This window comes from Corynebacterium occultum, from assembly GCF_009734425.1.
Classification (GTDB): domain Bacteria; phylum Actinomycetota; class Actinomycetes; order Mycobacteriales; family Mycobacteriaceae; genus Corynebacterium; species Corynebacterium occultum.
Genome location: NZ_CP046455.1, coordinates 1,140,370 through 1,255,712, shown reverse-complemented (window position 1 = coordinate 1,255,712; position 115,343 = coordinate 1,140,370). Strand labels below are relative to the sequence as shown.

The 115,343-nt window shown below is 62.6% G+C and carries 95 protein-coding genes, 1 tRNA gene and 4 pseudogenes (2 of these 100 only partly in view); 43 read left to right on the top strand and 57 right to left on the bottom strand.

The window, feature by feature from the left end:
* From COCCU_RS05890 to COCCU_RS05865, 6 genes are all read left to right on the top strand, one after another.
* A protein-coding gene (locus tag COCCU_RS05890) for a 3'-5' exonuclease (RefSeq protein ID WP_156230657.1) crosses the window boundary here: on the top strand, positions 1–517 show its 3' portion. The gene continues 155 nt to the left of window position 1, outside the view; 517 of the gene's 672 nt are visible here — the last part of the coding sequence; its start codon lies beyond the left edge, outside the window; the stop codon is at positions 515–517.
* A 211-nt stretch (positions 518–728) separates the two neighbouring features.
* A complete protein-coding gene (locus COCCU_RS05885; RefSeq protein ID WP_231598885.1) occupies positions 729–938 on the top strand; it encodes a heavy-metal-associated domain-containing protein in 210 nt (69 codons plus the stop codon).
* A 163-nt stretch (positions 939–1,101) separates the two neighbouring features.
* Positions 1,102–2,172, top strand: a complete 1,071-nt coding sequence (locus COCCU_RS05880; RefSeq protein ID WP_156230656.1) for a TIGR04222 domain-containing membrane protein — start codon at positions 1,102–1,104, stop codon at positions 2,170–2,172.
* Positions 2,173–2,278: 106 nt separating this feature from the next.
* Positions 2,279–2,776 carry a winged helix-turn-helix domain-containing protein gene (locus COCCU_RS05875; protein ID WP_156230655.1) on the top strand — a complete coding sequence of 166 codons (498 nt, stop codon included), beginning with the start codon at positions 2,279–2,281 and terminating at the stop codon, positions 2,774–2,776.
* Between the two features lie 22 nt (positions 2,777–2,798).
* Positions 2,799–3,782, top strand: a complete 984-nt coding sequence (locus COCCU_RS05870) for a serine hydrolase domain-containing protein (protein WP_231598884.1) — start codon at positions 2,799–2,801, stop codon at positions 3,780–3,782.
* A complete protein-coding gene (locus COCCU_RS05865; RefSeq protein WP_156230654.1) occupies positions 3,779–4,045 on the top strand; it encodes a hypothetical protein in 267 nt (88 codons plus the stop codon). Before COCCU_RS05870 ends, COCCU_RS05865 begins: the two co-directional genes overlap by 4 nt.
* Here COCCU_RS05865 and COCCU_RS05860 read toward each other — a convergent pair.
* Both COCCU_RS05860 and mnmA read right to left on the bottom strand, forming a co-directional pair.
* On the bottom strand, positions 4,042–5,088 hold the full coding sequence (locus COCCU_RS05860; RefSeq protein ID WP_156230653.1) for a uroporphyrinogen decarboxylase/cobalamine-independent methonine synthase family protein: 1,047 nt from the start codon (positions 5,086–5,088) through the stop codon (positions 4,042–4,044). The two genes, COCCU_RS05865 and COCCU_RS05860, sit on opposite strands and share 4 nt — an antisense overlap.
* On the bottom strand, positions 5,088–6,185 hold the full coding sequence (gene mnmA / locus COCCU_RS05855; protein WP_156230652.1) for a tRNA 2-thiouridine(34) synthase MnmA: 1,098 nt from the start codon (positions 6,183–6,185) through the stop codon (positions 5,088–5,090). Before mnmA ends, COCCU_RS05860 begins: the two co-directional genes overlap by 1 nt.
* 324 nt (positions 6,186–6,509) lie before the next feature.
* On the opposite strand from mnmA, the gene COCCU_RS05850 reads away from it, so the two are divergent.
* Together COCCU_RS05850 and COCCU_RS05845 are read left to right on the top strand one after the other, a co-directional pair.
* Positions 6,510–7,676 carry an ATP-binding protein gene (locus tag COCCU_RS05850; protein WP_156230651.1) on the top strand — a complete coding sequence of 389 codons (1,167 nt, stop codon included), beginning with the start codon at positions 6,510–6,512 and terminating at the stop codon, positions 7,674–7,676.
* Positions 7,677–7,704: 28 nt separating this feature from the next.
* Positions 7,705–8,595: a spermidine synthase gene (locus tag COCCU_RS05845; RefSeq protein ID WP_156230650.1), complete on the top strand. Its 891-nt coding sequence runs from the start codon at positions 7,705–7,707 to the stop codon at positions 8,593–8,595.
* A gap of 992 nt (positions 8,596–9,587) precedes the next feature.
* On the opposite strand, the gene COCCU_RS05840 is transcribed toward COCCU_RS05845, so the two are convergent.
* Both COCCU_RS05840 and COCCU_RS05835 read right to left on the bottom strand, forming a co-directional pair.
* Positions 9,588–10,826, bottom strand: a complete 1,239-nt coding sequence (locus COCCU_RS05840; RefSeq protein WP_156230649.1) for an IS256 family transposase — start codon at positions 10,824–10,826, stop codon at positions 9,588–9,590.
* A 129-nt stretch (positions 10,827–10,955) separates the two neighbouring features.
* A pseudogene (locus tag COCCU_RS05835) lies at positions 10,956–11,624 on the bottom strand (IS701 family transposase); the annotation flags it as partial.
* A 966-nt stretch (positions 11,625–12,590) separates the two neighbouring features.
* Here COCCU_RS05835 and COCCU_RS14825 point away from each other — a divergent pair.
* The 6 genes and pseudogenes from COCCU_RS14825 to COCCU_RS05810 all read left to right on the top strand — a co-directional run bounded on the left by COCCU_RS14825 (position 12,591) and on the right by COCCU_RS05810 (position 15,997).
* Positions 12,591–12,725: a recombinase family protein gene (locus tag COCCU_RS14825; RefSeq protein ID WP_269434470.1), complete on the top strand. Its 135-nt coding sequence runs from the start codon at positions 12,591–12,593 to the stop codon at positions 12,723–12,725.
* Positions 12,726–12,847: 122 nt separating this feature from the next.
* Positions 12,848–12,892 (top strand): annotated as a pseudogene (locus COCCU_RS14880) (hypothetical protein); the annotation flags it as partial.
* Between the two features lie 18 nt (positions 12,893–12,910).
* The gene (locus COCCU_RS14640; protein ID WP_231598883.1) at positions 12,911–13,078 is read left to right on the top strand and encodes a helix-turn-helix domain-containing protein; all 168 of its coding nucleotides are present in this window, start codon (positions 12,911–12,913) and stop codon (positions 13,076–13,078) included.
* A gap of 375 nt (positions 13,079–13,453) precedes the next feature.
* Positions 13,454–14,377: a restriction endonuclease gene (locus COCCU_RS05825; protein WP_156230647.1), complete on the top strand. Its 924-nt coding sequence runs from the start codon at positions 13,454–13,456 to the stop codon at positions 14,375–14,377.
* A 389-nt stretch (positions 14,378–14,766) separates the two neighbouring features.
* A complete protein-coding gene (locus tag COCCU_RS05820) occupies positions 14,767–15,120 on the top strand; it encodes a hypothetical protein (RefSeq protein WP_156230646.1) in 354 nt (117 codons plus the stop codon).
* 580 nt (positions 15,121–15,700) lie between these two features.
* On the top strand, positions 15,701–15,997 hold the full coding sequence (locus tag COCCU_RS05810) for a hypothetical protein (protein WP_156230644.1): 297 nt from the start codon (positions 15,701–15,703) through the stop codon (positions 15,995–15,997).
* Positions 15,998–16,175: 178 nt separating this feature from the next.
* On the opposite strand, the pseudogene COCCU_RS05805 reads toward COCCU_RS05810, so the two are convergent.
* The 7 genes and pseudogenes from COCCU_RS05805 to COCCU_RS05775 form a co-directional block, all read right to left on the bottom strand.
* A pseudogene (locus tag COCCU_RS05805) lies at positions 16,176–17,017 on the bottom strand (IS982 family transposase).
* Between the two features lie 207 nt (positions 17,018–17,224).
* Complete coding sequence (locus COCCU_RS05800; RefSeq protein WP_156230643.1) at positions 17,225–18,349, bottom strand: cysteine desulfurase family protein; 1,125 nt, start codon at positions 18,347–18,349, stop codon at positions 17,225–17,227.
* Between the two features lie 5 nt (positions 18,350–18,354).
* A complete protein-coding gene (locus COCCU_RS05795; protein ID WP_156230642.1) occupies positions 18,355–19,311 on the bottom strand; it encodes an electron transfer flavoprotein subunit alpha/FixB family protein in 957 nt (318 codons plus the stop codon).
* Between the two features lie 34 nt (positions 19,312–19,345).
* A complete protein-coding gene (locus tag COCCU_RS05790; RefSeq protein WP_156232632.1) occupies positions 19,346–20,143 on the bottom strand; it encodes an electron transfer flavoprotein subunit beta/FixA family protein in 798 nt (265 codons plus the stop codon).
* Between the two features lie 120 nt (positions 20,144–20,263).
* A complete protein-coding gene (locus tag COCCU_RS05785) occupies positions 20,264–21,457 on the bottom strand; it encodes a THUMP-like domain-containing protein (protein WP_156230641.1) in 1,194 nt (397 codons plus the stop codon).
* A complete protein-coding gene (locus COCCU_RS05780) occupies positions 21,454–22,266 on the bottom strand; it encodes an NUDIX hydrolase (protein WP_231598881.1) in 813 nt (270 codons plus the stop codon). The genes COCCU_RS05785 and COCCU_RS05780 overlap by 4 nt, the downstream gene beginning before the upstream one ends.
* Before the next feature lie 132 nt (positions 22,267–22,398).
* Positions 22,399–23,229: an ABC transporter ATP-binding protein gene (locus COCCU_RS05775; protein WP_407924166.1), complete on the bottom strand. Its 831-nt coding sequence runs from the start codon at positions 23,227–23,229 to the stop codon at positions 22,399–22,401.
* A gap of 86 nt (positions 23,230–23,315) precedes the next feature.
* Here COCCU_RS05775 and COCCU_RS05770 point away from each other — a divergent pair, with 86 nt between their 5' ends.
* Both COCCU_RS05770 and glgB read left to right on the top strand, forming a co-directional pair.
* Positions 23,316–25,328, top strand: a complete 2,013-nt coding sequence (locus COCCU_RS05770; protein ID WP_156230638.1) for an alpha-1,4-glucan--maltose-1-phosphate maltosyltransferase — start codon at positions 23,316–23,318, stop codon at positions 25,326–25,328.
* A gap of 159 nt (positions 25,329–25,487) precedes the next feature.
* Complete coding sequence (gene glgB, locus COCCU_RS05765; protein ID WP_156230637.1) at positions 25,488–27,695, top strand: 1,4-alpha-glucan branching protein GlgB; 2,208 nt, start codon at positions 25,488–25,490, stop codon at positions 27,693–27,695.
* A 107-nt stretch (positions 27,696–27,802) separates the two neighbouring features.
* Here glgB and COCCU_RS05760 read toward each other — a convergent pair whose 3' ends face one another.
* The 20 genes from COCCU_RS05760 to rho all read right to left on the bottom strand — a co-directional run bounded on the left by COCCU_RS05760 (position 27,803) and on the right by rho (position 46,339).
* A complete protein-coding gene (locus COCCU_RS05760; RefSeq protein ID WP_156230636.1) occupies positions 27,803–28,612 on the bottom strand; it encodes a DUF1684 domain-containing protein in 810 nt (269 codons plus the stop codon).
* Positions 28,613–28,668: 56 nt separating this feature from the next.
* Entirely contained in the window at positions 28,669–29,646 is a 978-nt protein-coding gene (locus tag COCCU_RS05755) for a tetratricopeptide repeat protein (protein ID WP_156230635.1), read from the bottom strand.
* A complete protein-coding gene (locus COCCU_RS05750) occupies positions 29,647–29,961 on the bottom strand; it encodes a thiamine-binding protein (RefSeq protein WP_156230634.1) in 315 nt (104 codons plus the stop codon).
* A 103-nt stretch (positions 29,962–30,064) separates the two neighbouring features.
* Positions 30,065–30,352 (bottom strand): hypothetical protein, encoded by a 288-nt coding sequence (locus COCCU_RS05745; RefSeq protein ID WP_156230633.1) that lies wholly within the window; start codon positions 30,350–30,352, stop codon positions 30,065–30,067.
* Positions 30,353–30,354: 2 nt separating this feature from the next.
* On the bottom strand, positions 30,355–31,047 hold the full coding sequence (nucS, locus tag COCCU_RS05740; protein WP_156230632.1) for an endonuclease NucS: 693 nt from the start codon (positions 31,045–31,047) through the stop codon (positions 30,355–30,357).
* Positions 31,048–31,064: 17 nt separating this feature from the next.
* Positions 31,065–31,532 (bottom strand): DUF2550 domain-containing protein, encoded by a 468-nt coding sequence (locus COCCU_RS05735; RefSeq protein ID WP_156230631.1) that lies wholly within the window; start codon positions 31,530–31,532, stop codon positions 31,065–31,067.
* Positions 31,533–31,895: 363 nt separating this feature from the next.
* On the bottom strand, positions 31,896–32,267 hold the full coding sequence (locus COCCU_RS05730; RefSeq protein ID WP_156230630.1) for a F0F1 ATP synthase subunit epsilon: 372 nt from the start codon (positions 32,265–32,267) through the stop codon (positions 31,896–31,898).
* A 13-nt stretch (positions 32,268–32,280) separates the two neighbouring features.
* Positions 32,281–33,726, bottom strand: coding sequence for a F0F1 ATP synthase subunit beta (atpD, locus tag COCCU_RS05725; protein ID WP_156230629.1), 1,446 nt, complete (start codon positions 33,724–33,726; stop codon positions 32,281–32,283).
* A gap of 3 nt (positions 33,727–33,729) precedes the next feature.
* Entirely contained in the window at positions 33,730–34,707 is a 978-nt protein-coding gene (locus tag COCCU_RS05720) for a F0F1 ATP synthase subunit gamma (RefSeq protein WP_156230628.1), read from the bottom strand.
* Between the two features lie 56 nt (positions 34,708–34,763).
* Positions 34,764–36,407 carry a F0F1 ATP synthase subunit alpha gene (gene atpA / locus COCCU_RS05715; protein ID WP_156232630.1) on the bottom strand — a complete coding sequence of 548 codons (1,644 nt, stop codon included), beginning with the start codon at positions 36,405–36,407 and terminating at the stop codon, positions 34,764–34,766.
* A gap of 56 nt (positions 36,408–36,463) precedes the next feature.
* A complete protein-coding gene (locus COCCU_RS05710) occupies positions 36,464–37,282 on the bottom strand; it encodes a F0F1 ATP synthase subunit delta (protein WP_156230627.1) in 819 nt (272 codons plus the stop codon).
* Positions 37,283–37,287: 5 nt separating this feature from the next.
* The gene (locus COCCU_RS05705; RefSeq protein ID WP_156230626.1) at positions 37,288–37,857 is read right to left on the bottom strand and encodes a F0F1 ATP synthase subunit B; all 570 of its coding nucleotides are present in this window, start codon (positions 37,855–37,857) and stop codon (positions 37,288–37,290) included.
* Positions 37,858–37,888: 31 nt separating this feature from the next.
* Positions 37,889–38,140 (bottom strand): ATP synthase F0 subunit C, encoded by a 252-nt coding sequence (locus COCCU_RS05700; RefSeq protein WP_156230625.1) that lies wholly within the window; start codon positions 38,138–38,140, stop codon positions 37,889–37,891.
* Between the two features lie 92 nt (positions 38,141–38,232).
* A complete protein-coding gene (atpB, locus tag COCCU_RS05695) occupies positions 38,233–39,030 on the bottom strand; it encodes a F0F1 ATP synthase subunit A (protein WP_156230624.1) in 798 nt (265 codons plus the stop codon).
* A 687-nt stretch (positions 39,031–39,717) separates the two neighbouring features.
* Positions 39,718–40,152: a hypothetical protein gene (locus tag COCCU_RS05690; RefSeq protein ID WP_407924165.1), complete on the bottom strand. Its 435-nt coding sequence runs from the start codon at positions 40,150–40,152 to the stop codon at positions 39,718–39,720.
* An 83-nt stretch (positions 40,153–40,235) separates the two neighbouring features.
* On the bottom strand, positions 40,236–41,480 hold the full coding sequence (locus COCCU_RS05685; protein WP_156230623.1) for a glycosyltransferase family 4 protein: 1,245 nt from the start codon (positions 41,478–41,480) through the stop codon (positions 40,236–40,238).
* Positions 41,481–42,140, bottom strand: coding sequence for an L-threonylcarbamoyladenylate synthase (locus tag COCCU_RS05680; RefSeq protein WP_156230622.1), 660 nt, complete (start codon positions 42,138–42,140; stop codon positions 41,481–41,483).
* A 37-nt stretch (positions 42,141–42,177) separates the two neighbouring features.
* Positions 42,178–42,999, bottom strand: coding sequence for a peptide chain release factor N(5)-glutamine methyltransferase (gene prmC / locus COCCU_RS05675; protein ID WP_197088487.1), 822 nt, complete (start codon positions 42,997–42,999; stop codon positions 42,178–42,180).
* 14 nt (positions 43,000–43,013) lie between these two features.
* Positions 43,014–44,087, bottom strand: a complete 1,074-nt coding sequence (gene prfA, locus COCCU_RS05670; RefSeq protein WP_156230620.1) for a peptide chain release factor 1 — start codon at positions 44,085–44,087, stop codon at positions 43,014–43,016.
* A gap of 2 nt (positions 44,088–44,089) precedes the next feature.
* Positions 44,090–46,339, bottom strand: a complete 2,250-nt coding sequence (gene rho / locus COCCU_RS05665; RefSeq protein ID WP_156230619.1) for a transcription termination factor Rho — start codon at positions 46,337–46,339, stop codon at positions 44,090–44,092.
* A 501-nt stretch (positions 46,340–46,840) separates the two neighbouring features.
* Here rho and COCCU_RS05660 point away from each other — a divergent pair.
* The 5 genes from COCCU_RS05660 (at position 46,841) to mobA (ending at position 52,124) form a co-directional block, all read left to right on the top strand.
* Positions 46,841–48,556, top strand: a complete 1,716-nt coding sequence (locus COCCU_RS05660) for a long-chain fatty-acid--CoA ligase (RefSeq protein ID WP_156230618.1) — start codon at positions 46,841–46,843, stop codon at positions 48,554–48,556.
* A gap of 70 nt (positions 48,557–48,626) precedes the next feature.
* Positions 48,627–49,721: a GTP 3',8-cyclase MoaA gene (gene moaA / locus COCCU_RS05655; protein ID WP_156230617.1), complete on the top strand. Its 1,095-nt coding sequence runs from the start codon at positions 48,627–48,629 to the stop codon at positions 49,719–49,721.
* Positions 49,722–49,729: 8 nt separating this feature from the next.
* Positions 49,730–51,019: a molybdopterin molybdotransferase MoeA gene (locus COCCU_RS05650; RefSeq protein ID WP_156230616.1), complete on the top strand. Its 1,290-nt coding sequence runs from the start codon at positions 49,730–49,732 to the stop codon at positions 51,017–51,019.
* Positions 51,020–51,030: 11 nt separating this feature from the next.
* Positions 51,031–51,519, top strand: coding sequence for a cyclic pyranopterin monophosphate synthase MoaC (gene moaC / locus COCCU_RS05645; RefSeq protein WP_156230615.1), 489 nt, complete (start codon positions 51,031–51,033; stop codon positions 51,517–51,519).
* The gene (gene mobA / locus COCCU_RS05640) at positions 51,516–52,124 is read left to right on the top strand and encodes a molybdenum cofactor guanylyltransferase (RefSeq protein WP_156230614.1); all 609 of its coding nucleotides are present in this window, start codon (positions 51,516–51,518) and stop codon (positions 52,122–52,124) included. Before moaC ends, mobA begins: the two co-directional genes overlap by 4 nt.
* Positions 52,125–52,135: 11 nt before the next feature.
* Here the strand turns inward: mobA and COCCU_RS05635 are convergent, their stop codons facing one another.
* Positions 52,136–52,621 carry a MogA/MoaB family molybdenum cofactor biosynthesis protein gene (locus tag COCCU_RS05635; protein ID WP_156230613.1) on the bottom strand — a complete coding sequence of 162 codons (486 nt, stop codon included), beginning with the start codon at positions 52,619–52,621 and terminating at the stop codon, positions 52,136–52,138.
* A gap of 284 nt (positions 52,622–52,905) precedes the next feature.
* On the opposite strand from COCCU_RS05635, the gene COCCU_RS05630 reads away from it, so the two are divergent.
* The 8 genes from COCCU_RS05630 to COCCU_RS05595 all read left to right on the top strand — a co-directional run bounded on the left by COCCU_RS05630 (position 52,906) and on the right by COCCU_RS05595 (position 64,780).
* Positions 52,906–54,240 carry a nitrate/nitrite transporter gene (locus COCCU_RS05630; protein WP_156230612.1) on the top strand — a complete coding sequence of 445 codons (1,335 nt, stop codon included), beginning with the start codon at positions 52,906–52,908 and terminating at the stop codon, positions 54,238–54,240.
* 102 nt (positions 54,241–54,342) lie between these two features.
* Entirely contained in the window at positions 54,343–58,083 is a 3,741-nt protein-coding gene (locus COCCU_RS05625; RefSeq protein ID WP_156230611.1) for a nitrate reductase subunit alpha, read from the top strand.
* Positions 58,083–59,699 (top strand): nitrate reductase subunit beta, encoded by a 1,617-nt coding sequence (gene narH / locus COCCU_RS05620; RefSeq protein ID WP_156230610.1) that lies wholly within the window; start codon positions 58,083–58,085, stop codon positions 59,697–59,699. The genes COCCU_RS05625 and narH overlap by 1 nt, the downstream gene beginning before the upstream one ends.
* A complete protein-coding gene (gene narJ / locus COCCU_RS05615) occupies positions 59,699–60,388 on the top strand; it encodes a nitrate reductase molybdenum cofactor assembly chaperone (protein ID WP_156230609.1) in 690 nt (229 codons plus the stop codon). The genes narH and narJ overlap by 1 nt, the downstream gene beginning before the upstream one ends.
* A 15-nt stretch (positions 60,389–60,403) precedes the next feature.
* Complete coding sequence (narI, locus tag COCCU_RS05610; RefSeq protein WP_156230608.1) at positions 60,404–61,183, top strand: respiratory nitrate reductase subunit gamma; 780 nt, start codon at positions 60,404–60,406, stop codon at positions 61,181–61,183.
* A 183-nt stretch (positions 61,184–61,366) separates the two neighbouring features.
* Positions 61,367–62,122: a molybdate ABC transporter substrate-binding protein gene (gene modA, locus COCCU_RS05605; protein ID WP_156230607.1), complete on the top strand. Its 756-nt coding sequence runs from the start codon at positions 61,367–61,369 to the stop codon at positions 62,120–62,122.
* Between the two features lies 1 nt (position 62,123).
* A complete protein-coding gene (locus COCCU_RS05600; RefSeq protein WP_156230606.1) occupies positions 62,124–64,064 on the top strand; it encodes an ATP-binding cassette domain-containing protein in 1,941 nt (646 codons plus the stop codon).
* Positions 64,061–64,780 (top strand): helix-turn-helix transcriptional regulator, encoded by a 720-nt coding sequence (locus tag COCCU_RS05595; RefSeq protein WP_156230605.1) that lies wholly within the window; start codon positions 64,061–64,063, stop codon positions 64,778–64,780. The genes COCCU_RS05600 and COCCU_RS05595 overlap by 4 nt, the downstream gene beginning before the upstream one ends.
* Positions 64,781–64,891: 111 nt before the next feature.
* Here the strand turns inward: COCCU_RS05595 and thrB are convergent, their stop codons facing one another.
* The 6 genes from thrB to COCCU_RS05565 all read right to left on the bottom strand — a co-directional run bounded on the left by thrB (position 64,892) and on the right by COCCU_RS05565 (position 73,674).
* Positions 64,892–65,821: a homoserine kinase gene (thrB, locus tag COCCU_RS05590; RefSeq protein ID WP_156230604.1), complete on the bottom strand. Its 930-nt coding sequence runs from the start codon at positions 65,819–65,821 to the stop codon at positions 64,892–64,894.
* Position 65,822: 1 nt separating this feature from the next.
* On the bottom strand, positions 65,823–67,160 hold the full coding sequence (locus COCCU_RS05585; protein WP_156230603.1) for a homoserine dehydrogenase: 1,338 nt from the start codon (positions 67,158–67,160) through the stop codon (positions 65,823–65,825).
* 211 nt (positions 67,161–67,371) lie between these two features.
* Positions 67,372–69,702: a hypothetical protein gene (locus COCCU_RS05580; protein WP_156230602.1), complete on the bottom strand. Its 2,331-nt coding sequence runs from the start codon at positions 69,700–69,702 to the stop codon at positions 67,372–67,374.
* Complete coding sequence (locus COCCU_RS05575) at positions 69,702–70,358, bottom strand: response regulator transcription factor (protein ID WP_156230601.1); 657 nt, start codon at positions 70,356–70,358, stop codon at positions 69,702–69,704. The genes COCCU_RS05580 and COCCU_RS05575 overlap by 1 nt, the downstream gene beginning before the upstream one ends.
* A gap of 290 nt (positions 70,359–70,648) precedes the next feature.
* On the bottom strand, positions 70,649–73,021 hold the full coding sequence (locus COCCU_RS05570; protein ID WP_156230600.1) for a sensor histidine kinase: 2,373 nt from the start codon (positions 73,019–73,021) through the stop codon (positions 70,649–70,651).
* On the bottom strand, positions 73,018–73,674 hold the full coding sequence (locus COCCU_RS05565; RefSeq protein WP_156230599.1) for a response regulator transcription factor: 657 nt from the start codon (positions 73,672–73,674) through the stop codon (positions 73,018–73,020). Before COCCU_RS05565 ends, COCCU_RS05570 begins: the two co-directional genes overlap by 4 nt.
* A 238-nt stretch (positions 73,675–73,912) precedes the next feature.
* Here COCCU_RS05565 and COCCU_RS05560 point away from each other — a divergent pair, with 238 nt between their 5' ends.
* Positions 73,913–74,848, top strand: coding sequence for a hypothetical protein (locus COCCU_RS05560; protein ID WP_156230598.1), 936 nt, complete (start codon positions 73,913–73,915; stop codon positions 74,846–74,848).
* 190 nt (positions 74,849–75,038) lie between these two features.
* On the opposite strand, the gene lysA is transcribed toward COCCU_RS05560, so the two are convergent.
* Together lysA and argS are read right to left on the bottom strand one after the other, a co-directional pair.
* Positions 75,039–76,379 (bottom strand): diaminopimelate decarboxylase, encoded by a 1,341-nt coding sequence (gene lysA, locus COCCU_RS05555; RefSeq protein WP_156230597.1) that lies wholly within the window; start codon positions 76,377–76,379, stop codon positions 75,039–75,041.
* Positions 76,380–78,032 (bottom strand): arginine--tRNA ligase, encoded by a 1,653-nt coding sequence (argS, locus tag COCCU_RS05550; RefSeq protein WP_156230596.1) that lies wholly within the window; start codon positions 78,030–78,032, stop codon positions 76,380–76,382.
* A 192-nt stretch (positions 78,033–78,224) separates the two neighbouring features.
* On the opposite strand from argS, the gene COCCU_RS05545 reads away from it, so the two are divergent.
* A complete protein-coding gene (locus COCCU_RS05545; RefSeq protein ID WP_156230595.1) occupies positions 78,225–79,781 on the top strand; it encodes an alpha/beta fold hydrolase in 1,557 nt (518 codons plus the stop codon).
* A gap of 83 nt (positions 79,782–79,864) precedes the next feature.
* Positions 79,865–79,940 (top strand) — tRNA-Arg (locus COCCU_RS05540).
* Between the two features lie 86 nt (positions 79,941–80,026).
* Here COCCU_RS05540 and COCCU_RS05535 read toward each other — a convergent pair.
* Positions 80,027–80,239 (bottom strand): PspC domain-containing protein, encoded by a 213-nt coding sequence (locus tag COCCU_RS05535; protein WP_156230594.1) that lies wholly within the window; start codon positions 80,237–80,239, stop codon positions 80,027–80,029.
* A gap of 158 nt (positions 80,240–80,397) precedes the next feature.
* Positions 80,398–80,889, bottom strand: coding sequence for a MarR family winged helix-turn-helix transcriptional regulator (locus COCCU_RS05530; RefSeq protein ID WP_156230593.1), 492 nt, complete (start codon positions 80,887–80,889; stop codon positions 80,398–80,400).
* Positions 80,890–81,145: 256 nt separating this feature from the next.
* Between COCCU_RS05530 and COCCU_RS05525 the strand changes: the two genes are divergently transcribed.
* Positions 81,146–81,685 (top strand): YceI family protein, encoded by a 540-nt coding sequence (locus COCCU_RS05525; RefSeq protein ID WP_156230592.1) that lies wholly within the window; start codon positions 81,146–81,148, stop codon positions 81,683–81,685.
* A 98-nt stretch (positions 81,686–81,783) separates the two neighbouring features.
* Here COCCU_RS05525 and COCCU_RS05520 read toward each other — a convergent pair whose 3' ends face one another.
* The 4 genes from COCCU_RS05520 to COCCU_RS05505 are packed head-to-tail and all read right to left on the bottom strand — an operon-like array spanning position 81,784 to position 89,485.
* Positions 81,784–84,393, bottom strand: coding sequence for an AAA family ATPase (locus tag COCCU_RS05520; RefSeq protein WP_156230591.1), 2,610 nt, complete (start codon positions 84,391–84,393; stop codon positions 81,784–81,786).
* Positions 84,394–84,400: 7 nt separating this feature from the next.
* Positions 84,401–85,576: a metallophosphoesterase family protein gene (locus COCCU_RS05515; protein ID WP_156230590.1), complete on the bottom strand. Its 1,176-nt coding sequence runs from the start codon at positions 85,574–85,576 to the stop codon at positions 84,401–84,403.
* A 31-nt stretch (positions 85,577–85,607) separates the two neighbouring features.
* Positions 85,608–86,420 (bottom strand): hypothetical protein, encoded by an 813-nt coding sequence (locus COCCU_RS05510; protein WP_407924156.1) that lies wholly within the window; start codon positions 86,418–86,420, stop codon positions 85,608–85,610.
* Positions 86,417–89,485, bottom strand: coding sequence for a DEAD/DEAH box helicase (locus COCCU_RS05505; protein WP_156230589.1), 3,069 nt, complete (start codon positions 89,483–89,485; stop codon positions 86,417–86,419). Before COCCU_RS05505 ends, COCCU_RS05510 begins: the two co-directional genes overlap by 4 nt.
* Positions 89,486–89,902: 417 nt before the next feature.
* On the opposite strand from COCCU_RS05505, the gene putP reads away from it, so the two are divergent.
* The 3 genes from putP to COCCU_RS05490 all read left to right on the top strand — a co-directional run bounded on the left by putP (position 89,903) and on the right by COCCU_RS05490 (position 92,812).
* Entirely contained in the window at positions 89,903–91,459 is a 1,557-nt protein-coding gene (gene putP, locus COCCU_RS05500; RefSeq protein WP_156230588.1) for a sodium/proline symporter PutP, read from the top strand.
* A gap of 512 nt (positions 91,460–91,971) precedes the next feature.
* Positions 91,972–92,274, top strand: a complete 303-nt coding sequence (locus COCCU_RS05495; protein WP_156230587.1) for an HNH endonuclease family protein — start codon at positions 91,972–91,974, stop codon at positions 92,272–92,274.
* Between the two features lie 67 nt (positions 92,275–92,341).
* On the top strand, positions 92,342–92,812 hold the full coding sequence (locus COCCU_RS05490) for a DUF2269 domain-containing protein (RefSeq protein ID WP_156232624.1): 471 nt from the start codon (positions 92,342–92,344) through the stop codon (positions 92,810–92,812).
* A 161-nt stretch (positions 92,813–92,973) separates the two neighbouring features.
* Here the strand turns inward: COCCU_RS05490 and COCCU_RS05485 are convergent, their stop codons facing one another.
* On the bottom strand, positions 92,974–95,073 hold the full coding sequence (locus COCCU_RS05485; protein WP_156230586.1) for a DEAD/DEAH box helicase: 2,100 nt from the start codon (positions 95,071–95,073) through the stop codon (positions 92,974–92,976).
* 311 nt (positions 95,074–95,384) lie between these two features.
* On the opposite strand from COCCU_RS05485, the gene COCCU_RS05480 reads away from it, so the two are divergent.
* Positions 95,385–96,788, top strand: a complete 1,404-nt coding sequence (locus tag COCCU_RS05480) for an amino acid permease (RefSeq protein ID WP_407924164.1) — start codon at positions 95,385–95,387, stop codon at positions 96,786–96,788.
* A gap of 164 nt (positions 96,789–96,952) precedes the next feature.
* A complete protein-coding gene (locus COCCU_RS05475) occupies positions 96,953–97,963 on the top strand; it encodes a right-handed parallel beta-helix repeat-containing protein (RefSeq protein WP_156230584.1) in 1,011 nt (336 codons plus the stop codon).
* Here COCCU_RS05475 and COCCU_RS05470 read toward each other — a convergent pair.
* Positions 97,940–98,755, bottom strand: coding sequence for an IclR family transcriptional regulator (locus COCCU_RS05470; RefSeq protein ID WP_156230583.1), 816 nt, complete (start codon positions 98,753–98,755; stop codon positions 97,940–97,942). The two genes, COCCU_RS05475 and COCCU_RS05470, sit on opposite strands and share 24 nt — an antisense overlap.
* A gap of 111 nt (positions 98,756–98,866) precedes the next feature.
* Between COCCU_RS05470 and COCCU_RS05465 the strand changes: the two genes are divergently transcribed.
* Positions 98,867–99,682 carry an arginase family protein gene (locus COCCU_RS05465; RefSeq protein WP_156230582.1) on the top strand — a complete coding sequence of 272 codons (816 nt, stop codon included), beginning with the start codon at positions 98,867–98,869 and terminating at the stop codon, positions 99,680–99,682.
* 350 nt (positions 99,683–100,032) lie between these two features.
* On the opposite strand, the gene COCCU_RS05460 is transcribed toward COCCU_RS05465, so the two are convergent.
* On the bottom strand, positions 100,033–101,556 hold the full coding sequence (locus COCCU_RS05460; RefSeq protein ID WP_269434469.1) for an IS1380 family transposase: 1,524 nt from the start codon (positions 101,554–101,556) through the stop codon (positions 100,033–100,035).
* 133 nt (positions 101,557–101,689) lie between these two features.
* Here COCCU_RS05460 and COCCU_RS05455 point away from each other — a divergent pair, with 133 nt between their 5' ends.
* The 3 genes from COCCU_RS05455 (at position 101,690) to COCCU_RS05445 (ending at position 105,274) form a co-directional block, all read left to right on the top strand.
* Positions 101,690–102,751, top strand: coding sequence for an IS630 family transposase (locus COCCU_RS05455; protein WP_156230581.1), 1,062 nt, complete (start codon positions 101,690–101,692; stop codon positions 102,749–102,751).
* Between the two features lie 230 nt (positions 102,752–102,981).
* On the top strand, positions 102,982–105,081 hold the full coding sequence (locus tag COCCU_RS05450; protein WP_156230580.1) for a GmrSD restriction endonuclease domain-containing protein: 2,100 nt from the start codon (positions 102,982–102,984) through the stop codon (positions 105,079–105,081).
* Positions 105,074–105,274, top strand: coding sequence for a hypothetical protein (locus COCCU_RS05445; protein WP_156230579.1), 201 nt, complete (start codon positions 105,074–105,076; stop codon positions 105,272–105,274). Before COCCU_RS05450 ends, COCCU_RS05445 begins: the two co-directional genes overlap by 8 nt.
* Before the next feature lie 506 nt (positions 105,275–105,780).
* Here COCCU_RS05445 and COCCU_RS05435 read toward each other — a convergent pair.
* Positions 105,781–105,981, bottom strand: a pseudogene (locus tag COCCU_RS05435) (ATP-binding cassette domain-containing protein); the annotation flags it as partial.
* Positions 105,982–106,092: 111 nt separating this feature from the next.
* Between COCCU_RS05435 and COCCU_RS05430 the strand changes: the two are divergent.
* The gene (locus COCCU_RS05430; RefSeq protein ID WP_156230578.1) at positions 106,093–107,583 is read left to right on the top strand and encodes an MDR family MFS transporter; all 1,491 of its coding nucleotides are present in this window, start codon (positions 106,093–106,095) and stop codon (positions 107,581–107,583) included.
* Between the two features lie 51 nt (positions 107,584–107,634).
* On the opposite strand, the gene COCCU_RS05425 is transcribed toward COCCU_RS05430, so the two are convergent.
* From COCCU_RS05425 to COCCU_RS05395, 7 genes are all read right to left on the bottom strand, one after another.
* Positions 107,635–109,020 (bottom strand): MFS transporter, encoded by a 1,386-nt coding sequence (locus COCCU_RS05425; RefSeq protein WP_156230577.1) that lies wholly within the window; start codon positions 109,018–109,020, stop codon positions 107,635–107,637.
* Between the two features lie 250 nt (positions 109,021–109,270).
* A complete protein-coding gene (locus COCCU_RS05420; RefSeq protein WP_156230576.1) occupies positions 109,271–110,032 on the bottom strand; it encodes an ATP-binding cassette domain-containing protein in 762 nt (253 codons plus the stop codon).
* Positions 110,029–110,946 (bottom strand): ABC transporter permease, encoded by a 918-nt coding sequence (locus tag COCCU_RS05415; RefSeq protein WP_231598922.1) that lies wholly within the window; start codon positions 110,944–110,946, stop codon positions 110,029–110,031. The genes COCCU_RS05420 and COCCU_RS05415 overlap by 4 nt, the downstream gene beginning before the upstream one ends.
* A 74-nt stretch (positions 110,947–111,020) precedes the next feature.
* Entirely contained in the window at positions 111,021–112,031 is a 1,011-nt protein-coding gene (locus tag COCCU_RS05410; RefSeq protein WP_197088446.1) for a substrate-binding domain-containing protein, read from the bottom strand.
* Positions 112,032–112,135: 104 nt separating this feature from the next.
* Positions 112,136–113,674, bottom strand: a complete 1,539-nt coding sequence (locus COCCU_RS05405; protein WP_156230574.1) for a hypothetical protein — start codon at positions 113,672–113,674, stop codon at positions 112,136–112,138.
* A 52-nt stretch (positions 113,675–113,726) separates the two neighbouring features.
* Entirely contained in the window at positions 113,727–114,404 is a 678-nt protein-coding gene (locus COCCU_RS05400) for a YczE/YyaS/YitT family protein (protein WP_156230573.1), read from the bottom strand.
* A 141-nt stretch (positions 114,405–114,545) separates the two neighbouring features.
* A protein-coding gene (locus COCCU_RS05395; RefSeq protein WP_156230572.1) for a hypothetical protein crosses the window boundary here: on the bottom strand, positions 114,546–115,343 show its 3' portion. The gene runs 9 nt beyond the window's last position; the window shows 798 of its 807 coding nt (coding positions 10–807); its start codon lies beyond the right edge, outside the window; the stop codon is at positions 114,546–114,548.

Below are 115,343 nucleotides of genomic sequence, written 5' to 3'. Positions count from 1 at the left end.
TCCCCCGGAGACCACCGCCATCCACGGGATCAGCACCGAATACGCCCGGGAGCACGGTCGCCCCCATGATGAGGTGCTCGCCGAATCAATTCAGCGGATCCGTGCCGGTTGGCGGGATGGGCTCACCCTGATCGTGTTCAACGCCTCCTATGATCTGACGATCCTGCGCTCCCAGAGCCCGGAGTTCACCGTCGACGGCCTGGTCTACGATCCTTTCGTCATCGACAAACTCAAGGACAAATACCGCAAGGGAAAGCGCACCCTGACGGATCTGTGCGCGCACTACAGTGTCCGCCTGGACACCGCCCATGAGGCCACCTCCGATGCCTTGGCCGCCGCCCGGATCGCCTGGAAGCAGATCAAGATGTGGCCGGAGCTGGCGGCGATGTCCGCGGAGGAGTTGATGGAGTTTCAGGCGGTGGGTTATTACGAAATGCAGACCGACTTCAAGAAATACCTCGAGGGCCGGGGCCGCGACACGACCACGGTAAACACCTCCTGGCCGATGCAGGGTTAAACCCTCTCCCCCAGCGCCCCAACAAGGGCACTGACCAGCAGGTTAACACTTCTGGGAAATAATGCAGGGTTAGAAAAGGCACGAATAAGGCGCGGTAGGAATCCATGGGAGCTGGGCGGGCTGCTTCAGGCAAAAACCCACCTACCTTCCCCCACCCCACCTTGATACCCTATAGGGGTAACCGGTATAGAACTTACGCAAGGAGCATGCTGTGAACACCCTCGAATTCACCGTCATCGGAATGACCTGCGGACACTGCGAAGCATCGGTCACTGAAGAGGTCTCTGAGATACCAGGTGTCACCGCCGCCACAGCCGACCGAAGCACCAACCTCCTCACGATCACGGCGAACGGGGACATCGACGACGCTGCCGTGATCGCCGCGGTCAAGGAGGCGGGATACCAGGCCATGCGGAAATAGCACCCACCGAGCCGAGCCACCCAGCGCGTCAGCCGAAGGAGAGGCTGCACCTACGGCACAATGGTCCCGCAATCTCCACCACAGCTAAGGACCACAGTGTGACTTCTCCGACGGCCCCTCCCCTGGCAATAATCATGGGAAGACTCCAGGGAAGGCCTCAGGCATGAGCAATCAGGTTCTCGGACTGTTCTTTTTCCTGATGCTCCTGGCGGCTTTCCTATACCTGCTCATCCTTCTCCTTCGCTCGAGTCGGCGCCGGGCACTGGACATCGCACGCCGGGAGGTCACGGAGACCGCCCGGACCGCACTTTCCCGACACTGGGTGACTGAGCCCGTCGCTCTGGTCGCCATGCTCTGCGGGGGTGCGGAACGGGTCCTCATGGTTCAGCTCCTGCACCTCTACCGCAACGGTCAGATCGAATTGGACCCCTCAGGCAGGGTGAGGATGACCCATCTCCGTCCGGCGGACACCCCCACCACGCGCGCCCTTCTGCACGCGCTCCAGTCACCGCAGTTCAAAGCCCTGGAGGAGCTTCTCGGCAGTGGCAATCTTCTCCGGGATCACTTCCGGCAGATCACCGATCGCTTGAGGGAGCGTGGTTGGGCCAATGCCCGCCCCAAACCCCTCAGCGCCCACCTCGCCATGCTGGGCTGGCTCCGTCGCCTGCTGTTCCTGCTGTATTACCTCACCGTAGCCGCCCTCGGATTCATGCTTGCCGGGATGGTGTCCGAGTTGCTCGGGCTCGGGGACACCCCACTGACGATCCTGATGTTCATTCTCATTTGCGTCGGACTGATTATGGCCTGGATACGATCCCCCCGCCAGATCCGGGGACTGACCCGCAGTCGCTCCACCCTCGCCGGACGCGCAGCCCGCCTGCAGTTCCACGAGATCGTCAACACCAGCTCCCCTGCGCTTCGTCACCTCCAGGCAGATGAGCGGCTGCTCTTCCTCTTCGCGGTCAAGGGCTCGGCTGCCCCGGGAATGCTGGACCAGGCCTTCATCTCCTTCATCAACCAGACGGCGCCCTGGCTGTTCCCCAAGCGGAAAAACACCAACACCTCGGGCGACACTGGCACGTTAAGCACCCACCATGACATCGGGCACAAAGACGAAGATCTGGATACCGCCCACGGTTCCGACAGTCCCTGGAGCGATGGCGTCGACCCCGATGGTGGCGGCGGTGATGGCGGTTCCTTCGATGGGGGCGATGGCGGCAGCGGAGGCGACTAAAGAGCTCGAACCTGCCCGCCCCAGTTAAAGCACTGCCCTCCCCCCCTGGTCCGGAACATGACCCAGGGGGGTTGCTACTTCTCTAAAATTCTGTATTTTTAGAATCATGGAAAAGGATGGTATCTCAGCGGCCCATGAACGTATCGACGCCCTGGAAAAGCGCATCGCCGCCCTCGAGGCTGCCGAAACCACGTCCGTGCCGCAGCTCCCCGCCACCGCCCTGAACGAGGAAGGTTCCCCCGTCCCGGGTGGTTCCGTTCTCTTTAGCGGTGAGGTGGAGATCGACGGCCGGGTTTTTTCCTACCAGTGGGAACGCCCCACGGATTTTCTCCTCGACCAGTCCTGGGAGGAGGCAATAACGAGACTGAGCGCCATCGCCCATCCTGTCCGGGGTGCCATCCTGCGCCGATTACTCCCCTCACCGGCCACCATCGCAGAGTTGGTGGCCGAGGGGGTCATCTCCTCCACCGGTACGGGTTACCACCATCTGGGAGCCCTGCACAGCGCCGGCTGGACCGGCAAATCCCCCGATGGCACCTACAGCATTCGACCTGCCCGGGTCATCCCCCTGCTCAGCATCATCGCCGCTGCCGAAAACCACTAGTGCGATCACAGGAGCACCTCCCATGAAAACTTCCCATCTCATCACCTCCGGCGCGGTCGGGGTGGCGGTCCTCATCGCCGCATTGATACTGGGGCCACGCCCCGTCTCGGTTTCCGACGAGCACATCGGAGATCCCGAACTTGCAGCACTGCTGGCTGAAAATGCCCCTGCCGGCAGCCAGAACCTCTCCGCCTTTCAGATCAGGGACGGAGATGCCACCTTTGCCGGCCTCGGCGCCGGGGCCGGCACAGAATTCGAGATCGGTTCCGTCACCAAGATTTTCACCGCCCAGCTCCTCCATCAGGCCATCGAGGCGGGTGAACTGACCCCGGACACCACGGTCAGCGAGATCATCGATACCGGCGCCTCCCCGATCAGCGAGGTCACATTATTGGAGCTGGCCGAACACACCTCCGGGCTTCCCCGCCTGGCAGGGGTGAATCTCTGGGATAACGCGAAGTACCTGGCCTTCGGCACCTCACCCTATGAGGGCATCACGGCTGAAGACATCCTCAACCTAGCCCGGGATGCGAGCCTGGCTAGCCGTGGCAAGTATGAATACTCCAATTTCGGCGTCTCACTATTGGGCCATCTGCTGGCCCAGAATGCCGGCACCACCTACGAGGAACTGCTCCGGAGCACTCTGCTGGAACCGCTGGGGATGGGCGACACCACCCTGCACGCGGGTGAAGAGTCCCCGCTTGGTTTCAACAGTCGCGGCCGAACCATGGCCGCCTGGGATGATGAGGGTTATGCCCCCGCCGGCGGCCTCCGGAGCACCGCTGCGGACATGGAGATCTTCGCCCAGTATCTGCTGGATCAGGGCATCCCGGAATTCACCTGGGTTCATGATGATCCGAATACCATATGGCACAACGGTGGCACCGGCGGTTTCTCATCCATGTTGCTCCTGGACCCGGAAAACAACTCAGCCGCCTACGTGGTTACCAGCACCACCGCGCGTGTCGACGACCTCGGCCGTGCACTCCTGGAGGAGTTGCGATGATTTTCATCATCAACTGGTTTCTCGCGCTGCTGGCCCTGGCCACCGCCGGTCATGCCGCCTGGAAACTCTGGCGAAAACCCGATAAGCCCTTGACAAGTGCCATCTCCGCGATCCTCACCTGCTTCTTCTTCATGATGGTGATCACGATGTGGAACACCAACATTCCGGTGTGGCTGTGGTGGATCACCGCCGCACTCCTGGGACTTGTGGGTGGGCTGGCGACATTCCGGGTCCTGGGTGATGGCCCAGCCCGATCCGTTTAGAGATCCCCGGCATCGCTCTCGAGCATTCCGGCGACGACCCGAGCCATCCGATAGGCTGCCGCGGCGTCGTTAAGCGTGCCAGTGGTGATGCCACCGCGTGGGTGAATGTCCACCGCCGAGCCGAGCAGGGCTCGATCCAGGCCGATCTCATCGAAGAAGCGCGCCACCCGGACCGCCAGTGCGCGGGGTTTCTCCCCCAGCTCATCGACCTGGTCACCAGGGTTGGTGATGCCCAACCCCAGGCGCACGCCCTCGCTGATGGCACGGCCGAAGCCGTCGAGGTGTTCATTGCCGCGGACGAGGTCCAGGCTCAGCTGCACGGTGTCGGCACCAGATTCCCGTGCCACTTCCCACAGCGGGGAATAACCAGTCTGGTTCAACAGCACCGAGGACACCCCGCCACCACGAACCGACTCGATGACCTGATTCAACCTTTCAGCGATATCGTTTTCAGCCACCGCCGGAATATTCTCGAATTCGGTGGTGCCGAGGATCTTTCCGGCGTTGATCTTGGGCAGCAGCGGCTCATCAATCTGGAGCACCACCACCGGATCCACCAGTTCCGAGTAGAGCGCCTGCGGACTGGCCAGCACATCCAGGCTGTGGGCGACATGGGCGAGGTGGGCGCGGATGCCGGCGATCAGGGAGTCGGTGAGATCACGCATGGCACCCCGGTCGGTGATCACCTTATGACCATTGGACATCTCGATCTGCGCGGCGAGCATCCAGGGACCAGCCACCTGCACCTTGATGGTGTTGGCTTTCATGTTCCACACCTCGGCGCAGACCTCGAGGTCACGCTCGACCAGGTCACGGCTGCGGCGGGTCTCGATCTGGGGGCGGGCGCTCATGATCCAGGACCGTGGGCCCCGGTCGACATGGATGCCCTCCAGGAGGGTGGCGGTCCGACCCACCGCATCAGAGCCGAGCCCCCGGCCGGGAAGCTGCGGCAGGTGAACCAGGTCACCGGTCTCACCGAGGATCATGTCCGCGGCTTCTGCCACCGAAGTGCCGGGGAGTTCCCCGAGTCCATAGGCGCTCATCAGTTCACCGTGCCGCAGATAGTGCCGGAACCGAGGACGATATCTCCCTCCGCATCCGGAAGATAAAGCACGGCAGCCTGCCCGCGGGCCACACCAGACAGCGGTTCCACCAACTTGAGCACCATGAGGTCGGTGTCCCGGTCAATGCTGGCGTGACACTTGACGATGCCGCCGTGGGCCCGGACCTGGACCTCGCAGTCCAGCTCCCCGGACATGGCGGGGTGCAGGAACTTCAGGCGGTCAGCGTGGATCTCCATGACGGCGAGCTTCTCGCGCGGGCCGACGGTGACGGTGCCGGTGGCGGCGTCGATATCGGTGACGTATCGGGGGCGGCCATCAACGGCCGGGGTCTTGATGTCCAGCCCCTTACGCTGGCCGATGGTGAATTCGTGGATTCCGGCATGATCACGCAACTCAGTACCGTCCTGGTCCCGGATCATGCCGGGGCGCAGCCCGATGTGCCTGCCCAGGAAGGCCTGGGTGTCGCCGTCAGGGATGAAGCAGATGTCATAGGAGTCCGGCTTCTTGGCCACCGAGAAACCATGCCCGGCGGCTTCCTCCCGAATCTGCGGCTTGAGGGTGTCACCGACCGGGAACATGCAGTGCGCGATCTCATGGGCACCGAGCACCCCAAGAACATAGGACTGATCCTTGTCCGGATCGACGGAGCGGCGCAGGTACCCGTCCCCGCCATCCACCGGCTGGGTGAGACGTGCGTAATGGCCGGTGACCACAGCATCGAATCCCAGTGCAATACCGCGTTCGAGCAGGGCCGCGAACTTGATCTTCTCATTGCAGCGCAGGCAGGGGTTGGGGGTTTCGCCGGCCGCGTAAGAGTCGATGAAGTCATCGATGACATCCTCCTTGAAACGGTCGGAGAAGTCCCAGACGTAGAAGGGGATGCCGAGCCTGTCGCAGACCCGGCGCGCATCGGCGGAGTCCTCCAGGGAGCAGCAACCCCGGGAGGATTCGCGGGTTTGCTGGGCGTCCTGTGAAAGTGCCAGGTGCACGCCGATGACCTCGTGACCGGCCTCCACCGCCCGGGATGCGGCCACCGCCGAATCAACACCGCCGCTCATTGCCGCCAGAACCCGCATGGTCTCCCTCGTTTGTGCTGCTATATGTCTCGCTGAGTTTCAACACCGTAGCGTAACCCGCTGTTCCCGAAATCTGCGAATTTCTTCCGCTGCGATCTGGGCGGGTCACGGGTGAGCGGATAGCGGCCCGGGATGTCAGGGCTGAACTGCGAGGCTGATCACTGTTAGATCTACCGGATCTACCTGCCATGAAAAGATCTATCAGATCTAAAGACTCCCGAAAGTTCTACAAGATCTAAATCAGTACAATGGGGCTTTCGGGAGAAGTTCTCCGGGCCGCCGGATGAAAATTCATCACCTTCCCCCACATTCTGGGAGTCCCACATGGTTGATAACACTGCGCTCGCCCCGCCCCTGCGCAATCCTTTTCGCCCCACCTTCGGAGTCTCACCCACCATTCTGGCGGGGCGGGACTCCCTCCTGGACGCATTTCGGCTGGGACTGGCGGAAGGGCCGGGAAGCCCGTTCCGTGCCCTGCTCATCGCCGGGGCAAGAGGCATGGGTAAAACCGTTCTCCTCAATGAGTTCGAGGAGGCCGCCGCGGCCCAGGGATGGATCTCGCTGCGCGCCTATCCGGATGAACATCTGGTCACCACCCTGGCTGAGACGACGATCCCCCAGGCCATGAGGCACGTCAAGGGTGATCCACCCAAGCGCATGTTCACCGGTGGCGGCATCGCCGGGGTTGGGTCAATCAACTCGGTTCCTCATCCAGATACCTCCAGCCCCTCCCCGACGTTGATCACCCGGCTCCGCGCCCTGGCCAAGCAACTTCGACCCCATGGCACCGGTGTGCTGATCACCCTCGATGAACTCCAGGCAGCGCACGCGGACCAACTCCATCAACTGGCTACTGCGGTTCAGGATCTGCTCCGCGATGATTTTGATATCGCCCTAGTGGCCGCCGGCCTGCCCGAGGGAATTGAACGCCTGCTTCAGCAACGGGGCACCACCTTCATCAGGCGGGCGGAGCGGATCCACCTCCGGCCGGTTTCTGATCCTGAGGCCAGCGAGATGTTTCTGGCGACCGCCCATGCCGGCGGACGGGAAATGAGCACCGGGGCAGCTGCGGCCGCCACCGCCCTCAGTGTTGGATATCCCTATCTCATGCAGTTGACAGGCTCACTGGCTTGGGCCCACACCTCGCTCTCCGGGGAATCCCGGATCACCACCGCCCAGATCGAAGCCATCAGGACTGATGTGATCAGGCGGATGGGCAGTCAGGTTCATGGGCCTTCCCTGCACCAGGTCCCAGATCGCGAACTGGGCCTGCTCTACACCCTGGCCGAGTTATCTTCGGCAGCTGGGATGGTGGCCACCGGTGATATCGCCGCGCATCTCGGGGTAAAACCCAATGCACTGTCCATGGCGCGCAAGTCCCTCCTCGACCGGGGTCTCGTGGAAGTACCCAAGTACGGTTATCTCAGCTTCTCGCTTCCTTACCTGAGGGAGTATCTCCTGGATTCCCCGCATCACCGCCCCATTGCTTAAGTGCTTAACTGAAAGGATCTCCCCCACCGTGGCCCGCAAACGTTCCAACGCCAAGAAGGACATCTCCGCTGCCGTCGAGTCCGGCCCGCAGGCAGGTGTCTATCAGGGCGACTCCGGCCCGCTGGAATTGGAATCAGATCCCTATACCCCCAACGGTTGGCTGATCAATGTCAATGGGGCACCCAGTTCCCATATTGTGTTCGGTGAGCCCCGGAAGCTGATTTTCGAGTACATGCGCTGGATCGCCACGGGGGTCGAGGCCCATGTCCGTGAAAATCTGGATCCCGAAAAGTTGCGCATCACTCACCTGGGCGGCGGTGCCTGCACCATGGCTCGCTACTTCGCTGATGTCTACCCCACCTCCCGCAACACGGTGGTCGAGATCGACGGTGAACTGGCCCGACTGGCCCGTCAGTGGTTCGACATTCCCCGGGCTCCGAGGGTGAAGATCCGGGTTGATGATGCCCACGCGGTAGCCGAGGCTTTCACACCGGACAGCCGTGACATCATCATCCGCGATGTCTTCGCCGGCGCAGTGACCCCACTCAATCTCACCACGGTGGAGTTCTTCCGGCACTGCCAACGTGGTCTTGCAACCAGGGGGCTCTACGTAGCCAATTGCGGTGACCATTCCGACCTCAACGGAGCCAAAACCGAGATCGCCGGCATGCTCGAGGTCTTCGCCCATGTGGTGGTGATCGCCGATCCCCCGATGCTCAAGGGACGTCGCTACGGCAATATCATCCTGCTTGGCTCGGATGTCCCGCTTATCGACGCCGCCTCCCCCGCCGCTGCGGCCATGGCCCGCGAGCTGCTGGGCGGTGGGGTTCCCGCCCAGTACCAGGATGAGAAATGGACCCGGCGCTTCGCTTCCGGCGGAAAGCCCCGGCATGATCAGTCCGGCCCGGAAACTGCCTGAGCGACGGAATCCTGCCGGATTCTTCGCACACTGGGGCTCCCCCCTGATCAGCGAGATGAACCGTTTCTCACGCAGGCACGCTAGACCGCTGACCCACCCGGCGGGTCTGCCCCCTCCCTGGGTGCGGTTGCAGCACATTTGTTTATCACCCAGCAACGGTTAGCGGTTACTGACCCAAAAGCCGAGCTGGCGGGGTGAGCTTTTATGCCACACTCGCCGAACTCCAACCGATGGTCATCGAGTTATTGAGGTGTTGCCCGTATTGCGGGCGCGCACCCACCTAAGGAAGGTACTGGGATGAGGTCACGGATCTTCCTGGGCGGCGACTTTTCTCGATCTGCAAATGGAACACCCCCAGCCCCGAAGGGCTCCTCGTCATCGACGGGGAATTTATGGTTCTGTCAGGAGATATCGCAGTAGTCGGGAAGATTGCGGTATTGTCCATTCTCCTACGCGTGCTCTAAATCGACTTTCCCTACCTCGTGACCGGGTTCACGGTCATCATTAATAAAGGTAGCTTGCGTCCGTCGTACCTTAATAACCCCACCAAACCTTGAGCCAAGAATCGCGGTGAGTCCGGGAAGTAAGAAAAGCGCCAAGATGACAAGCCCAAACGGTGGCGCAAGGAACATCCCCAGGACCGCAGGCACAATCAACCACCACCAACTAACCCGAATTTTTCACGTGAATTCGTTTCGTGACGAGTACGTGGGGGTGGCAGCAGCAAAGATCGACGAGATCCCGGCGGGTGCTGGTGCCGGGGAAACCAGGTTCCAAGTCCTGTGAGTGGTAGTGATTGCGGGCGGCGCGTTGATAAAAAAGGCGGGGCAGCACGTGCCGGGGTCAGGCCGTGGATCTCAGCCGGGACAAGCCGTGTTCCAGCAGCTCACGGTGGGTAGGTCACGTCCTCCGGAGTGGTGTATCTGCCCTTTCGATAAAATAGGCAGTCTGACGATCTCAGGGACCGGCACGAGCCCGATACTGGTGCCGGCTCATGCGACCTCCTGAGCAGCGTCGCTGGCGTCGATGACGTTGCTGACCATTATCGCCCGGGTCTGCTCCAGACTCGTCAGCGACATATAGCGCTTCTGCTGGATCCAATCGTCGTGCTGCTCCGCCAGAACCGCTCCGACCAGACGGACGACGGCATCCCGGTTGGGAAAGATGCCCACGACGTCGGTGCGCCGGCGGATCTCCCGGTTGAGTCGCTCGGTAGGGTTGTTCGACCAGATCTTCGTCCACACACTCTTGGGCGCATGAGTGAACGCCAACAGCTCGTCCAAGGCTTCTTCCAGGTAGTCGGCTACGTGCGGGAATTTTTGCTCACAGAAAGTCACGACCTCCCGGGCCTGGTTCCACACCGATGCGGCGTCGGGTTGCTGGAAGATGGTGTGGAACATCGCCGACAACGTCGGCCACTGACTCTTGGGTACCAGGCCGGAAAGGTTCTTCGCAAAGTGCGTCCGGCACCGCTGCCAGGAGGCGTTCGGCAATACCTCGCCGATGGCGTGCTGGATGCCTAAATGCGCGTCGCTGGTGACCAGGTAGACCTGATCCAGACCCCGGGCCTTGAGATCCCTAAAGAACCCGGTCCAGGAGGCCACCGACTCGGCGGTGGCGACCTGCATGCCCAACAACTCCCGATACCCTTCGGCGTTGACGCCGGTGGCCAGCAGGACTGAGGTTTTCACCACGCGTCCGCCTTCGCGGACCTTCATCGTCAGCGCGTCACACGAGACATACAGGTAGGGCCCGGTATCCAACGGGCGGGTGCGGAAATCCTCCACCATCTGATCGAGATCTTTGGCCATCTCCGATACCTGCGACTTCGACAGGTTGGTGATCCCCAAGGAGGCGACCAGGTCGTTCATCCTGCGAGTAGACACACCTTTCAGGTAACAGGTGGCGATCACGGTGGTCAGGGCGCGTTCGGCACGTGTACGCCGTTCCAACAGCCAGTCGGGAAAGAAGGAGCCTGTCCGGAGCTTGGGGACGGCGACGTCGATGGTGCCGACGCGGGGGTCGAGGTCGCGGTGGCGGTAGCCGTTACGGACGTTGGTACGCGACTCGGAGGTGGTGGCGTAATCAGCGCCGCAGATCTGGTCGGCCTGGGTCGAGAGGATCTGGTTGATGAACTTCTGCAGCATCTCGCGCATCAGATCCGGGGAGGCTTGGGAGAGTAGCTCGTCGAGGTAGGTGGTCGGGTCGATAGAATGGGGGCCAGCGGCCATCGTGGGTTTCCCTTTCGAGGAAGTGTGGATACGGATTCGAAAGGTACTGCGGTGGTCGCCTCATGCATTCATGAGGGTTGTCACCGGCAGTTACAGATACACCACACTAATGGACGTAACCAATTTCGGTCGTGTGCTCAGCGCGGTGCGAAACAACCCGTTGTCGCCGTAACCGGCGTCAGCGACGATCACTGGCGGCGCCAACCCCCAGTCAGTGAGTTCATCGATCATCTCCAGGGCCAACTCGGCCTTCGGTTGATGCCTGATCGTATCGGGGATCTTTGCCCGGGCACGGCGCAGTCGGGCCTGGGCGCGATCATCCGGCGTGTCAGCGTAGGCCTCATCCCAGCTGCGGGGCAGGAATAATCGCCAGTTCAGCGGGCAGGAGGCCACGTCGGTCACGGCGTGCACGCTGACGCCGATTTGGACGTTGCCGACTTTTCCCAGGGTGCCGGAGTACTGCCTAGCTACTCCGGGGGAAGCGTGGCCGTCTTTGATGAAGCCGGTGTCGTCGACGACCCAGGCATCGGGGTGGATCAGGTTGATGGCTTTGGTGGCCAGGGCCTGGCGGACGGGTTCGACTTTCCAGGGCGAGGTTGAGACGAATTGTTGGAGGCGTTGGTGGTCGATCCCGAGCCTGTCGGCCATGGGTTGCATGGATTTTCGTCGGCCTTCCAGCATCAAGCCTTGGAGGTAGTAGCTGCTGGTGGTGCGTTGGTCTGTGCGGGGCAGGGAGGCGAAGACGTCCGCGATGAACTCTGCGAGGTCACCGGGGTCGTGGGTGGTTTTCGTGTCCATAATCTGACGTTACGACCACACGCCCCGCACCACAAGAGCTAACAAAGCACTACTAGATGTTGAGACTCAACGACCCCATATCTTCACGTATTAAGTCCTACCTCTAGAACGCCCCCGGTCAAGAGCGGAGGGTGGAAAAGCCTCCTCTTACTCAACCGGTGGTTTATAAATAGTGCAACCCACTTTTTCTTTCCCTGCCCATTTTTGAAATAGCTGATTACCTAACTCCCCCCTGCTTCTCGTTCAGGGCCCGACTGAAAAGAGCTCCTCTTCATGAACACCCGCCGTCTTGTCCTGGCGCTTTTCGCAACAGTGTCGCTGGCACTCTCTGGCTGCGCAGGAGACACCAGCAACGACAACCCCACCCCTTCCTCCAGCACTACCGAGACCCCAGATAGCAGTACCTCTGCAACCAGCAGCGTCTCGGCAACAACCACCAGCTCAGAAACAACCCCTGAGGCAACAACTATCCCGGAGGCAGGGACGATAGCCACGTCAGAACCAGTACCTCCTCCGGCACCTTCGGCAACGTCGCAGCAGGTCACAGCCCCGACCTTCGTGGAATGTATCTACGGTGGCGGCTCCTGGACCAGCCAAGCCCTGATGAGCGACGGGTCCTACCAGTGGTCGGCTGAATGTCAGCAGAAACTGGACGAGCAGAGAGCCGAAGCACCCTATCAATGCCCGCAGACCGACTACTTCGTTCCTGACCCCTGGTACTGCGACAACCAACAGGTCCCGTGGTCTGTCCCCCCACCCTCCCAGATGGAGACCCCGGCCTATCTCCTCCCCGATTCCCCGGAGGAGATAGCTGGGAAGCAATGGTGGGGTGACTGTATGGCCCAGAACACCGCCGAGTATTGCCGCTCCGTGGATCCGTACGTCAACGGATAGCGAAACGTGGCGAGCGAAGTGCCAACGAGGCCGGTATCGATTGGGGCCCGTCAACGCAAGATGATCGGCGGCGTGAACAAAGAGTTTCTCGACGAGATCTCTACCCGCTCCCGGGACAACCGCCCCGGACCCAATGGCCGAATCGCCTACCTGCGCCACGGTGACACCCTCCACGTAGTCTCCATCGACCGCCTGGCCGTTCCCTAGTGGATCTGCGCGGGATCGTCGACCAGATCACTGCCAAAGGGGCCTCCGTGCATTTCGTCAAAGAACACTTGACCTTCTCAGCCAAGTCCACCGACCCGCGGGCCACCCTCATGCTCTGAGTCCTGGGCTCGTTTGCGGAGTTCGAGCGCTCCATCATCCGCGAACGCCGGGCCGAGGGCATCGCCTTGGCGAAGAAGGCCGGCAAGTACAAGGGCCGCAAACGCTCCTTGACCCCAGAGGGAGTGGAGGAGGCCCGTCGGCGGGCCGAAGCCGGTGAATCCAGGATCGCCATCGCCAAGGACCTGGACATCAGCCGCGCCACCCTCTACAGAGCCCTATCCGAGCGGAACTAAGTAGAGGTTCTGGGAGCTGAATTCCTATACGCTAAATCGACATGACACTACAACGTTAAAACATACGTATGTTTAGGCTCGCCATTGCCCCCTAGGACACGTATAGGTAATGGTCAGAGCACTTTGACCTTGATCACTCCAGGGCCCTTCCAGATTTTATAACACCACCGCCCTTCGTCTTCCCGACGCACTGTGGACCGCCCACCAGGGATAAATATTCGAGAGAGAGCTCTACAGAGGAAGCGGTGATCAGGAATAAAGCTAGAAGAAGGCAGACGGGTGGGAAACGCAGCCTTATCGACAGATCGACCCCTTCTCCGGACGTGCCCTAGGGCTTCTGGAAGGATGGGGATACTTGCTGGAGGAAGGAATAGGATGTCGCTTACTGACCAGGGCATGCCCACTCATCAGCACTTGGTGCTGCCGGCTATTCGCGCTGTTGCAGAGCTGGGCGGGTCAGCGAAGGCGAAGGAGATTATTGACCATATCGTCGAGAACTATCCCAATGCGGACAATCTCCTCCAGGTGACCTACCCCAATCGCCCAGACGTGGCTGTCTTTCCCGAACGCGCCTCCTGGGGACGGTCCACCGCCAAACTCATCGGTGCTCTCGAGCAACCTTCCCGGGGAATGTATCTGACCACGGACCTGGGAGAAGAACTGCTATCCCTGCCGGAGGTGGAAGCCTTCGAGAAGATCCGCGAGCTGGACCGCGAGTACTACCGGGAGCAGCGCAGAAAGAAACTGGAAGACCCCTTCACTGCGGGTATCGAGGACCGGGACGAGCCTTCCGCAGAGGTATTGGCCGTCTCGGAAGCCGACGACGATAGTTCTGCCTCGGGGTGGAAGATCCAGCTGCTGGAGCGCCTGCACCGGCTTTCCCCGGAGGGGTTTGAGAAGTTCGTGCTCTACCTACTGCGTCGCTACGGCCTCCAACTAACCCATATCGGCGGAAGTAGAGACGAGGGCATTGACGGGATCGGCACCGCGCCTTTGAGTCCGGTGCTCTCCTCGCGGGTAGCGGTCCAGGTCAAACGCTACGATCCGAACGGAAAACCCATTGGGAGGGACACCGTAGCCTTGTTCCAGCGCGATGCCCAGACCAAGGGGGCAGAACGGGCGATTCTGGTGACACTTAGCCGGTTCACCGAGCCTGCCCGCAAAGCCGCCACGACCACCATCCCGACTGTTGATCTCATCGACGGGGACCGCCTGGCGGATTTGATCCGTGAAGACGGGGAATCCGGAGTCAGTCTCCAGCCGACCGTCAATGAGGGCTGGTTCGACAAGTTTGACTAAACGCCAGGTCCACTTTCCTGTAGAGAGAACGGCAAAAGAGCCCGTCTGGGGGAACTAAGTAGAGGTCTGGGAACCGAACTTTTATACGCTAAATCGACATGACACTACAACGTTAAAACATACGTATGTTTAGATTCGCCAGTGCCTGTTACCTTGAAAGCATGCCCATCACGGGGATAATCGCTGGGCCCGGCATGGCTTAATCGCCCTGTAGTTCATATGATCCGGAAGTGGAGCCGACCTTGGGAATTTTGCATCACCTTTAGCCTCCCAAGAATCTGGTCGCGCTGCCTGGGGGCCTTCCTTTGTGCGCTGGCATGAGCCAAACTGTTGATTCTTAGGGCACCCCGAGAGCTCCCAGGGATGCGCAAGTGGTTACCGTGACGGGTGTGAACGAAACGCAACGGCTTAACAGCCTCTTGAGAACCTACTTCAGCCCCTCAATCATCGATGACCATAGCTCCCCGGAGGGGGTGGAAGAGGTATCGAAGAAGGCCTACAGCAAGCTGAGCAGTGCAATGAAGGGCATCAAGAAGCATCCGGCCAAGGATACCCTTAAGGAGGAAACCCACGCCTCCTTGTACGGGTTCATCACCAATCTCAAGAACGACCCCCTGCCCGTCCAGTACTCGAAGGCCGCTCAAGAGAACTTCGATGCCCGCCATCACGCGTGGTGCAAAAACAGGATGACGGCGTTCAATGGGGTCTTCCTACTCCCCCAACTTTGCAACAGCACCCTTTGAACGAGCCAGAAGGGGAGCTTTGGGGCGGAGCCAGCACTCCAGGCGGCTAAAGAGCTGCAACAAAAAGTTCTCGTTGTCATGCGACAGCCTCTGCAGCATGATAGATCTGGCATTCAGGGATTTATTTCCTGAGGCTTAGTATTTTTCTCGCTTCCAGAAATGATCACGAGAGGATCGCTATGAGAAACCGATTCGCCACCCGTCTTGCAGCCGTATCATTGACAATCACACTCCCCCTCACCGCATTACCCGCCGTACAAGCTGAGGAAATCTCCACTCCTGCAGCAGTCGTATCGACTGGCGCAGAGTTCACCCAGCCCACCGCGGACAAACCTGCCGTTGACTCAGTCGGGGAACCAGTCACCCTGGACGCAGAGGATGCTGACGGAGAACTCGTTCAGCCCACAGCGCTGCCCTTCGTTGTCATTCGTTGTTTGGCCGGGCTGAGCATCCGTGGACAGCAACTACTTCAGATCGCAGAACTAGCTACGACTGGAAATTGGGCAGCAATCGGCACCCTCTTCGGCACTGCTGCACTGGCTTGTGCACGTGGCCGTTAGTGGAGGCGTATCAGCAAAACATGGACATTTTGAAAATGATCGATTCGCTAGATGAAAAAGCAGAGCAGCGTTGGCGTCGAGCCCCGGCCTATCGCAAAGAATTCGTGGCTAGCAGAGAAGTGATCGACGAGCACTCTGACCTTTCTCGAGAAGAAATCGACAAAGTGCTAGCAGATCAAGGGCTTCCATCCCTGACAAAGGGGGGAAAAGCGATGGTCAAAACTCTCGTGGTCTTTACCCCCCTCATACTCGCTCGAGCAGCCCTGGCTAACGTCAGGAAATTAATTGTGCGTCTCCAAGGGCGGAAGCAGCGCTAGAAGGCAAGCAGAAAGTCATTTGACCTGCTGCGATCACGTTCCCTCGGTTTATTAACCGAGAGAACGTGTTTTTGCTTGAAGATTCTTTTTCTGGGTACAGGAAGTGACGATGTGCCGAAGGCCAGGATGGCTCAGTGGTGAAACAGTCACTCAGCGCTAGATGATTGATTCCTGGGGTTTAGTGGTCATGCGCGATCAGTGACCGCAGCGCCGGCTGGCCGGTGGTGTGGCTATGCCAGATCACCGCTGTCAACGCCAACAACCGCCGCACCATCCGGCTGGCCACCCCGGCCACGGTGCGACCACCATGCTGCTCCAGGACCAGCTGGCCTTTCAACGTCTCAAACACCGACTCGATCCGCTGCCCCAACGGTTTCAGGAACTGCCTGCCTGGCCGGGGTGCCTCGCCCTTCCGGGCCGGCCGGATCAACTCGACACCACCGTCGCTGAGTTCATCATCCAGCCAGGCACCGTTGTGGCCCTTGTCCGCCATGATCACCTGCCCGGTCGGTACCGGCACCGGCAACCGATCGAGCATGGCCAGCAACGTGGCGCGTCCACCGGCCTTCGCCCCGGTGACCGCATAAGCGACTGGCATCCCGTGCAGCGTGGAGATCAGATGCAGACGCATCCCCCAGAAGAACCTCGAATGGGAGGCGCAGTACCCGTATTCGGCGGTTCCGGCCAGATCCGAGCGTGTGGCTGTTTCCCGGGAGCGGCCGCACTCGACCGGGGTGGAGTCCACGATCCAAACATCATCGCCCAGCAGTCCGATGCTGGTGGCCAGGTGCACCATGAGGTGCTGGATGACTTTGGTGAGGGCGCGTTGGCGTTTGTTATAGCCGGACTGCTGCGAGAGGTGGGGGAAAACATGCCGGCCAGGACGATGAGTTCTGTGTCGCTGATGCGGGGCTGGCACCCGGAGGCCGGGCGGGCCGGGAGAAGCTCGGGGTGGGTGTTGAGGTAGTCGTCGCAGGTGACGTAGAGTGCTGTTGCGAGAGTGTTCATGTCGTTTTCCACAAATTCGATTCTTGAAAACTCTCGCTTTGTTTATCGGTAGCGACTCCCGTGGTGACCCCAGGAATCAATCATCTAGACCGTCTGATAGCGCTCAATCAGGGACAGTGAGTCGAGTTCCACGATAACGCGGCACACCTTGGCGTTGAAGAGGACGGAGGCAGGGCCTACTGGCCCCCGGCTCTCCACCCAACTTGGCAACACCACCGATCAGAAGGCCATGCCGGCAGCCCTGGCACGGGCCGCCACATCCTCGATCAGCCCGAGCACCCGCTTAACATCCGATTCGGTGGAGGTCCGCCCCAGGGTAAAGCGCAGTGCCCCCCGAGCTTCTGCTTCACTGACACCCATTGCCAGGAGCACGTGGCTGGCTCGGTTCACGCCGGCCGCGCAGGCCGAACCGGTGGAGGCTTCCACCCCGAGGCTGTCCAGGAGCATGAGCAGGCTGTCGCCCTCTGCACCGGGGAAAGACATGTGCAGGTGGCCGGGAAGAGAAGATTCGGTGGTGTGAAAAACCACATCCTCGACCAGGTCGGTGATCCCGGTTCGCAGCAGGTCCCGCAGGCCACGCAACCGTCCGAGTTCAGTCGGAATCTCGGACACCGCCTCTTCAAGTGCGGCAGCGGTGGCTGCGGCTCCGGCGACATCCACGGTGCCGGGTCGGATTCCACGCTCCTGGCCACCGCCGTGAAGTACCCCGGTGGGTGCTGGGGAACGTTTGGCTAACAGCAGTCCCACTCCCCTGGGCCCGCCGAATTTATGGGCGGAGGCCGCCAGAGTGGTGGCCCCTAGCGCGGCGAAATTCACGGGGAGATGGCCGACCACCTGGACGGCATCCACATGCACCGGGGTGCCCACCGCACTGGCACGCCCAATGACCTGCTCGACCGGCTGGATCGCACCGGTTTCATTATTGGCCCACATGCAGGCGGCCAAGGCAGCCGGGGTATCCAGGGCGGAAAGGTCACTGACCCGGCCTTGGGCGTCCACCGGCAGCAACTCCACCTCAGCACCCAGGGACTGCACCGTTTCCAGTACCGCGGGATGTTCGATCGGGGTGGAGATCACCCTTCGGGACTCTGAGGCGGCAAAAAGACCCTGCACGCCGATATTGTCGGCCTCGGTGCCGGAGGCGGTGAAGATGACCTCCACCGGCTCGCAGCCCAGCAGGGCGGCGATGGTTTCACGAGCGTCGTCAAGCACGCTGCGGGCGCGCCTACCGGATGTGTACTGCCCACCGGGGTTGAGTGCCTGCGCATGCCTGACCCAGGCATCCACCGCCACCTGCCGCATCGGCGTGGTGGCGGCATGATCCAGGTAAACGCCCGCCGCCATCTGTGCTAGTTCTTCCGCTGCTTGATCTCTTCGATCAGCTTCGGGGTGATCTCGAAGAGGTCACCCACGATGCCGAGATCGGCGATCTGGAAGATGGCGGCATCCTCATCCTCGTTGATGGCCACGATGGTCTTCGCGGTCTGCATGCCTGAGGTGTGCTGGATGGCGCCGGAGATACCGAGGGCGATGTAGAGATCCGGGGAGACAGTCTCACCGGTCTGGCCGATCTGGAAGTTCGGGCCGTAGTACTTCTCATCCACCGCATCACGGGTGGCACCCACGGCACCATCAAGCAGGTCAGCCAGGGGCTCAACCAGATCGGTGAAACCCTCCACCGAACCGACACCACGGCCACCGGCGACGACGGCCTTGGCCTGGGAGAGCGCGGGGCGCTGGGCAACCTCGGAGGGCGTGAAAGAGGTGACGGTGACATCCTTGGCGGTGGCCTCCGGCAGGGCGATGACCTGTACGGTGCCGGCTGCCGGGATCGGGTCGGCCTCAGTGGCGCCGGGGCGCAGGGTGTAGACCGGGCAGCTGCCACCCACAGCTGCGGTGGTGCTGACGGTGTCGCCGAAGATGGAGTGGGTGGCGGTGCGGTCCGCGTTGATGGCGATGACATCGCTGAGCACACCGGATGCCAGGCGCACGGCCAGGCGGCCGGCGATCTCATTGCCCTCGGTGGTGGCGGCCACGACGATGGGGCCCGGGTTGTTGTAGGCGATGGTGTGGAGGGTGTCCACCTCCGGCAGGATCAGGCGGGAGTCATAGGAGTCCGACTCGGCGGCGATGACCGCGGCGGCACCGATGGCAGCCAGCTCACCCGCCAGGGTGGTGTGGGTGCCGGTCTTGCCGACGACCACGGCGGTGACCTCGCCGAGGTTGCGGGCTGCGGTGATCAGTTCCGCGGTGACCGGGTCAAGGATGCCGCCCTGCTGCTCTACCAGGACATATGCGTTGCTCATGGGGAAAATTCTCCTAGTGGTTTCGGGGTCGGTCTTAAATCAGCTTCTGGGCGGCCAGGAAGTCAGCGATCTTCGCGGCGGCGACGGCGGGATCATTGGCGTGGACCAGCTCACCGGCGGTGCGTGCCGGGCGCTCCTGCGCGGCGGTGACCGAGGAGGAGGCGTGTGCCTGACCGACCTGCTCCGGGGCGACCCCGATGGCGGCCAGATCCAGGGACTTGATCTCGGCCTTCTTGGCGGCCATCAGGCCCTTGAAGTTGGGGAAGCGCGGCTTATCGGCCTTGTCGGAGACTGAGACCACGGCCGGCAGTGCGGACTGCAGCTGGTAAGTTCCCTTGTTGCTTTCCCGGACCGCCTGAACCTGGCCACTCTCGAGCTTGATCTCACTCAGGCTGGTCAGCGCCGGGATCTGGCGGTATTCAGCGAGGATGCCCGGCAGGGCACCCACGGCAGCATCCGAGGAGGCGGCACCGGCGATGATCAGGGCGACATCCTCGATGGTGTTGATGGCGTTGTTGAGGGCCCAGGCCGTGCCGATCACATCGGAACCGGCCAGGGCCTCATCGGCCAGGTGGACGGCTTCGTCCACACCCATGGCCAGGGCCTTACGGAGTGCCTCATCGGCACCGGCGGGGCCGGCACCCAGGGCGATCACGCGATAACCGGCCTCCGGGTTGTCATCGCGCAGGCGCAGTGCCTGTTCCACGGAGAACTCATTGATCTCATCGATAACGGAATCCACGCTTTCGCGGTCAAGCCGGAAATCGGGGGTCAGTTTCCGGGTGGACCAGGTGTCCGGAACGTTCTTCACAAGCGCCACGATTGCGGGCATCATTCACCTCTCGTAAAACGAACTGCTCTGTCTATTTATTTTGAACTGCCAAGTCTAGCAAACACTACCGGGACTCCCCCACCCACAACCCGGGGGCCGGGGGCGGGAGACGAGAATGACTCAGGCGGTTTTGCCCTCCACCGTAGTCCCCCCGACACGCGGACCACAGATCAGTGCCACCCCGAGCGAACCGATGCGGGTACACACCACCGTCATCGCTTTCGAACCCCTGAGCTTGAGTTTCTTGCGCAGCTGATCCGGATCCACATCCACCCCACGCACCAGAATCTCCAGGCTGCCGCAGTCATGGGCCGCCAGCGCGCCCTTGAGCTTCTTCAGCGGCACCTGCTCGATGAATTCAAAACCACTACGCCCCTCCGGAAGGCGATCCCCCGTCAGGTAGGCGATGCGCTCATCAAGCATCCACAGCCGTTCCCGTACCGCATAATGGCGGACCAGCCCGGCGCGCACCACCGCCCCATCCGGGTCGATGATGAAGCGCCCCGGTGCCGCAGCCAGGTCTTCCCCGGCACGTTGATCGAGGCGGTCATCAAGACGGTCGACCTGTCCGGTCCGGTCGATCATGATGGCCTCGCGGCGGGCCCCGTTGCTCAGCCCGGGGGTGTAGAGGCAGGCTTCCTTGACGGCTCCGGCGACGCTGGAGAGTGAGACCATCCCCTCCCACTTGCTGAAGTCCAGGCCGGGCGCACATTTGATGGCCAGTTCACTGCCTGGCCAGGCGTCGATCAGGTCCGGGAGTGGTGGGATGAGTTTGGCGGGGTCGGTGATTCTGCGGCCCCCTTCCCGGCGTGCGGGGTCCGCCAGGATGACATCGGCTCCCCGGGTGGCGGGGACGAGGGCATCGGCCTGGAATATGAGGGTGTGGGGGGTCTCGGCGAGGTTGTGTCGGGCCATCCGGGTGCGGGAGGGGTCCAGGTCGGAGCCGAGGTAGCCCAGGCCGGCTTCGGCGAGTGCCTGGCCTTCGGTGCCGATGGAGCAGGTGACGTCGTGGGCGGTTGCGGTGTCACCGAGCATGGCTTTCAGGTGTGCGGCCCGGACCTTGGCCACCGGCAGTGGGGTGGCCTGTTGGGCGGAGTCGTGGCAGGCCAGCCAGCCTGCGGGGAGCTTATCGACGCTGCTGCGTCGGGCGTTGAGCAGTTCGGCGGCGGCGCGGCCGTAGTCCCCGAAGTGCTCGCGGAGCACGGTGGCGTCCTGGAGCATGGAGGCGCGGCTCAGGGGCAGGTCCCGGCCCACTGCGGTGATCTCGGCGTCGTGGGTGATGAGGTGGGCGACCTCAGCCAGGGAGTAGCTCAAGGTTCTCCGATCCGGTCCAGGCGTTTGATGTGGAAGAAATCACGGTAGCGGGGGTCTTCGACGGGGTCCCCGATGACCGGGGAGACATCGGCTAGTTCGGTGGCTGCCAGGACCTCGGAGACGGTGTTCCAGCGGGCGAGTTCCAGCAACTGGGCGTAGGTGGGGATGACCAGGCGGACCAGGCCGACCCGCCAGCCCTCCAGCAGCAGGCGTGGGGAGAGCCAGCCGGCGTCCGAGGCCTCGGAGGTGTCACCGTCGGTTTCCTGCCCTTCGGGGGCGACCGCCAGGAAGGAGAAGGTGTCGAACATGTTGCCGCTGGCGGAGGAACCGACCCAGCGAGCGAAGGGGGTCAGCAGGTCGGAGCGAACCTTGAGGTCATTCTCGCGCAGCACATCGGTCAGGGAGAGTCGGTGGCTCTCCAAGGCGAGGCGTTCCCCGTGGTAGGGGGTGGCGTCGGCGACGGGGGTGCCGTCGGAGTGGATCGCCAGCAGGGTGCCGGCCTCCTCGAAGAGTTCGCGTACCGCGGCGAACACCAGGGCGTGGGCCTTGTATTTGGTGGTGCCCATGCGGCGGGCGGTGGAGATCACGGAGGGGCCGGCCCACAGGTCGCCGCTGTTCCAGACCTTGGGTGGGAAGTCACGGGGATCCACCCCGCCACCGGGAAAGACGGTCATGCCCGCGTAGTTGCGCATGGTGGAGACCCGTTCCTGTACCCAGACCTCCAGCCCTTGGGCACCGTCCCGGATCAACAGCACGGTGGCCGCCAGACGGGCGCCGTTGAAACCGTGCTGATCCTCGCTTGTGGGCACGACCAGATCACTCCTCCCCCGGGCTCCGGGTGTTTTCTGTTCATATCTTAGAGAACCTCCCCGCCTGTCCGGCGGGGAGGTTGGGTTTTCACTGCTCAGCGGGGGGTGTATCTGATCCCTCGATGAGGTGGCTTAGCGACGGTGGGCTCCCCCGCTGCGGACGCGGCGGGCGAAGTAGCGGTCCCCGATGCGGTCCACCTGGATCGGCTGGTGGAAGGCCTTGGTCAGGTTCTCGGAGGTCAGCACGGTGTTGATCAGCCCCTGAGCGACCACCTCACCCTCATCGAGCAGCAGGGCGTGGGTGAAGCCGTCCGGGATTTCCTCCACGTGGTGGGTGATCATGACGATGGCCGGGGCGTCCGCGTCCATCGCCAGGTCGCCGAGGTAACCCACGAGATCCTCACGGCCCCCCAGATCCATGCCGGCGGAGGGTTCATCGAGCAGTAGCAGCTCCGGGTTGGTCATGAGGGCGCGGGCGACCAGTACGCGTTTGCGCTCACCTTCGGAGAGGGTGCCCCAGGTGCGGTCAGCCAGGTGGTAGGCCCCGACCCGCTCCAGCACCTCGAAAGCCTGGTCCAGGTCCAGTTCGGTGTACTCCTCGCGCCAGCGGCCCAGGATGGCGTAGCCCGCGGAGATCACCAGATCCGCCACGGTCTCCTCATCGGGGATGCGGCCCGCCAGGGCTGCGGAGGACACCCCGATCATGGAGCGCAGATCGCGCATGTCGGTCTTGCCCAGTTTTTCGCCCATCAGGTACGCCTCCCCCGAAGAGGGGAACTCTTCGGCGGCGGCCATCCGGATCAATGTGGTCTTTCCCGCGCCGTTGGGTCCGATGATGACCCATCGTTCATCGAGTTCGACCTGCCAGTTCACCGGACCCACGAGGTTCCGGCCGCCACGGGCGAAGGCGACGTCACGGAAATCGATCAGCAGGTCCTCATTAATCTCGCTCACACCCTCCATCATGACTGATTCTTCGTCTCCCTGTGGAAGTGACACAGCTGAGTTAGTCTTTCTCTGTTCCCGCCCCCTGACTGAAGGTGTTGAAGATGTCCGGCCAGATTGATGATGTCCGTCCCCTTATCTCTGAGCGTCGCCTCCCGGCGAAAGCCGTGGTCGGGGAGGTGATCCCGGTGACCGCCCTGGTCTGGCGGGAGGGTCATGACGCCATCGCCGCCAGTCTGAATGTGCGCGGCCCCGGTGATGCCGAGGCGAGGGTGTTCACCATGACCCGCGACCGCGACAATGTGGATCGGGTGCACGCCGTTTTCACCCCCGATCAGACCGGTTCCTGGACCTTCCGGGTCGACGCCTGGTCCGATCCGATCGCCACCTGGCGCAATGCGGTGAGCAAGAAACTGGCCGCCGGACAGGATGAGGCCGAACTGGCCAATGACCTGGCGCATGGCGTTGAGCTCTTCGAACTCGCCGCTGCCGGCACCCCCGGGGCGGAGTCCGAACATCTGGAACGTATCGCCGAGACCCTGCGTAACCCCGGTGACCTGCAGGCGCGTATCCATGCCGCACTTGATCCCGCCACCACCGAGATCCTGGCCCGCCACCCCCTGCGCCAGCAGCTGCGCCGCGGCCAGGTCCACGAGGTGCTGGTGGATCGTCGCGGGGCGCTCTTCAACTCCTGGTATGAGCTCTTCCCCCGCTCCACCGGAGGCCGGGACGAGCAGGGCGCACCGGTGCACGGCACCTTCGCCACCACCGCCAAGGCCCTGGACCGGGTCGCCGAGATGGGCTTCGACACCGTCTACTTCCCGCCGATCCACCCCATCGGGGAGATCAACCGCAAGGGCCGCAACAACACCCTCACCCCCGGACCGGGGGATGTGGGTTCCCCCTGGGCGATCGGTTCCGCCGCCGGTGGCCACGATGCCTTCCACCCCGAGCTGGGCACCGAGGAGGACTTCCTCGCCCTGATGAAGCGCGCCGAGGAGCTGAACCTGGAGATCGCCCTCGACCTGGCGCTGCAGGCCGCCCCGGACCACCCCTGGGCCCGGGACCACCGTGAGTTCTTCACCGAGCTGGCGGACGGCACCATCGCCTACGCCGAGAACCCGCCGAAGAAGTACCAGGACATCTACCCACTGAACTTCGAGAACGACTGGGAGACCATCACCCAGGAGGTCTACCGCGTGGTCAAGTTCTGGGTCGATCTGGGTGTGACCACTTTCCGGGTGGATAACCCGCACACCAAGCCCGCCGATTTCTGGGCCTGGCTGATCAAGGAGATCCACGCCACCCACCCGGAGGTCCTCTTCCTCGCCGAGGCCTTCACCCGCCCGGCCCGCCTCTACGGCCTGGGCAAGCTCGGATTCTCCCAGAGCTACACCTACTTCACCTGGAAGACCACCAAGGCGGAGCTCTCGGAGTTCGCCACCGAGATCCGGGATGCCGCGGACATCTCACGCCCCAACCTCTTCGTCAACACCCCCGATATCCTGCATGCTTCCCTGCAGTACGGGGGCCGCGCGATGTTCGCCATCCGGGCCACCCTGGCCGCCACCATGTCCCCGCTCTGGGGGGTCTACTCCGGTTATGAGCTCTTCGAGCATGAGGCGGTCAAGGAGGGCAGCGAGGAATATCTGGACTCCGAGAAGTACGAGCTGCGTCCCCGCGACTTCGAGGGTGCGGTGGCAAGCGGTGACTCCTTGCAGCCCTACCTGACCCAGCTCAATGAGATCCGGCGCAGCCACCCCGCGCTGCAGCAGCTGCGTAACCTGCACCTGCACCAGATCGACAATGAGAACATGATCGCCTACTCCAAGGTCGACCCCGCCACCGGCGATGCCGTTTTCGTGGTGGTCAACCTGGATCCCACCAACACCCAGGAGGCCACCGTGCACCTGGATCTGGCTGCCATCGGCCAGGAGCCCGGCGCCGTCTTCCCGGTCCACGACACCATCTCCGGCGCCGACTGGACCTGGTCCGAGCACAACTTCGTCCGCCTGGAACCGTTGGGGCATGTCGCCCACGTCCTGGAACTGCCCCAGGTGCCGGCCCACCTCCGTGAGGCCCTGGCCTACCGCCAGGTCAACGACTACCGCCCTTAAGGGGGTGCCCGGTGACCTCCATGGGAGGGTCGCCGCCTCACCCCCGCCATTTCCTAAACCACCCAATTGACGCGCCCGATTCCCCTCACTCAGGTACGTTCATTTAATGAAGAATGTGCAGGTCACTCCTGCATCGGGCCCATACCGCAAGGAACGAGCATGACCGAAGCCAGTGCCAATATCCACCCCAGCAGCCTCATTCCCGAGGCGGACCTGGTTCGGCTGCGCCATTGCAGCCACCACGCCCCGCATGATTTCTACGGCTGGCACCCCACCGCGACCGGATCCGTGGTCCGGACCCGGCAATTGGGTGCTGAGCAGGTGGAACTGCTGCTCGACGGACGAGGCATTGAGATGGTCCCGGTCGGCGATGATGTCTGGATCGCCGAATTGGAGACCAAGAGCGAGGCCGGTGACTATCGGCTGCGCATCACCTGGCCCGATGCCAAGCCGGTGCTGATCGCCGATGCCTACCGTTTCCTCCCCACCCTGGGTGACATGGACATCCACCTGATCAGCGAGGGCCGCCACGAACGCCTCTGGGAGGTGTTGGGCGCCAACGTCCACAGCTATGAGACCTCCCTGGGCACCGTCCGCGGCACCGCCTTCGCCGTCTGGGCTCCCAACGCCGTCGGCATGTCCGTGGTCGGTGACTTCAACGGCTGGAACGCCTCCCAGCACGCCATGCGATCCCTGGGTTCCTCCGGTGTCTGGGAGTTGTTCATCCCGGATGTCACCGAGGGTGCGAAGTACAAGTTCGCCGTCCAGACCAAGGAGGGCCACCGCCGTGACAAGGCCGACCCGATGGCCAAGCTCGCCGAGGTTCCCCCGGGAACCGCCTCCATCGTCGCCACCTCCGACTATGAGTGGCAGGATGGCCGCTGGTTGCAGCAGCGTGAGGAAAAGGATGCTGCCGCCAGCCCGATGAGCATCTACGAGGTGCACCTCGGTTCCTGGAAGAAGGGCCTGGATTACCGCCAGCTGGCCACCGAACTCGTCGACTATGTCGTCGAGCAGGGCTTCACCCACGTGGAATTCATGCCCGTGGCCGAGCACCCCTTCGGCGGTTCCTGGGGCTACCAGGTCTCCGGTTACTACGCCCCCAGCTCCCGCTGGGGTGATCCGGATGGTCTGCGCACCCTCATCGACGCCTGCCACCAGGCCGGTGTCGGTGTCATCATCGACTGGGTGCCCGGACACTTCCCCAAGGATGACTGGGCCCTGGCCCGCTTCGACGGTGTCCCCCTCTACGAGCACGCCGACTGGCGCAAGGGCGAGCAGAAGGACTGGGGCACCCTGGTCTTCGACTTCGGCCGCAATGAGGTCCGTAACTTCCTGGTCGCCAACGCCCTCTACTGGATCGAGGAGTTCCACATCGACGGCCTGCGTGTCGACGCCGTGGCCTCCATGCTCTACCTCGACTACTCCCGCGAGGAGGGTGAGTGGGAGCCCAACCAGTACGGTGGGCGGGAATACCTGGAGGCCGTCTCCTTCCTGCAGGAGATGAACGCCACCGTTCACGGCCGCCACCCCGGGGTGCTGACCATCGCCGAGGAATCCACCTCCTGGCCGGGAGTCACCGCCCCCACCCACCACAACGGTCTCGGTTTCTCCCTGAAGTGGAACATGGGCTGGATGAACGACACCCTGGAGTACTTCTCCCTGGACCCCATCCACCGTTCCCACCACCACAACGAGATCACCTTCTCGATGATCTACGCCTTCTCTGAGCGCTATGTGCTGCCCTTCAGCCATGACGAGGTTGTCCACGGGAAGGGCTCCCTCTGGGACCGCATGCCCGGTGACGCCTGGAACAAGGCCGCCGGACTGCGCACCCTCTACGCCTACATGTACTCCCACCCCGGAAAGCAGTTGCTCTTCCAGGGCCAGGAATTCGGTCAGCGGGAGGAATGGGATGAGGCTGAGTCCCTGAGCTGGGGTGACCGCGAGGGCTGGGAAGGTGAATTCCACATCGGGGTTCACAACCTGGTCAAGGACCTGAACAAGCTCAACACCGAGATCCCGGCGCTGCACACCCAGGACTTCGGTCCCGAGGGCTTCAGCTGGGTCAAGAGCGATGATGCCGCCGCGAACCTGCTGTCCTACATCCGCTGGGGCAATGACGGCTCCGCCGTGCTGGCGGTCTGCAACCTCGGTGGTGCCTCACGGGAGAGCTACCCCCTGGGTATCCCGGTCGAAGGCGACTGGGAGCTGGTGCTCAACACCGATGACAAGAGCTACGAGGGTGCCGGCAATGAACTTGCCACCATCCTCCGCGGTGTTGAGGAAGGCTGGGACGGCCAGCCCTACTCACTTCGGGTCAACGCCCCGGCCATGAGTGTCCAGTGGTACCGCCTCAAGCGCTGATAGCCACGCCTTGAGCAGGCGCTACAAAGCTCCGGGGGTCCCCGTCCAGCATCTTGCCGGGCGGAGACCCCCGGGGCCTTTTTAGTGCGGGCCCGGCCCCTGGCGACTCAACGCCCCTCGGGGATCATCTCCCCGGCGGTGATCTCCACATCCAGATGATCACCAGGTGCCGGCAGCGGGCAGGTGGCGTAATCGGTGAAGGCACAGGGCTGGTTCAGTGTCTTATTGAAGTCGATGATCACGGTCTCACCATCCTCCTGTAGGGCGGCGGTGGTGACGCGCACATCCTTCCAGGTGGTCTTTCCTGAGGTCTCATCAGTGAAATGCAGCCCCAGGGAATACGGGTTCCCGGTCGCCAACGCCAACAGACGCTGCGGTCTGCCGGCGACCTCGAAATGCACGGTGCCCCGCACCATCTGACGATGCTCCGCCCCCTCCAGCACCGAAGCGACGATGATCTCCTCCGGTTCAGCATAGGGCCGGAAGGTACCTTCGATCACCCAGGCGGGGTCCGCCGGGAAGGTGGGCACCTTGAGGTGGGAGTTGAGGTGGTGGTTGCTGGGATCCCGGGGGCGCACGATCGGGCGGGACCCACGCAGGGCCACCTCAATGCGCTTCTCCCCGTCCTGGAGAAAGATGCCCGCCACATCCACCTCACCCAGGTTCAGGGTGACCTCGGTGTAGTCCGGGTTGAGCGGCTGATCATCCAGCATCAGGTTCTCCCCCTCCTTCAGGCTGAGCCGCACCTCCCCGTCGATGAAGGACCACTGGCCCGGGGCACCGTGGACCCGGACCGGGTTCTCATCCAGCCAGGCCATCCCGATCGGGGAAAGCGGTCCGAAGGGGGCCGCCACAATCTCTTCCCGGAAGGAACGGAAGGCCTCGAAATCACGTTGGAAACTCTCATTGTTGGGCATAATTGCTTCTTCCTCCAAGGAATTCAGTGGGGTTGCCGGAGCGGGTTGCTGGGGACCTAGTACAGTGCGCTGGCCATCCGGCCGCGGGCGACGATCACCCTGGAATCCGTGGGTTCAAAAAGCGCGAAAAGCTCCACGAGGCGCTCCCGCACCTGTTTCTTCTCATCACCTACGGTCCTGCTGAGCTGGGCAATCAGCCGGTCAAAGGCAGCCTCCGGATTGCCGGCGGCGATCAGTGCATCCGCTGCCGCGAAAGCCTTCTCCACGTCCGCGGGATCAGCGTCAGCGGCGGCGATCGGGTCCTGCCCCACCTCCTGCTGCTGCGCCAGGCGCTGCAGCAGGCGGGCACTGTCGCGTGCCTGCTTCGCCTCCGTGTTCTTCGGCTCCTTGGCCAGGATGTCTTCATAGGCCTGGATCGCGGCGGCGAAGTCCCCGGCGTTCAGAGCCTCGGTGGCGGCCTCAAAACGGGGGTCGGCCGGGGGTTCCGGAGCCACCGGGGCGGTGTCCCCGGCGGGAACGGCACCTTCGGGCAGTCCCTGCAGCTGGGATCCCACGGCCTCCACCAGGGAGTTGGTCCACTGCTCCAGGGCCTCCCGGGGCTGGCCACCCTGGAAATCAGTCAGGGGGCGGCCAGCGGCAATTGCGATGACCGTCGGCAGGGCGGAGACCCCCATCATCTGGGCCACCTCCGGGGAAGTGTCCGCATCGACATAGCCCACCACGAACTTCAGGTCTGCAGCGGCCGCCAGGTCCGCCAGATCGGTTTTAAGCTGTTCGGATTCCGGGCTGCGTGGAGTACCCACCAGCACCACCACCGGGATCTGCACGGAACGACGCAGCACCTCGGATTCCAGGTTTTCGGGGGTGACCTCGAAGAAGGTGACCACCTCCTGGGATTCCGGGGCGTGGGGCGATGGGCCGGAACCCGGCTGCGGGGTGTTCTGGGGTTGCGGTGCCTGCTGGCGGGCCTCAGCCCGGGCCTTGATCTGGCCCAGGTCCACTGCACCGGAGATGAAACGATCAGGGGTGCTCATCTACTTCTCCCCCTCCGCGGCCAGGCGCTCCTCAACGGCCTGCACCTTCCGGGTCAGCATTCCCTCGTGTCCGGGGCGGATATCAGCCTTGATCACCAGGGAGGTTCGGGGGGCAACCGCGGACACCGCCTCGGTGGCCCGTTTGATCACATCGAAGACCTCATCCCATTCGCCCTCGATGAGGGTGAACATGGCATTGGTCTCATTGGGCAGGCCGGATTCCCGGACCACCCGGATTGCGGCGGTGACGGCATCCGCCATCTCCGCCTCTGGATTATCGGTCACGGTCGGCGCTACAGAAAAGGCAACAATCATGCTTTCCAGATTACCCAGCTAATTGGGTCGCTGCCCCGGTGTGGCACCCGAGTGGGCGGCAACCGAAGCGGGGGCACCGGAAAGCGGGGGCGTCGATAAGCGGTTAACGCCGCTCCCAGCAGGGCTTGTGCCAGTGGCGGCGGTCATCAGGACCCCGGCCGATCTCCTTGGGCCAGGCCACCACATGAGCCACCCCGGGCGGAATATTCTGGTTGCATCCCGGGCAGACATAGAATTTCTTCGCCGCCGAGGAACCCATCTGACGCACCAGGTAGATCTCCCCCATCGTCCAGCTCGGGCCCTCCTGCTCCCGGGTGCCGAAGTAGACCGAGCCATCCATGGGCAGGGGGTGGGGCGCCGCGGAACGGTCCCGACGATTCTTACGGGCCATGCCTAAAACAACCGCAGTTCATCGCTCTCGATGCCACGCATCGCCTGATAGTCCAGGGTGACACAACGGATGCCCCGGTCCTTCGCGAGGGTGCGGGCCTGGGGCTTGATCTCCTGGGCCGCGAAGACACCCTGCACGGGGCGCAGCAGCTCATCACGGTTGAGCAGCTCCAGGTAACGGCTCAGCTGTTCCACGCCGTCAATGCCACCGCGTCGCTTGATCTCCACTGCCACCGTGCCACCGTCGGCATCACGACAAAGAATGTCCACCGGGCCGATCGCGGTGGGATACTCCCGGCGGACCAGGGTGTAGCCCTCCCCCAGCTCGGAGATGTGCTCGGCCAGCAGCTCCTGCAGGTGTGCCTCCACGCCATCCTTGACCAGACCAGGGTCCTGGCCGAGCTCGAAGCTCTTCTCGTGGTGGATCTGCTCCATGGTGATACGCAGCTGCTCACCCTTGGAGTTCTCCACCACCCAGAGCTGCTCGCCGGTGTCCTCCCCATCCTCATCAGTGATGGTGGACTCGATCAGCGTGCAGGGCGGGGTCATCCAGTTGAGGGGCTTGTAGGCGCGGTCATCGGCGTGGATGGACACCGAACCGTCAGCCTTGACCATCAGGAGACGATCGGCACTGGGTAGATGGGCTTCCAGGCGTCCTACATAGTCAACAGAACAGCGGGCAATCACAAGGCGCATTCTGTCAGGATAGCCAACTACAGACCGCGCGACTGTCGACGGGTGATGTTGCGCTTGAGTTCCTCATGGCTGGAACGCTCTCGACGACGATCCGGGGCCGCCTCGATCCAGGCAGTCAGCGCCATTTCACCGGGGCCACCGATACCGACCTCGAAACGGTCTTCCGCCGAGAGGATCTCCAGGATATGGACATGGGCGGGGATGAAATCCAGCTCCTCCGGGGTCGGCTTGCGACGCCCGATCAACTCGGTCACCTTGCGGTTGAGGATAAGGTCCGCCCCGGGGGAAAGGGAACGCAACTTATAGTAGGAGACCTCCTCGCCGTTGTAACGGATGGAACCGTGCCGCCAGCCATGGGTCCCCGAATGGGGCAGTCCACGCAGGATCACCACGGTACCGCGGGCGCGCTGCGTGAAGAAGCGCCAGGCGGCGAGCAGTAGGATAAGCGCCGCGAGCATGATCAGTACCCAGATGATGATGTCCACTGAACTCCTCTAGATTCTGTTGCCGATCTTGAAGACCTGCACTCCCATTGCCGAGGAAACGACTGAATTTCCATTAGTCTACCCACCACCACGGCCCCCGCATAACGGAGAAATATGCCGGAGACCCGGGCAATAACGGACACCAGTTGGGCCAATGGTCAGATCATGTTCATTTAGCGTTAACCGCCTCTGAGTCCTGGGGGAACACCCCCAGTCCCTGAAACCGGCGCTCCGGACAGCGCAAACTACTGTGCCCCCTGGGCAAAAAACGGCTGAACCCCACCGCCCTGGATGGGCGATGGGGTTCAGCACAGGTGATGCGAAGCGCGTTGAAGCCGAATGGTGTCGACTCCAGTCTCGAGCCTAGGGCTGCTGCTGGCGGCGCAGGGCTGCCAGACCGGCCTCGGCACGGGACTTGGCCACTTCGTCATCCGACTGCAGATCAGCCTCAGCGGCAGAGGAATCAACCTCATTAGCCCAGACTGCATGATCTGCGAGGATGGTGACCTTTTCGGTCGAGACCGAGAGGAAGCCACCCTGGACGGCGGCGACAAGCCTGTCGCCGTCGACCGGACGGATGGTCACGACACCATTCTCGGCCAGCTGGCCGAGCATCGGCTCGTGGCCGGCCAACACGCCGATCTCACCCTCGGTGGTCTGTGCGGTGACGATGCTGGCCTGACCGGACCACAGCATGCGCTCCACGGCCACCAGTTCAACGGTGATTTCAGCCATGTCTTCGCTTCCCCTACTTCTCGGTCATCTTCTTGTAGGCTGCCTCGACATCGTCCAGGCCACCCAGGCCGTTGAAGGCCTGCTCCGGGTAGTGGTCGAAGTCGCCATCGCAGATGCGCTCGAAAGCCTCGATGGTGTGCTCCAGCGGGACGTAGGAGCCCGGCAGACCGGTGAACTTCTCCGCAACGAAGAAGTTCTGGCCCAGGAAACGCTCCAGACGACGTGCACGCTGAACGGTGATCTTGTCCTCTTCACCGAGCTCATCCATACCCAGGATGGCGATGATGTCCTGCAGTTCCTTGTTCTTCTGCAGAATACCGATCACGCGCTGGGCAATGTTGTAGTGACGCTCGCCAACGATCGACGGCTCGAGGATACGAGAAGTCGAGGACAGCGGGTTCACGGCCGGGTAGATACCCTTCGACGCAATCGAGCGGTCCAGCTCGGTGGTTGCGTCGAGGTGGGCGAACACCGTCGCCGGAGCGGGGTCGGTGTAGTCATCGGCGGGAACGTAGACAGCCTGCAGGGAGGTGATCGAACGACCCTTGGTCGAGGTGATCCGCTCCTGGAGGATGCCCATCTCATCAGCCAGGGTGGGCTGGTAGCCCACGGCAGAAGGCATACGACCCAGCAGGGTCGAGACCTCGGAGCCGGCCTGGGTGAAACGGAAGATGTTGTCGATGAACAGCAGCACGTCCTGGTTCTGGACATCGCGGAAGTACTCCGCCATGGTCAGGCCGGACAACGCCACGCGCATACGGACTCCCGGGGGCTCATCCATCTGGCCGAACACCAGGGCGGTGTCCTGCAGAACGCCCATCTCTTCCATTTCCAGGAAGAGGTCGGTGCCCTCACGGGTACGCTCGCCGACGCCGGCGAACACGGAGGTACCAGCGAACTCGCGGGCGATACGGGTGATCATCTCCTGGATGAGCACGGTCTTGCCCACACCGGCGCCACCGAAGAGGCCGATCTTTCCACCCTTGACGTAGGGGGTCAGCAGGTCGATGACCTTGATGCCGGTCTCGAGGATCTCGGTCTTGCCCTCGAGCTGGTCGAAGGGCGGCGGGTCGCGGTGGATGCCCCACTGCTCGCCGTCGCGGCCGAGACCCGGCTCGTCGAGGCAGTCACCCAGGGCGTTGAACACGTGACCCTTGACGACGTCGCCGACGGGGACGGAGATCGGCTTACCACTGTCAGTGACCGCGGCACCACGGACGAGTCCGTCGGTCGGGGCCATGGAGACGGTACGCACCAGGTTGTCACCCAGGTGCTGTGCGGTCTCGAGGGTAATGGTCTTGGCGACTGCTTCGAGGGTGACCTCGACAGTCAGTGCGTTGTACAGGGCCGGCATCTCGCCGCGCGGAAACTCCACGTCGACGACCGGACCGATGACACGCACGACACGGCCGGCGGCAACCGCCGACTGTGCGTTCTGCTCACTAAGAGCTGTAGTCATAATCTAGTCACTTTCTCCGCTATCGGCGAGCGCGCCAGCGCCACCGACGATCTCTGTGATTTCCTGGGTAATCTGAGCCTGACGGGCCGCGTTTGCCTCGCGCGAGAGGTCCTTGACCAGCGCGGTGGCGTTATCCGTGGCCGCCTTCATGGCGGTACGGCGTGCGGCCGACTCGGAAGCCGAGGCCTCGAGGAAAATCGAGTACAGACTCCGGGAGACGAACTGCGGCAGCAGGGCGCTGAGCAGCGTATCCGCGTCGGGCTCGAAATCGTAGTCAGCGGAAGGAGCTTCGGCGTCGGAGAGGATGCCCTCGCCGGTTTCGAACTCCTCCTCGGTGATCACGGGTTCAATCGGCAGCAGCTGCTGCGCACGAGCCTGCTGGGTCAGCATGGAGATGAACTCGGTGTACACGACGTGCACCTGATCAAATCCACGAACCTCTTCCGCACTGCGGTCCACCACACCGGGGCGGGCCTTGGCCAGCCCCTTCGAGCCTGCGACGAAACCGTCGATCAGGTGGTGGCGAACATCGTGGGTGGCATCCCAGGACGGATCCTGGGAGAAACCGGTCCACGCACCGAGGAACTCCTGCTGGCGGAAGTTGTAGTAACCGACGGCCTTGCTGCCGGTCACAAATCGCACAACCTCGTAGCCCTCGTCCTCGAGCAGCTTTTCGAGCTCGGTGGCCTTCTTGAAGACGTTGTGGTTGTAACCGCCACACTGCCCGCGGTCACTGGAGACCACGAGAATGGCGGCAACCTTGCCGTCCTCACGCTCACGGAGCATCGGGTGGTCCAGGGAACTCGCCGAAGCGAGCCGCTCGACCACATTCTGAATCTCGTGGGCGTAAGGCAGAGAGGCTTCCACGCGGGCCTGCGCCTTGGTGATGCGCGAGGTGGCGATCAGCTCCTGAGCCTTGGTGATCTTCTTCGTAGAGTTAACTGACCGAATTCGGTCGCGCAGTTCACGAATCGTTGCCATGGTTCATGCTCCTCCCTTCTTTAACTTGGACGGTCATCGTTTCGGGCACTGGTGCCTTACTTCTTTGCCGTCTTACGGGAGACGTTGAGCTGGCTCTTCTTGACCTGGCTACCGTCAAGTGCATCAACCTCAGGCTCGTTGATGACCGGGGTGCCGTCGGTGGTCTGGAAGGTCTTGACGAATTCGTCATTGCCCTTCAGCAGCGCTTCCTTGGAATCGTCGGAGAGTGCTGCACCCCCGGCAACCTGCTCATAAACGTGAGCAGCGTTGGCACGCAGGTACTCGTGTAGCTCGGCCTCGTAGCGTCGGACGTCCGCGACGGGAACGACGTCGAAGACGCCCTCGCCAGCCAGCCAGATGGAGATCATCTGGAACTCAACGGACTGCGGGGTGTTCTCAGCCTGCTTCAGCAGCTCGACCAGACGCTGACCGCGCTCCAGCTGAGCCTTGGAAGCGCTGTCCAGGTCGGAGGCGAACATGGCGAATGCCTCGAGGTCGCGGTATGCGGCCAGATCCAGACGCAGGGAACCTGCGACCTTCTTCATGCCCTTGGTCTGGGCGGCGCCACCGACACGGGAGACGGAGACACCGACGTTGATGGCGGGGCGGACACCCTGGTTGAACAGGTCCGACTCCAGGAAGACCTGGCCATCGGTGATGGAGATGACGTTGGTCGGAATGAAGGCCGACACGTCGTTCGCCTTGGTCTCGATGATCGGCAGAGCGGTCATCGAACCAGCGCCCAGCTCATCATTGAGCTTGGCGGCGCGCTCCAGCAAACGGGAGTGCAGGTAGAACACGTCACCCGGGTATGCTTCGCGTCCCGGGGGACGACGCAGCAACAGGGAGATGGCGCGGTAGGCCTCAGCCTGCTTGGTCAGGTCATCGAAGATGACCAGAACGTGGTTGCCCTGGTACATCCAGTGCTGGCCCAGGGCCGCACCGGAGAACGGTGCGAGCCACTTGAAGCCGGCAGCGTCGGAGGCCGGAGCCGCGACGATGGTGGTGTACTCCAGAGCGCCCTGCTCTTCGAGGGTACGACGCACCGAAGCGATGGTCGAGCCCTTCTGGCCGATGGCGACGTAGATGCAGCGAACCTGCTTCGTCTTGTCGCCGGACTCCCAGTTCGCCTTCTGGTTAAGGATGGTGTCGATGCAGACCGCGGTCTTGCCGGTCTTACGGTCACCAATGATCAGCTGCCGCTGACCACGGCCAATCGGGGTCATTGCGTCGATGGCCTTGATGCCGGTCTGCATCGGCTCCTCGACGGGCTGACGCTCCAGCACGGAGGCAGCCTGCAGCTCGAGGACACGGTTTTCCTCGGCTGCAATGGCGCCAAGTCCGTCAATCGGCTGACCCAGGGGGTTGATTACTCGACCGAGGAAATTATCCCCGACCGGGATGGAAAGGACCTCGCCGGTCCGCTTAACTTCGTCGCCCTCTGCGATGGTCTCGTAGTTACCCAGGACCACAACGCCGATGGAGTTGGTGTCCAGGTTCTGCGCGACGCCGATGACGCCGCCTGCGAACTCGAGGAGTTCATTCGCCATGACCGACGGGAGGCCCGAAACCTGGGCAATACCGTCAGCTGCCGAAATAACCACGCCGACCTCCTCACGGGAGGCCTCCGCGGAGTAGCTCGAGGTGTAGTTCGCAATCGCGCTACGGATCTCATCGGAGGAGATCGTCAGCTCCGCCATGTTCTTCCTGCTCTCGGTTGTTTCTTCCAGCATTATCAATCAATCGATGTCGTGTCTTAAACGAGGTTCAGACGGAGACGCTGCAGTTTACCTGCGGTGCTTCCATCGATCACTTCGTCACCGACGCGGATGGTCATGCCACCGAGGAGGCTGGGGTCAACCTCAGAGTGGATGCTCATCGCACGACCGTAAATTCGTCCCAACTTCTCAGCAAGCGCAGCTTGCTGGTCCGCATTAAGGTTGCCAGCCGCCACGACATGTGCGACGGTGCGGCCCTGCAGGCTAGCTGCATCGGCTGCGACCTTCGCGAGATCGTCGATGGGATTGCGCTCCGGGCGGCCGATGACCTGAAGCGCCAGCGCCTCAGTGATCATGGTGACCTTGCCGTAGAGCACGTTGGCCAGCAGTCCCCGCCTGTCAGCTGCGGAGGCAGCGTGATCAGACAGCAGCTGGGTCAAGCGCGTTTCCTTGTCCAGGATGCGACCCAACCGGAACAGCTCGTCCTCGACCTGTCCCAGCTGTCCCTGCTGCTCTGCAGAGTGCAGGAGCGAACGACGGCCGAGCTCAACCAGACCGGTGCGAAGCTCACGGGGAGTCGACCAGGCCTTGGTGACGGCGTCCTTCAGGACCTCGAGGGTGGCGTCCGAAACCTTGCCGCCGAAAACGTCCGACACAATGCCGGTGCGGCTCTCGGCGGGTGCCGAGGCATCAGCGACGGCGACACGCAGGCCGCGGTCCCCGTCGAGAATCTCGACGACGTCGAACAGTTCGGTACCGAGCTGTGCGGCGACTGCGATGGCGTTGTCTGCCCCGGACAGTGCAGCGTCCAGATGGGATTCAACCTGCGCTAGTGCGGCGCGGCTAGCTGCGTGCATGTTGCTCACTTTCCTGCCGGTGCCACGGTGTCGAGGTCGGACAGGAAGGAATCAATCGTGCCGGAGCGCTTGGTAGCGTCGGAGAGCTCGCCTCCGAGCAGTCGCTCAGCAAGGTTGATCGAGTTCTGCCCCATCTCCTGACGAAGCTCTGCCACGACCTGCTCACGCTGGGCCAGCAGCTGCTTCTCACCGGACTCGATGATGCGGTTGCTCTCCTCAGTGGCCTTTGCCTTGAGTTCAGCCTCGATCTGCTTGCCCTTTTCACGGGCCTGTTCACGAATCTCGGCTGCCTCGGCACGGGCCTCGGCGAGCTGTGCGTTGTACTTTTCAAGGGCAGACTTGGCTTCGGCCTGTGCGGCCTCGGCACGCTGAATGCCACCCTTAATCCGGTCCTCACGCTCAGTCAGGACCTCCTGGAACTTCGGAAGAATGAACTTCCAGAAGACGAACAGGATTACGATGAGCGGGATGAGGGACCAGACGATGTCGTAGGCCTTGGGGAGCAGAATCGAGTTACCGCCCTCGAGGGGCAGAGTCTCAACGCTCTCCGCAAGCACGTGAATGACGTTCGTCATGAGTCTCCAGTCTTCGTTATCTGTTCTGAAATTAAATGCTGCTGAACAGGAAGCCGGCGACCAGGCCGATCAGGGCCAGGGCCTCAACGAAGGCGATACCCAGGAACATGGTGGTACGAAGCTGACCGGCCATCTCGGGCTGGCGAGCCATACCCTCGACGGTCTTGCCGACCAGGATGCCGATGCCGATGCCCGGGCCGATGGTGCCGATGCCGTAACCGATGGCGCCGAGGTGTGCGACTGCTGCCGGCTCTGCTGCCTGTGCCAGGATGATCTCGTTCATGTGAAAGTCGTTCCCTTTCTTGGTGCCCGGTCTATTGCCGGGCGATGAGGTTTTCGGGGTAATTCAGTTTGACCGCGTGATTCGCGAGTCGGTCAGTGTGCGTCGGCGTTCAGCGACAGTTCGATGTACACCGCAACCAGCAGGGCGAAGATATATGCCTGCAGGAAGATGATGATGCATTCGTAAACCGTGAACAAAACAGCGACAAGCTGGGTCACACCACCCATCAGGGTCCAACCGTTCATCTGCCAGACGAAGAAGTTCGTGGCAGAGAAGAGCAGAACCAGAATGAGGTGACCGGCCAGGAAGTTCGCCATAAGACGAAGTGCGAGAGTGACCGGACGCATGATGAAGGTCGAGAAGAACTCGATCGGCACCACGAGAATGTGAAGCGCGGGCGGAATGTTCGGGATAACCACCGAGGACTTGATGAACTTACCGAAGCCATAACGCTTGGCACCGGCGTAGATCATCGTGACATAGCCCAGGGCAGCCAACGCGATCGGCATGCCGATGCGCGAGTTGGGCGAAACATTCATACCCGGAATGATTGCGGGGATGTTCATGAAGAGGACGGCAAAGAAGATGGTGGCGATGACCGGCAGGAACCGACGGCCTTCCTTCTTGCCGAGAATGTCCTCTGCAATGTGCACCCGGACGAAATCAAGCGCGTACTCAACGACGTTCTGCAGTCCAGACGGAACCAGCTTGGGGTTCCGCATAGCGACAGCAAAAATGACCACCAGCAGAGCCGCCATGAGAAGGCGGATCAGCATGAAGCGGTCTAATGCGAACCATCCATTGGCGAACTCATTGAAAATGATGTCGCCATAGTATTCCCCCGGGAAAAATTCTTGATCCAGGTTGGGTGGATGAAACTCACCCTTCATGGACAGTGTTGTAACGCTCAGCGTTCTCTCCCGTGTTCGGGCCGTTGAAGTGGGTACTTAAACGGTGCGATGGACGTCTGTAGAACTTTCTGTGTCCACCACCGACTCCGTCGCACATCAGCGCGGTGGCCACAGGGGATGTCCCCCAGTAAGCGACTCCACGTGCCAAAAACGCGCAGAGAGTTGCCGAGGTAACCCGCGATAAAGACTATCAGCCAACCTCAGGTTTTTTGCATGTGGGCCCACAATGTCGGACTTTCCGCTCCCCCCGAAGGGCGGAAACTGCCGCTATTAAGCCCTTTCCGGAAGCTGTAAGGTCGGTCACACCACAACCCTCCCGCCCCGGTTGGGGGTGATTCACCCCCTGCGACCTAATGAAATGCTCAGCCTGAAAATACCTCCCCCATCCCGGGGTTTCACCTTCAGGAAATAAATTTCGGAGCTCCAGAACACACTTCCCACCCCATGTGCGAGCCACGCCACTCCCTCCGGCCTCCCCAAGCTCGCGTCCCGGCCTCTCCTGTTCCTGGGTCGGGGGACCTCCCACCGCCAAGGTGGGCCGTCCACCCCCGACTCCAAACCCGAAAAGAGACCAAAAGGGGGCGGAAAACGGCTTTTCACCGTTTTCCGCCCCTTTTGCCCTTCACCGGCGGGCAGTGGCCGGGGAGCAGTGGAGGAGATTCAGACTCAGCTGACGTAGGTCACCCGTGCGGTGATCACTCCCCAGGTCTCGGCGACCAGGACGATCACCAGGGAGATGATGATCGTGATCGCGAAGGCCCAGGTGTCGTAGAAGGTCATTCCACTCAGGATCCAGAAGATGAGCAGCATGATGATGATCTTCATCAGCCAGCCGACCAGGATCACCACCGCGGTGGTGACGATATCGGTCTTAGAGGTGGCCAGCACACTGATCGCGGTCAGCAGCACGAAGCCACCACCGATGGCCGCACCGATCAGCACGCCCCAGATGCCGGGCAGCTCGGCGACGGCACCCCAGACCATCAGAGAGAGGAGGGTGACCACGATGAGGGCGACACCACCCAGCTTCAGGGCCCGCAGCAGGGGGCGGCGGGGATCATCGAATTCGGAGACGGTGTCATCCAGACCTTCTTCATTCAGGTCTGCGGGATTGCTTTCATTGGGGGTGCTCACGGGGTGGAATCCTACCCTTTGCCCACCACGGTCATCCAATCAGCGCCGCTTCATGACCCGTCCCTCTCCTCGGCGATGTCATCGTCAGCTTCAGCCCCAGCCTCATCAGTGGCTCTCCCGGAAGGTGCTGTAGAAACCCTGATTCTCACCACGGAAGGCCCCGCCCATCTTCTGCGGATGACCGGAACGAAGGTGAAGACGGTGGCGAGCAGGAGGGCCACCGCACAGCCGATGAGTGCCCAGCTGGCCGGGAAGATGGAGAAGGAGACCGCTCCGAGCGCCACGACCGAGACCCAGAGATAGAGCACCAGCACCACCTTGCGGTGGGTGTGCCCCATCTGGAGCAGACGGTGGTGCAGGTGCATCTTGTCGGCGGCGAAGGGCGACTGCCCCTTGGATAACCGCCGGATGATCGCCATGACCAGGTCGAGCATGGGCACGAAGATGGCGGCGGCCACGACGATGATCGGGGACATCAGGGCCACCAGGTCGGCGGCCCCGTAGAGGCTCATGGTGATCTTCCCCGAGGCCGAGGTGGAGGCCGCGGCGAGCAGCAGACCGATCAGCATGGAACCGGAGTCCCCCATGAAGATGCGGGAGGGCTCAAAGTTGTGGGGCAAAAAACCCAGACACATACCGACCAGGCCAGCGGAGATGATGGCCGGCGGGTAGGCGGAGACCGCCCCACCCTGGTCATAAAGCACGGTCAGGGAGAACACCAGGATGGCGAGGCCGGCGATCATACCGAGCCCGGCGGCTAGGCCATCAAGCCCGTCGACGAAGTTCACGGCATTGATCAGGGTCACCGTAAAGAGACAGGTCAAGATGGTGGCCTGGACCTGGTCGAGAACCACGGTGGTGCCATCCCCCACCGGCAGGTAGAGCACGGTCCAGGACAGGCCCAGCAGACTCATCACCACCGAGCCCAGGACCTGGCCGATCAGCTTGGTGATGGCATCCAGTTCATAGAGGTCATCGATCACCCCGACGACGACGATGACGAAGCCGGACCAGATCACCGCCAGCATCTCCGGGGTGACGGGCATGAAACCACGGGTCAGAGCCGGCAGCTGGCTGGCCAAAAAGACCGCGGCGAGGAAGCCGGAGTACATGGCCAGCCCACCCATGCGTGGGGTGGGCTGGGTATGGACGTCACGCTGCCGGATCTCGGCGATGCGTCCGGTCCGCACCATCGCCGAGCGCACGACCCCGGTGAGCAGATAGGTGATGACCGCCGCAACCAGGAGCACCAGCCCCAGTTCCCGCAGCGGTACCCCGGCTACCCCGAGACCCATCTAACGGGCGCCCCGCAGGGTGTCGGCATCCATGCCGAGCACCTCGGCGATCCTTTCGGCGGAGATCGCCCCTTCCCGAAGGAGGCGCGGGAGGGGGCCCGCCAGGTCGACGATGGAGGAGGGCTGACCCACCGGGGTGGTGCCACCGTCAAGGTAGACCGAGACGGCGGAGCCGAGCTGTTGTTTGGCCTGGACGGCGGTGGTGGGGGGCTGCTGGCCGGAGATATTGGCGCTGGAGACAGCCATTGGTCCGGTCTGGCGCAGTAATTCGATGGCGACGGGATGCAGCGGCATGCGCAGCATCACGGTGCCGCGGGTGTCACCGAGGTTCCAGGGCAGGCTGGGCGCCTGGGGGACGACGATGGACAATCCACCCGGCCAGAAAGCCTCGACCAGTGCCTTGGCCTGTGGACTGTATTCCCGGACCAGGCCCTGGATGGTGTCCCAGCTACCCACCAGCACCGGCACCGGCATGTCCGGCCCACGGTGCTTGGTGGCCAGCAGGTTGGCCACGGCGGCATTGTCGAAGGCATCGCAGCCCAGCCCGTAGAGGGTGTCGGTGGGCAGCACGACCAGGCGGCCGGACTGGACGGCCTCCACCGCGGCCGCAACTCCGCTGGCCCGGGTCTCGCTCTCTTCGCATCGGTAGATCTTGCTCACTGGCCTGCTTCCATTCCCTCGCGTTGTTGAATCATTGTCACACCTTACTCGCACACACGAAGCGTGCCCGCCCGGTCATATCCAGAAGCGGTGCCACATTCTGGAATCCACCGTGCTCCCGCAGCACGCGCTGCACCTGCTCCGAGGTGGCGTCATCATGTTCGATTCCGGTCACTCCCCCGCTGCGGAGCAGACGGTGGATCTGGGCGACCATCTCATTGATCACACCCATCCCGTCATCACCGGCGAACACCGCCTCATGGGGATCCTGGTAGACCTCCGGATCCAGGTCCGGGGTCTCCGGGACATAGGGCGGGTTGGAGATCACCAGGTCGCAGCTGCCATTCCATTCGGAAAGCACCTCCGGGGAGGTGGCGTCACCGAGGATCAGCCGCACCGAAGCCGGAAGGTTGCGACGGGCGTACGCCGCGGCCGCAGCCTGCTTCTCGACGGCCGCGATCTCAGCGTCGCTTCGCTCATGGGCGATGTAGGCGGCCAAGGCACCGGATCCGGTACATAAATCCACCACTCGAGGCGCAGAAATCCCATCCAGGGACTTGACTCCCCAGTCCGCGAGCACCTCAGTCTCGGGTCGTGGGATGAACACCCCGGGGCCGACCTCAAGTTCCAGGGGACCGAAGGGTGCCACCCCCAGGATGTGCTGCAGGGGCTCCCTCCCGGCACGACGGGCAATCATCTCATCGAAACCGGCGGGGACAGGATCATCGCCACGCAGGAAGAGCATGAGCTTATCCACGCCGAGGAGGTGGCCGGCAATCAGCCGGGCGTCATTGGCGGGCGAGGCCACCGCGGCGTCTTTAAGCACCGCAGTGGCCTCGACCAATGCCTGGGACAGGATTCTCACCTCAGGCCTTACTCCGCCTCGAGACGCTCGGCGCGCTCCGCGGCCTTCAGGGCCGTGAAGAGATCGTCGAGTTCACCGTTGAGCACGGCATCAAGGTTATTGGCCTTGAAGCCGATGCGGTGATCGCTGATGCGGTTCTCCGGCCAGTTGTAGGTGCGGATGCGCTCGGAACGGTCCATGGTGCGGACCTGGGAGCCACGCTGCTCGGCAGCCTCCGCATCCGCCTTCTCCTTGTTCAACTGCTCCAACCGGGCAGCCAGCACCTGCATGGCACGGGCCTTGTTCTGGATCTGGGAGCGTTCCTTCTGACAGGTGACCACAATGCCTGTGGGCAGGTGGGTCAGACGGACCGCGGAGTCGGTGGTGTTGACACCCTGACCACCCTTACCGGAGGAACGGTAGACATCGACGCGGAGATCCTTCTCATCGATCTCCACCGCCTCCACCTCATCCGGTTCGGGGTAGACCAGCACACCTGCGGCAGAGGTCTGGATGCGGCCCTGGGACTCGGTGACGGGCACGCGCTGCACGCGGTGGACACCACCCTCGAACTTGAAGGCCGCCCAGGCACCGTCACGGCCGGGCTTTTTCGCCCGGATCGACAGGGTCATGTCCTTGACTCCCCCGAGATCCGACTCGGAAAGGCCCAGCACCTCAGTGGCGAAACCGTGCTTGTCGGCATAACGCTGGTACATGCGCACCAGTTCAGCGGCGAAGAGTGCTGCCTCCTCGCCACCGGCACCCGCCTTGACCTCCATGATGATGTCATCCCCATCCTGGGGGTCACGCGGGGCCAGCAGGTCAGCCAGCTTCTCCTCCAGCTCCAGGTGCAGCGCGCTCAGGCGTTCCACCTCGGGCTGGAACTCATGGTCCTCGTGGGCCATTTCCCGGGCATCGGCCAGATCCTCGGTGACCTGGGTCAACTCGGTGTGGACGTTGATGATCGGCTGGAGCTCGGAGTAACGCTTACCCACCCGACGGGCGGCAGCGGCATCATTGTGCAGCTCCGGATCCGCCAGCTGGGCCTCCAGGCCCTGGTACTCGGCCAGAATGTCATCGACCGCTGATACCTGTGAACTCATAACTAGGAGTAGTCCTCATCTTCCATGTCCGCGGCCATCGGTGCGCTCGAGGCGACCTGCAGCAGGAATTCACCGTTGGACTTGGTCTTCTTCAGCTGCTTGATCAACAGATCGATGGCCTGCTGATTATCCAGTGCCGACAGGATACGCCGCAGCTTATGCATGATGCGAGCCTCATCGGGCTGGAGCAGCAGCTCATCCTTGCGGGTGCCGGAGGGGTTGACATCCACGGCCGGGAATACCCGACGCTCGGAGATCTTGCGGTCCAGCTTCAGCTCGGCGTTGCCGGTGCCCTTGAACTCCTCGAAGATCACGGTGTCACCGGCGGAACCGGTCTCCACCATGGCGGTGGCGATGATCGTCAGGGAGCCACCGTTCTCGATGTTGCGGGCGGCACCCAGGAAACGCTTCGGCGGGTAGAGGGCGTTGGAGTCCACACCACCGGAGAGGATGCGTCCCGAAGCCGGGGAAGAGTTGTTGTAGGCACGGCCCAGACGGGTGATGGAGTCCAGCAGAACCACCACGTCCTTGCCCTGCTCCACCAGGCGCTTGGCGCGCTCGATGGCCAGCTCAGCCACGGCGGTGTGCTCTCCCGGGGGACGGTCGAAGGTGGAGGCGATGACCTCACCGTTGACACTGCGCTGCATGTCGGTGACCTCCTCCGGACGCTCATCAACCAGGACCACCATGAGGTAGCACTCCGGGTTGTTGGTGGAGATCGCGTTGGCGATGTTCTGCATGATCGTGGTCTTACCGGCCTTGGGCGGCGAGACGATCAGCGCACGCTGACCCTTACCGATCGGCATGATCAGGTCGATCACGCGGGTGGTCAGGATCTTCGAGTCGGTCTCCAGGCGCAGACGCTGGTTCGGGTACAGCGGGGTCAGCTTGGCGAAGTCCGGTCGTTTCCGGGCCTCCTCGAGGCTGAGACCATTGGCGCTGTCCACCCGGACCAGGCTGTTCCACTTCTGGCGGTTGCCACGGCCACCCTGGTGGCTGTTGCCGGCACCGGACATCTTGACCTGCCCGGTGACGGCGTCACCGCGACGCAGCCCGAACTTCCGGATCAGCTGGTTCGGCACAAAGACATCAGCCGCAGAGGCGTGATAACCGGTGGTGCGGACAAAAGCGGTGTTCTGATCCAGGATGTCCAGGATACCGGCGACATCCTGCAGGTTATCCGCGTGCTGCTGCGAATCATCGTGCTGCTGGGTATCGCGCTCATTGCGGTGGTCACGGTGGTCCCGGTCATTACGGTCATTACGGGTGCGACGTCCCCGACGGTTGCGACGTCCCCGACGGTCACCATCGTGCTCATCGCGGTCATTGCGATCATGACGGTCATTGCGCTGTTGCTGGCCACGCTGCTCATCGTGCTCATCGCGGTCGTTACGGTCATTGCGCTGCTGCTGGCCACGCTGCTCATCGCGGTCGTTACGGGAGTCGCGGGAGTCGCGGGAACGTTCTTCACGACGTTCCCCCTGCTCGCGATTGCTGTCCCGGTGGAAGTCCCGGGTGCCGCGCTGCGGACGCTGGTTGCCCTGCTGCTCCGGGGAGTGCTCGGCCTCCTGCTGCTGATCCTGCCGCGCCGGGGACTCGTGGTCCTCCTGCGCCTCAGACTGCTGGCCACGCTGCTCATCACGGTCGTCGCGGGAGTCACGGGGCTCATGATGGCTGCGCTCACGCTGACTCTGGCGGGCCCGGTTGCGGCGCGCCCGGCGCGCTGCAGAGCGGGACTCGTAGCGGCCATCATCATCGGCGGAACCCTCGGAGCCGTCCTGGTCGGAACTGTCCTCGGTGTCGTCGTGGCGGTGCTGCTCACGAGCGGGTTCGCTGTGGCGGTTGGTTTCGTGGCGGGGAGTTTCCGCCTGTGGTGCCGCCGCCTCGGCGGTTTCAGCCCTGGTGGGGGCTTCTTCCGGTACCGGGGTCTCCTGCTGGGCGGGGGCGGTGCGCTTGACCACCCGACGGCGGCTGGCCTTGGCAGGCTCAGCCCTGGTGGTTTCTGCCTGGGAAGCCTCCGGCTGGGGTGCTGCCGCCTGTGGTGCTTCCGCAATGGCGGTCGGCGCAGCCTCCTTCTTGGCGGTGGGTACGCTTCCGGTTTGGATCGCGGTGATCAGATCCCCCTTGCGCAGTCCCGACACACCCTTGAGTCCCTTGTCTGCAGCGATCTTGCGCAACTCGGGCAGTCGGAGGGAGGTCAGGTTCTGCTGCTCGCCGCCGGCGTTTGCCGCGGCGCTATCCGTTTGGGTCACAGATGTCCTTTCATCGCTTCAGCAGCCGTAAGGGCGATGCTCACCCAGATGTGGGAGCGGCCGAAAAACGGCTGGAGCTTTTCTTCTGTGTAATTGCCGGGGCACGCGGCAAGTTGGCTACGGACCTGACCATCCTGGAATACAGGAGGCATCAACCCGCGACCACCTGGACGCGGAGCCCTCTAGAAAAGAATATGACGCCGGAATGTTGGTGACTTCCGGTTTCAGCAGACCGATGAAGTGATGGCACCCTGGGGGATCACACCCCGCTGAATGCAGGGGGATCGGCCACGTGTGCTGATGTTCGTCCGAGGCGAAAACAGGTGCCTAGTCGATCTGGCAGATACTTTAGCGTATGTTGCACCCCGCCGCGGAATTTGGGTGCCCGGTACGGTACCCGCAACACCGCAGGGCAGGGATGAGAATGAAGCGGGGCGGGGATCTAAGGTGCCCCCGGGCAGGTATGCCTTCCCCACCTGTGCTGCGGCTAGAGTGGTTTCCATGCGTTCCACGATGCAGAACCTCCCACTGTTGATCTCCCGGGTCCTGGAGTACGGATCCACGGTCCACGGGACCACGAAGGTCACCACCTTCTTCGAGGGTGACACCCAGGAGACCACTTTCGCCGCCATCGGTGCCCGGGCTGCCGCCCTGGCTCATGCCCTCCACGATGACCTGGGCATCACCGGGGATCAGCGGGTGGCCACCCTGATGTTCAACTGTGCGGAACATCTGGAGGCGATGTTCGCCATCACCAGCATGGGCGCGGTCTTCAACCCCTTGAACAAGCAGCTGATGAATGATCAGATCCGGCACATCATCAACCATGCCGAGGATGAGGTGATCATCGCCGATCCCAGCCTCGCTGAGCAGCTGGGAAGGGTGCTGCAGGAGTGTCCCAGCGTCCGTGCCGTGGTCTTCATCGGCACGGAGGATTTCCGGGCCTTCGCCGAGCACCTGCCGGAACACATTTCCGTCCACTCATATGAGGCTTTGCTGGATGGCCGTTCCACTCATTATGAATGGCCGGTGATCGAGGAGAGCTCCCCCGCCGCGATCTGCTACTCCACCGGCACCACCGGCGCCCCGAAGGGCGTGGTCTACTCCCACCGCTCGATCTACCTGCAGTCCATGTCGCTGCGCTCCAATGATTCCCTGGCGGTCACCCACGGCGAGTCCTTCCTCTGCTGCGTGCCGATCTACCACGTGCTCAGCTGGGGAGTGCCTTTCGCCGCCTTCATGGCAGGCTCCCCACTGGTCTTCCCCGGCACCAACACCTCCCCACCGGCACTGGCCAATCTGATCGCCATCGCCCACCCCAGGGTCGCCCACGGCGTGCCCACCGTGTGGACCCAGCTGATGGTCCACTATCTGCATAACCCCCCGGAGCGGATGTCCTTGACCGAGATCTTCGTCGGCGGCTCCCCCGCCCCGCCCACCCTGATCCGACTGTGGGAGGAACGCTACGGCGTGGATGTCATCCACGTCTGGGGCATGACCGAAACCTCCACGGTGGGTACCGTCTCCCGGCCTCCCACCGGGGTCTCCGGCGAGGACCGCTGGGCCTACCGGGTCAGCCAGGGTCGTTTCCCGGTCTCGGTGGAGTATCGGGTGGTCAGTGACGGTCAGGTCCTGGCCCGCACCGACCGCAACCAGGGTGAGATCCAGGTGCGCGGCAACTGGGTCACCGACGCCTACTACCATTCCCCCACCGAGAATGAGGAGGGTTCCGCCCACCTCTTCCGCGGCCGGGAGGTTGACACCGCCGAAACCCAGTTCACCGCGGATGGGTGGCTGCGCACCGGCGATGTCGGCTCGGTGACCTCCGACGGTTTCCTCACCGTCCAGGACCGTGCCCGTGATGTCATCCGCTCCGGTGGTGAGTGGATCTACTCGGTCATGCTGGAGAACCTCATCATGGATGCCCCCCAGGTGGTGGAGTGCGCCGTGATCGGCTACCCCGATGAAAAATGGGGGGAACGCCCCCTGGCGGTCGCCGTGCTCTACGACACCGTTGAACCCAGCGGGGAGACCGCGGAACTGCTGCGCAATAAACTCCGCAGTGAGCTGCCCAGCTGGATGCTGCCGGAGTACTGGTCCTTCGTGGACCACATCGACAAGACCTCGGTGGACAAGTTCGACAAGAAGGACCTGCGTAAGCATCTGGCCGCGGGAGAACTTGAGATCATCAAGCTCAAGGGCCCGGGTGAAGGTTAGGCCGGGGCGGCAGCGGAATATCCACGTATACCCTTGCTTTAAAACCTCCAGCTCCTAGGATTGGGGAATAATGACCACCCACCTGACACTCCGGACCAGCCCACCCCACCAGGGTGGGACACCTGCCGTGGATCTCCCCGCCGCCGGACCACAGGGCCAGCGCACCCTGCTCGACCGCCATGGCCGGGTGGCCCGGGACCTTCGGGTCAGCCTGACCGATCGCTGCAATCTGCGCTGCACCTACTGCATGCCCGCCGAAGGCCTGGAATGGCTGCCCACCGAGCAATCCCTCAGCTACACGGAGGTCACCCGACTGATCCGCATCGCCGTAGAACTGTTGGGCATCCGCCAGATCCGTTTCACCGGCGGTGAGCCTCTGCTGCGTCGGGAACTGGCGGAGATCATCGCCTTCACCTCCGCACTCCGCACCGATGAGGACAAACCTGTCCAGACCGCCCTGACCACCAATGGGCTGGGACTGGACAAAAAGGCGGGGAAACTCCACGCCGCCGGCCTGAACCGCATCAACATCTCCCTGGACACCATCGACGCCGAACGCTATAAGACGCTGACCCGTCGCGACCGGCTCAAGGATGTGCTCGCCGGCATCGAGGCCGCCATCGACGCCGGACTTGAGCCCGTCAAGATCAACGCCGTCGTCATGCCCGGAGTCAATGAAGAAGACATCGTCCCCCTGGCCCGCTACTGCCTGGAACAGGGTGCCCAGCTACGTTTCATCGAACAAATGCCGCTCGGCCCCCGGGACCAGTGGAAACGCAGTGAGATGGTCACCGCCGCCGATATCCTCGCCCACCTGCAGCAGGAATTCAGCCTCACCCCGGCCGTCGAACCCCGCGGTTCCGCCCCCGCCGCCCTCTGGGAGGTCGCCGAATACCCCGGCGAACATATCGGCGTGATCGCCTCTGTCACCCACTCCTTCTGCGGGGACTGCGACCGGTCCCGGCTCACCGCCGATGGCGCCATCCGCAACTGCCTCTTCGCCAACACTGAAACCCCCCTGCGTGAGCTGCTGCGCAGCGGTGCCACCGACACAGAGCTGGCCACCGCCTGGGCGCAGGCCATGTGGGGCAAACTACCCGGCCACGGCATCGACGACCCCGGGTTCCTGCAGCCCCGCCGAACCATGTCCGCGATCGGGGGATAGCAGAACTGATGAACCAACCCACCCGTAGCATCGAAGAACACCTCACGGCCGCCCTTGCCCTGATCCCCCCACCCGAAACCCAGCAGGTCGAAACCACCCGGGCAGCCGGCCTGGTGCTTGCCGCGGACACCCGCGCTGTTTTACCGGTCCCGCCCTTCGGTAACTCCGCTGTGGACGGCTTCCTGGTGCGCGCCGGGGATCTGGCCGGAACCGGGCCCTGGGAGCTGCCGGTGGCCGGTGATGTGCCGGCGGGTCGGGAGGCGCTGACACTGCCGGAGGGGCAGGCGCTGCGCATCATGACGGGTGCCCCGGTGGGTGATCCCCCGGCGGTGGATATGCGGGTCATCCCGGTGGAGGAGACCAACATCCCCCGCGGTCCGGGCCCGCTGCCGTCCACGGTGGTCATCGCCGAGGGCAAGCACAGCCGTTCCCATATCCGTCGCCGTGGGGAGGACACCGCCCCCGGGGAGATCGTCGCAACCGCGGGCTCGGTGATCGACCCTGGCACCGTGGCCGCCCTGGTCGCCACCGGGGTCACTAAGGTGTTGGCCCATCCCCGCCCCCGGGTCACGGTGATCAGCAGTGGTGATGAGCTGGTTCCGGCCGGGGAGATCCCGGGGCCGGGTCAGCTGCCGGACTCCAACCTGCCGATGATCGCCGCGTTGCTCGGGGAGGCCGGTATCACCGACATCTCCACCCGACATGTGGCAGATTCCCTCGCCCAGTTCCGTTTCCAGCTGGATCTGGCCAGCGAGGACTCCGACCTGGTGATCACCTCCGGCGGGGTTTCCGCCGGGGCCTTTGATGTGGTGCGCGAGGTGGCCGAGGACCCCACCAATGAGGACTCCTCGATGTGGTTCGGGCCGGTGGCGATACAACCCGGTAAACCCCAGGGTCTGGGTACCTGGAAGGGCACCCCCCTGATCTGTCTGCCGGGTAATCCGGTGGCCGCTTTCGTCTCCTTCCACATCTTCATCCGACCACTGCTGCGCCACCTGGCGGGTGATCAGGTGCCCTGGGGGCTGCTGGAACGACCTGCGATCCCGGCCCGCCCGGGGGCCGCCTTCCCACTGCCCGGTAATCGTCCACTGGTGGTTCCGGTGCATGTGTCCTGGGACCAGGATGGTGCGGTGGCCACGCCTTTCACCCTCAGCGGGAAGGGCAGCCACCGCGTCGCCTCACTCTCCGGGGTCAATGGTCTGGTGGTGTTGGCGCCGGGCGCCCCGGCGGTGTCCCTCACCCCTGAAATTGCGTATCCGCAGGCTGAACAGAAAATCCGGGTCCTGCTTCTCCGCTAATCTGGGCGGGTATGACAGCACCCAAACTGACCCATCTCAATGCGGCAGGCACGGCCTACATGGTTGATGTCACCGAAAAGCAGCCGACCGTGCGCAACGCCACCGCCCGTGGCGAGGTCGCCTGCTCACCCGATATCCTCCGCGCCCTTGCGGAGGGCACCGTCCCCAAGGGCGATGTCCTGGCGGTGGCCCGGATCGCCGGCATTTCGGCGGCGAAACAGGTTCCCCAGCTACTCCCCCTGGCACACACCATCGGGGTCCACGGTTGTTCGGTGGACCTGGAGATCCGGGAGGATCATGTGGCCATTGAAGCCACGGTCCGCACCGCGGATCGCACCGGGGTGGAGATGGAGGCGCTGACCGCCGTCACCGTCGCCGCCCTCAACATCATTGACATGGTCAAGGGTGTTGATCGTTCGGCCTATATCCGTACCTGTGGAATCACCGCCAAGTCCGGCGGTCGTTCCGGCGATTGGAATCGGGAGCTACCCCAGTCATGAACACCATCCCTGGACTAGATGTCCTCATCCTGGCCGGTGGCCGGGGCAGCCGTTTGGGCGGCATTGACAAGGCGACGGTCCGTATCAGCGGCGAACGTCTCATTGACCTGCTGTTGGACGAGGTTTCTCTCCTCGATGCCCTGCAGCAGGTGGTCGTGGTCTCCTCCCGTGATCTCACCGTCCGCCCCGGTGTGAAGAAGACCGCGGAGGAACCGGCCTTCTCCGGGCCGGTCTCCGCCATCGCGGCCGGGGTGGATGAACTCCGTTCCGAGGCGGCGGAACGCACCGCCATCCTCGCGGTTGATGCCCCGGAGTCCGCCACCCTGATCCCCGACCTCCTCGAGGGGCTGGATGATACCGCTGATGCTGATGTCGCGGTGATCCGCGAGGCCGGGGGTCACCTGCAGCCGCTCTGTGCGGTGTGGAACACCGAATCACTCTGGGCGGCACTTGAGGAACTCGGTGACCCCGCCGACCGGGCGGCCCGGGCGCTTATCGACGCCACGAACACGGTCGTCGAGGTCGCGGGCACCGGTGAGGAGCGTGACTTCGACACTCTCGAGGATCTGGCCGCTCTCGAGGACTTTGAGCTGCCGGAGGCCTGAGCCTTGAGCAGCTAGTCCTTGTCCAGCAGGCGCGGTAGCAGGGGGCCGAGCACCCCCACCGCGTCCTGCACCCCACCCCGGGAACTCGGGGCGTTGAGGATCACCGCAGCATCGGGCCCCCGGCCGGTCAACCCGACCAGTCCGCGCGACAGGCCCGCCTGCGGGGTGAAGGCCAACCCGGCCAGCAGAATCTGGGTGGCCACCCCGGGAAGTTCCAGCTCCAACAATGGTTTCGTGGCCTCCGGGGTGAAATTTCGGGGCCCGACCCCGGTGCCGCCGGCGGTGATGATCACCCTGACACCTGCGGCCAGGGCCGCACGTAGTTGCGCCGTGAGCTCATCCATTCCCTCGGGCACCAGGATGACCTCCTCCACCTCCACCCCGTACTCCGCCAGGGCGGCCACCGCAGCAGGACCGGCCGTGTCCTCACGCTCCCCGTTGAGGCAGCGGTCTGAGACCACGATGACCGCCCCCGGAACACTTTGACGACCCTCCATCTCGGCCGCTCCCCTCTTTCCGTAGAACCTCTTGATATCCCACATTGAAGCACAGACCCACATCTGCGAGCGCGCCCCCCATTGTGACCTGCGACAACAAATTAGCTCACATTAATATGCCCTATTTATTTACGGAAAAGATCGTCTTTAAAGTCGACAGCGCAGGTCAGCCCATATATTCTTGAGGTGAGTCTTCGCCGTCAGCCCCCCGGTTCAGAATGATTCAGAACACCAGCTGGCCCAGAAGAAACTATTGCAACTTACTTATCTGTGAGGTGGAATCTGTGACAGCTCTAAACACCCGGGGACGGGTCCTCGAGGGATGGAATCCGGAGAACGAGGAAACCTGGGACTCCAGGATCGCCTGGGGAACCCTCTGGATCTCCACGACCATTCTCTTCATTGGCTTCGCCACCTGGTACCTGGTCTCGGCCATCGCACCGATGCTCAACCAGATCGGTTTTGATCTGAGCACCTCCCAGCTCTACTGGCTCACCTCGATCCCAGGCCTGGCCTGCGGCATCTTCCGACTCATCTTCATGTTCCTGCCACCGATCCTGGGAACCCGGAAGCTGGTCAGTCTCTCCTCCCTGCTCTTCGTGATCCCCATGCTCGGCTGGTTCTTCGCCGTGCAGGACACCTCCACCCCCTACTGGTGGTTCCTGGTTCTGGCATTCATCTCCGGAATCGGCGGGGGTGTCTTCTCCGGCTTCATGCCCTCGACCGGCTATTTCTTCCCCAAGCGGATGGCAGGCACCGCCCTGGGACTGCAGGCCGGTCTGGGTAACTTCGGCATGTCCTTCATTCAGCTGGTCGCCCCCTGGCTGATGGGTTTCACCCTGCTGGGCATCGGTTTCCTCGCCCCGCAGCGGGCCGCTGACGGGGAGAGCATCTTCGTCCACAACCCGGCGATCGTACTGGCCCCCTGGGCGGTCATCATGGCCGTTATCGCCTGGATCTACCTCAAGGATGTTCCGGTCAAGGCCAACTTCCGGCAGCAGATCGACATCTTCGGCAATGTCAACACCTGGGTCCTTACCGTCGTATACCTGATGACCTTCGGGGCCTTCTCCGGTTTCGCCGCCCAGCTGGCCCTGATCATCAACAATGTCTTCGGCCTCAGCTCACCCTTCGCCGAGACCTACTCCATCGAAGACCTGCCCCGCGGTGCCGCCTACGCCTTCCTCGGCCCCATGATCGGGGCCGCCGTCCGAGCCATGTGGGGCCCACTCTGTGACCGTTTCGGCGGTGCAATCTGGACCTTCATCGGTGGTGTGGGCATGACCATCTTCACCGCCGTGGCAGCCCTCTTCCTCAACCCGGAATCCCCGGATGAGTTCTGGTGGTTCCTCGGTTCCATGCTGGTGATGTTCTTCTTCACCGGTCTGGGCAATGCCGGCACCTTCAAACAGATGCCGATGATCCTGCCCAAACGACAGTCCGGAGGGGTGATCGGCTGGACCGGGGCGATCGCCGCCTTCGGCCCCTTCATCGCCGGCATCCTGCTCTCACTGATGGCACCGACCATCTTCTTCTGGGGCTGCGTGGTCTTCTTCGCCTTCGCCACCACCCTGACCTGGATCTTCTACGCCCGACCTGGTGCGCCCTACCCGGGCTAGAAATCCTCATGCTCGGACGTGCTCCGGAAGGACCAGCCCCCATCCGGAGCACGCCTGATAACTGAACAAGGCCTCCGTTGAAACGACAAGCATAGGACCCACATGAGCACGACTCACCCGAAGTCAGGGACTGAGCAGAGCACCAACCCACTGTTCAAGTTCGGCACCTACCTGCGCCGCGGCAGCAGCGGCAGTCAGGGACAGCAGATCTTCCTCCAGGGCGGCCGCCAGGCCGATGTCTTCTACCGCAACCGATGGTCCTTCGACAAGATGGTCCGCTCCACCCACGGGGTGAACTGCACCGGTTCCTGCTCCTGGAAGGTCTACGTCAAAGACGGCGTGATCACCTGGGAATCCCAGGCGGTGGACTATCCCTCCACCGGCTCCGAAATGCCGGACTACGAACCCCGCGGCTGCCCCCGCGGCGCCTCCTTCTCCTGGTACACCTACTCCCCGACCCGCATCCGCTACCCCTACGCCCGCGGCGCCCTGGTCGACGCCTACCGGGAGGCCAAGCAACGGCTGGGGGACCCGGTGCTGGCCTGGCGGGAAATCGTGGAAACCCCCGAGAAACGCCACGCCTATGTCAGCCAGCGCGGCAAGGGCGGCCTGATCCGCGTCCCCTATGAGGAAGCCATTGAGATCGCCGCCGCCGCGCACGTCTACACCATCCGTGAGTACGGCCCGGACCGGATCGCCGGTTTCACCGTCATCCCCGCCATGTCCCAGATCTCCTATGGGGCGGGAACCCGTTTCCTGCAGATGATCGGGGGTGTGGCCCTGTCCTTCTATGACTGGTACGCCGACCTGCCTCCGGCCTCACCCCAGACCTTCGGTGATCAGACCGACGTCCCGGAATCCGGTGACTGGTACAACTCCAGTTACCTGATGATGTGGGGCTCCAACATCCCCGTCACCCGAACCCCGGACTCCCACTTCATGGTGGAAGCCCGCTACAAGGGCACCAAGGTGGTCGTGGTCTCCCCCGACTTCGCCGACTCCACCAAGTTCGCCGATGAATGGGCCCGCATCAACCCGGGCACCGACGGCGCGCTGGCCTTCGCCATGGGGCATGTCATACTCTCCGAGTTCCATGTCGGGCAGTCCACGCCCTACTTCATGGACTACATGCGTAAATACACCGATTCGCCCTTCCTGGTCGCCCTGGATCAGCGGGAAGACGGCACCTGGACCCCGGGTAAGTTCCTCACCGCCGCCACCACCGAGGACGAGGAGCTCGCCCGGACCCCCAACGCCGCCCACCGCCTGCTGGTGATGCAGTCAGATGGCTCGGTCGTCGACCCGGGCGGCACCGTCGCTGACCGCTTCGGTGAAGAGGGCCTCGGCAAGTGGAACCTGCGTCAGGACGGTGTCACCTCGGTGATGTCCGTGGCTGAGGCAGGTGCCCAGGGCACCGCCGAGGTGCTCTTCCCCCGCTTCGATCTGCCCGGCGTGGAGGGACAGGCCGGCCCCATCGGTGCTGGTGTGGTCCACCGCGGCGTCCCGGTGCGGGAGGTCGACGGACAGAAGGTCACCACCGTCTATGACCTCATGCTTGCCCACTACGGGGTCAACCGACCGGAACTGAACCTGCCCGGCCAGTGGCCTGATGACCACCATGATGCCGCTGTGGTGGGCACCCCCGCCTGGCAGGAGGAACTGACCGGTGTGCCGGCCCACCAGGCCATCCGCCTGGGCCGGGAGTTCGCCCAGAACGCGGTGGACTCCGGGGGTCGCTCCCAGATCATCATGGGCGCCGGTGTCAACCACTACTTCCACGCCGACTCCATCTACCGCACCTTCCTGGCACTGACCTCCATGTGCGGCACCCAGGGAGTCAACGGCGGCGGCTGGGCCCACTACGTCGGCCAGGAGAAGCTGCGGCCCATGAACGGCTGGTCCCAGTACGCCTTCGCCCTGGACTGGCAACGCCCGGCGCGCCAGATGATCACCACCGGTTTCTACTACCTGCTCACCGACCAGTGGCGCTATGACAACACCCGTGCCGACCGGCTGGCCTCCCCGCTGGCCAACCGTGGCAGCGTGGGTGAGAAGATGACCGCCGACACCCTGATCGAGTCGATGAAACGCGGGTGGATGCCGGCTTATCCGCAGTTCAACCGAAACCCCCTGGTACTCACCTCCGAGGCCGCCGCGCAGGGGATCCCGGTGTCGGATCACATCGTCAATGAGCTCACCGACGGCCGCCTGGAGTTCGCCTGCGAGGATCCGGATGCCCCGGAGAACTACTCCCGCATCCTGCTGAACTGGCGCACCAACCTGATGGGTTCCTCCGCCAAGGGCACCGAGTTCTTCCTGCGCCACATGCTGGGCGTGGACTCGGATGACACCGCTGAGGAGCTGGGTCCGGAGGAGCGGCCCGCGTCGATCCGCTGGCGGGAGAAGGCCCCCGAAGGAAAGCTCGACCTGATGTTGACCACGGACTTCCGCAACACCTCCACCACCCTGGTTTCTGATCTGGTGCTGCCGGCGGCCACCTGGTACGAGAAGCATGATCTCTCGACCACGGACATGCACCCCTTCATCCACTCCTTCAATGCGGCGATCAACCCGCCCTGGGAGGCGCGCACCGATTTCGAGGTCTTCCGGGATCTCTCCCTGACCTTCTCCCGTCTGGCGGAGCGTTGGCTGGGGACCCAGCAGGATGTGATCACCGCCCCGCTGGGCCATGACTCCCCGGATGAGCTGAACATGCCAGGTGGTGTCATCCCCGACATCGCCGAGGTTGGCCTGATCCCCGGCAAGACCATGCCCAAGCTGATCCCGGTGGAGCGGGACTACACCAAGGTCCATGAGAAGTGGATGCACCTGGGTCCGCTGACCGGGGAGAAGGGCACCGGAGTGCATGGCACCTCCTATGATGTGTCCCAGCAGGTGGAAGAACTGAAGCTGATCAACGGCACCTCCCCCACTCTCTCCGCGGGGGAACTCCCCGACCTGAACACCGCCCCGAAGGTGGCGGAGATGATCCTGCACCTTTCCGGTGTGTCCAATGGTGCGGTCGCCCGTGAGGGCTTCACCAACCAGGGCAAGCGGGTGGGTACGGACATGTCCCCGCTCTATGAGGACTCGGTGGGCACCCACATCAACTGGGACATGGTCAAGGAACGTCCGGCGGAGGTGATCACCTCCCCGGAGTGGACCGGTGACAAGCGTAATGGCCGCCGCTACACCGCCTTCTCCATCAACATCGAGTTCGACAAGCCCTTCCACACCCTGTCCGGTCGGATGCACTACTACCTCGACCATGACTGGTACATGGACTACGGCGAGTCCTTGCCGATCTTCCGCCCGCCGCTGGACCGCCTGCACCTCAACGGTGAGACCGGCCCGGGTGAGATGGTCACCGGTGAGCGTGGTGAGCAGGAGGTGACGGTGCGTTATCTCACCCCGCACAATAAATGGTCCATCCACTCCCAGTACTACGACAACCTGCACGTGCTCTCGGTGTCCCGGGGTGGCCAGGTGATCTGGATGTCGAATAAGGATGCCGAGAAGCTCGGTGTCGCCGACAACGACTGGGTGGAGGCCCATAACCGCAACGGCATCGTCTCTGCGCGGGCGATCGTCAGTCACCGTATTCCGGCGGGCACGGTCTTCATGAACCATGCCCAGGAACGCACCACCGGCACCCCGATCAACGAACACACCGGGCGTCGTGGTGGCACCCACAACTCGCTGACCCGGATCATGATCAAGCCGGTCCATGTCGCCGGTGGCTACGGCCACCTGACCTACGGCTTCAACTACATCGGGCCCACCGGAAACAACCGCGATGAGGTCACCCGGATCCGTCGCCGCTCCCAGGAGGTTGAGTACTAATGAAGGTTATGGCTCAGATCGCCATGGTCATGAACCTGGATAAGTGCATCGGCTGCCACACCTGCTCCGTCACCTGTAAGCAGGCATGGACCAATCGTGAAGGCACCGAGTACATCTGGTTCAACAATGTCGAGACCCGGCCCGGCGTGGGTTATCCCCGCGGCTGGGAGGACCAGGAGAAGTGGAAGGGCGGTTGGGTCCGCACCGCCAACGGCAAGCTCAAACCCAAGGCGGGTGGCCGCCTGAAGAAGCTGGCCACCATCTTCCACAACCCCAATATGCCGGGCATCAAGGACTACTACGAACCCTGGTCCTATGAGTACGACAAGCTGCTGAGTGCGCCGAAGGGGCAGAAGACGCAGCCGACGGCCCGCCCGATCTCCCAGATCGACGGCCGTCCCCTGGCCAAGATCGAATGGTCCTCCAACTGGGATGACAACCTGGGTGGTTCCACCACCACGCTGGATGAGGATCCGGTGCTCAAGGAGATGAACCTGAAGGTGGCCAAGGAGATCGAGGACGCCTACATGTTCTATCTCCCCCGCATCTGCGAGCACTGCCTCAACCCCACGTGTGTCTCCTCCTGCCCCTCCGGTGCGATGTACAAGCGCACCGAGGACGGCATCGTCCTGGTTGACCAGGACCACTGCCGGGGTTGGCGCATGTGTGTCTCCGGCTGCCCCTACAAGAAGGTCTACTTCAACCACCGTTCGGGCAAGGCCGAGAAGTGTACGTTGTGTTATCCGCGCCTGGAGGTCGGTCAGCCGACCGTGTGCTCGGAGACCTGTGTCGGCCGCCTGCGTTACCTCGGCGTGCTGCTCTATGATGCGGACCGCGTCGCGGAGGTCGCCGCCACCGAGAATCCCCAGGATCTCTATGAGGCCCAGAAGTCCCTGCTGCTGGATCCGCATGACCCGCGGGTGGTGGAGGCCGCCATCGCGGAGAACATCCCCCACTCCTGGATCGACGCCGCCCAGCAGTCCCCGGTGTGGGACCTGATCTTCAAGTACGAGGTGGCTCTGCCGCTGCACCCTGAGTACCGCACCCTGCCCATGGTCTGGTACATCCCACCGCTCTCCCCGATCGTGGACGAGGTGACCGCCTCCGGCAATGACGGTGAGGATGACAAGGTGCTCTTCACCGCCCTGTCGACGATGCGGATTCCGTTGGAGTACCTGGCCGGGCTCTTCACCGCCGGGGACACCGCCCCGGTGGAACGTTCCCTGCGTCGTCTGGTGGCCATGCGTTCCTATATGCGTGACATCAACTTAGGGGATGAACCACAGGAGCGGATCGCCGAGGCGGTGGGCATGACGGGGAAGAAGATCCAGGAGATGTACCGCTTGTTGGCGATCGCCAAGTATGACGACCGTTATGTGATCCCCACCGCCTCCCCGGAAACCCCGCGTGGCATCACCAGCCTGGACCCCTTCGGCGACATGGACCCCACCCAACCCCTGGCGCACTTCGATGACCTGGGTATGGGCGCACCGTCGGCCTGCTCTGATGAGGGCTGCGGTGGTGGTTCAGGCACCAAGGCCGGCACCGTCAACCTGCTGTCCTGGGGCCCGGATGAACGACCTGACTCGATGTTCCCCGACTCCAGGGAGTCCTGATGAAACGGACCTTCACCGGGCGGCTGCCCGAGAAATTCGCCAGACCGGTACGGATGAATGAGCAACAGCGCCGTGCCCTCTTCATGATCGCCTCCTTGCTGCTGGACTACCCCGACCAGCGCTACGGCGAGATTCTCGCGGCCGTCGACAAGCAGGTTGAGGGGCTGCCGGCACCGGTGGCCCTGGAACTCAATGAGTTCCTGGAAGCTGCCCGGGGGATGGGATTCCGTGGCATGGAGACCCATTTCGTGGAGACCTTCGACCAGCGGCGTCGCTGTTCGCTGTACCTGAGTTACTACGCCGTGGGTGACACCCGGCAGCGTGGGGCCGCGATCCTGGCGTTCCGTCAGCAACTGCAGGGCCTGGGCTTCGAGTTCGCCCGTGAGGAACTGGCGGATCACCTGGGGGTGATCCTGGAGGCCGCGGCCACCGGGGACCCCACCGCCCATGCCGGGGCCACCGAGATTCTTTCCGCCCACCGGGACGGGATCGAGGTCCTGCGCGCCGCCCTGCAGCAGGTTGATTCCCCCTTCGCCCACCTGGTGGTGGCCCTGACCATGGGGCTGCCGGAGATCGACCAGAAAACAGCCGACAACTACATGCAACTGATCCGCAGTGGTCCACCAGCAGAGATGGTGGGTATCGGCACACCCCTTCCCTTCCCGACCCATCAAACGGACCATAACTAGCAAGGAGTCCCCCTCATGTCCTCCTATGAAATTTTCCTGTGGGTGGCTTTTCCCTGGCTGTGCATCGTCGCCTTCTTCCTCGGCATGTTCTGGCGTTGGCGCACCGACCAGTTCGGCTGGACCACCCATTCCTCCCAGATCTACGAATCCAAGCTGCTGCGCCTGTCCTCCCCGCTCTTCCACTGGGGCATGGTCTTCGTGATCGTCGGCCACCTGATGGGACTGGCGATCCCGAAGTCCTGGACCCGGTCGGTGGGCATCACTGATGAGCTCTACCACGTCATCGCCACCTACCCGGGCACCCTGGCGGCGATCGCGGTGGTGCTGGGTCTGGCCGGACTGCTCTACCGCCGGGTGGTCAACCGTTCGGTTTTCCTGGCCACCTCCGGTTCCGACAAGGTGATGTACCTCTTCCTGGGTCTGGCGATCCTCTCGGGCACCATCGCCACCATCTCGCTGCAGCTTTTGGGCGGCCCGCACGGTTATGACTACCGGGAGACCATTTCCCCCTGGTTGCGCCAGCTGCTGGTCTTCAACGCCCAGCCGGAACTGATGGCGGATGTGCCCTGGCAGTTCAAGGTGCACGTGATCTCCGGGTTCACCCTCATGGCACTGTGGCCCTTCACCCGCCTGGTGCACGCCTTCTCCGCACCCGTCGGCTATGTCACCCGCCCCTATGTGATCTATCGTTCCCGGGATATCACCGCCAGCCCGGCGCGACACCACGTGGCCTGGGAGCCGGTGCAGTCCAATAAGGATCAGATTGACGAAGAAGCCCGCTGGCACGGTGCCTGATCTGCTTCCCCCACGGAAACCGGGTTCGGACATGGGTTGTCTGGGCCCGGTTTTCGACTCCCATGGGATGTCTGTCCCTCACCTGAATCCGGGGTGGAAACCGGGTTCTCCTGGTTCAACGGATTTCTCCATATGCTGAGTAAGTGTCCAGCACATACCGATGGAAAGCTGAAAACCGCCCCCATGTTGAAATTTCCCGCCCTGCGTAGCCTGATCACCCTGACCGGCGCCAGCATCCTGCTGGTTGCCTGCTCCCCCGCTATCTCCGGCACCACCGCTGAGTCGGTGGAGCTGATGGTGCTGGGCGCGGCATCAACACGGGTGGTCAATGAGGAGCTGGCGGAGTTGAGCGGGCACCACCTGGAGTTCATCAACGCCGGTTCCTCCACCCTGGTGCAGCAGTTGACTGATGGTTCCCCGGGTGATGTGCTGCTCACCGCCGACCGGGCGGTCATGGATTCCGCCGTGGAAAGCGGCGTGGTGGCAGATCCGGTGGCCTTTGCCACGAACTCCATGGTAATGGTGGTTCCGGCGGGGAACCCGGCGGGCATCACCGGGGTGGATGACTCCCTCACTGAGGCCAATGTGGTGCTCTGTGATCCGCAGGTCCCCTGTGGCCGGGTCGCCGCGGAGATCATCGGCAACCAGGGTTACCAGGTTGAGGCGGTCAGTCTCGAGCACTCCGTCGCGGACGCCCTGGGCAAGGTCACCTCCGGGGAGGCGGATGCCGGCTGGGTCTACCGTAGCGATGCCCAGGCCGCCGGGGATGCCGTCGAGGTCATCGACATCCCCGGTGCCGGGGAAGTGCCCAACACCCTCTACGCTGCCGTCACCGCTGACAGCACCCACCCGGATCAGGCTGCCGAGCTGGTGGAACTGATCAGAGGTGCGGATATGGCCGCGGTCTGGCAGGACAATGGCTTCACCCCCACCAGTTAACATGAGTGCCTCCGCGCATCGCGCCACCCCCCGCCCGGCGCCTACCCGAATTCCGGTCCCGGTCCTCATCATCGCCCTGATCGCGGTGGTGGTGATCATCGGGCCGGTGCTCGCCCTGACCGCCCGAGTGCCCTGGGAACGTTTCGGGGAGGTCCTCCGCCAGCCGGACACCCTCGAACTGCTGCAGGTCACCGGTTACGCCGCACTCCAGTCCACCCTGATCACCCTGCTGCTGGGGGTGCCGCTGGCGGTGTGGCTGGCGGGGCTGCACCGCGGATCCGGGCTGGTTCGGCTCCTGGTGCTGCTGCCCCTGGCCATGCCCCCGGTTGTCGCCGGGCTGGCGTTGACCGCGGCCATCGGCAACCGTGGGGTCACCGCCCCGCTTCTCGACGCCCTGGGCCTGCAGTTCGCCTTCGCCTTCCCCGGTGTCGTCGCCTCCCATGTCTTCATCACCCTGCCCTATGTGGTGGTCGCCGTGGAATCCGGTCTGCGGCAGATTGACCGGGAAATACCGGCCAGCGCCGCCGGGGTGGGGTTGAGCCCCACGGAGGTGCTCGCCAAGATCACGCTGCCCGCTGTCGCACCGGCCATCGCCACCGGCGGTGGGTTGGCTTTCGCCCGCTCCCTCGGTGAGTTCGGCACCACCCTCACCTTCGCCGGTTCCATGCCGGGGAGCACCCGCACCATGCCCCTGGGCATCTACCTGCAACGTGAGATCGACCCCGGTGCCTCCTATGTACTGGCCGTCATCCTGATCCTCTTGGCGATCCTCGCCCTGGCCATCGCCGGATTACCCCTGGCGCTGAAACGTGAACCGAAACCCACCCCACGCGCCATCGGCCCGCTCGATACCGCGAGGATCCGGGAACTGTGCCGCCCCGACTCGGGTCTCCCCCTGACCCATGAGGCAGCCGGTGTGACCACCGAATTCCCCGCCAATATCACCACCGCCATCATCGGGCCCAACGGGTCGGGCAAAACCACCCTGGTGGGCACCCTGGCCGGGCGGCTCCGCGGCGCCCGGGTGAAGATCGGTGATCAGGTGGTGGACGGGGAAAAGTTCCGGGCGGCACACCAACGGGGTGTGGTGCTGCTGACCCAGCGCCCCGGTCTGCCACGCACCGCCACCGTCGCCGCGACGGTCACCATGGTCACCCGTGACCGGGAGCTGAGCTTCCAGCTGCTTGAGGCCGCTGGTCTGCAGGAGCTGGCGGAGGTGAAGGTGCCGGCGCTTTCCGGTGGGCAGGCCGCCCAGGTCGCCCTACTCCGGGCGCTGGCGGCAAAACCCAGGGTGCTCATCCTCGATGAACCCCTGGCCGCCATTGATGTGGCCGCCACCGCACGTTGGCGTCGCCTGCTCAAGGCCACCGCCAGGGACCGCACCACCATCCTGGTCACCCACGACCCGGTGGACATCTCCGGACTGGCGGACCACCTCGTGGTGCTGGAGGCGGGGCGGACCGTGGCCCAGGGCAGGCCTGCCGACCTGCTCAACGTGCCACCGAATGACTTCGTCGCCAGCCTCGCCGGGCTCAACCGGATGGCCGGTGAAATTACCGGAATCACCCCGGACACAGTTAGCATTGAGGTAAATGGGTTGCTGATCACCGGGGTTCCGGATTCCGGTTATAAGGCCCTGGTCGGTGAAAATGCCGTGGCCACCTTCCCACCGGAGGCCACCTCGATCCGGTTGCCGGGAAGCGAGCCCCGGGAATCTTTTCGGAATAACTGGCGGGGCAGGATCATTGCAGTAAATGCGGTGCCCGGATCCCACGTGGTACTCCGGGTGGAACTTCCCGGACAGAATGAGATCACGGTCCCGGTGACCCGGCGGTCCGCCGTCGCGTTGGAACTGCAGGAAGGAATGGAGGTGGAGTGCGTGACCAAGGCACTTGCGGTGAACATCCACGCCCGACCACCCCGGAAGAGAAGTCAATCATGAGCACACCCCCACCCCGTTCAGCACCCGATATCTTCGCCGAATCACTCCGGTTGAGCCCGAAACAGCGGGAGGTTCTCGCTGTCCTGCAGACATACCCAAAGGGTGCCAAAGCCGTGGAAATCGCCGCTGAGCTGGGGATGCACGTCAACACCGTTCGCGGCCACCTGGAGGAACTCATCGCCCAGGAAGCGGTACGCACCGTGACCGCACCCGCCACCGGCAGGGGGCGCCCCTCCCTGATCTTCCAGGTCCGGGTCCCCGACAACCGGGCCGTGGCCCATGAGTACATCTCCCTGATCGAGGTGCTCGCCCGATCCCTGGGGGATTCCGCGCACCCGGATGCGGAAGCCATCGCCCGGGCCAAGGCCATCGGCGCGCAGTGGGCCATCCACATGAACACCACCAATCATGAATGGAAGGGCCTGGAGGAACCGCTGAACGAGCTCTTCCACAAGCTCCGTGAGATGGGTTATGACCCCCACACCGCCGAACAGCAGGAGGACCGTGCCGAGCTTTCCCTGCTCAGCTGCCCCTTCATCATCGGGGAGCAGCGTCCCTCCCCTTTCATCTGCGCCATCCATGAGGGGTTCCTGCAGGAGAGCGTCGGAGCGCAGGGCCCGATGAAGATCAGCATCCGCCCCTTTGATGGGCCGGGGCGCTGCAGTGTGAACTTCCAGCTGGAGGGGAAGCAAAACCCGGAGGTCAGCGCGGAGTAGTCCTGCTGAGCTTCACCCCCCTTGCATGCCGAAGGCCCCCTGGGGAAATGTACTGAAGCAGTGCATCTCCCCAGGGGGCCTTTTCCTTATTCCCTGCGGCGGGGAAGAAACCTAAGCCGCGGAAACCTCGACCTTGACCGGTCCGGCAACCTCAAGCTCCAGAACGCGCAGCCCAGCTTCGCGGGCCTCGTTCAGAATCTCCGGGCTGACGGGCTCCTGGGAGAGCACCATCGCGGTGGGTCCAGCGCCAGAGAGGTAGGCGGCATAACCACGGTTGCGCAGGCGGTTGATCCACTCCGCGGTCACGGGGAGAACATCCGCCCGGTAGGGCTGGTGCAACCGGTCACGGGTGCCTTCCCAGAGCAGCTCCGGGTGGTTCTGTAGGGCCACGGTCATCACCGCGGTGCGGGAGACGTTGAAACGGGCGTCCGTGTGGGTGACGTGGCTGGGCAGCACACGTCGTACCGCCTGGGTGGAGGCATGGAAGTTCGGCACCAGGGCGGTGGCCCGGATGGACTTGTGCACCGGAATCTCAACCGCCCGGTAGGAGGCCACGCTGCGGCCGTCCACCGGGATCTCGGTCCAGGAGACCACCGCATTGCCGAGCACGGAGGCGGCGGCATTGTCGGGGTGGCCCTCAAATGCTGAGGAGAGCTGGACGATCTTCTCCTCATCCAGGGGAAAACCTGCCAGGGCGTTGGCCGCGACCACACCGGCCACCGCGGCAGCGGCGGAGGATCCCAGGCCACGGGACTGCGGGATATTGTTGGTGCAGACCACACGCAGGCCGGGGGCGTCAGCATCCGCTGCCGCCAGGCCCTGCCGGATGGCCTTGACCACCAGGTGGGAGCCGTCGAGGGGGAGCTCCCCCTCGCCCTCCCCGAAGATCTCGATCTCCAGGCCGGAGGCCGTGACCTCAACCTCGACGGTGTCGTAGAGGCTCAGTGCCAGGCCGAGGGTGTCGAAACCGGGGCCGAGGTTGGCGGAGGAGGCAGGGACCGTCACCTTGGCCTTGGTCCCGATTTCCAGATCGATCGCCATATCACTCGCCTTCGAGGCGGATTACGCTGTTGACGGACTTGACGATCTCGCTCTCCTGGAGCTGTGACACGGTGCGTGCCAGATCGGATTCCAGGGCGGTGTGGGTCACCACGATCAGGCGGGCGTTCTCGCCGGCCTCCTCCTGGCGGACGGTACGCAGGGAGATGCCCTCAGCGGAGAAGCGGCTGGCGATCTCGGCCAGCACACCGGTGCGGTCGATGACCTCCATGTCGATGTGGTAGCGGGTGGGCACCTCACCGAAGTCGGCGATCGGCAGGTTCGCGTAGGTGGAGTCACCGGGGGCACGGCCACCGTGGACCTTGTTGCGGGCCGCGCCGACGATATCGCCCAGCACAGCGGAGGCGGTGGGGTTACCACCGGCACCGTTGCCGTAGAACATCAGACGACCGGCAGCCTCAGCCTCGACGAAAATGGCGTTGAAGGACTTGCTGACGGAGGCCAGGGGATGCTCCCGGGGAATCAAGGTGGGGTGGACACGGGCAGAGATGGACTTCTTCCCCTCGGCATCGGTGAGCTTCTCGCAGATGGCGAGCAGCTTGATGGTGTAACCGGCCTTCTTGGCGGCCTCGATGTCCTGAGAGGTGATGTTGGTGATGCCCTCGCAGTAGACGTCATCGGCGGTGACGCGGGTGTGGAAGGCGAGGGAGGCGAGGATGGCGGCCTTGGAGGCGGCGTCATAGCCCTCGACATCGGCGGTCGGGTCAGCCTCGGCATAACCGAGCGCGGTGGCCTCGGCCAGCATGTCATCGTAGTTGGCACCGGTGGAGTCCATGGCGTCCAGGATGAAGTTGGTGGTGCCGTTGACGATGCCGGAGACGGACTCGATCTGGTCACCGGCGAGGGAACGACGCAGCGGGCCGACCACCGGGATGGCGGCGGCGACGGCGGCCTCGAAGTAGAGGTCGACATTCGCCGCATCGGCAGCCTCTGAGAGTTCTGCGGCGTGCGCAGCCACCAGAGCCTTGTTGGCGGTGATCACGGACTTGCCAGCCTTCAGCGCAGCCAGGACCAGCTTGCGGGGGTAGTCGATGCCGCCGATGACCTCGACGACCAGGTCGACGTCATCGCGTTCGATCAGCGACATGGCGTCATCGGTGAGCAGATCCTCGGCCAGGGTGCCACGGTGCTTCTCCTTGTCGGAGACGGCGACCCCCTTGAGCTCCAGGGGTCCCCCGATACGCTGCGTGAAATCCTCGGAGTACTCGTGCATCAGGCGCACGACCTCCCGGCCTACGGTGCCGTGGCCCAGAATGGCGATACCGACGGGCTCTCCCACGCCCTTGCCGGGGTTGTATGTGCGCTGAGCTGTCGTGGTCATATCTCTCCAGGGTCGGGGTCAATCAAGCATTTTCGCCCGCCGAAGGATACGACGGGCACATTTCCGGCGATTCTAACTGGTATTTCTCAGTCCCACCGGACCGGGCACAGGGATCACACCCGGGGGGGGTGCGACTTCCAGGCGTCACACCGCACCCGGACAAGTATAGACAAAGCTGTCTTATTTGTCTTTGTTCAGGGCCGGGAATTATTCATCCGACTCCCGGCACGGAGCTCTCATTCGCAATATCCACCCGGCGGATCTCCTCACCTTTCCGGGGGGTGATCAAAATGGTGGCGAAGTGGGCGCGGCCCACCGGGAAGAGCCGGACCGTCAACTCCCTGAAATCCTCGTTTTCGAGCAGCTCGATCAGATGTTCATGCAGCTTGCGCAGCGGCAGACGGTCTTCTTCTCCTGGCGGGGTGCCCGGTTCGGAACGGTCATCGAGAATCTGCACTCCCCTTCCAGCGGCCCGGGCATCCCAGACTGCCCGGTTCAATTCCGCGGAGACGAAGGCCGGGGAACGGATCGCGTCCCGCAGTTTCAGTTCCAGCAGGTGCGCATTGATGCGGCGGATATCCGCGGGGAAACGGGGTTCCAAGATGGCTGAGACCTGCCGGCTGATCCAGGTGGAGGTGTCGCTGAGAAATCGACGCTGCCCGGCGACCACCTCCATCGAGATGACCTCATCCTGGCTGGCGGCCAACGCCAGCGGCAGCGCCCGGGCGGTCATCTTGATGACGGCGGGAATCAAGGTGGCCGGCAGGAGAACCGCACTGGACAATGCGATCACCGAGGCCAGCTCCGCCACTTCCGTGAAATAACGCTGGGAGAGCAACTCGCTGATGATCAGGCCAGTTCCCCAGGTTCCCCAGGCCACCCATCCCCGGTCCCGGAGCGCCAGATAGGAGCACAACAGGATGAACACCCAGGGGTACCAGGCACGTGGCCACAGGGGGGCGGCGCCCGCCAAATCCAATCTGGCCACCGTGAAGAAGACCAACGCGGCAACCGCCGCCACCAGAGTAGAGCTGAGCGGCAACCGGAGCTGATCTCCCTGGACACACATCAGCAGTGCAATCAGGACAAGCGCCAATGAGAATATCCACAGCCAGGGACTGTGGTGGGCGTTGTTCAGACTCATGGCGGAGAACACCCCCCAGGCGATCAGGACATTGCGGGGCCGGAAGACCCGGCCCATGCCCACCAGGTCATAGGCGGTGGGCACCTCAACATCGGAGGAGGTGCCCACCGGCCCGTCCCGGTGCCAGGACAGGATGATTTCAGTGCCCTCCCCCGGCGCGGTGTGCAGCTCCAGGTCGCATCCGTCCACAGCGTGCATCCTGCCGGCGATCGCCACCCGGAGCCCGGCCCTGCTGGCGGGAATCTTCTCCGGGTCAAAACCTGGCCCCTCATCCCGGATGCGCACCTTGAGACCGATGCATTCCTCCCCGTCCAGCTCGACATCGATCTCGGCATAGGCAGGTGCCCCGGTCGCGTGGCGGAGGGTGTTGTGGGCGGCCTCGAGCGCGGCGTCGCCAAGCACGGCGGAAATATCCGCCGGGATGGTCACCGACTCCGGTAGCTTCCCAGGTGCGTGGATCTGGAGATTCGGGGCGAGTTCCCGGAGTTGCCAGATCAGCTCTTCGACCACCTCCTGTGCACTGAGCTGGACGGATCCGGCAGCAGTGTCGGTTTCGAAGGTGCGGAAGCCTAAGGCACTGATCTCTGGTTTGCGCACCCCGCGGCGGATGGCGTCGAGGGTGTTCATCACATTGTCATGGAGATAACCCAGGAAGCGGGTCTCCAGCTCCCTGAGGGCCTTGGTCCGGGCCAGCCGACTGGCCGTGATGTGGGCCTGGGTCGCCAGGTCATCCAGCAGCCTGGCCACCCTGTGCCCGGATTGCAGGAACAGCAGGAAAGGCAGCATGACCAGAACCGAATGAGCGATCTCCAGGGCCATGTTGAATCCGAGCGGGGAACCCTGATTCACCGCGGCCGCGGCAGCCACTCCAACCAACGCCATGCCCAGGGCCCACGGCGAGGGCAGCACCGTGACCATCAGAGCTACCGGAAGGCCGGTGAAATCCCCCAGATACATCTCTTTCAGCGGTGAGTCTCCAGTGACCAGCATCAGACTGACATGCACCAGGAGTATCGCGACGAAGATGCCCCCGGCGGTCAGCATGGACCAGAAGTAGAAGCGTTTCCGGTGAATGAAACCGGCGTAGATAACCACCACCGCCAGGCTGATCAGAAGCAGCCACACGCTGGATATCAGAGGGTCGGCGGGAAACCGGGAACCCTCGACCAATTCGCGACGTCCATAAACGCCCAGCAGCATATAAGCGAGCCAGGGCAGTCCTGCGCCGAGGGAGACCATCCGCAGCAGACTCAGGGAGACCGTCCGAGAACGGAGATAACCCTGCTCCGCACCCTCCGAAAGTCGTCCCGGCTCCCGGAGTGGGGCTGGTTCGTGGAAGTCCGCCGGCAGTTCGGCGCTCGCGGTGGCATGGGGCCGCAGATGAGTAGACTCCGGCATCACATGTCCCTGGGCCCGGGCAGGAAGCCATCCTCCTGAGCTCGACGATAAAGATCAATCTTGCTCTGGATCGGGCGTCCAGCCAGGGCATATTTGGTGCGGATGCGGCTGAGGTAATCCTGCACGGTCTCCGCGGAAAGCCCGGTGATGGAGGCGACCCGCTTGGCGGACTCTCCGATGGCGTAGAGTTCGAGCACCTCCCGCTGTCGCGGGGAGAGTTGCACCGCGTTGAGCAGTGGATCAGAGTCGATGATCCCCGCCCAGTTGGCATTGGCCACGGTTTTCCCTTCAGCCGCCTCACGGATTGCGGTGACCAGGGTGTCGGTGTCCGCAGACTTGTCCACCACTCCCGATACCCCGGCTTTCAGGGCCCGGCGCACCAGAAAGGGACTCTCCAAAGAGCTGTAGACCAGCACATGTGCCCCCGCAGTCATGAGCGACCTGGCGTTGTTGAAGGGGTCACTGCCACCAGTGAGCCGTAGATCGAGCAGGGCCACGTCAATGTCGGTGGGAATTCTCCGGCAGATCCGGTCAAGGGCCTCATCGACGGTGTGAACCATTGCGACGACTTCGCAATCCGGGGTATCCCCCAGCACATGGCTGACGCCGGCAAGCGCCGCAGCATGGTCATCAATGGCCACCACTTTGATTGTCATAACCTTAAAGTAGCAGGGAATTAAGGGAAATAGGCAAGAATCTTCCAATATTCTTATTTAAGGGTATTAATGATAATCTCTACGGAAATTTTGCATTTGCTCTCGTCAATGGGATCCGTGATGTTCACTAAGCGCCCACCAGGGCCCTGATATCACGTTCGGAGAACCCTAACTGAGGAGCCATATTGCATTTACTGATAATTATATGAGAAATGAGAATAGGGGAAGTGATCCGCCTTGGTTCACCAGGAAACTGGGGTGCGTGAAGTCTCCCCCGAAGTTTCCCATGGTTAATTTTTATCCGCTTCGAACTGCTCGCACTCCGTTGAGGGGGAAAGATTCCCCTCTTCCCCCTCGAAGTGGGCATCCACCTCACTCAGCGACATTCCCGGGGTGATCTGGATCCGCTTCACATCCGGTTCCCCGTCATCTCCCCAGAATTCCGCCAGAATGGTGGCATAGATGCTGCGGCCGACGGGAAGCATACGGGCGGTGACCCGGATATCAGCCACCCACAGCATCCGCTGCAGAGCATGATGGGTGGCCGCATGGGTCAGGGGTTGTGGATCGGGGTCCACCCCGTGGGCATCACTGCGGTCATCACTGAGTTTGACGGTCACCCCACGGCGCCGAGCCTGCCAGACCTGGCGGTTGGTTTCCCGCTCATCGAAACCCGGGGAACGGATCGCATCACGCAGCCGCAGCTCCAACAGGCTTGCGCTGAAGATTCGCCGTGGTTCAGACAGGGCCGGATCCAGCACTGCACTGAGTTGTCTTTCCAGCCAGGCGGCGGAGTCGGTGAGGTAGCTACGCCTGGTGGCAGCCACCACCAGGTCAGTTTCCTTCGCTGAATCCCCCAGCATCACCGCGGATAAGCTCTTCAGGATCCAACGGACCGCCAGGGGTGCCAGGGTGCCGGGGATCAGCAGGTGGAGCAGACCAGTCATCTTCTCCGGACTGAGGTATTCGAGGACGAAGAGGTCCTGTTCAATCCAGTGGATGGCGAAGAACCCACCCACGTTCAGGATCCAGGCGAAGATGATCCGGCCCCGGATCGCCAGTAGCAGGCACATCAGGGTGAGTACGAGGGGATACCATACCGGTGGCCAGAGCCCATTCTCCCCCAGCGGTTCCCGGGCAGCCACCAGCAGGAATAGACAGATACAGACCACCACCATCAGGGTGGTGCCCCGGGGAAGCTTGCTCTCCTTGCCCCGCATCAGCCCCACCATCGCCAGCAGCAACAGGAACATGGCCACAGCGAACTCGAACCCGTTTCCCCCATGTTGGTGGCCCAGCCCCATGAGGCCGCAGACCAGGAAGACGAAGACCGCAAATATGGGGTTGTAGATACGGCCCGGATCAAAGATATTGCGGATACTCCGCGGCTGCTCCCCCGGGAGTCCCTGAGTCATCTGCTGTTTCGGTTCCCGCCACTTCAACCGGACCCGGGTTCCCTTTCCCGGTGTGGAATCCACCCTGGCGGAAAGCCCCGGCATGGAACTCATGCGACCGAGGATGGAGACCCGGACCCCGGCGCGTTCCGCCGGGATCTGCTCAACCCGGAATCCCGGCCCTTCATCCACCAGGGTCGCGGTGAAGCCCGTGCAATCATCATCGTCCCCCACGAGGAAGGAGATCTCCACGTGACGATCACTTCCCGCCGCATGCTTCATGCTGTTGTCCAGGGCTTCCAGGGCAGCATCGGAGATCAGGTTCATGACATCCGCCGGAACACCCCCGGAGCTGGGAAACTCTGTCGGATGATCCACCCGCAGCTCCGGATCCTGACGGTGCAATGTGTCAATCAGCTCCAGGACCGCCCGCTCGGGCCGCATCTTCAGGGAGCCACCCACCTCCAGCATGTCGGAGGGAAGGTACACCGGCAGTGGCTCCGGGGCGATCAATCCCCGTCGTACCCCATCCAGGTGGTGTAGCACCTGGTCATGCATGTACCCCAGGAAGCGGGTCTCCGCCTCCAACAGGGAGCGTGAACGTGCCAGTCTCAGGTCAGCGGCATGTCTTCGGCTGGCCTCCTGATCGATCTCCTCACAGACCCGCAACGTTGAGATCAGCAGCAGCATGAAGGGCAGGACGACGAGAAAGGCCCAGGCTGCCTCCACCAGATTGGCCATGGTCAACGGCCATCCCTGATGGGTGGCACTGACCACCGCCATCATGATGAAGGCCAGGGGGAAGCCGATCTTCCGGGGTGCCGAGAGTATCAGCAGCACCGCCGGATAGCCGGCGAAGTCCGAGAGGTGCAGATCCCCCAGTGGGGAGGAACCGTTGAGCAGGCCAATCACCTGGTAGGTCAGGGCGGAGATGTAGATTCCCGCGGTGAGCCGAAAGGTGAGCAGGTACCATTCCCACTGGTGCCGGAACCCTGCGACTATGACCGAGAGTGCGGACATCGCCAAGAGAATCTCGACCCAGACATCGATCCGGTTGAATTGCCAGCTGCCCGGGTTCATTGTCTGATCCCAGCGCCCCCGCAGCAGGATGACGCCGAAGAACAGGCCGAAACCGCAGACGAAGGCCACCATCCGCATCAGATTCTGGATGGCGCTCCGACTGCGCCAATAACGCTTTTCGACGCCCTCGGCGAGAACACCGGGGCGTCGTAGCGGGGCAGGTTCAAAGAACCAGCCGGGTAGTGTCATGATTCAAAGGGACCCGGTAGGAACCCATCCTCCTGTGCACGTTGGTAGAGCTCCACCTTACTCACAGCGGGACGCCCTGCGAGGGAGTACTTGACCCGGATCCGGCCCAGATAATCCTGGACCGTCTCCTGGGCCAGGCCGGTGATGGTGGCTACCCGCTTGGCGGACTCCCCCATCGCATAAAGTTCGAGGACCTCACGCTGTCGGGGCGAAAGATCCACGGCGTTGAAGAGCGGATCAGCATCAATGATGCCCGCCCATTCAGCGGTGGCGTAGGTTCCGCCCTTTGCCACCACCTCAAGGGCGCGCCGTAGGATCTGCGGCTCCACGGACTTCTCCAGGATTCCGGCGACGCCGGCGCTCATCGCACGGCGGACGAGGAAGGGGCTTTCCAGGGAGCTGTAGATCAGCACCTCCACCCCGGTTGCCACCAGTGCCTGGACATTGTCATAGGGATCGCTGTCCGGACCCAGCCTCAGGTCCAGCAGCACAACATCTATTTCGGGTTGGTCGGGATCGTTGATCTGATCCAGTGCCTCGGCCAGGGTGTAATGGCCGCCGACGAACTCAAAGCCCTCGGCTGCGGCAAGGATCGAACGAACCCCCAACAGGGTTACCTGGTGATCATCAATTGCAAGGACTCTTATTGTCATGTTTTAGTAATCTATCATCAAGGAATAGGGCATCTCTCATGTTAGACCCCTGGGGATTTTTTAGAATGCCCCTAAATGTCGGGGCCCACACCACCTCCACCTCCTGCCCCCACTTTGCGGGTCACACTAAAATGTGGCTATTGCGAGACTCCTTTGTTATATATCTTTGTCCTTGGAATGGCATCGGTTTTCGGTGTCCACAAGGTTTTCCAAGACAGGTGACAAAGGTATTTCTCTGATGAAGGTGAATGAGCTCCGGAAGTCCCGCCCCCGCCCCAGGGTGCTCGCACTCACATTGAGCGGCATTACCCTGGCAGGGGTCACCCTTTTCATGGCACCCACCGCTTCCGCCATCTCCGTCTCAGTGAAGGGCGAAAAATGTTCCTTCGAGGTCAGTGAGACAGATATCCGCGCCACGCTGGATGCTGAGGAGGAACTCCAGGAGGCGGTGCACCAGCGTCTGATCCGGGAAAACCCTGATCTGGAAATGAAATTCAAGGACCTGCACCAATGGGCCACCTCCCACCCGGACCGGGTCCCGTTGATTCCCAACAAGGGTTATGTTGCCCGAGCTTATGACCACATCAATGAGCGCGGTATGGCCACCGGTTTCCATGATGGGGAGCTCCCCGAAACCGTCATCAATCTCGCTTCCCTTCCCGCCGCCCACCGGGACCACAGCCTGCGCTATAAAACCGCCACCCTGGTGTCCCAGGATGAATGGGATCGTTCCAACACCCGACTCTTCCTGAACTTCCAACCCCTGGTGGAAGATGATCTGGATGCTTATTGGCCCGCCCGGATCCCCGGCGCCTCGGAAGGCCTGCTGGACCTGCAGATCCAGGCGGCCAAGGACATTGACTACCTGGATCACATTATCTCCGTCAACGCCGCCTATCATGCCTGCGCCGAGGGATATTCCGGGAAATTCCCCCTCCTTGCCCCGGGTGAGGGTGACACCACGCCGAAGCACAAGGTCATTCAGGACACCACCTCCACCGAAGAGGTCCTGGCCGCTGCTCCACGTGAGTTGAATTATGCCGATACCGTGGAGGAAACTCAGCTCGCTGAGAGCAGCCAGCCCGGGCAGGCCACGGGATCCCTGATCACGCTGGCCATTGCCATCCTGGTGGGGATGCTGGTGGTACTTCTCCCCTATCGCAGCCTGCCCTGAGACCGGCCCGGTCCCCCGCATGCACGGGGTAAATAGAGGTGGCAGTCAAGCTCTTCAACAGCTTGACTGCCACCTCTTTTTCCTATTGTCTCCGCTTGAGTGTGGGAAGCAAAGAACGACCCCGTACCCCATCCCTGGGGCCCCGGGGCCGTTAATCGGCGGCCCCTCCCAGGGGCGGGAACCAAACCGTCTAGACCTCCAGCGCCAGCAGATCCTCGAGGGTTTCGCGACGCAGCATGGGCTTGATCTGACCAGCCCGGACCGCGACCACGGCGGGGCGGGTGAACTGGTTGTAGCGGGAGCTCATGGCGTAGCAGTAGGCTCCGGTCGCAGCCAGGGCGAGCAGATCGCCGGTGCGGATATCCGCAGGGTACTGCTCATCGTTGATGAGGATGTCACCGGATTCGCAGTGTGAGCCCACCACTCGGGAGGCGGTGGATTCCCCGTCGACGAAGCGGGAGACCACCCGGGCATCATATTCGGAGCCGTAGAGGGCGGGGCGGATATTGTCCGACATGCCGCCGTCGACGGAGATGTAGCGGCGGGTCTTGTCATCGTCGACGTGAACGTCCTTGATGGTGCCGACCTCGTAGACGGTGACTGTGGAGGGGCCGGCGATGGCACGGCCGGGCTCCACCATCAGCTGCGGGGTGTCGATGCCCAGGGAGGCGGCATGCTCAGAGACCTTGGCGATCAGGTCCTGGGCCACGGCAGCCACGTTGAGGGGTTCCTCAGCTGCGGTGTAGGCGATGCCATAGCCCCCGCCGAGGTCGAGGATGCTGAGGCTCTCCGCGTCGAGCTCCGCATGGATGCGGGAGACCAGGCCGAGTACGCGCTCCGCCGCCAGGGAGAAACCATCGGCGTCGAAGACCTGGGAGCCCACGTGGCAGTGCAGGCCCACCAGCTTCAGGTTCTCCGCGTTGATGGCTGCCCGGGCCGCACCGAAGGCGGAGCCGGAGGCCAGGGAGAAACCGAACTTCTGGTCCTCGTGGCTGGTGGCGATGAACTCATGGGTGTGGGCTTCAATGCCCGGCTTGACCCGGATCAGCACCTCCTGGACCTTGCCTTCGCGGGCGGCGATGAGATCCAGCAGTTCCAGCTCCTGCTCGGAGTCGAGCACGATATGCGAGACCCCTTCCCGGACGCAGGTGCGCAGGAAGTCGGCGCTCTTGTTGTTGCCGTGGGCGGTGATCCGTCCCGCCGGGAAGTCGGCGGCCAGGGCGATACTGAGCTCACCGATGGAGGCGACGTCGAGGTTGAGTCCCTCTTCATCGACCCAGCGGGCGATGGTCTTGCTCAGGAATGCCTTGGAGGCGTAGTGGACGTTGTCCCCACCGCCGAAGGCCTTGGCCATGTCCTGACAGCGGGAGCGGAAGTCATCTTCGTCGACGACGAACACGGGGGTGCCGTATTCCTCGGCGATCTCGGGTAGCGGCACGCCGGCGATGGTGATCACACCATCTTCTTGACGGGCGGTATTGCGCGGCCAGACGTGGGCCGGGACCTCATTGAAATTTTCTGCGGAGGTCATCTACATCCTCTCGGGGGCGGTGACTCCAACCAGCCGCAGGGCGTTGGCCAGGGTCTGACGGGTGGCGGCGGCGAGGGCGAGGCGTGCCGAATGGATCGGCGCGGTCTCTTCCTCACCCTTGGGCAGGATCTGACAGTTGTCGTAGAAGCGGTGGAATACACCGGCCAGTTCTTCAGCGTACCGGGCCACGCGGTGCGGTTCCCGTAATTCAGCTGCGGACTTGATCACCGCGGGGAATTCACCGAGGGTACGGATCAGCTCCCCCTCCCTTTCGTGGGTGAGGAGGGAAAGATCCGGGTTCTCATGGGTGACCCCGAGCTCAGCGGCCTTGCGCGCAATGGAACAGAGGCGGGCATGGCCGTACTGGACGTAGTACACCGGGTTGTCGGAGGACTGGGAGGCCCAGAGGGCGAGGTCGATGTCCAGGGAGGAGTCGACGGAGGAACGGATCAGGGAGTAGCGGGCGGCGTCGATGCCGATCGCCTCAACCAGATCGTCCAGGGTGATGACGGTGCCGGCCCGCTTGGACATGCGTACCGCCTGACCCTCGCGGAGCAGGTTGACCATCTGGCCGATGAGCACCTCAACCCGCTCCGGGTCATAGCCCAGGGCCCCGGCGGCGGCCTTGAGGCGGGAGATGTAACCGTGGTGGTCAGCACCGAGCATGTAGATGCACAGGTCATGACCACGTTCGATCTTGTCCACCACATAGGCGATGTCACCGGCGATGTAGGCGGCATTGCCATCCGACTTGATGACCACACGGTCCTTGTCATCACCGAAGTTGGAGCTGCGCAGCCACCAGGCACCCTCATTCTCGTAGAGGTTGCCGTTGTCCTTCAGGGTCTGGATGGCCCGGTCGACGGCACCACTCTCGAAGAGGGAGTTCTCGTGGAAGTAGACGTCGAACTCGGTGCCGAACTCCTTGAGGGATTCCCGGATGTGCTCGAACATCATCGCCACACCGGTGGCACGGAAGATCTCCTGCATCTCAGCCGGTTCCTGCTCCAGCAGGCCGGGGTGCTTTGCGACGACCTCGGCGGCGATGTCGGCGATATAGCCACCGCCATAACCGTCCTCCGGGGTGGGCTCATTCTTGGCGGCGGCCACCAGGGAGCGGGCGAAGCGGTCGATCTGCTCGCCGTGGTCATTGAAGTAGTACTCGCGGGTGACTTCCGCACCACTGGCGGTGAGCACACGACCCAGGGAATCACCGACGGCTGCCCAACGGGTACCACCGAGGTGGATCGGGCCGGTGGGGTTCGCGGAGACGAACTCCAGGTTGATCCGGGTGCCGGCGTAGATGTCGGAGTTGCCGAAGCTCTCCCCCGCCGCCAGGATGCGGGCCACGATTTCACCCTGTGCGGCGGCGGCGAGACGGATATTCAGGAAACCGGGGCCGGCGATCTCGGCGACCTCGACGGCCTCGGAGCGGCCCAGGGCGTCGGCAAGCCAGGTGGCCACCTCGCGGGGGTTCTGTCCGACCTTCTTCGCGACCTGCAGTGCCAGGTTCGTGGCGTAGTCACCATGCTCCGGGTTGCGGGGACGCTCAACCGTGACCTGCTCCGGGATGGCGGAGGTGTCCAGGTCATGTTCAGCGAAAACTGCGCGGGCGGTCTCCTTGATCAGGGAGGATAAATCTGCAGGTGTCATGGGGGAAAAGTTTAGCCGAGGTAGTCCCAATCGGCTGAACCGGGCGGGGGGTACCCCGGATCTCCCAGCCAATTTTCCGGCGCATCACCCGCACATAAGGGTGTGGTTTCCCGGCAACCAGGGAAAATCCCGGATAGCATGCACATCAGCTTCTGGATCAGCCTAGCCCCGAAACGGAAAGACCACGGTTCCATGTCATTGAAGAAAACAGTCCTGGCCACCTTGACGGCGGTGGTGACCGGTGTCAGCGCACTGGGTGTGGCCACCACCGTCGCCCATGCGCAGAGCGCCCCCCAGATCACCTGGGAGGACTGCCCCGTCCAGGTCGATGAACCCAACGCGCAGTGTGGTCGGGTGGAGGTCCCGATGTACCACTCCGATCCAGGGGGCGAGAAGATCAGCGTCGGCTTCGTCAAGGTTCCGGCGGAAGGCCAGAGCCGGGGAGCCCTCTTCGGCAACCCCGGTGGCCCCGGTGGTGACGGCTACTCCTACTTCGGCGCCGCCAATGCCGGTTTCGACTGGCCCCAGGAAATCCGCAATGAGTGGGACCGCGTGGCGGTGCAGCCCCGTGGTCTGGCCGGCTCCACCCCGGTCAACTGCCCCGAGCCCACCAATATTGACCCGGTCTCCCTCTATACCCGGAGCGGTGCGGTGATCCGGGATGCCTGCGAGGCCGGCACCCCGGGCTACACCGCCTCCATCACCACCGAGAACACCGCCGAAGACTGGGAGTGGGTGCGCCGTGCCCTGGGGGAGGAGAAGATCTCCATCATGGGTCTTTCCTACGGCACCTTCCTGGGTTCCATGTACGCCACCAAGTACCCGGAGCACACCGACAAGGTGGTCCTGGATTCCGGCATGAACCCCGACCATGCCTGGTCCGGGGTGCTGGACAGCCAGAAACAGGGTTATATCTCCGCCCTGCACGATTTCTTCGGTTGGGTGGCCGATAATAACGAGACCTATGGGCTGGGTGACACTCCGCTGGCCGCCTACCAGGCCTGGTCCAACACGATCGTCGCCGAGACGGGCACCAACCCCACCGTCGCCCCGCCGCCCGCCCAGGTCGGGGATGTCCCGCCGGCACTGCTCTCCTCCGGCCAGGCCGGTGCCGATGTCCTGACCGCCACCGCCCCGGCACAGGTCCAGCTGCAGAACCTCTTCAACATGGCGACCCGCCCCGGTTCCAACCAGGCCACCTCCCCCACTCTTTCGCTGACCCGCCAGCTGATCCCGAGCCCCGCCGACTGGCCCTACCTGGCTTCGGTGATCAACGGTTCCGAGCCGATCCCCTCCATGGAGTACACCGAGGAGATGATGGAGCTGGCCACCACCTCCCTGATGATGCAGTCCCTGCAGCTGTGCAACGAGAACCAGGTGGCCGCCGACCCGCTGGATATCCCGGAGTATGTGTGGTCAAACTATGTGGTCGGGGACATCTTCACCGCCCCGCCGCTGGCCTTCAGTTCCGGGGCCGCCTGCTCGGGCGCGGGCCCGGTGACCACCCCGCCCACCCTCAACGGTGCGGGCCTGGAACACCGCCCCCTGCAGATCCAGTCCACCGGTGATCCGCAGACCCCCTTCCAGCACTCCGGCCGCATGCATGAGCTGATGGGCACCCATTTCGTCACTGTCCACGGCCCCGGCCACGGTCATGTCGGCCTGGGCAATGAGGCCGTCGACCAGGCCGTGGTGGAGTACCTGCGCAGCGGAAGCGCCGAGGTCACCGACCTGCCGGGTCTGCGCTAACCCGGAATCTGACCCCCACGTTTAGGTCACACATCACGGTGCTGATAACATGTCCAGTGTTGTCACGCACACCGTGATGGCGGGTCTCCGTAGCTCAGTGGATAGAGCATTGGTTTCCGGTACCAAAGGTCGCACGTTCGAATCGTGTCGGGGACACCACCGAAACAAACCCGGCCCAGATAACTTCCCTGGAAGTTATCTGGGCCGGGTTTTTCTGTACCGCTACTGCGGAGGTACCAGGCAGGTTAGCGGCCCATCATGGCCATCACTATCCAGACCCCCAGGTAGATCAGGAGCTGCGGGCCGGGCAACACGAAGCTGGCGATGAAGAGAACGCGGACCAGGGTGGGGTTCCAGTCGTAGGTCTGCGCAATTCCGCCGAGCACGCCACCCAGCCACTTATCGGTGGTGGATCGTTCGAGGCGGCGTTGGTGGAAGGGGACGGTGTTGGTGCTCATGGGATATTTTCCTCTCGTGGCTGACTGGGTATAAGTCTTCCCGAGTTGAACCTGGAACACATCAGGATGCACCCTGATTTCTCCCCTGACTTTCCACCCCGACAGTCCCCTGACGCCCCCTGGCACACCCTGAAGAAGGGTGGTTCCCAGCTCAGTTCCTAGGCCGGTTCCTCTGCCTCAAAACCCGCGGCGCCGGGAACACTCTGCACGGCCATCAGGGTCTCGAGGAAACTGCCGATCACGTCGGCCTGCTCCTGGGTGAGGTGGTCGAAGATGAGGCGGCGCACACTTTCCACATGATCAGGGGCGGCCCGCTCCAGCCGGCGGGCCCCCTCCTCGGTGAGCACCACGATCACGCCGCGGGCATCGCCCTCGCAGGACTCCTTGCTCACCAGACCGCGTTTCTCCATGCGGGTGATCTGGTGGGAGGTGCGACTGCGGTCCCAGTCAAGGACGGTGCAGAGATCCCGCAACCGCAGTCCCGGGGCCTTGGCCTCAGAAAGGGACACCAGTACCGAGAACTCAGAGGTGGAGAGGTCATTTCCTGCCTGAAGGGTTTCATCGAGGCAGCGGTCCATCTTCCGGGAGGCGGCGAGCATCAGCCGCCAGAGTGCCTGTTCTTCGTCATTGAGCCATCTCGGAGTTGTCATGGCCCAACCATATCCAAGAAGAGCTGGTTTCCCTAAATATTCGGTGACACGTCAACCACTACCTTTCCTGCAGCTCAACGCGTCAGAGCATTCTGGAGCCCGATTTATATTCACCTCATGAGCTGCAATTTTGCTTGAAAAGTCAACTAATTTCCCCAAATCATGTTGACGTGTCATCAATGTCATGTATGATTGTGGTCAGTGCCGCAGAGATGCGGGACAGACACCAAAGACAAACTTTTATAAGGAGCACTACATGTCCAACCTGAACGGTACCTACGTCCTCGACCAGTCGCACACCAACATCAACTGGGTTGCTCGCCACGCCATGGTCACCAAGGTCCGCGGCACCTTCAAGGACTTCGAGGGTTCCTTCACCATCGACTCCGAGAACCCGGAGAACAGCTCCGCTTCCGTGGTCATCAAGGCTGCCTCCACCGACTCCGGCAACGCTGACCGCGACGCCCACACCCTGGGCGAGGACTTCTTCGACGTCGAAAAGTTCCCGGAAATCACCTTCCAGGCCACCTCCTTCACCATCGCCAACGATCACGAGGGCACCGTCACCGGCGACCTGACCATCAAGGGCATCACCAAGTCCGTCACCCTCGATGTTGAGGTTGACGGTGTCGAGGAGGATCCCTTCGGCAACACCCGCATCGGTTTCGAGGCCAAGACCAAGATCAACCGTAAGGACTTCGGCGTTGATTTCCAGGCTCCCCTGAAGTCCGGCGGCATGCTGGTCTCCGAGGACGTCCGCATCGAGGTTGAGGCTTCCGCCATCAAGCAGGCCTAAGCCTCCCCGGAGCTTCACGACGGCCCAGGGCACCCACTACGGAGGGTGCCCTGGGCCGTTTCCCATTTCCCGCCCAGCCCAGGCACCCCATGGGAAAGCTACTCCACCAGTGAGAACCGGGACTTGAGTTCCTCGATGCGGTACTCCCGCTTCCCGGTAACCGACTCATAGCGCTGCGGCATACAAGTCAGCACGAACACCTGGGTGCTGCGGCCGGCCTGGCTGAAGAGTGCGGCCATCCGGTCCAACCGGCCCGGGTCGGTGGAGCCGAGTGCATCATCGACGAACACCGGGGTACCACCCTCCTGCTCCCCCACCAACCGGGCGATGGCGAAGCGGGTGAGAATGGCCAGCTGCTCCTTCGCTCCCCCCGACAAAGCCTCCAGGGGAACCGCCTTTTCCCCGATGCTGCGGGAGGTGACCTGAAGTTTCTCATCCAGGGCGAACTGCACCTCAGGTCCGAATACGGCGCGTGCCAGAATGGTCAGCTGTTCCGCGAAAGGCTCGGCATAACGTGCCTGGGCCTTGGCCTGATGACGTTCCAGCACCTCCTTGAGCAGTTCCGCCGCCCGGGCACGGCGCTCCACCGATTCCAGGGTTCGCCGGGTGGCGGTGGCCGCCGACTCCGCCTGCTCCAATCGCTCATCAGCACCGGTGGCCTGTTCGATATAGCCCGACAATCTGGCCAGTTCCTCAGTGGACCTGGCCAGGGTGTCCTCCAGCGCCGACACCTTAGCCTTGGCACCTTCACAGAGCTGGACGGCCAGATCCGGATCCGCCACCAGCAGTTCCTGCTCGGCCGTCTCCTTGAGTTCAGCCACTTCGGCCCGTTTCCGCTCAGTCTCGGCCAGCGCCCCCGCCAGTTCCGCCTCGGGCTGGCGCTCCTCGGCCTCGGCCAGTTCCTTCTCCTTGCGTTCCAGACCTTCCCGGGCGATGTCGATCTCGGCCTGCAGCAGGTTCAGGGCATGGTGTCGCTTACGCTCCCGGTGGGGCTCGATCCGGGAATCAACGAGCCGAAGTTCCCGGCTTGCCTCCCCCAGCACCTCTTCCGCAGCTGCAACGGCGGTGGTGGCGGCGGTGACATCACGGTCGGGAAGTTCCACCTCTGCCAGTGCCAGCTGGAGGCTCTCCAATTCGCGGCGCAGCTGATCCGGTTCCTGTTGCTTGAGCAGACCGGCGCGTTCCCGTTCCAGGGAGGCGGTGGTGTCGGCCGCCCGGCGCGAATCCTCATGGCGGCGGCGTACTTCAGCCACCTCCTCACAGTCCACTTCGGCGAGCAGTTGTTTCAGTCTGCGCGCAGCAGCTTCGACGCTGTCCGCCCCGGAGTCGGCACCAGGGGTGTATTCGGCTACCACTTCCCCGATGCGGAGGGTGGTGGCGGAACTGAGTTCCAGGATGCTGCCTGCCTCGTCGATGTCCAGCTCGCGGTCATCGACGGTGATGCGCACCCCCGCAGCGGAGCTCAGGTGCAGTTTGGCGGCCAGGGATTCCCGCAGTTTCTCCTGCACGGACAGATCGGTGGCAGCTTCTTCCACGGCTTTCAGCTGTGCCTCGCTGATCAGGGGTTCCTCCCCGACGTCCCTGAGCTCGGCATCAAGACCATCGACCGCAGCCAGTAGTTCCACGAGTTCGCGGCGGCGCTCTTCCCGGTTGAGCAGCTGCAGTTCTTCGCGGGCCTTTTTCAGGGCAGCGGTGGCTTCATCTTCGCTCCCCCGGGCCTGCCGGAGTTCTTCTTCGAGTGTCGCCAGGTTCTGGGTTTCCTGGGCGGCTTCCCGCGTGGCTGCTTCCAGGCCTGCGCTGCGTTGTTCATGGGACAGGCGCAGGGCGGCGACTTCTTCCCGCAGTGCCTGGCGGCGTTGTTGCTCCGCAGCGGCCCGGTCCACCTCCACCACGGCGCGTTCCAATTCCTCCCGCACCGCATCCACCCTGGCCTTGACCTGTTCGGCCTGGATTTTGCCGGTTTCCCGGGCACTCAGCTCAGCCCGGGCGGCGGGGAGGTCCCGGGTGGCGCGTTCCCGATCGGCACTGAGCCGGGCCACCCCATCGACATGGGTGGAAAGTGCCTGGACGGCGAGGCGCGCATCCCCAAGCTGGGTCTGGGCCTGGTCGGCGGCGGCACGGGCCCTGGCCAGCTCCCCGGACTCCTTGCCCTTGGGGGTGAAATAACGCAGGTATTCCGTGTTCACCCCCGTGGTCAACGCGGTGTCCTCCACCCCGGAGTTCTCGTTCTGCCCATCCAGTGCCTGCGCCAGGGAGGGGATGCCGACGGCCTGGATGCCGGCCGGCACCTCACCCTGCCGCATGAACAGGGTCTTGAGCAGCTGCTCATCGGTGTTGTCCTGCAGAATCTGAACCAGACGATCCTCCGCCTCATCACCGGTGAGGTTCGCCGGACGGGGGCTGAGGATGTCCAGGGTGGCGGACTTCTTACGATTGAACTGCTTGGTGATACGGAAGGTCACCTCACCGACACTGAGTTTGAGGGAGACCCGGGAGGGCACATCCTGGCCGACCGGCTGCACCGCCTTGACACCCTGGGCGGTGGAACGGTGCTTGACGTTCAACACCGTGTCGATGGCCTCCATGATGGTGGACTTGCCCTGCTCATTGTCACCGGCGATCACGATCACTCCGGTCGCCGGAATTTCAGCCAGCTCCAGGTGGCCGATACCGCGGAAATTATCGATCTCAAGTTCGTGGATACGCATGGCGGGTTCAGGACTCCTTGCTCAGACGGAACAGCAGGTTGAGGGCATCACGGGCAGCGGGTTCCTCACGACGCTGCACCAGCTCATCCAGGGCAGCTGCCGCATAACCCTGGATATCGAGTTCCACAATTTCCTCCGCGCCGGGTTCCAGCTGCAGATCCATGAGCCGGGTCCGCTCATAGAGCGCGGCGAAGGCGGGGCGCAGGTCCTCCAGCCCCGCTGACAGAAGGCGGTGATCACCAAGACCGAGGGTGCCGTGTAGGGCGTACTTGATCACGGTGGTGGCCTTGTCCGGGTAAGCCGCCAACCGGGTCAGGAACTCCTCGACATCCCCGGTGGAATACAGGTCAGCGTGCAGGGCATGGAAGGTCCACTGCCCCACCGCCACCTCCTCCACGGTGACGCTGCCCGGGTAAGCGGTGACCACCAGTACCTTGCCGGAGTTGACCTCACCCCCCTCCACCCCAGGTGTCAGATCATGGAAATCAGTGGTTTCCGGCGCCCCGGAGAACCATACCCGGCCGCTGTCCCCCACCGCCTGGGCGGAGTGGGTGTCCCCCAGGGCGAGGTAGTCGATGCTGCCGTCCGCCAGTCGAGACTCCACATAAGCCAGATCAATCAGATCCGGTGAGGCCTCCGAAGTACGGGAGAAGGCCTGGCCATGCCCCACCATGATGCGCACCCCCTCATAAGGTGCCAGGGGTTCCAATGCCTGGCGGACCAGATCAGTGGTGGCATAACGGCTCTTCAGGGGTGCACCCACCACTTCCACACCGGGGGACACCTCAACCGGCTCGGAATCCCCGAGCACATGCACCCCCGCAATATCCGCGGTGCGATAGAAAATACTGTCCGCCACCAGCGGATCGTGGTTACCGGGCAGAAGGTACACCGGCAGTGGCAGCTGACGCAACGCCTCCAGGGCACGGGACGTGGTCTGCGCACTCAGGGAGTTCTTCTCAAAGACATCCCCCGCCACCACGATGAAGGCACAGCCGTGCGCCAAAGCCACCTCACCGCAGCGGCTGATCGCCCGGATCCTGGCATCATTGAAACGGGCCTGGGCATCAGCATCCAGAAAGTGGCGGTCCATACCTATCTGCAGATCCGAGGTGTGCAGGAATTTCACCGGGGCAGCATCACTGAAACTCATGCCCCCAGTTCTATCAGCCACCCGGGACATCACACCCCCGAACCCCAGAAAACATCACCCATCAACGGGTCAGATGATCGTACATGTCCTCAATATCAGAGACCGCACGCAACTGATCCACCGCGGTATAGGACACCAGGCGCATCGCCCGGTGCAATGCATCCAGATCAGAATCCTCCAGGGCGGAGGCGGTCTTCGGTTCGGGAAGATCCGGCAGTTCCCGCCCCTCCCAGAAACTCTTGTCCGAAGTCACCGCCGCCTTGGCACCGATCAGCGCCGCAGCCTCGGACACCTGCTTCTCCAGCAGCACCAGATCCAGACCACGCAGCCGGAAGACCATCATCGGATCCGCATCCATCTTGGAGGCCGCCACCTCAGCCACCGCAACCGCATGCTTGCAGGCCTCCGCCGAATCCGGACAATCACAGTAGCAGCGGATCCGCTCCTCCTGCCCGAAGAGCAGCAGCTCCAGCAGCTCCTCGGCAATCTCCCCCTTAGTGGCCTTCTTCATCCCGTTGGGGGTGTCCGCCAACCCGGCGGAAATCTCCGCGACATCATCAGTACTGCGATAAGGCAACTGAAGAGTCACATTGAAGGGCTCATTCTGGGAACCCGCCACATTGGCGTGGATCCGGCCGGACTGAACCTCAATACCCAGCACATTGCCATTACGGGCATAACTCTGCCCCCGGCTGATCCGCCCACCATCGGACTGACTACGCACCTGGCTGAGCAACTTCGCCGCCGCCGAAGCCATCCCGAATTTCCGGATCAGACTGATCTCACTGACCGGAACGGCCGGCACCTCATCCACCCTGGTCTTACGACCGAAATTAGCGTAGATGACATTATCCATCTTGGGATGTTCACTCACTCTGAAGCCTCCCTCCCTCGGTAACTCATCAGCTCCGCCAACTCCTCCGGCTTGAGCTCGGTGATCCAGCCCTCGCCTTCACCAATCACAGCACCCGCCAAGTGCATCTTGCCATCCAGGATATCCTGGATCGACTCCTCCATGGTGCCCGCCGTGATCATCTTGAACACCTGCACATTCTTCTGCTGCCCGATCCGGAAAGCACGGTCCGTGGCCTGATTCTCCACCGCCGGATTCCACCAACGGTCCATGTGGACCACCTGGGAAGCAGCCGTCAGGTTCAGACCCGTACCACCGGCCTTCAACGAAAGAATCATCGCCGTCGGCCCATCATCGGACTGGAAACGCTCCACCATCGCATCACGCCCCGTCTTGCTCACCCCACCATGCAGGAAGGGAATGGACTCCCCTAGCCGATCACTGAGATAAGGGGCCAGCAGATCACCAAAGGCGCGGTACTGCGTGAAGATCAACATCTTCTCCCCCACCTCAATGGCATCATCAAGCAGCCGCACCAGCTCCTCCACCTTCCCGGAACGGTGACGCCCCCGGGCGGTGACAGCCGAACCATCCCCCAGATAATGCGCGGGGTGGTTACAGATCTGCTTGATACGTGTGATGGTGGCCAGCACCAGGCCGCGCCGGGCGATGCCCTCCCGCTGTTCCAGCTGCTGCTGCACATCGGCGACCAGCGCCTTGTAGAGGGCGGCCTGTTCGGAGGTCATGTTCACGGTGAGGATCTGCTCGGTCTTCTCCGGCAGATCGTCGATGATCGTCGGATCGGTCTTGAGGCGGCGGAGGATGAAGGGGGCGACCAGGGCGCGCAGCCGGTTGGTCATCTCCTCATCCTCATCGCGTTCAATCGCCTTGGCGAAGTGGTTGCGGAAGAAGCTGGCGGAGCCGAGTACCCCGGGGTTGCAGAAGTCGAGGATGGAGCGCATCTCGGAGAGACGGTTCTCCACTGGGGTGCCGGTCAGCGCGACCCGGTGCCGGGAGGGCAGGGAACGCACCGCCTTGGCGGAACGGGTGGTGGAGTTCTTGATCTGCTGGGCCTCATCCAGGACCACTCGTTCCCAGTCGATCTGGCCGAGCTCGGCGAAGTCCCGGGTGACCACGCCATAGCTGGTGATCACCAGGTCGTGCTCCTTCGCGGCGTCGAAAAGCTCCTCGCCGCGGAGTCTGGTGGTGCCGTGGTGGACGGCGACGCGCAGGGAGGGGACGAATTTCTCGGCCTCGCGTGCCCAGTTTCCGACCACCGAGGTCGGCACCACGACGAGCGTGGGACCGGTTTCGCGTTCTGCCTTCTCCACCGCGAGCAGCGCCAGTAGCTGCAGGGTTTTACCCAAACCCATGTCATCGGCCAGGACGGCACCGATGTTGTTGCGGGACATCCAGTAGAGCCAGTCCACGCCGCGGCGCTGATAGTCGCGTAGTTCGGCGGTGACGGTGTCGGGAAGGACCACCCGCTCCGGGGCGGGGGTGTCGGTACCACCCAGCAGGGAGGAGAACCAGGTGGAACCGGTGAATTCCACCGGCTCCGCGGCCACCGCCTCCAGGGCGAGCTGGCGCAGTTCGGCGATGGTGACCTCGCCGATCCCCTTGAAGGTGTCGTTGTACTCCTCCCGTTTGGCCTCCAGCTCATCGAAGAGCTGCTCCCAGCCGGGCAGGTCCTGCGCCTTGGCCAGTTCCGCCCGGGTGGCCAACTTATCCAGCTCCTCACGACGACGCTTCTGCGAGGTCTTGGAGAGCTGGTCCATGTAGCCGGTGATGCGGTTGAGTGCCTGGGGGTCAGCCATGACCCATTCGCCGCGCAGGCGGATCAGACCGGACTTGGAGTTGACCAGCTCAGTCATCTCCTCATCGCTGAGTTCCACATCGCCGACGGAAAGCCTCCAGTTGTACTCCACCAGCTGATCCAGACCGATATGCGCCCTGGTGGCACCCACGGTGGGGTCACGGTACTCGGAGGTCTCCAGGCGGGCCTTGGTTTCATAGTTGGACCAGGCCTTGGGCAGCATCACATTGAAGCCGAGATTCTTCAGCAGGGGCACATCCCGGCTGATGAACTCGATGATCTCGGCGGTGGTCAGCGCCACATCCCAGTCCCCGGCCCCCGGCCCCCGGGGTGCGGGGCGCTGGATCGGATCCAGCAGCGAGCTGATCTCCAGGGCATGGCGGTGCCTTTCGCGCAGCTTCTCGATGCTGCCGCGGTCCAGGTCAGCCACCCGGATCGGCACCGGGGAATCCACTCCGGAACGGACCTGCAGCCGCACCGGCCAGACACTGTCGGCCGGATCTTCGGCATCGGATTCCGCCGGGGGCTGCTCCACGATGAAGACCAGCTGCAGGTCAACGGAGGTGATCGAATCCTTCCACTCATTGAGCCGACCCAGCAGATTCGCCCCACCGCGACGCAGCGGCTGGGAGTTCATCAGGGCCTCAGGGAACTCGTGCCAGGGATAGGGTCGGGTGGATTCCGCCAGGTCGGTGAGCATGGCGTTGGCGATCCAGTGGGGCAGCACCGCCACCACATCATCCACCAGGATGGGGTTGTTGCGGGCGAGGATGCCCGGGGCTGCGGCAGCCATCTCTGCCACCCAGCCCCGCTCCCCCAACCCGGAGGCCAGTTGCCACTGTGGCCACCACTGGTCGTCCTCATAGGCCAGTTTGAAGGTCAGTCGGCCGGCGCGCACGAAGCGACTCAGCCCCCCGTACATCCGGATCAGCCAGTAGAGGTCCGGGGCGATCGCCTCACGCTGGGCGTGGGTGGCCGCCGGGGAAGGCTGGTCGAGGAAGGAGAGCTGGGCGAGCACCTCCACCGCCTGCTGGGGTCCGTGAGCGGCGGTGGGGATCACGAGTTCGCGGTCCCGCCCCTTGGGGGTGCGGAGGTTGGCACGCAGGCGGTGCCGGAATTTCTTGTCTGAGAGCAGGTGTTCGGCCGCGGCCGGGAAGGTCCCGGCAGGCACGCTACTGGGCGCAACGATGCGGTGCCCATTCACCTGTTCGATCCACAAATGGAGTCCGGACCCCCGTATCCAGAGTCCATGCAGCAGGTGAGAGGTCATAAAGACAGTTGTACCAGCCACCCCAGATTCCCGGCCATGCAGCGTCGGCTTACACCCCCACAAGACCGCTTATCGACGCCCACACCTGCCGCAGGGCAGGCGCCCCCTCCCACCCAGGGGTTAGGCACCCCCCTCATGTGTGCAAAACCATTCATTAAGCAGGGATCGTTAGCAAACCGTGATACTCGCAGGTGAAGTGCCTTAAATCTGCCACCTGACAGGTGAAATAGCCGATAACACCGCCCACCATAATTTGAGACGCCGCACACACCCAACCTAGCGTCGCTAGATGCACCTCTTCTACTGGTGGGTAATAACCAGTAGATTCAGGTGAGTGATTTAGAACACAAATTCTTCATTTGAAACCCCTGCACGAATCCGGCCAGCCCGGATCCCACAACCATTGAGGAGGAACCGGTGTCAGAGACAACCTGGTTCATCATCGCCATCGTCATCTATATGGCGGCGATGCTGGCGATCGGCTTCTGGAGCTACCGCAAAACCACCAAATATGATGACTACGTCCTCGCCGACCGTGGTCTCCACCCCTTCGTCGCCGCACTATCAGCCGGTGCTTCCGACATGTCCGGCTGGCTGCTCATGGGCCTGCCCGGTGCCCTCTTCGTCACCGGCATGTCAGAGCTGTGGATCGGCATCGGCCTGCTGGTGGGTGCCTGGGCAAACTGGACCTGGGTCGCCCCCAGGCTGCGCGCCTACACCGAGGTGGCCAATAACTCGATCACCCTGCCCTCCTTCTTCGAGAACCGGTTGCGCGACAAGTCCCGCTCCTTGCGCTCCATCTCGGCGGTGATCATCATCTTCTTCTTCACCTTCTACGTCTCCTCCGGTATGGTCGCCGGTGGCCGTTACTTCGAGTCCACCTTCGGTGGTGAGTACCTGATCGGCCTGGGTGTGGTCGGTGCCATCACCGTCATCTACACCTTCGTCGGCGGCTTCCTGGCCGTCTCCTACACCGATGTGGTGCAGGGCCTGATGATGTTCACCGCCCTGATCATCGTGCCGGTCATGGCGCTGATCGCCCTGGACAACCCCTCCGACATTTTCACCTGGGCCACCGAGAACGCCTACGGCCCCTATGAGGCCGGCAACCCCACCTACTGGTCCATGATCTCCGGGGTCTCCCTGGCCGCCATCATCGGCAACCTGGCCTGGGGTCTGGGTTACTTCGGCCAGCCCCACGTCGTGGTCCGCTTCATGGCGCTGCGTACCTCCGCTGACGCCAAGCAAGGGCGTCTGATCGGTATCAGCTGGATGTTCCTCTGCATCGTCGGCGCCACCGCCACCGCCATCATCGGCACGGTCTTCTTCTCCCAGAACCCGGACATCAGCATCACCGACCAGTCCGCCTTCGAGACCATCTTCCTGGACATGGCCCGCATCCTCTTCCACCCCCTGATCGCCGGACTGGTGCTCACCGCGGTGCTGGCGGCCATCATGTCCACCATGTCCTCCCAGCTGCTGGTCGTCTCATCCTCCCTCATCGAGGACCTCTACAAGATCTTCAAGAAGGACCTTCCCAGCGAGAAGTTCCTGATCAACCTCTCCCGGATCATGGTGGTCATCGTGGCGCTCATCGCTGCAGCGCTGGCCATCAACCCCAATGACTCCATCCTGGGTCTGGTCGGCTTCGCCTGGGCCGGTTTCGGTTCCGCCTTCGGCCCGCTGATGCTGGCCTCCCTCTACTGGAAGCGTCTCAACTTCGCCGGCGCCCTGTCCTCCATGATTGTTGGCGCCCTGGTCTCCACCGGTTGGGGCATGCTCGGTGGCGGCGACATCATCTACGAGCTGGTCCCCGGCTTCCTCGCCTCCACCCTCGTCCTCATCGGTGTCACCCTGGCCACCAGCTCCCCGCAGCCGGAGATCACCGAGGAGTTCGACGAGGCAGTCCGGCTCTCCAAGGCCGCCGAGGAGAACCCCGAGCTGGAGATCTCCGAAACCAAGGAAAAGATCTAGGAACCAAACTGGTCCCCTACTCCTTTTCTGCCGGATCCCCGCTGCCCACCCCCAAGGGCAGCGGGGATTTCCCCTTTCCCGGGCAGAGAACACCGGCAGCACAAACAGCTGCCCGGGAACCTTTGGGGAACTCCCGGACTCCAAGGTGATATGGAACCCAAGCGGATCTACCTTCACCTGCTCATCCTGGCAACCCTGATGGCTCTGATCGCAACGGCAGCACCACAGCTGCACTCAGACCCCGTGGTGCCCGGTGGCACCCCACCCCCGCTCCACGACTCCCTCGCCCAGATCCCGGAGCTTGGTCAGCGCAGCAAAATTCTGGGCTATGAGCGGGAACATTTTGGTTCGGGCTGGTCCGCGGCACCCCTCCCCCATGCATTCTGCGAAATCCGGGACCTGATCATGGCCGCCAATGTGGGCGCCGAACTCGGGCATGACTGCGAGGTCCGGGGCAGCATGATCGACCCTTATAGCAGCCGGCTCCTGGAGATCAGGGGGGTGGTGATCCGGTGGAACTTGACCATGTCCTGCCACTCAGCATCGCCTGGGACCTGGGCGCCCATGCCTGGACCCCACAGCAGCGCCGCGCCTTTGCCAATGATCCCGCCAACCTGGTGCTCACCTCACGGGAAGCAAACCAGGAGAAATCCAACCTGCTGCCCTCGGAGTGGCTACCCCCGGATCGTGGTGCCCGCTGCTGGTATGTACGCAAAATGGCTCATGTGGTGGCCACCTACGGACTGCCGTTTCCGGCGGAGGAACAGACGGTGATGAAAAAGCAGTGCCGGCTGCGCGAAATCTGGCGGCCGTGAATAGGCTGGGGCTCTAAGGATCAAGAAGATCACCCATAGTGCGCTGAAAGGCCCCGATCTCCCCATGATGACCACCATCTTCATCTTCCTGCACGTGCTGACCGCGATTCTCTTCCTCGGCCCAGTCACCGTAGCCACCTCCTCTTTCCACGTCAGGGCCCTGGAGGCCCATGAGGGGAACACCCGCTCCGGGAGTGTGGCGAAGCTGCTCCACCGGATCACCAACACCTATGGCATGCTCTCCATGTTGGTCCCCATCCTGGGTGTCGCCATCATGTTCACCAATACGGACTATTGGTCAATGGGGAATTTCCATGCCGCAATCGGTTTTTCGGTGGTCGCCTGGGCCCTGCTGATCTTCCTGATCATCCCCCGCCAACGGCAGATGGTCGGCGTCCTGGGTCTGCTCGATCCGGAGGAGGTTGAGGGCCGGAGCTTCGAAGTCAAGGACTGGAAGACGGCCAAGAGCCAGCTGTCGATGTTCGGCGGGATCTTCGCCCTGCTCTGGGTGATCATCCTGCTGTTGATGTTCCTCTAGCAGTCACTCCCCCTACCGGCCAAGGAACTTCTGTGGGCCATACCTTTGGGTGCGGCCCTTATGGTGCCTCACCCAGATAGCACCCAAGCAAAAAGAACCCGCTGTCCTTCCCTTGAGGAAGAACAGCGGGTTCTTTTTTGGCTGACTAGCCGGCTGCGGTATTAATCGCGCCAGCCGCCACGGCCACCACGATCATCGCCGCCACGGCCACCACGGTAACCACCGCGGTCTCCGCCGCCACGGCCACCACGGTCGCCGCCGCCGAAGCTGCGTCCGCCACGGCCACCACGGTCGCCGCCGCCGAAGCTGCGTCCGCCACGGTCATCGGAACGACCCGGCTGACCGTTGTCAGGCTCGATGTTGATCAGCTGACCCGAGATACGGGTGTCTGAGAGACGATCGAGGACATCCTTGCCGAGGCCCTTGGGCAGCTCGACGAGGGTGTGGTCCACGGCGATGGTGATGCGGCCGAAGTCCTTGGAGTTCAGGCCACCCTCGTTCGCCAGGGCGCCGACGATGGCACCCGGACGGACGTGCTGACGCTTGCCCACCGCGAGGCGGTAGACCTGCATGTCGGCGCTGCGCTCGAAGCGGGAACCGCCACGCTCGCCGCCACGGTCACCACGGTCACCACCGCGCTCACGCCCACCACGACGATCATCGCGGTCGAAACCACCACGACGGTCATCACGCTCGAAGCGGTCACGCTGCTTCTGCGGCGGCAGATCCTTGAGCAGGAATTCCTCACCGGACTGCGCCTGGGTAGCCAGGGCAGCGGCAATGTCCTCCAGCGGGACATCATTCTTCTCGGCGTATTCCTTGACCAGGTTCCGGAAGATATCGACCTGCTTGTCCTCGAGGGACTTGGTCAGCGAGTCGTTGAACTTGATCTTGCGGGCCTCGTTCACGTCATCGACGCTGGGCAGGTCCATCTCGACGAGCGGCGCATTGGTCGCACGTTCGATGGAGCGCAGCATGCGGCGCTCACGCGGGGTGACGAAGAGGATCGCCTCGCCGCTACGGCCGGCACGGCCGGTGCGGCCGATGCGGTGGACGTAGGACTCGGTGTCATTCGGGATGTCGTAGTTGAGCACATGGGAAATGCGCTCAACGTCGAGACCACGGGCAGCAACGTCGGTGGCAACCAGGATGTCCAGGCGGCCGTCCTTGAGCTGATCCACGGTGCGCTCACGCTGAGCCTGGGCGATATCGCCGTTGATGGCTGCAGCGGAGAAACCGCGGGCGCGGAGCTTCTCGGCGAGTTCCTCAGTTTCGTGCTTGGTACGCACGAACATGATCATCGCCTCGAACTCGGTGACCTCGAGGATCCGGGTCAGGGCATCAAGCTTGTTGCGGTGTGCAACGTTGATGTAGGTCTGCTTGATGTTGGTGGCCGTACGGGTCTCGGACTTGACCGAAACCTCAGCCGGGTCGTTCAGGTACTGCTTGGAGATGCGACGAATGCCATTGGGCATCGTTGCGGAGAACAGGGCGACCTGTTTGCTATCGGGAGTGTCGGCGAGGATACGCTCGACATCTTCCTGGAAGCCCATGTTGAGCATCTCATCTGCCTCATCAAGGACGAGGAAACGCAGACCGGAGATGTCCAGGGAGCCCTTCTCCAGGTGGTCGATAACACGACCGGGGGTGCCGACGACGATCTGTGCGCCGCGACGGAGACCGGACAGCTGAATACCGTAGGCCTGGCCGCCGTAGATCGGCAGCACCTGGATCTTGCCCAGGTGATCAGCGAAGGACTGGAAAGAGTCAGCGACCTGGAGCGCGAGCTCACGGGTCGGTGCCAGCACCAGTGCCTGCGGGGCACGCACGGTCGGATCGATACGGGCGAGGACCGGCAGCGCGAAAGCTGCGGTCTTGCCGGTACCGGTCTGTGCCAGGCCGACGACGTCACGACCCTCCATCAGGAGGGGGATCGTCTCAGACTGAATAGGAGAAGGGGCTTCGTAGCCGACCTTCTTGACAGCGGCCAGAACTTCATCGGGAAGTCCTAAACCTTGGAAACCGGGGGAGTCGTTGTCCGCATCCGCGGAGCCGGTGGCCTCAGAAGTGTTCGCATCCCCGTTATTCTGGTCCGCCTCAACCGGCGCTGCAGTGTCCTGGCCAGCGGCCAGTACATCTTCAACGTTGGTGGGTGCGGATGCAGCGTCAACTGCAATATCCTGCGAAGTATCCTGAGATTCCGACGAAATAATGTTGTCCGGTTCTTCTACGCCACCGGCGACGTTATCGGTAATGCTCATTGCGGAATAACTATACGGCATTATTTCCCGGAAAGCTATTCCGCCCGGAAAAGAGTCACCTCACAGGGGCCGCAACGGCATAAAACCAGCCTCCCTCCCCTGCCCGGAGAGCTGCCGGAACGGTACCCTGAACATCCCAAAGCGGCCTGCCAGCCAGCACTTTCCGGATTCCCCTGCCCCGCGGGTAATCTCTTCCTTTGGTTATTCCAATCTTTCCAGCTCCCGCACGCCACCACTTATATCAGTGCCGCGCGGGTCACCCAGAGCAGAATCCGCGAGGTTGCCACATGGTTGACTCCACCGCCGGCACGGTGCCGGCAAGTCCCACCACTTTTAAACGCCGGGGGCTGAAGGCCCGCCACATCCATTTCATTGCCCTGGGTTCGGCGATCGGCACCGGCCTCTTCTATGGCTCCGCCGGCGCGATCCAGGCCGCCGGCCCCTCCGTGCTACTGGTGTACATGCTCGGCGGCGCGGTGGTCTACTTCATGCTCCGTGCCCTGGGTGAGATGTCGGTACACCACCCTGTGCGGGGTTCCTTCGCGGTGTACACCCGCGCCCACCTCGGCGGCTGGTCCGGTTATATCACCGGCTGGATGTTCGCCTTCGAGATGCTGATCGTCTGTTTGGCTGACCTCACGGCGATCGCGATCTACATGAAGTTCTGGTTCCCGGATTCCCCGCAGTGGATCTGGGTGGCCGCCACCCTCCTGATCGTCGGGGGTGCGAACCTGGCGAGTGTGCGCTGGTTCGGTGAACTGGAGTTCGTCTTCACCATCATCAAGGTCACCGCGGTCATCGCGATGATCCTCGGCGGTGCCGCCATCCTCGCCTTCGGCCTGGGCACCGATCCAGAGATCGCCGGCATCTCCAACCTCTGGGAGCACGGCGGTTTCTTCCCCCATGGTGTGGAGGGCATGATCGCCGCATTCATCCTGGTACTCTTCGCCTTCGGCGGCACCGAGATCATCGGCGTGGCCGGTTCCGAGGCGGAGGACCCCGACAAGGCAGTGCCGAAGGCAGTTAATACCGTCCCGGTGCGCATCCTCCTCTTCTATGTGGGCGCGATCGCGGTCATTCTGGCCCTGAACCCCTGGCCCTCGATCACCGGCGAGGAGTCTCCCTTCGTCCAGATCTTCTCCACCCTGGGCGTGAACTGGGCAGCCGGCCTGCTCAACCTCGTGGTGATCACCGCGGCGCTCTCCGCCATCAACGCGGATCTCTTCGGTGCCGGCCGGGTACTCACCGGCCTGGCGAAGGAGAACCTGGCACCGCAGGCGATGGGCAAGGTCAGCAAGTCCGGCGTCCCGGTGATGACCACCGCCATTCTGCTGATCGTGTTGCTGGTCGGCGTGGTGCTCAACGCCCTGCTGCCGGAGGAGGTCTTCGTTATCGTCGCTTCCCTGGCCACCTTCGCCACGGTCTATGTCTGGCTGATGATCCTGCTCGCCCAGGTTGCCTCCCGCCGCAAGATGTCCCCGGAGGAGATGAAATCCCTGAAGTTCCCGGTCCCCTTCTGGCCCTATGGCCAGTACTTCGCGATCCTCTTCATCATCTTCACCTTCGGTATCATGGTCTGGTACGCCGACTATCACCTGGCACTCGGGGTAGGTGTGGGCTTCCTGGTTCTGATGACAGCCCTTTACTTCCTCACCGGCCGGCCCCAGGCCATCCGGCCGTTGAGCTATGAGGAACTGGATCCGATGAAGGATTAAGCTTCCCCTGCTTATCGACGACCCCGCCCAGCACCAGCTGAGCGGGGTCTTGCCATGCAGGGGGCGCGGATAAAATTTGGCATATCAATATAAAGACATGAGGAGCTATTTGTGCTTATGCTCACTTCATTCAAAGTTGTGTGAACAAAACCACAGGAGTTTCCTTGTCTCTCTTCACCGCTCTCCCCCGCCGCTCCGCGCTCCTCCTCAGCGCGGCCGCCCTGGCTTTCACCACCGGCATGCCCCTCGCCAGCGCTCAGACCACCCTCTCAGTCAACTGCGATGCCGGTGATTCCCTGGCCACGGCAGTCAACGCAGCCACTCCGAACACCACCATCAACCTCAGCGGCACCTGCGAGGAAGCCATCCACATCCCCCGCACCACCAACGGCCTGACAATCAACGGAGGCGGGGAAGCCACTGTCGTAGAGCCCGCCCATGATGCCCCGCCCACCGGCCCGGGATCTTTCACCTTCTTCATCGAAGGCCAGGGAGTGAACCTGACAGGCCTGAACATCAGCGGCGGCGCCCATGCGGTCCACCTCTCAGGACCTGCCTTCGCCACCATCACTGACAACACCATCACTGACTCCGGGGGCGCTATCCATCTGGATAAGGACTCCACCGGGCAGATCGCCGGCAACGCCATCAGCGGCAACCACGGCTACGGCATCAATCTGCAGGAGAACTCCTACGCCCGCATCGGTTTCACCGCCCCCACCCGCGGGCTGAACGGCAACACCATCACCGACAACGAGGGCCCCGGGATCGTCGTCAAGCAGTGGTCGACGGGCTGGATTTCCGGCAACACCATCAGCGGCAACCAGGGCCACGGGGTGTGGATCGACCGCAACTCCCTGGGCGAGGTCTACGACAACACCATCGAAAACAACACACTGGATGGCATCAACATCTCCCAGGGTTCGGGGCTCAGCCTGAACCCAGAGGGTAAGGAAGCCCCCTCCAGCGTGGCAGGAAACCGCACCGTCGCTGGGTCCCATAACGGGGGTTGGGGCATCCGCTGCAGCGTCGGTGGTTTCGTCTCCGGCGAACCAGACACCCTCAACGGTGAGCAGGGTCCCGCTGAGATCACCCAGGGCTGTGAGGATAACCGTTCAGGACAGACACCGACCAAGCCGCAGGAACTCTCCTCACGGATTCAGCTTTCCTCTTAAGGGCCCCGCCCCGTTGAGCACCCTGCCCATGAAGCTCGACCCCTGCTTCGCCCCCAGGCCGAAAATACGCTGGGAGAGTTCAGTTGCACCCCGCTGCAAACAGGTCACCACCATTTCTTTTTCCTTCTCCCCAATATCGCGGGAGGTCAGAAAAGTCACGGTCAGCGCCACCGCTGGGCGCTGCAGGTGGTCCAGCACCGGAACCGAGAGACTCCGGAAACCACGCACGCTCTCATCAATTTCCTCAGCAAAACCGGCTTCCCTGATCTTCTGACATTCAGTCTGGAAGTCTCGCCAGCTCAGTCCGGCACTTTCACCGATGGTATAGACAGACCTTGCCTCTGTCTCGGGCAAAGCAGAGATAATCGCCCTACCCGAAGCAGTACGTGCGGCAGATAGACGTGCCCCCGCCGCGAGACTCGAGACAGGTGCCCCAGGGCTGCGATAGTCATAGAGGTAGAGAACTTCCGGTCCCACCAGCCGGGCGATCTGCCCGCAACCGGCCACCACCTCGGCGGTATTCCTGACATATTTTGCACCCAGGTTCACCAATGGTTGCTGGGTGGCGTACACATTCGCCAGGGAATAAGCGGCAATACCCAGACCATAGGTCTTTTCCTCGGGCAGGGGCATCACATATCCGGCCTCTTCCATCTCCGTGAGGAGGTGGTAGACTGAAGACCTGGGAATTCCCAGTTCCGCAGTGATGCGCGACGCGGAGAGCGGTACGCCCACAGAGCTGAGTAGGTTAAGGATTCGCAGGGCGTTGCGAACCGCTGGAACCTGCACCATTTCCTTTGAACCTTTCCTCGCAAAACCCTTAAAGACAGTCTGTCTCGTATAGGAGACTACTCCAGCTTTTAAGTGTATAAAGATAATTTTTGCATCTCTAACCTTGATGGTATGACTGAACTGGCACGGGAACTGACTTTTAGTTCCCGCGACGATGTAAAAAATTTCTCATGTAATTGGTCGGCGGCTCCCGATGAAGACTTCCCCGGCGTGGTACTCCTAGGATTCTCAGCCCATCCAGGGGACCCTATCCGTGAAACCCGGAACGCCCTGACCTCCCTGAAAATTCAGGATGACACCCCGCGCTATAACGCCGGAGACATCAACCGGGACCTCAAGTCCGCCGAGGTTGAACTCTCCAACTCAGTGCTGGAACTTCTTGAGGAACAGCACCTCGTGGTCGTCCTCAGCGACGGACCCGACACCATCTTCGCCTCCCACCGCGGCCTACGGGCAGCGGTAGGGCTATCCACCATAGTGGCCCTGGAAGCCCAGTTCGAACTGAAGTCTGGTTCTGCACCGCAGAAAATCTCCCAATTGGAGGGAAAGCAGTTTTCCTACGCCTCCTTCAGTTTCTCCCGCGGCACCTGCACCCGGGGGCTATTCCACACCACCCTTCCCCCGAATATACGGGTAACCACCGCTGCACAGCTAGCACAGATGACCCCCGAAGAAGCGGCCGCCACCGCCCTCGAGTCAGTGTCGGACCAGCCCTTCATCCACCTCAGCATTGACCTGAGGGTGCTATCCCTGCTCGAGGCCAGCGGCATCAGCCTCGCCCACATCCGGGCGGTGGTCACGGCGCTGGCAGGCACCGGGCGCCTAAAGCTTATCGACGTCCTGAACCCCCTCCCCCACGCCGACGCCGAGGAACCCCTCGCTCAGGTCGCCGCGCAGCTTATCGAGGATGCGGTGGGGGCTGTTTAACTCAGTTTAGTTCAAATTATTGCAGCAGTACTCGCTCGGGATTGGCTGATCAACCAGATTTACGATATTTTCTGGTGATGAGCCCGTCTCTGGCTGGTGGGCACCTTGAAACCAGCATGATGCTGAGAAAGGTAATCTCCCACCATGCCACGCAAGACCGGACTTAGCCCGGATTTTTCACGTGAATTCGTTTCGTGACGAGGACTCGGGGGTGACTGGTTGCAGGGTCGACGAGATCCCGGCGGGTACTGGTGCCGGGGAAACCAGGTTCCAGATCCTTGACGTAGTGGGGACTGTGGACTGCGCAGTGATAAAAAGCGGGGCAACCAACAAGGTTCCCAGGGTAAGGATCAGGCGGTAGATCTCAGTCGTGAGAGACCGTGCTCCAATAGCTCGCGGTGGGTGGCAGCCCCGTCGAAGCGGATACTCAAGCGTCGGGCGTGACGGACCACGACACCGGCGATTGAGAGTATTCGGGCGCGTAGGGTTTTTGGTTCCCACACCCACCACCGCTGTCGGGGCGTAGATCCTGCCGGGGGTGTGGCAGCGGTGATCATCTGGGCCCAGCTGATCAGGTTCATCGCCAACACCGCCGAATGAGCCCAGGCCTGGTTCATCCGGAAGGTTGTATGCGGGAGTTTCCCCAGGCCACAGTCCTTCATATCCCGGATGCGTTGCTCACAGCGACCACGTGCCCGGTGGAGTTCATCCAGGCGCTGGGCGTGGCCTTTCCGGTTGGTGACAAACATCTGTATCCGACGCCCATCGACATCCACGGTGCGCAGCTGCGCACCACGGGCGGCGTGCTCGACCCGGATGATAAACCGCATATCCGGTGGATAGTCCTCTATGTTGATCCCGGTGGCGGATGGTCCCAGGGTACGAACCTTGGTGGAGATATCAGCCACGTAGGCATCATCAATGTTGCTGATAGTGCCCTCGGGGCCGATAACGCCCTGCTTGGTGACCTCGGTCAGAGTCGAGGCAATATCGGCGATGAGCCAAGAGGTCGCTAATCCCACCGAGTACGCCAGGCCTTGCTGGTCGAGGTGGTTGATGAACTTCTTGGTCCCGCCGGCTGCATCGGTCCGGACCAGCAAACGACGACCCCAGGGCGCACCATCAGTGTGGCCAGGCAGAGCTGCCATCGTCTGATTCATGACCGTGATGTGGTCAGCGGCGGTATTGGATCCGGCGCTTCCGGGTCGCAGTAGCACTGAGACCGGCTCACCGGTCAAACCTTGCCCGTGGTCGATGATTGCGGCCAGTGGGTGGAAACCGAAGTGTTTCTTCCACGTCGGACGAGCGTGTTCCTTATCCGAGTGGGACGTAACTTCCGTGGCATCGAGGTCGATGACCAGCGGGTTCATAATGGTTGCTGTGGTGGCGGGGTTGCGGGTTCCACAGGCTGCCCAGGCTGTGGTGCGGGCGGTGTTCATCCCGGCCAGCACCGCGTTGGTGCCCGCATCATTGACTAATGCAGTGCTGTTGTCATCACTCTCACTGGAATCGTGGAGTTCTTTGTGCCGGCGGTGGATGGTGGGGTCAGACGGGATCTTGTCGATCAACCCAGTCGCGACCAGTGGGTTGAGCAGGTCAATGTCGCTGGCGTCGTCACCACCGATCGCCAGGGACAGTGCGAGGGCGGTCATGGTGTGTCCGGTGGTGTGGACCAGGGTTGGTTTCTGAAGGTCGCCGAGTGCGGTGTCGATCGCATCAGCCACGCCGACCCGGTCGGCGGTGGATGCCAGTAGCATGAGTCCGGCGTTGGAACAGAGTTGGGATGTGGTGGGGGTATCGATATGAAAGCTGGTAATCTTCACCGTGAAGGTGATCCTTTCGAGCAGGTGTGTGGAAGCGTCAAGAACTCCCATTTTACCTGCTCAGGATCACTTTCTTTGTGTTTTCAGGGCCTTTCCCGCCCTATTCCCGTGAAAACAACGGGCTAACCACAGCAACTAATGTCCTGCGCCGTTAATTCGCTGCTAGATCATTGTAAAATGAGGTATGGCGCAACGAGGGCCAGCATTGGCCGCATTGACACTGTCAGAAGACGAGCGCGACCAGCTGGAGCGATGGGTACGTCGACGAAAATCCGCCCAGGACCTCGCATTGCGCTCGAAGATCGTCCTGGAATGCGCGACCGGGATATCTAACTCGGAGGTCTCCCGCCGGTTGAGGGTTTCGTTGCCCACCGTGGGTAAGTGGCGCTCCCGGTTTATCGACAAGCGCCTCGATGGGCTGGTCGATGAGCCCCGGCCGGGTCGACCGGCAACGATCGGTGTGGACCAGGTCGAGCAGGTCATCGTCGATACCCTGGAATCAACACCAGCGAATGCGACCCACTGGTCGCGGGCGAGCATGGCCGAGAAGTCTGGCCTGTCGAAATCTACGGTCGGACGGATCTGGAAAGCATTCGGCCTCAAACCCCATCTGGAGGAAGGGTTCAAGCTCTCCACCGATCCGCTGTTCACCGAGAAGGTGTACGACATCGTCGGACTCTATGTGAATCCGCTGGAGTCGGCGGTGGTGTTGTCGGTGGATGAGAAAAGCCAGGTCCAAGCCTTGCAGCGGTCCCAGCCGACGTTACCGATGATGCCGGGCACACCCGAGCGCCGCGCGCCCGATTATGTCCGGCACGGCACCACGAGTCTGTTCGCGGCACTCAACGTTGCTGACGGAACGGTGATCTCGTCGATCCATCGCCGGCACCGGGCCGTGGAGTTTAAGAAGTTTCTGGCCAAGATCGACAAGACCGTCCCGGAACACCTTGATGTCCACGTGATCTGTGACAACTATGCCACGCACAAGCATCCCCGGTTTCATATGCATTTCACGCCGACGTATTCATCCTGGATCAACCAGGTCGAGCGACTGTTCGCTGAAGTGGCCTGGGAGCTTCTCCAGCGCTCGGATCATCGCAGTGTCCAGGCCCTGGAGAAGGATTTACGTAACTGGGTGAAAGCATTGAACGAGGATCCCCAGCAGTTTATCTGGACGAAAACCGCGGAGGAGATCCTTGCCTCTATCGCCCGATACTTGAAACGAATTAACGGCGCAGGACACTAGCGCCACCATAAGACCTACCCCTTGTAGCTGTCGAATATTCATCGGGAAGATGAAGTCCACGAGATATTTTCGGGACATAATCAACTGCTGAATATGCCCTCCCCGGGTGCACAGGAGAGATGAACCTCCAGAACGATACTGACTCTCTTGCGCTTCCCGGGAGATGCCTCTTGTAAAGTTAAAGAAAGATTCAATAAGAACTGAGAAAAAGGCTACTAAAGGAGTCCAGTATGGTCGCCGCTCAAGAAACAACGCTCCAAGAACTGCTGGAGGGGACCAAACAGTACCTGGTTCCGCTGTACCAGCGCCCCTACCAATGGGGGAAAAGCCAACTGGAACAGCTGTGGGGTGACATCGTCGAACTTACTGAGGATCGAGCTGAAGGGTACCGTTCCACCCACTTCATCGGATCCCTGGTCCTGGCTCCTCCGCCCGCCTCGCTAGCTGGTGGCGTCACCACGTTCCTTGTTGTCGATGGCCAGCAGCGATTGACCACGCTGTCGCTGCTTCTCGCGGCCATCCGGGATCATATTGATGATCAGAACCCCGGGGAGAATGCCGGGGAGGAAATCAAGAACCGCTTTCTTGTCAACCAGTACAAAAAGGGCAGGGACCATATCAAACTTGTCCCTACGCAGGCGGATCGGTCTTCTTTCAACGCCGTGATCAAACGTTTGCCAGATAGCGGCGGACAAGACACCATCGGCACGGCTTACCGGTTCTTTCGCAGTCAGCTCACCATGTTTGATGATCCAGATATCGCCGAAGACATCCAGACCCTCCAGGAAGCGGTCATCGAAGGGTTGGCATTGGTATCGATCAGCACTCACCCGGATGATAATGTGCACCGCATTTTCCAGTCCTTGAATAACACGGGCTTGAAGCTGACCCAGGGTGACCTGCTCAGAAACTACATCTTCATGCGCCTTCCCGAGAGTGATGAGGAAGCGTACGAACGTTACTGGCATCCGTTGCAGGAAAAACTCGATAACGACCAGATCGAACAACTCTTCTGGATCGACCTTGCCAAGGACAATCCGACTGTGAAAGTCAGCGACACCTTTATCTTCCAACAGCGACGCTTGGATCACCTGACCACCGAAGCTGAAATCCACGCAGAGTTGTCCCGTTTGAATCAGCTTGCCTCGCTCTACCAGTTGATACTGCACCCGGAGTTGGAGGGTAACCCTCAGATCCGGCTTCGTCTGCGCCGGTTGAAAGAATGGGCTGCTACGACACCACACCCACTGGTTCTCGAGTTACTGCACCACCGAGCAGTCGGCAACGCAGCAGATGAGGAATTGGCTCGCGCACTACTCACGGTTGAGTCCTATCTCATCCGGCGGCTTCTGGTGGGCCGGCCTACGCAGGGGCTCAACCGGATCTTCCGGACAGCGGTCTCCATCGTGACCGGTGAAGAACCCATCGATAAACAGGTCAGCAGGTTCCTTTCCACAGGACAACGTCATTTCACTGCCGATGATGAACTGCACAGTGCGATCATGAATAATCCGTTCTACCGCAGTGGTAGAGCCAATCATCGGCATGCCTTCCTGCGGTGGTTGGAAGAGGAATTCGGCTCCCAGGAGCCTGTTGATACCTCAAAGCTGACCATTGAACATGTCATGCCGCAGACCCTGACCCCGGAATGGCGCAGTGCTCTTGAGGCGGCGTGTCCCGGGCAAGATATTGAGGAGGTACACGACCTCACCCAGCACACCCTCGGAAACCTCACGCTCACCGGCTACAATAGTTCTTTAAGCAACCACAGTTTCGATTGGAAACGGGCAGAAATGCTGAAGTCCGGGGTGCGTCTCAGCGCCTCGATTGCAGAGCAGAAACAATGGGGCCCCGACCAGATTCACACTCGTGCTGAACAACTCGCCGAGATCATTATCAATGCGTGGCCTGGACCCCGGCACAAGGATGCCACCACAGGAGACATTGCCCCTGTCTGGCGTAAGCTGAGAAACATTCTCACCGCACTTCCTGCAGGAAGATGGACAAGTTATGGGAATATCGCTGCCGCTATCGGCACTGCCGCTCAGCCGGTTGGTAATTATATCGCGGTTAATCCTCTACCTAATGCGCATCGGGTTATGCGCAGCAATGGTGAGATATCCGCTAATTTCCGATGGCTGAATCCGGAAGATAAAACAGATCCCCGCACCTTGTTAGAAGATGAGGGGGTGAGTTTCACCAAGGCGGGCAACGCACATACAAAATTACGCCTGTCCGTGGAGGAATTAACGGAGTTGTTAGAACTCACAGAAGGTGACGCAGCATACTCCTATATGGATATTGAGCAGAGGATTTACCATAATGAGTAAATCTAGAAAGAAGCAGAACCGCCGAAATAAGAAACCTTTTGATAAAGAAGCGTATCTTAATAAGTTAGAAGATAGCGCGCGTAAAGATATGGATAAATCACGTGCAATGATCGAAGAAGGCTTGACGGCGGGGCAGCGCCGAACCGGGCGAGAGAAATCCCCCAGTGCGTACAGATCAACGCGCTACTCGTAAGGGCTACCATCCCATCGCTCTCAAAGGTATTAGGACCCCGTCATGAGCGGGGTAATGGTGGGAGCTCCTCATGCCATGCCGGGTTATAGGGTGGCATACTCAGGACAGAAGTTTGAGAATGAGAACTCAATAAACAAGATACTGTCTCCCAGATCCCACATCGGAATGCTCTCCTTGACGATGCTGAGCACTTCCGGGTGGCCTATACCATTGTTAAATGATCGACATACTGACTTCGCTGCGTTTGTCAGCGGAAGTGCTGGTGAGATTCCCTACGGTAATGTCCCGGCCCTTCATCTGGTTGAGCAGGTTTCCTTCCAGTGCCCCCAGGGTTCATCTGTGTTCCAGGGGTTGGTTGTAGATTCGACCTTGGTGTAACGCTCAGTGCTGAAGGTCATGGAGGGTAAGAAGCTGGTTTCTTGGCTAGCGCCGGTGTCTGCTGTGGCGCAGATGCAATGCACCACAGCGGCCCTTCCTTCTTTGGAAACCTCGCTCTTGGAATTCCCCTCCTCTTCCTTGAGTTTGCCCCGGAACCCGGTGAGCTTCTGGCCGAGGAAGAAATTGCGCCACACACTCATCTGGCCGACCACCGCCAGATCCTGGTAGACGGCGGCGATACCGGCTGCGATGGCTGCCCGGGGCGTCGCAAAGCGCACCTCTTCCCCGGCCACCCGCATCGTGCCCGCCGAGGCGGGGTGCAACCCTGAAGATGCCCACCCAGCACTCCCCCAAATCTCCGCTAGACTTCTCCTCCGGGTTGGTGCCGCACACTGCCTCTGTCTCCCCACCAAGGGGCCCTTTCTCATAGAGGTACACATATGTCCCCCAGCTCTGCCACGAACCCCGCCGAATCAGCGTCGATTCCCGGCCCCGTGAAGATCGTCCTGGGGGTGCTGGTCTTCACCGCTTTCGTGATGATGCTCAATGAGACCACTCTTGCGGTGGCACTGCCCTCGATCATGGCGGACTACGATATTTCCGCCGCAACCGCCCAGTGGTTGCTCACCGGTTTCATGCTGACCATGGCGGTGGTTCTGCCGACCACCGGCTGGCTGCTGGAACGTTTCACCACCCGCGGGGTGTTCATCTTCGCCACCGCCATTTTCCTCATCGGCACAGTCATCGCCGCGCTGGCCCCTTCCTTCGCGCTTCTGCTGCTGGCCCGGGTGGCGCAGGCGATCGGTACCGCCATTGTCATGCCCCTGTTGATGACGGTGGCGATGACCCTGGTGCCGGCGCAGCGTCGTGGCACGGTGATGGGTCTGATCGCCGTGGTCATGGCGGTCGGCCCTGCCCTGGGCCCCACGGTGGCGGGTGTGGTCCTGAGTTTCACCACCTGGCACGGCATTTTCTGGGCCATGGTGCCGTTGGTGGCCATTGCTGCTGCGGTCGGTGTGTTCAAGCTGATCAACATCGGCGAGCCGAAGTCCACTCCCCTGGATCTGCTCTCGGTAATTCTCTCGGTTTTCGCTTTCGGCGGTCTGGTTTATGGCCTGAGTTCAATCAGCGTCATCCTTGCGGGTGGGCAGCAGGCCATTAACGCCCTGATCATCCTGGCGGTCGGTCTGGTCGGTCTGGCTCTTTTTGTCTGGCGTCAATTGACGGAAGGAAGGAAAGGCCGCGCGCTGCTGGATCTGCGTCCCCTCGCGGTCCCCAACTTCACCTTCTCCCTGATCGTGCTGCTCAGTCTTTTCGGCGCGATGCTCGGTGTGCTCAACACCCTCCCCCTGTATCTCCAGGGTTCTTTGCTGCTCACGGCCCTGGTCACTGGTCTGGTGTTGATGCCGGGAGGTCTGATCGAAGGTGTCCTCTCCCCTGTCTTCGGTCGTCTCTTCGATCTGCATGGCCCCCGCCCCCTGATCACCCCGGGCATGATTCTGGTGGTCGGTAGTCTCTTCTGGCTGGCCACCGCCAATGAGAGTTCCAGTGTGTGGATGATCGTGGCGATCCACATCATCTTCTCCATCGGTTTGGCGGCGCTCTTCACCCCGCTGATGACCACCGCCCTGGGTTCACTCCCCAAGGAGCTCTACGGGCATGGATCCGCGATCCTGAATACGCTTCAGCAGCTGGCCGGTGCGACTGGCACGGCGCTGATGATCACCATCTACAGCAGCGTCAGCTCCACCGCCCGGGAGGCTGGTGTCCCAGAGACCACCGCACTTGCCGACGGCGCGAACTCGGCCTTCCTCGCTTCCGCCATCGTCGCGGTGGTGGCGCTGGTGTTCTCCTTCTTCATCACCCGGGTTCCCGCTGGCACCGGCGGTTCCGAGACCAGGACCATCATCGAGCAGGAACCCCACAACTAGAAAAATCCTCTTCCCACCAGGGGGAAGAGGATTTTCTTCTAAGGGAAGCTATCAGCCCACCGGGGCCGGGGCTGGCTCGGCCTCGACAACCTTCCGGGGGACGTTGTACTTGGGCTTCTCCACCGCGATGATGCCGATTCCGGCGATCACACAGAGGACAACGAAGTAGGTGGCCACGTTGTAGCTGCCCCAGCCATTACCCAGGGTGACCAGCCAGGTGGACATGATCGGAGCGACACCGGCACCGAGAATGGAACCGACCTGGTAGGAGACGGAGACACCGGTGTAGCGGTCCTCCGGGGCGTACTTGTCGGCGAGGAAGGCACCAACCGGGCCGTAGATGGATGCCTGGATGATCGGGTTACCCACGATGAAGCCCAGCCCGATCAGCCAGACGTTACCGGAGGTGAAGAGCATGAACATCGGGAAGACCAGGGAGATGGAGATGACTACGCCGATGAGCATGATGCGACGGCGGCCGAAGCGGTCCGAGAGCATGGCGAAGGCGGGGATCGCGAAGATGTGGAGGAAAGATGAGAAGGTCAACAACATCAGTGCGTCCTGGCGTTCAATCGCACCGGACTGCACCACGAAAGGAACCACGAAGACGGCGAGCAGGGCCTGCATGAACAGCGGGGCGGCAATGGTCAGCGAGGCGAAGATGGTCTGCTTCGGGTAGACGGTGAAGATACGCTTCATCGGAACGCCGGTGGCGGTCTGGCCAGCCCTGCGGGCCTCCTCGAACTCCGGGGATTCGGTGAGGCTGTAGCGCATGTACAGACCGATGATCACCAGGACTGCGGAGAGCAGGAAGGGAACGCGCCAACCCCAGGAGAGGAACTGGTCTTCCGGCAGACCTGCGAAGAGGGCGAGCACCAGGGTGGAGAGCACGGCACCGGCGGGGGCGCCGGCCACGGCGATGGAGGCCGCGAAACCACGGGAACCAGCCTTGGAGTGCTCAGCCGCCATCAGGGTGGCACCCGCCCACTCGCCGCCCACCGCAATGCCCTGGATCACCCGGAGCGCGACTAGGAGGATCGGGGCGGCGATACCGATGGTGGCATAGCCTGGCAGCAGTCCGATCGCGATGGAGACCACACCCATGATCATCAATGTGACGAAGAGGACGTTCTTGCGGCCGTACCTGTCACCCAGGTGCCCGAAGAGGAGGCCACCGACCGGGCGGGAAAGGTAACCGGCAAAAAGGATGACGTAGGAGAGGATCATTCCAACGAAGGGATCGATCGAATCATCGAAGAAGACGTAGGGAAAGACCAGGCCGGCCGCCGCTCCATAGAGGAGGAAGTCGTAGTACTCGACGGTGGAGCCGAGGAAACTGGAGATCAGGACCTTGCGGCGCTGTTTGTCTGTGGGCTGCGGTGTCGCGGCACCGGGGTTGGTGACATTGGCGATGGTGGCCACGGGGGCACTCCTCATGATGAGTGGTTAGTTATTCAGATCACACCGAATGGGACGAGTTGATTCCATCTCATTAGCCACATCACAACAATGGATGTTTCATCATGCGGAACACATAGCTTCCTAACAGGGGAATTAGAATGGCAATTTTCCACTCCCAGGGAATTAATCCAGGGTTATGCGAAAGCGCCTGAGAGAAGCATGAGCCCCACACCCACCTTTTTAGACAGCTCAAAACCAAAAAGGGAGGATCGGGTGAAACTTCAGCTCAGCCCCTCAGTTCATGCCCCAGAGCGTCCAGCTCTCCCCCACCAGCCATCTGCAGGGTCAGCTCCTCCAGACTCACCTGGCCGCGGGAGGCATCCAGGACCTGCTTCCCCAGGCTCAGGATCAGAAAATGGTCCCCCACCAGATAGGCATGATGCGGGTTGTGGGTGATGAAGATGACCCCGATCCCCCGGTCCCGGGCGGCCGCGATAAACTTCAGCACCATCCCGGACTGTTTGACCCCCAGCGCCGCGGTGGGCTCATCCAGGATAAGCACCTTCGCCCCGAAGTAGATGGCACGTGCAATGGCCACCACCTGACGCTGGCCCCCGGAAAGTGATGCCACCGGCACATCCACGCTGCGCAGGTCAATGCCCATCTCGCGGAGCTGCTCATCTGCGATACGTCGCATCTCCTCTTCCTTCAGTTTGCCCAGGAACCCGGTGAGCTCCTGACCGAGGAAGAAATTGCGCCACACACTCATCTGGCCCACCACCGCCAGATCCTGGTAGACGGTGGCGATACCGGCTGCGATGGCTGCCCGGGGCGTCGCAAAGCGCACCTCTTCCCCTCCCACCCGCATCGTGCCTGCCGAGGCGGGGTGCAGCCCGGAGAGGATCTTGATCAGTGTGGACTTACCGGCACCATTGTCACCGAGCACGCAGGTGACCTCACCGGCACTGACTGACAAGTCAACGTCTTCGAGTGCGCGGTAGGCGCCGTAATCCTTGGAGATGCCCTCCAGCTCAATCAGTGCGCTCATGACCTCTCCTTGTTGAACTTCTCGAAGCTGTTGTTGCTCAGGACCGCAAAGAGCAGCATGCCGCCCAGGAAGAACATGAACCAGTCCGGGTTCCAACCGGCGTAGACGATGCCCTGGTTGACCATGCCGAAGATCAGCGCGCCGATGGCGGTGCCGATCACGGTGCCGCGGCCACCGGTCATGGAACAGCCACCGATGACGGCGGCGATGATGTAGAGGAATTCATTGCCCACACCCTGCCCGGCCTGGATGGAGTCGAACATGAAGAGGTTGTGCATGCCGATGAACCAGGCGGCGAAACCGACGAACATGAACAGGATGATCTTCACCCTTTTGACCGGGACACCGATCGCCCGGGAAGCATCCTCATTACCGCCGACGGCGAAGATCCAGTTGCCGAACTTCGTCTTGTAGAGCAGGTAGCTGCCCAATGCCACGAAGAGGATCCACCAGAAGACGGTGACCTGGACATTGACACCGAAGATGTTCACCGAGCTGGCGAACACCGCCTTTGCAGAGGCGAAACCCTCCATGTCGGAGATGATCGGGGTGGCCACCGCACCGGTGATCAGCTTGGTCACCGCCAGGTTCAGTCCTTGGAGCATGAGGAAAGCTGCCAGGGTGATCAGGAAGGAGGCGATCTTCGTCTTCGTCACCAGGTAACCGTTGAAGAAGCCGATGGCCAGGGAGATCAGCAGGGAGATCAGTGCCCCCACCCAGGAATTCAACCAGAGGTTGTAGTTGAGCATCGTCGCGGCCAGGGCCGCCGTGGTTACGGCGACACCTGCCGAGAGGTCGAACTCATTGCCGATCATCAACAGTCCCACCGCCACCGCCATGATGCCGATGGTGGAGCTGGCGTAGAGCACCGTGGCGAAGGAGTCGAAGGAGCGGAAGGCCGGGGCGACGATCATGAAGACCGTGAAGATGATGATCGCGCCGAGCAGGCTGGTCAGCTCAGGTCTTTTGAGGAGGTTCTTGATCTGGCTCACCGCAGACCCTCCTGGGCGGCATCGGCGATCTGGTCGACATTGGTGGCGTCGACAAAACTGGGTCCGGTGAACACGGGGCGGCCACCGCCGACGGTGCTGCCGTTGCGGTGCGCCAGCCAGATGGCGTCGATGGCCAGGTAACCCTGCAGGTAGGGCTGCTGGTCGATCGCCCACTGCACCTTGTCATTGCGGATGGCCTCCACCAGCTGGGCGTTGGTGTCGAAGGTGGCGATCTTGGCTTCAGAGTTCGCGCCCTCCGCCGAGTTGGCGGCGGTCAGCGCGACCGGGGCGACCAGACTCATGATCCAGTCGATGGAGGTGTCCTGGGAAAGTTTGGCCTGGAGCGTGGACTGCACCGAGGTCAGGTCCATTCCGTTGACATAGATGCTCTCCACTTCGGTGGCACCCCCTGCGCCCTCCGCGACACCGGCGCAGCGATCCTCCTGGGAGGAGTTGCCCTGCTCGTGGATCACACAGAGCACATGCTCCGCGCCGTCCTCGGCGAGTCTTTCCCCGGCGCGGGTGCCGGCGATCTTCTCCTCCTGGCCGAAGAAGCCGCTGAGCCCGAATTCCGCATAACGCTCCATGCCGGCGTTGAGGCCGACCACCGGGATCCCGGCGTCGACGGCACGTTGCGCGGCCGGGCCCAGGGCATCAGCATTGGGCATGGTGACGGCCAGCCCGTCGACCTGAGAGTCAATGGCAGACTGGATGAGGTTGGCCTGGTTGGGGGTTTCCGGGTCAGCGGAGTAGCGCAGCTCGATGTTGTTCTTGCGTGCGGCATCCTCCGCCCCCTTGCGCACCAGGTCCCAGAAGGTGTCTCCTGGCGCGCCGTGGCTGACCATCGAGACGACCAGGCGTGGCGTGTCGACGGTCCCGCCTCCCTCGCTGCCGGCGGTGTTGCGCGGGGCGCCACCGGTGGAGGAGCAGCCGGTGAGGACGAGGGCGGTGGCCAGCACTGCGGCGGCAGCTGCCTTGAAGCGGACAGTCTTTGAAATGATCTTCACAATAGTGAGTTTGCGCAGGTCAAGGGTATAAGTCAAACTCTGGAGAGAGCTTCATGATCGATTCAGAGGGATCTTGCAGGGGCGATGGTTTAAGCCGCTTCTTATCAGCGAATGCTGCGTTGGATGGCGAAGGCCAGGAGCTTCAGGGGACTGCCGTGGAGGAACCTCAGTGCGGCTTCCTGGGGAGCCCCAGGCAGATTGTCCACGAAGTTCGTCTTTATCCACTTGCTGATCAGGGGAGCCATCACACCTATCTTTGCCACGGGCAGGCCTCGTTTGTCTACCTGTTTCGAGAGGAAGACCATGAGAGTGGTCCAGGCCATGAGAAGCCCCCTGTCGACCAGCGGATTATTCACCAGCCCCTGTGCCACCTCCGCGGTTTTCACGACATGCAGTAGATTCCTGGCCTGCTTTCTCCGCTTCTCCCGGTTGTCCACCGGTACTTCACGGAGGATGGCCAGGGACATCGCGTAGAGCGCCACCACATCCATGAGGTCCATTGCCTGGGTATCCATGTCGATGACCTGCCCGGAGGCCTGGTCCAGGAATTTGCGGTGGAGCCGGGCCTCAATGCCTTTGTCATCATCATGGGGATAGGCGGTCTTGAGTTCCCCGATGTTCTCGATGGCCGGGGTGAGCATCTTCTCGAAGTGCTCCCCGTAGGCTGCCGCCAGGGCTTCCTCATCGAATTCCCCGATGAGTTCCTCCCCCGAATCATCCGGGGCCTCTGCCTCGATATCTTCGCTGCCGCTGCCCCGCCGCATGTTCATGAAGGGGGTGTAGAGCTGTGTCACCTGGATCAGCCTTTTGAGGGTTCCCTGGTGTTTCAACTTCCCCAGGAAGGAGGGGTCATACTCCTCCAATTCCTGCTGCAGTTCCTTCAGGCCCTCCACCAGTCGGAGATCCTCACGGCGGTTGTCCAGCATCAGCACCAGAAGTTCCGTGATGGCATCCCGTGTTTCGGTGGCGCTGCGGAATTCCGGGGATCGGACCTTGGCCAGGATATTGCCGGCGATGACTTCCTCGGCGGCCACCAGCAGCGCGATCTGCTGGGCCCACCCCTCCGGCTGAAGTGCCACTTTCATCAGCTCCGGCAGGGTCTCCGGGTTGGCGGCGGCGACTCCGGCGGCCCCGAAGGCCACCTTGTTCCGCAGGGAGGCAACCACCCCACGCAGCTGCTCGATTTCTTCATCGCTGGTGCTGGGCTCCCTGCGCCGCAGGGCATGCAGCTCGTTGAGCAGTGGTTCTCCGCTGAAGCTGAAGCGCCCCAGCTTATCGACGGCCGCCTGATTCATCCCCGGCGCGGCATCGGCGATGTCCTGCATCCGCATCTCCCAGTAGCTGGCGCAGGCCTCCACGATCAGCGCTCTTTCAGCGGGGTTGTGGGCCGCCTGCCCCTGCCCCGCCAGGCCTGGATGGGAGGTGGTGTCATTGACGAAGAGGGAAGCCACCGCATTCTCGGGGACACCGCCACCTATATTGAGCCGGGCCAGACCGGTGCGAATTTCACTGAGGGGGATCCGCTCCGCGAAGGCGTGGCCGAGGATCTCCCAGGTGGTGATCGCATACTCAGGTCCGATCGCCAGGAGGACGGGGCCATCAGAGAAGGTCAGTGGGCCGGGTGTCGCCATCGCGGAAGTCATACCCTGATTTTTGCATGCCCCGGGGATAAATACCCGGGAACGAGGTAGGACCTCAGGGGTGGCGGTGGCGTCGTAGAGCAGCGTCGTAGATGCGCTGATAGACCTTGACCAGCCCGCCGACGGCGAAGGCCGCGAAAACGGTTCCTTCCCGCACCCCCACCACATGGCCGACGAAGACCAGGGAGATGATGATCGCCAGCACCACCAGTGACCAGTCGAAGCACTGCTTCACGGTGCCGAAACGCCATCTGGTTGCCATGGCGATGGCGACCACAATTCCCTCCCCCGGGGCGTAGAGGATCTTCGGCAGCACCTGGGTGAAAACCCCCAGGGAGACCAGGACCATGCCAATCAGCACCATCAGCCACTGGCTGAGGTAGTTTCCCGGCTGGATAAAGGCGGTCATCGCCAGGGAAAGGTCACAGAGCCCACCGAAGACGAAGGCCACCAGGAACTGCCAGAGCTGGAAGGGGGCGAATCTCCGCCGCAGGATGAGCATCTGCAGAACCACGAAAAGCAGGCTCAGCAGGATCGTGGAGATCCCGAAGGAAAGGGAGGTGGCGGCGGCGATGGCGGCCGGAACAGTGGAGATCGGGGTGGTACCCAGGTTGGCATGCACGGTAAGCGCGATACCCACCGTCATGACCCACACCCCGAGGAAGAACAGCAGCCACCGGGTGGTCTTGCTGTAACGCCGGGCGGGATCTGTGGAGTTTTTGTCGAGGGCCATGATCTATAGTTCTACAGCTCAGCAGCCCACCCAGGGCTCTTAAGGGGGTGCTGAGCTGCCCTGCTCATCGCAGTCAGATGCCGGAGGTTGCCGGTTTAACCCTCATGTTTCAGGGCCCTGGGATCAGCGGCATTCAGTTCCCTACTCCGCCCAGGCCGCGAAGTAGGCGGTGTTCACACCCACCGTGCTCGGCGGCGGGAAGGTTTCCCCTGATATTCCCAGTTCACCGAGCTTGACGGTCCACTTTTCACCGCTGCGGTCCACGCCGAAGGCGTCGTCCCCGCTCTGGGAGACCAGGACAACCTCGGGGCCACGGTCGCAGCTATAGGAACCGACGTAGTCATCATTGCGGAACCCCCAGGCCCCACCGGTGCGGACGGTGCATGTCCGGCCGTCATCCAGTTTCAGCGCCCAGGGACCGGGTTCCCCGGTGGTGCTGTCATGGAGTTCAAAAGTTAAGTCCAAGGCCCGGATTTCGTTGCCGAAGGGGCCGAGGGGACAGTAGAAGATTCCGTCTGCGGCCGCGAAGCAGACGGGTGCGGACAGTGCGCTGGGGCCACAGCTGTAGATGCCCTCATCCACGGCAACCGGGGAATCCCCGCACCAGGTGTCCAGGGATTCGCTCTCCGAGATCTGCCAGCCGGCCTGCAACTGCCCGGCGCGGTTGACCGGGGAGATATACCTGATCTGGGTCTGTCCCGCGCTGATCTCCGATTGTTCTGCGGCGCTGGGGTCCTCCACTGCGGTGCTGGGGCCGGGTTCTGTCGGGGGTTCGGTCTCGGCACTCATCGGGGCGGTCACCGTCACCACTGTTTCTTCCGCTGACCTGGTGCCCCCGGGTTGGGAACGTAGCACGAAGGTGATGGTGGCGGCGAGAATCACCAGCAGCACAATGATGAGGACAACCAGCGCCGCAACTATGCCGCGCTGACTGGAAGA

What these genes read in the sequence shown, in the direction of transcription:
- COCCU_RS05850 (WP_156230651.1), top strand. Translation starts at nt 6,510, where the DNA reads ATGGTTGATAACACTGCGCTCGCCCCGCCCCTGCGCAATCCTTTTCGC.
- COCCU_RS05795 (WP_156230642.1), bottom strand. Translation starts at nt 19,311, where the DNA reads ATGAGCAACGCATATGTCCTGGTAGAGCAGCAGGGCGGCATCCTTGAC.
- COCCU_RS05470 (WP_156230583.1), bottom strand. Translation starts at nt 98,755, where the DNA reads ATGGTGCAGGTTCCAGCGGTTCGCAACGCCCTGCGAATCCTTAACCTA.
- narJ (WP_156230609.1), top strand. Translation starts at nt 59,699, where the DNA reads ATGAAACGGACCTTCACCGGGCGGCTGCCCGAGAAATTCGCCAGACCG.
- narI (WP_156230608.1), top strand. Translation starts at nt 60,404, where the DNA reads ATGTCCTCCTATGAAATTTTCCTGTGGGTGGCTTTTCCCTGGCTGTGC.
- COCCU_RS05545 (WP_156230595.1), top strand. Translation starts at nt 78,225, where the DNA reads ATGTCATTGAAGAAAACAGTCCTGGCCACCTTGACGGCGGTGGTGACC.
- COCCU_RS05490 (WP_156232624.1), top strand. Translation starts at nt 92,342, where the DNA reads ATGACCACCATCTTCATCTTCCTGCACGTGCTGACCGCGATTCTCTTC.
- COCCU_RS05425 (WP_156230577.1), bottom strand. Translation starts at nt 109,020, where the DNA reads ATGAGGAGTGCCCCCGTGGCCACCATCGCCAATGTCACCAACCCCGGT.
- glgB (WP_156230637.1), top strand. Translation starts at nt 25,488, where the DNA reads ATGACCGAAGCCAGTGCCAATATCCACCCCAGCAGCCTCATTCCCGAG.
- COCCU_RS05570 (WP_156230600.1), bottom strand. Translation starts at nt 73,021, where the DNA reads ATGACACTACCCGGCTGGTTCTTTGAACCTGCCCCGCTACGACGCCCC.
- COCCU_RS05730 (WP_156230630.1), bottom strand. Translation starts at nt 32,267, where the DNA reads ATGGCTGAAATCACCGTTGAACTGGTGGCCGTGGAGCGCATGCTGTGG.
- COCCU_RS05775 (WP_407924166.1), bottom strand. Translation starts at nt 23,229, where the DNA reads ATGGAGGGTGTGAGCGAGATTAATGAGGACCTGCTGATCGATTTCCGT.
- COCCU_RS05825 (WP_156230647.1), top strand. Translation starts at nt 13,454, where the DNA reads ATGTCGCTTACTGACCAGGGCATGCCCACTCATCAGCACTTGGTGCTG.
- COCCU_RS05810 (WP_156230644.1), top strand. Translation starts at nt 15,701, where the DNA reads ATGGACATTTTGAAAATGATCGATTCGCTAGATGAAAAAGCAGAGCAG.
- COCCU_RS05520 (WP_156230591.1), bottom strand. Translation starts at nt 84,393, where the DNA reads ATGCGTATCCACGAACTTGAGATCGATAATTTCCGCGGTATCGGCCAC.
- COCCU_RS05685 (WP_156230623.1), bottom strand. Translation starts at nt 41,480, where the DNA reads ATGGGTCTCGGGGTAGCCGGGGTACCGCTGCGGGAACTGGGGCTGGTG.
- mnmA (WP_156230652.1), bottom strand. Translation starts at nt 6,185, where the DNA reads ATGCGGGTTCTGGCGGCAATGAGCGGCGGTGTTGATTCGGCGGTGGCC.
- mobA (WP_156230614.1), top strand. Translation starts at nt 51,516, where the DNA reads ATGAACACCATCCCTGGACTAGATGTCCTCATCCTGGCCGGTGGCCGG.
- COCCU_RS05710 (WP_156230627.1), bottom strand. Translation starts at nt 37,282, where the DNA reads ATGCACGCAGCTAGCCGCGCCGCACTAGCGCAGGTTGAATCCCATCTG.
- COCCU_RS05485 (WP_156230586.1), bottom strand. Translation starts at nt 95,073, where the DNA reads ATGAGCATTACCGATAACGTCGCCGGTGGCGTAGAAGAACCGGACAAC.
- COCCU_RS05515 (WP_156230590.1), bottom strand. Translation starts at nt 85,576, where the DNA reads ATGTCCCGGGTGGCTGATAGAACTGGGGGCATGAGTTTCAGTGATGCT.
- thrB (WP_156230604.1), bottom strand. Translation starts at nt 65,821, where the DNA reads ATGGCGATCGATCTGGAAATCGGGACCAAGGCCAAGGTGACGGTCCCT.
- COCCU_RS05455 (WP_156230581.1), top strand. Translation starts at nt 101,690, where the DNA reads ATGGCGCAACGAGGGCCAGCATTGGCCGCATTGACACTGTCAGAAGAC.
- COCCU_RS05560 (WP_156230598.1), top strand. Translation starts at nt 73,913, where the DNA reads ATGAAGGTGAATGAGCTCCGGAAGTCCCGCCCCCGCCCCAGGGTGCTC.
- COCCU_RS05430 (WP_156230578.1), top strand. Translation starts at nt 106,093, where the DNA reads ATGTCCCCCAGCTCTGCCACGAACCCCGCCGAATCAGCGTCGATTCCC.
- narH (WP_156230610.1), top strand. Translation starts at nt 58,083, where the DNA reads ATGAAGGTTATGGCTCAGATCGCCATGGTCATGAACCTGGATAAGTGC.
- COCCU_RS05635 (WP_156230613.1), bottom strand. Translation starts at nt 52,621, where the DNA reads ATGGAGGGTCGTCAAAGTGTTCCGGGGGCGGTCATCGTGGTCTCAGAC.
- COCCU_RS05860 (WP_156230653.1), bottom strand. Translation starts at nt 5,088, where the DNA reads ATGAGCGCCTATGGACTCGGGGAACTCCCCGGCACTTCGGTGGCAGAA.
- atpA (WP_156232630.1), bottom strand. Translation starts at nt 36,407, where the DNA reads ATGGCGGAGCTGACGATCTCCTCCGATGAGATCCGTAGCGCGATTGCG.
- COCCU_RS05840 (WP_156230649.1), bottom strand. Translation starts at nt 10,826, where the DNA reads ATGGCCGCTGGCCCCCATTCTATCGACCCGACCACCTACCTCGACGAG.
- COCCU_RS05625 (WP_156230611.1), top strand. Translation starts at nt 54,343, where the DNA reads ATGAGCACGACTCACCCGAAGTCAGGGACTGAGCAGAGCACCAACCCA.
- COCCU_RS05565 (WP_156230599.1), bottom strand. Translation starts at nt 73,674, where the DNA reads ATGACAATAAGAGTCCTTGCAATTGATGATCACCAGGTAACCCTGTTG.
- COCCU_RS05420 (WP_156230576.1), bottom strand. Translation starts at nt 110,032, where the DNA reads ATGAGCGCACTGATTGAGCTGGAGGGCATCTCCAAGGATTACGGCGCC.
- COCCU_RS05600 (WP_156230606.1), top strand. Translation starts at nt 62,124, where the DNA reads ATGAGTGCCTCCGCGCATCGCGCCACCCCCCGCCCGGCGCCTACCCGA.
- COCCU_RS05400 (WP_156230573.1), bottom strand. Translation starts at nt 114,404, where the DNA reads ATGGCCCTCGACAAAAACTCCACAGATCCCGCCCGGCGTTACAGCAAG.
- nucS (WP_156230632.1), bottom strand. Translation starts at nt 31,047, where the DNA reads ATGCGCCTTGTGATTGCCCGCTGTTCTGTTGACTATGTAGGACGCCTG.
- COCCU_RS05755 (WP_156230635.1), bottom strand. Translation starts at nt 29,646, where the DNA reads ATGAGCACCCCTGATCGTTTCATCTCCGGTGCAGTGGACCTGGGCCAG.
- COCCU_RS05505 (WP_156230589.1), bottom strand. Translation starts at nt 89,485, where the DNA reads ATGACCTCTCACCTGCTGCATGGACTCTGGATACGGGGGTCCGGACTC.
- COCCU_RS05460 (WP_269434469.1), bottom strand. Translation starts at nt 101,556, where the DNA reads ATGGGAGTTCTTGACGCTTCCACACACCTGCTCGAAAGGATCACCTTC.
- COCCU_RS05880 (WP_156230656.1), top strand. Translation starts at nt 1,102, where the DNA reads ATGAGCAATCAGGTTCTCGGACTGTTCTTTTTCCTGATGCTCCTGGCG.
- COCCU_RS05585 (WP_156230603.1), bottom strand. Translation starts at nt 67,160, where the DNA reads ATGACCACGACAGCTCAGCGCACATACAACCCCGGCAAGGGCGTGGGA.
- modA (WP_156230607.1), top strand. Translation starts at nt 61,367, where the DNA reads ATGTTGAAATTTCCCGCCCTGCGTAGCCTGATCACCCTGACCGGCGCC.
- COCCU_RS05705 (WP_156230626.1), bottom strand. Translation starts at nt 37,857, where the DNA reads ATGACGAACGTCATTCACGTGCTTGCGGAGAGCGTTGAGACTCTGCCC.
- COCCU_RS05525 (WP_156230592.1), top strand. Translation starts at nt 81,146, where the DNA reads ATGTCCAACCTGAACGGTACCTACGTCCTCGACCAGTCGCACACCAAC.
- prfA (WP_156230620.1), bottom strand. Translation starts at nt 44,087, where the DNA reads ATGAGTTCACAGGTATCAGCGGTCGATGACATTCTGGCCGAGTACCAG.
- COCCU_RS05745 (WP_156230633.1), bottom strand. Translation starts at nt 30,352, where the DNA reads ATGGCCCGTAAGAATCGTCGGGACCGTTCCGCGGCGCCCCACCCCCTG.
- COCCU_RS05750 (WP_156230634.1), bottom strand. Translation starts at nt 29,961, where the DNA reads ATGATTGTTGCCTTTTCTGTAGCGCCGACCGTGACCGATAATCCAGAG.
- COCCU_RS05720 (WP_156230628.1), bottom strand. Translation starts at nt 34,707, where the DNA reads ATGGCAACGATTCGTGAACTGCGCGACCGAATTCGGTCAGTTAACTCT.
- COCCU_RS05870 (WP_231598884.1), top strand. Translation starts at nt 2,799, where the DNA reads ATGAAAACTTCCCATCTCATCACCTCCGGCGCGGTCGGGGTGGCGGTC.
- COCCU_RS05580 (WP_156230602.1), bottom strand. Translation starts at nt 69,702, where the DNA reads ATGCCGGAGTCTACTCATCTGCGGCCCCATGCCACCGCGAGCGCCGAA.
- lysA (WP_156230597.1), bottom strand. Translation starts at nt 76,379, where the DNA reads ATGACCTCCGCAGAAAATTTCAATGAGGTCCCGGCCCACGTCTGGCCG.
- COCCU_RS05450 (WP_156230580.1), top strand. Translation starts at nt 102,982, where the DNA reads ATGGTCGCCGCTCAAGAAACAACGCTCCAAGAACTGCTGGAGGGGACC.
- COCCU_RS05595 (WP_156230605.1), top strand. Translation starts at nt 64,061, where the DNA reads ATGAGCACACCCCCACCCCGTTCAGCACCCGATATCTTCGCCGAATCA.
- atpB (WP_156230624.1), bottom strand. Translation starts at nt 39,030, where the DNA reads ATGAAGGGTGAGTTTCATCCACCCAACCTGGATCAAGAATTTTTCCCG.
- atpD (WP_156230629.1), bottom strand. Translation starts at nt 33,726, where the DNA reads ATGACTACAGCTCTTAGTGAGCAGAACGCACAGTCGGCGGTTGCCGCC.
- COCCU_RS05865 (WP_156230654.1), top strand. Translation starts at nt 3,779, where the DNA reads ATGATTTTCATCATCAACTGGTTTCTCGCGCTGCTGGCCCTGGCCACC.
- COCCU_RS05700 (WP_156230625.1), bottom strand. Translation starts at nt 38,140, where the DNA reads ATGAACGAGATCATCCTGGCACAGGCAGCAGAGCCGGCAGCAGTCGCA.
- COCCU_RS05770 (WP_156230638.1), top strand. Translation starts at nt 23,316, where the DNA reads ATGTCCGGCCAGATTGATGATGTCCGTCCCCTTATCTCTGAGCGTCGC.
- COCCU_RS05650 (WP_156230616.1), top strand. Translation starts at nt 49,730, where the DNA reads ATGAACCAACCCACCCGTAGCATCGAAGAACACCTCACGGCCGCCCTT.
- COCCU_RS05445 (WP_156230579.1), top strand. Translation starts at nt 105,074, where the DNA reads ATGAGTAAATCTAGAAAGAAGCAGAACCGCCGAAATAAGAAACCTTTT.
- COCCU_RS05530 (WP_156230593.1), bottom strand. Translation starts at nt 80,889, where the DNA reads ATGACAACTCCGAGATGGCTCAATGACGAAGAACAGGCACTCTGGCGG.
- COCCU_RS05465 (WP_156230582.1), top strand. Translation starts at nt 98,867, where the DNA reads ATGACTGAACTGGCACGGGAACTGACTTTTAGTTCCCGCGACGATGTA.
- COCCU_RS05760 (WP_156230636.1), bottom strand. Translation starts at nt 28,612, where the DNA reads ATGCCCAACAATGAGAGTTTCCAACGTGATTTCGAGGCCTTCCGTTCC.
- COCCU_RS05790 (WP_156232632.1), bottom strand. Translation starts at nt 20,143, where the DNA reads ATGCCCGCAATCGTGGCGCTTGTGAAGAACGTTCCGGACACCTGGTCC.
- COCCU_RS05405 (WP_156230574.1), bottom strand. Translation starts at nt 113,674, where the DNA reads ATGACTTCCGCGATGGCGACACCCGGCCCACTGACCTTCTCTGATGGC.
- moaC (WP_156230615.1), top strand. Translation starts at nt 51,031, where the DNA reads ATGACAGCACCCAAACTGACCCATCTCAATGCGGCAGGCACGGCCTAC.
- COCCU_RS05535 (WP_156230594.1), bottom strand. Translation starts at nt 80,239, where the DNA reads ATGAGCACCAACACCGTCCCCTTCCACCAACGCCGCCTCGAACGATCC.
- COCCU_RS05875 (WP_156230655.1), top strand. Translation starts at nt 2,279, where the DNA reads ATGGAAAAGGATGGTATCTCAGCGGCCCATGAACGTATCGACGCCCTG.
- argS (WP_156230596.1), bottom strand. Translation starts at nt 78,032, where the DNA reads ATGACACCTGCAGATTTATCCTCCCTGATCAAGGAGACCGCCCGCGCA.
- COCCU_RS05415 (WP_231598922.1), bottom strand. Translation starts at nt 110,946, where the DNA reads ATGATCGTCGCCCCGGCCTTCCGCTCCTTCGACTCCTTCGCCACGGTG.
- moaA (WP_156230617.1), top strand. Translation starts at nt 48,627, where the DNA reads ATGACCACCCACCTGACACTCCGGACCAGCCCACCCCACCAGGGTGGG.
- COCCU_RS05575 (WP_156230601.1), bottom strand. Translation starts at nt 70,358, where the DNA reads ATGACAATCAAAGTGGTGGCCATTGATGACCATGCTGCGGCGCTTGCC.
- COCCU_RS05800 (WP_156230643.1), bottom strand. Translation starts at nt 18,349, where the DNA reads ATGGCGGCGGGCGTTTACCTGGATCATGCCGCCACCACGCCGATGCGG.
- COCCU_RS05660 (WP_156230618.1), top strand. Translation starts at nt 46,841, where the DNA reads ATGCGTTCCACGATGCAGAACCTCCCACTGTTGATCTCCCGGGTCCTG.